Source organism: Neobacillus drentensis, assembly GCF_021560175.1.
Classification (GTDB): domain Bacteria; phylum Bacillota; class Bacilli; order Bacillales; family Cytobacillaceae; genus Neobacillus; species Neobacillus drentensis_A.
On sequence record NZ_CP091110.1, the window covers coordinates 3,412,501 to 3,527,843 of the forward strand.

General features: G+C 39.5%; 117 protein-coding genes, 2 pseudogenes and 1 riboswitch (2 of these 120 only partly in view). Of the genes and pseudogenes, 37 read left to right on the top strand and 82 right to left on the bottom strand.

The annotated features are described in order from the left end of the window. Positions 1 to 1,634 carry the 3' portion of an elongation factor G gene (locus L1999_RS16000; RefSeq protein WP_235739456.1) on the top strand. Its footprint begins 325 nt before the window's first position, so 1,634 of the gene's 1,959 nt are visible here — the last part of the coding sequence; its start codon lies beyond the left edge, outside the window; its stop codon occupies positions 1,632 to 1,634. Positions 1,635 to 1,678: 44 nt separating this feature from the next. Here L1999_RS16000 and L1999_RS16005 read toward each other — a convergent pair whose 3' ends face one another. From L1999_RS16005 to L1999_RS29645, 5 genes and pseudogenes are all read right to left on the bottom strand, one after another. After that, positions 1,679 to 1,852, bottom strand: coding sequence for an asparagine synthase (locus L1999_RS16005; RefSeq protein WP_215042268.1), 174 nt, complete (start codon positions 1,850 to 1,852; stop codon positions 1,679 to 1,681). A gap of 151 nt (positions 1,853 to 2,003) precedes the next feature. After that, complete coding sequence (locus L1999_RS16010) at positions 2,004 to 2,984, bottom strand: aldo/keto reductase (protein ID WP_235739457.1); 981 nt, start codon at positions 2,982 to 2,984, stop codon at positions 2,004 to 2,006. Positions 2,985 to 3,208: 224 nt separating this feature from the next. After that, positions 3,209 to 4,411 carry an MFS transporter gene (locus tag L1999_RS16015; RefSeq protein ID WP_235739458.1) on the bottom strand — a complete coding sequence of 401 codons (1,203 nt, stop codon included), beginning with the start codon at positions 4,409 to 4,411 and terminating at the stop codon, positions 3,209 to 3,211. A gap of 110 nt (positions 4,412 to 4,521) precedes the next feature. Then, positions 4,522 to 5,052 carry a DUF3231 family protein gene (locus L1999_RS29640; protein ID WP_275677707.1) on the bottom strand — a complete coding sequence of 177 codons (531 nt, stop codon included), beginning with the start codon at positions 5,050 to 5,052 and terminating at the stop codon, positions 4,522 to 4,524. 21 nt (positions 5,053 to 5,073) lie between these two features. Then, positions 5,074 to 5,463: pseudogene (locus L1999_RS29645) on the bottom strand (DUF3231 family protein); the annotation flags it as partial. Between the two features lie 315 nt (positions 5,464 to 5,778). On the opposite strand from L1999_RS29645, the gene L1999_RS16025 reads away from it, so the two are divergent. After that, positions 5,779 to 6,336 (top strand): CBO0543 family protein, encoded by a 558-nt coding sequence (locus tag L1999_RS16025; RefSeq protein ID WP_235739460.1) that lies wholly within the window; start codon positions 5,779 to 5,781, stop codon positions 6,334 to 6,336. Here the strand turns inward: L1999_RS16025 and L1999_RS16030 are convergent. Both L1999_RS16030 and L1999_RS16035 read right to left on the bottom strand, forming a co-directional pair. Next, positions 6,333 to 6,830 carry a GNAT family N-acetyltransferase gene (locus L1999_RS16030; RefSeq protein WP_235739461.1) on the bottom strand — a complete coding sequence of 166 codons (498 nt, stop codon included), beginning with the start codon at positions 6,828 to 6,830 and terminating at the stop codon, positions 6,333 to 6,335. The two genes, L1999_RS16025 and L1999_RS16030, sit on opposite strands and share 4 nt — an antisense overlap. Before the next feature lie 132 nt (positions 6,831 to 6,962). Next, the gene (locus L1999_RS16035; protein WP_235739462.1) at positions 6,963 to 7,394 is read right to left on the bottom strand and encodes an RrF2 family transcriptional regulator; all 432 of its coding nucleotides are present in this window, start codon (positions 7,392 to 7,394) and stop codon (positions 6,963 to 6,965) included. 180 nt (positions 7,395 to 7,574) lie between these two features. On the opposite strand from L1999_RS16035, the gene L1999_RS16040 reads away from it, so the two are divergent. Further along, entirely contained in the window at positions 7,575 to 8,459 is an 885-nt protein-coding gene (locus L1999_RS16040; RefSeq protein ID WP_235739463.1) for a sulfite exporter TauE/SafE family protein, read from the top strand. A gap of 62 nt (positions 8,460 to 8,521) precedes the next feature. Here the strand turns inward: L1999_RS16040 and L1999_RS16045 are convergent, their stop codons facing one another. The 9 genes from L1999_RS16045 to L1999_RS16085 form a co-directional block, all read right to left on the bottom strand. Then, positions 8,522 to 9,553 (bottom strand): DUF3231 family protein, encoded by a 1,032-nt coding sequence (locus tag L1999_RS16045; RefSeq protein ID WP_235739464.1) that lies wholly within the window; start codon positions 9,551 to 9,553, stop codon positions 8,522 to 8,524. An 81-nt stretch (positions 9,554 to 9,634) separates the two neighbouring features. Then, a complete protein-coding gene (locus tag L1999_RS16050) occupies positions 9,635 to 10,789 on the bottom strand; it encodes a serine hydrolase domain-containing protein (protein ID WP_235739465.1) in 1,155 nt (384 codons plus the stop codon). Between the two features lie 286 nt (positions 10,790 to 11,075). Next, entirely contained in the window at positions 11,076 to 11,444 is a 369-nt protein-coding gene (locus tag L1999_RS16055) for a Gp49 family protein (RefSeq protein ID WP_098533558.1), read from the bottom strand. 293 nt (positions 11,445 to 11,737) lie between these two features. Beyond that, on the bottom strand, positions 11,738 to 12,166 hold the full coding sequence (locus tag L1999_RS16060; protein ID WP_235739466.1) for a DUF1801 domain-containing protein: 429 nt from the start codon (positions 12,164 to 12,166) through the stop codon (positions 11,738 to 11,740). A 231-nt stretch (positions 12,167 to 12,397) separates the two neighbouring features. Continuing rightward, a complete protein-coding gene (gene cobA / locus L1999_RS16065) occupies positions 12,398 to 13,186 on the bottom strand; it encodes a uroporphyrinogen-III C-methyltransferase (protein ID WP_235739467.1) in 789 nt (262 codons plus the stop codon). 18 nt (positions 13,187 to 13,204) lie between these two features. Further along, positions 13,205 to 14,044 (bottom strand): formate/nitrite transporter family protein, encoded by an 840-nt coding sequence (locus L1999_RS16070; RefSeq protein ID WP_235739468.1) that lies wholly within the window; start codon positions 14,042 to 14,044, stop codon positions 13,205 to 13,207. 32 nt (positions 14,045 to 14,076) lie between these two features. Beyond that, complete coding sequence (gene nirD / locus L1999_RS16075; RefSeq protein ID WP_235739469.1) at positions 14,077 to 14,406, bottom strand: nitrite reductase small subunit NirD; 330 nt, start codon at positions 14,404 to 14,406, stop codon at positions 14,077 to 14,079. Between the two features lie 17 nt (positions 14,407 to 14,423). Next, on the bottom strand, positions 14,424 to 16,832 hold the full coding sequence (gene nirB / locus L1999_RS16080; protein ID WP_235739470.1) for a nitrite reductase large subunit NirB: 2,409 nt from the start codon (positions 16,830 to 16,832) through the stop codon (positions 14,424 to 14,426). 270 nt (positions 16,833 to 17,102) lie between these two features. Next, positions 17,103 to 18,377 carry a DedA family protein gene (locus L1999_RS16085; RefSeq protein ID WP_235739471.1) on the bottom strand — a complete coding sequence of 425 codons (1,275 nt, stop codon included), beginning with the start codon at positions 18,375 to 18,377 and terminating at the stop codon, positions 17,103 to 17,105. Positions 18,378 to 18,744: 367 nt separating this feature from the next. On the opposite strand from L1999_RS16085, the gene L1999_RS16090 reads away from it, so the two are divergent. Beyond that, positions 18,745 to 19,446 carry a polysaccharide deacetylase family protein gene (locus L1999_RS16090; protein WP_235739472.1) on the top strand — a complete coding sequence of 234 codons (702 nt, stop codon included), beginning with the start codon at positions 18,745 to 18,747 and terminating at the stop codon, positions 19,444 to 19,446. 16 nt (positions 19,447 to 19,462) lie between these two features. Here the strand turns inward: L1999_RS16090 and L1999_RS16095 are convergent, their stop codons facing one another. Then, positions 19,463 to 20,872 carry a MocR-like pyridoxine biosynthesis transcription factor PdxR gene (locus L1999_RS16095; RefSeq protein ID WP_235739473.1) on the bottom strand — a complete coding sequence of 470 codons (1,410 nt, stop codon included), beginning with the start codon at positions 20,870 to 20,872 and terminating at the stop codon, positions 19,463 to 19,465. Positions 20,873 to 20,989: 117 nt separating this feature from the next. Between L1999_RS16095 and L1999_RS16100 the strand changes: the two genes are divergently transcribed. Next, positions 20,990 to 21,391 (top strand): GNAT family N-acetyltransferase, encoded by a 402-nt coding sequence (locus L1999_RS16100; RefSeq protein ID WP_235739474.1) that lies wholly within the window; start codon positions 20,990 to 20,992, stop codon positions 21,389 to 21,391. A gap of 137 nt (positions 21,392 to 21,528) precedes the next feature. Here L1999_RS16100 and L1999_RS16105 read toward each other — a convergent pair whose 3' ends face one another. The 3 genes from L1999_RS16105 to L1999_RS16115 all read right to left on the bottom strand — a co-directional run bounded on the left by L1999_RS16105 (position 21,529) and on the right by L1999_RS16115 (position 23,047). Beyond that, a complete protein-coding gene (locus L1999_RS16105) occupies positions 21,529 to 21,822 on the bottom strand; it encodes an antibiotic biosynthesis monooxygenase family protein (RefSeq protein WP_235739475.1) in 294 nt (97 codons plus the stop codon). 107 nt (positions 21,823 to 21,929) lie between these two features. Further along, a complete protein-coding gene (locus L1999_RS16110; protein ID WP_235739476.1) occupies positions 21,930 to 22,136 on the bottom strand; it encodes a capping complex subunit for YIEGIA in 207 nt (68 codons plus the stop codon). A 2-nt stretch (positions 22,137 to 22,138) separates the two neighbouring features. Continuing rightward, positions 22,139 to 23,047 (bottom strand): YIEGIA family protein, encoded by a 909-nt coding sequence (locus L1999_RS16115; protein WP_235739477.1) that lies wholly within the window; start codon positions 23,045 to 23,047, stop codon positions 22,139 to 22,141. Positions 23,048 to 23,311: 264 nt separating this feature from the next. On the opposite strand from L1999_RS16115, the gene L1999_RS16120 reads away from it, so the two are divergent. After that, entirely contained in the window at positions 23,312 to 23,830 is a 519-nt protein-coding gene (locus L1999_RS16120) for a DoxX family protein (RefSeq protein ID WP_235739478.1), read from the top strand. Between the two features lie 115 nt (positions 23,831 to 23,945). On the opposite strand, the gene L1999_RS16125 is transcribed toward L1999_RS16120, so the two are convergent. Both L1999_RS16125 and L1999_RS16130 read right to left on the bottom strand, forming a co-directional pair. After that, positions 23,946 to 24,446: a hypothetical protein gene (locus L1999_RS16125; RefSeq protein ID WP_235739479.1), complete on the bottom strand. Its 501-nt coding sequence runs from the start codon at positions 24,444 to 24,446 to the stop codon at positions 23,946 to 23,948. After that, complete coding sequence (locus L1999_RS16130; RefSeq protein ID WP_235739480.1) at positions 24,443 to 24,916, bottom strand: hypothetical protein; 474 nt, start codon at positions 24,914 to 24,916, stop codon at positions 24,443 to 24,445. The genes L1999_RS16125 and L1999_RS16130 overlap by 4 nt, the downstream gene beginning before the upstream one ends. 184 nt (positions 24,917 to 25,100) lie before the next feature. Here L1999_RS16130 and L1999_RS16135 point away from each other — a divergent pair, with 184 nt between their 5' ends. Genes L1999_RS16135 through crcB (L1999_RS16145) form a run of 3 tightly spaced genes read left to right on the top strand, consistent with a single transcriptional unit; the run spans position 25,101 to position 26,262 of the window. Then, positions 25,101 to 25,481, top strand: a complete 381-nt coding sequence (locus tag L1999_RS16135) for a hypothetical protein (RefSeq protein WP_235739481.1) — start codon at positions 25,101 to 25,103, stop codon at positions 25,479 to 25,481. A 26-nt stretch (positions 25,482 to 25,507) separates the two neighbouring features. After that, entirely contained in the window at positions 25,508 to 25,900 is a 393-nt protein-coding gene (crcB, locus tag L1999_RS16140; RefSeq protein WP_235739482.1) for a fluoride efflux transporter CrcB, read from the top strand. Beyond that, positions 25,900 to 26,262 (top strand): fluoride efflux transporter CrcB, encoded by a 363-nt coding sequence (crcB, locus tag L1999_RS16145; protein ID WP_235744368.1) that lies wholly within the window; start codon positions 25,900 to 25,902, stop codon positions 26,260 to 26,262. The genes crcB (L1999_RS16140) and crcB (L1999_RS16145) overlap by 1 nt, the downstream gene beginning before the upstream one ends. Before the next feature lie 96 nt (positions 26,263 to 26,358). Here crcB (L1999_RS16145) and L1999_RS16150 read toward each other — a convergent pair whose 3' ends face one another. Then, positions 26,359 to 26,523 carry a Fur-regulated basic protein FbpA gene (locus L1999_RS16150; protein WP_235739483.1) on the bottom strand — a complete coding sequence of 55 codons (165 nt, stop codon included), beginning with the start codon at positions 26,521 to 26,523 and terminating at the stop codon, positions 26,359 to 26,361. A 327-nt stretch (positions 26,524 to 26,850) separates the two neighbouring features. Between L1999_RS16150 and L1999_RS16155 the strand changes: the two genes are divergently transcribed. Together L1999_RS16155 and L1999_RS16160 are read left to right on the top strand one after the other, a co-directional pair. Then, the gene (locus tag L1999_RS16155) at positions 26,851 to 27,414 is read left to right on the top strand and encodes a DUF421 domain-containing protein (RefSeq protein ID WP_235739484.1); all 564 of its coding nucleotides are present in this window, start codon (positions 26,851 to 26,853) and stop codon (positions 27,412 to 27,414) included. A gap of 121 nt (positions 27,415 to 27,535) precedes the next feature. Then, positions 27,536 to 27,685: a hypothetical protein gene (locus tag L1999_RS16160; RefSeq protein ID WP_235739485.1), complete on the top strand. Its 150-nt coding sequence runs from the start codon at positions 27,536 to 27,538 to the stop codon at positions 27,683 to 27,685. A gap of 196 nt (positions 27,686 to 27,881) precedes the next feature. On the opposite strand, the gene L1999_RS16165 is transcribed toward L1999_RS16160, so the two are convergent. Continuing rightward, the gene (locus L1999_RS16165) at positions 27,882 to 28,388 is read right to left on the bottom strand and encodes a CBO0543 family protein (protein WP_235739486.1); all 507 of its coding nucleotides are present in this window, start codon (positions 28,386 to 28,388) and stop codon (positions 27,882 to 27,884) included. A gap of 143 nt (positions 28,389 to 28,531) precedes the next feature. Between L1999_RS16165 and L1999_RS16170 the strand changes: the two genes are divergently transcribed. Beyond that, positions 28,532 to 29,536 carry a DUF3231 family protein gene (locus L1999_RS16170; protein ID WP_235739487.1) on the top strand — a complete coding sequence of 335 codons (1,005 nt, stop codon included), beginning with the start codon at positions 28,532 to 28,534 and terminating at the stop codon, positions 29,534 to 29,536. Positions 29,537 to 29,615: 79 nt separating this feature from the next. Here the strand turns inward: L1999_RS16170 and L1999_RS16175 are convergent, their stop codons facing one another. The 3 genes from L1999_RS16175 to L1999_RS16185 form a co-directional block, all read right to left on the bottom strand. Then, the gene (locus L1999_RS16175) at positions 29,616 to 30,164 is read right to left on the bottom strand and encodes a Gmad2 immunoglobulin-like domain-containing protein (protein ID WP_235739488.1); all 549 of its coding nucleotides are present in this window, start codon (positions 30,162 to 30,164) and stop codon (positions 29,616 to 29,618) included. A gap of 159 nt (positions 30,165 to 30,323) precedes the next feature. Beyond that, positions 30,324 to 30,836, bottom strand: a complete 513-nt coding sequence (locus tag L1999_RS16180) for a DUF3189 family protein (protein WP_235739489.1) — start codon at positions 30,834 to 30,836, stop codon at positions 30,324 to 30,326. A gap of 159 nt (positions 30,837 to 30,995) precedes the next feature. After that, positions 30,996 to 31,142, bottom strand: a complete 147-nt coding sequence (locus L1999_RS16185; protein ID WP_215042236.1) for a YjcZ family sporulation protein — start codon at positions 31,140 to 31,142, stop codon at positions 30,996 to 30,998. 239 nt (positions 31,143 to 31,381) lie between these two features. On the opposite strand from L1999_RS16185, the gene L1999_RS16190 reads away from it, so the two are divergent. From L1999_RS16190 to L1999_RS16210, 5 genes and pseudogenes are all read left to right on the top strand, one after another. Continuing rightward, positions 31,382 to 33,073, top strand: coding sequence for a GMC family oxidoreductase (locus L1999_RS16190; protein WP_235739490.1), 1,692 nt, complete (start codon positions 31,382 to 31,384; stop codon positions 33,071 to 33,073). A 196-nt stretch (positions 33,074 to 33,269) separates the two neighbouring features. After that, complete coding sequence (locus tag L1999_RS16195) at positions 33,270 to 33,536, top strand: ferritin family protein (protein WP_235739491.1); 267 nt, start codon at positions 33,270 to 33,272, stop codon at positions 33,534 to 33,536. 19 nt (positions 33,537 to 33,555) lie between these two features. Beyond that, positions 33,556 to 33,909, top strand: coding sequence for a spore coat protein (locus tag L1999_RS16200; RefSeq protein ID WP_235739492.1), 354 nt, complete (start codon positions 33,556 to 33,558; stop codon positions 33,907 to 33,909). A 320-nt stretch (positions 33,910 to 34,229) separates the two neighbouring features. Further along, positions 34,230 to 35,424, top strand: a pseudogene (locus L1999_RS16205) (iron-containing alcohol dehydrogenase). 39 nt (positions 35,425 to 35,463) lie between these two features. Next, positions 35,464 to 36,834, top strand: coding sequence for an aldehyde dehydrogenase (locus L1999_RS16210; protein ID WP_235739493.1), 1,371 nt, complete (start codon positions 35,464 to 35,466; stop codon positions 36,832 to 36,834). 137 nt (positions 36,835 to 36,971) lie between these two features. Here the strand turns inward: L1999_RS16210 and L1999_RS16215 are convergent, their stop codons facing one another. Both L1999_RS16215 and L1999_RS16220 read right to left on the bottom strand, forming a co-directional pair. Next, entirely contained in the window at positions 36,972 to 37,547 is a 576-nt protein-coding gene (locus L1999_RS16215) for a GNAT family N-acetyltransferase (RefSeq protein WP_235739494.1), read from the bottom strand. A 100-nt stretch (positions 37,548 to 37,647) separates the two neighbouring features. After that, complete coding sequence (locus tag L1999_RS16220; RefSeq protein WP_235739495.1) at positions 37,648 to 38,451, bottom strand: RDD family protein; 804 nt, start codon at positions 38,449 to 38,451, stop codon at positions 37,648 to 37,650. Between the two features lie 119 nt (positions 38,452 to 38,570). Here L1999_RS16220 and L1999_RS16225 point away from each other — a divergent pair, with 119 nt between their 5' ends. Next, positions 38,571 to 39,551: a stage II sporulation protein M gene (locus tag L1999_RS16225; RefSeq protein ID WP_235739496.1), complete on the top strand. Its 981-nt coding sequence runs from the start codon at positions 38,571 to 38,573 to the stop codon at positions 39,549 to 39,551. On the opposite strand, the gene L1999_RS16230 is transcribed toward L1999_RS16225, so the two are convergent. The 7 genes from L1999_RS16230 to L1999_RS16260 form a co-directional block, all read right to left on the bottom strand. Further along, positions 39,529 to 40,887 carry a DUF58 domain-containing protein gene (locus tag L1999_RS16230; protein ID WP_235739497.1) on the bottom strand — a complete coding sequence of 453 codons (1,359 nt, stop codon included), beginning with the start codon at positions 40,885 to 40,887 and terminating at the stop codon, positions 39,529 to 39,531. The genes L1999_RS16225 and L1999_RS16230 overlap by 23 nt on opposite strands. Next, positions 40,838 to 41,767, bottom strand: a complete 930-nt coding sequence (locus L1999_RS16235) for an AAA family ATPase (protein ID WP_235739498.1) — start codon at positions 41,765 to 41,767, stop codon at positions 40,838 to 40,840. Before L1999_RS16235 ends, L1999_RS16230 begins: the two co-directional genes overlap by 50 nt. Next, on the bottom strand, positions 41,764 to 42,897 hold the full coding sequence (locus tag L1999_RS16240; protein ID WP_235739499.1) for a DUF4350 domain-containing protein: 1,134 nt from the start codon (positions 42,895 to 42,897) through the stop codon (positions 41,764 to 41,766). The genes L1999_RS16235 and L1999_RS16240 overlap by 4 nt, the downstream gene beginning before the upstream one ends. Further along, complete coding sequence (locus tag L1999_RS16245) at positions 42,894 to 43,535, bottom strand: DUF4129 domain-containing protein (protein WP_235739500.1); 642 nt, start codon at positions 43,533 to 43,535, stop codon at positions 42,894 to 42,896. The genes L1999_RS16240 and L1999_RS16245 overlap by 4 nt, the downstream gene beginning before the upstream one ends. Positions 43,536 to 43,555: 20 nt before the next feature. Then, positions 43,556 to 44,470: a hypothetical protein gene (locus tag L1999_RS16250; protein WP_235739501.1), complete on the bottom strand. Its 915-nt coding sequence runs from the start codon at positions 44,468 to 44,470 to the stop codon at positions 43,556 to 43,558. A 214-nt stretch (positions 44,471 to 44,684) separates the two neighbouring features. Beyond that, positions 44,685 to 46,472 carry an oligoendopeptidase F gene (gene pepF / locus L1999_RS16255; protein WP_235739502.1) on the bottom strand — a complete coding sequence of 596 codons (1,788 nt, stop codon included), beginning with the start codon at positions 46,470 to 46,472 and terminating at the stop codon, positions 44,685 to 44,687. A gap of 163 nt (positions 46,473 to 46,635) precedes the next feature. After that, positions 46,636 to 47,586 carry an oxygen-dependent tRNA uridine(34) hydroxylase TrhO gene (locus L1999_RS16260; protein WP_235739503.1) on the bottom strand — a complete coding sequence of 317 codons (951 nt, stop codon included), beginning with the start codon at positions 47,584 to 47,586 and terminating at the stop codon, positions 46,636 to 46,638. Positions 47,587 to 47,779: 193 nt separating this feature from the next. Here L1999_RS16260 and L1999_RS16265 point away from each other — a divergent pair, with 193 nt between their 5' ends. Beyond that, complete coding sequence (locus L1999_RS16265) at positions 47,780 to 48,946, top strand: glycosyl hydrolase family 18 protein (RefSeq protein ID WP_235739504.1); 1,167 nt, start codon at positions 47,780 to 47,782, stop codon at positions 48,944 to 48,946. Between the two features lie 39 nt (positions 48,947 to 48,985). Here L1999_RS16265 and L1999_RS16270 read toward each other — a convergent pair whose 3' ends face one another. Continuing rightward, positions 48,986 to 49,984, bottom strand: coding sequence for an LLM class flavin-dependent oxidoreductase (locus tag L1999_RS16270; RefSeq protein ID WP_235739505.1), 999 nt, complete (start codon positions 49,982 to 49,984; stop codon positions 48,986 to 48,988). Between the two features lie 16 nt (positions 49,985 to 50,000). After that, positions 50,001 to 50,285 (bottom strand): DUF3219 family protein, encoded by a 285-nt coding sequence (locus L1999_RS16275; protein ID WP_235739506.1) that lies wholly within the window; start codon positions 50,283 to 50,285, stop codon positions 50,001 to 50,003. Between the two features lie 230 nt (positions 50,286 to 50,515). Here L1999_RS16275 and L1999_RS16280 point away from each other — a divergent pair, with 230 nt between their 5' ends. After that, a complete protein-coding gene (locus tag L1999_RS16280) occupies positions 50,516 to 50,878 on the top strand; it encodes a hypothetical protein (protein ID WP_235739507.1) in 363 nt (120 codons plus the stop codon). 41 nt (positions 50,879 to 50,919) lie between these two features. Here L1999_RS16280 and L1999_RS16285 read toward each other — a convergent pair whose 3' ends face one another. The 3 genes from L1999_RS16285 to L1999_RS16295 are packed head-to-tail and all read right to left on the bottom strand — an operon-like array spanning position 50,920 to position 52,818. Continuing rightward, entirely contained in the window at positions 50,920 to 51,696 is a 777-nt protein-coding gene (locus L1999_RS16285) for a DODA-type extradiol aromatic ring-opening family dioxygenase (protein WP_235739508.1), read from the bottom strand. Positions 51,697 to 51,725: 29 nt separating this feature from the next. After that, on the bottom strand, positions 51,726 to 52,148 hold the full coding sequence (locus L1999_RS16290; protein ID WP_235739509.1) for a DoxX family protein: 423 nt from the start codon (positions 52,146 to 52,148) through the stop codon (positions 51,726 to 51,728). Positions 52,149 to 52,173: 25 nt separating this feature from the next. Beyond that, a complete protein-coding gene (locus tag L1999_RS16295) occupies positions 52,174 to 52,818 on the bottom strand; it encodes an alpha/beta hydrolase (RefSeq protein ID WP_235739510.1) in 645 nt (214 codons plus the stop codon). Between the two features lie 247 nt (positions 52,819 to 53,065). Between L1999_RS16295 and L1999_RS16300 the strand changes: the two genes are divergently transcribed. After that, positions 53,066 to 53,605: a helix-turn-helix domain-containing protein gene (locus tag L1999_RS16300; RefSeq protein ID WP_235744369.1), complete on the top strand. Its 540-nt coding sequence runs from the start codon at positions 53,066 to 53,068 to the stop codon at positions 53,603 to 53,605. A 40-nt stretch (positions 53,606 to 53,645) separates the two neighbouring features. Here L1999_RS16300 and L1999_RS16305 read toward each other — a convergent pair whose 3' ends face one another. The 3 genes from L1999_RS16305 to L1999_RS16315 form a co-directional block, all read right to left on the bottom strand. Then, the gene (locus tag L1999_RS16305; protein ID WP_430539969.1) at positions 53,646 to 54,461 is read right to left on the bottom strand and encodes an alpha/beta fold hydrolase; all 816 of its coding nucleotides are present in this window, start codon (positions 54,459 to 54,461) and stop codon (positions 53,646 to 53,648) included. 66 nt (positions 54,462 to 54,527) lie between these two features. Further along, a complete protein-coding gene (locus L1999_RS16310; RefSeq protein ID WP_235739511.1) occupies positions 54,528 to 54,776 on the bottom strand; it encodes a hypothetical protein in 249 nt (82 codons plus the stop codon). 108 nt (positions 54,777 to 54,884) lie between these two features. Next, entirely contained in the window at positions 54,885 to 55,166 is a 282-nt protein-coding gene (locus L1999_RS16315; protein ID WP_235739512.1) for a DUF1292 domain-containing protein, read from the bottom strand. 149 nt (positions 55,167 to 55,315) lie between these two features. Here L1999_RS16315 and L1999_RS16320 point away from each other — a divergent pair, with 149 nt between their 5' ends. After that, positions 55,316 to 55,612 carry a hypothetical protein gene (locus L1999_RS16320; RefSeq protein WP_235739513.1) on the top strand — a complete coding sequence of 99 codons (297 nt, stop codon included), beginning with the start codon at positions 55,316 to 55,318 and terminating at the stop codon, positions 55,610 to 55,612. A 48-nt stretch (positions 55,613 to 55,660) separates the two neighbouring features. Here the strand turns inward: L1999_RS16320 and L1999_RS16325 are convergent, their stop codons facing one another. The 15 genes from L1999_RS16325 to L1999_RS16395 form a co-directional block, all read right to left on the bottom strand. Continuing rightward, complete coding sequence (locus L1999_RS16325; protein WP_235739514.1) at positions 55,661 to 56,374, bottom strand: amino acid ABC transporter permease; 714 nt, start codon at positions 56,372 to 56,374, stop codon at positions 55,661 to 55,663. Positions 56,375 to 56,422: 48 nt separating this feature from the next. Further along, entirely contained in the window at positions 56,423 to 57,214 is a 792-nt protein-coding gene (locus L1999_RS16330) for a transporter substrate-binding domain-containing protein (RefSeq protein ID WP_430539970.1), read from the bottom strand. A 32-nt stretch (positions 57,215 to 57,246) separates the two neighbouring features. Then, a complete protein-coding gene (locus L1999_RS16335) occupies positions 57,247 to 57,972 on the bottom strand; it encodes an amino acid ABC transporter ATP-binding protein (protein WP_235739515.1) in 726 nt (241 codons plus the stop codon). A 387-nt stretch (positions 57,973 to 58,359) separates the two neighbouring features. Further along, on the bottom strand, positions 58,360 to 59,733 hold the full coding sequence (locus tag L1999_RS16340; RefSeq protein ID WP_235739516.1) for a nucleoside recognition domain-containing protein: 1,374 nt from the start codon (positions 59,731 to 59,733) through the stop codon (positions 58,360 to 58,362). Between the two features lie 2 nt (positions 59,734 to 59,735). Then, the gene (locus L1999_RS16345; RefSeq protein ID WP_235739517.1) at positions 59,736 to 60,425 is read right to left on the bottom strand and encodes a FeoB small GTPase domain-containing protein; all 690 of its coding nucleotides are present in this window, start codon (positions 60,423 to 60,425) and stop codon (positions 59,736 to 59,738) included. After that, positions 60,415 to 60,669 carry a FeoA family protein gene (locus tag L1999_RS16350; protein WP_215042208.1) on the bottom strand — a complete coding sequence of 85 codons (255 nt, stop codon included), beginning with the start codon at positions 60,667 to 60,669 and terminating at the stop codon, positions 60,415 to 60,417. Before L1999_RS16350 ends, L1999_RS16345 begins: the two co-directional genes overlap by 11 nt. A gap of 132 nt (positions 60,670 to 60,801) precedes the next feature. Continuing rightward, on the bottom strand, positions 60,802 to 63,078 hold the full coding sequence (locus L1999_RS16355; protein WP_235739518.1) for an ATP-dependent DNA helicase: 2,277 nt from the start codon (positions 63,076 to 63,078) through the stop codon (positions 60,802 to 60,804). Positions 63,079 to 63,172: 94 nt separating this feature from the next. Continuing rightward, positions 63,173 to 64,414, bottom strand: coding sequence for a glutamate-5-semialdehyde dehydrogenase (locus tag L1999_RS16360; protein WP_235739519.1), 1,242 nt, complete (start codon positions 64,412 to 64,414; stop codon positions 63,173 to 63,175). 7 nt (positions 64,415 to 64,421) lie between these two features. Further along, positions 64,422 to 65,534 (bottom strand): glutamate 5-kinase, encoded by a 1,113-nt coding sequence (gene proB, locus L1999_RS16365; protein ID WP_235739520.1) that lies wholly within the window; start codon positions 65,532 to 65,534, stop codon positions 64,422 to 64,424. 556 nt (positions 65,535 to 66,090) lie between these two features. Continuing rightward, positions 66,091 to 67,407, bottom strand: coding sequence for an FAD-dependent oxidoreductase (locus L1999_RS16370; RefSeq protein ID WP_235739521.1), 1,317 nt, complete (start codon positions 67,405 to 67,407; stop codon positions 66,091 to 66,093). 97 nt (positions 67,408 to 67,504) lie between these two features. Further along, positions 67,505 to 69,751 (bottom strand): DEAD/DEAH box helicase, encoded by a 2,247-nt coding sequence (locus L1999_RS16375; protein WP_235739522.1) that lies wholly within the window; start codon positions 69,749 to 69,751, stop codon positions 67,505 to 67,507. A 104-nt stretch (positions 69,752 to 69,855) separates the two neighbouring features. Then, a complete protein-coding gene (locus tag L1999_RS16380) occupies positions 69,856 to 70,671 on the bottom strand; it encodes a uroporphyrinogen-III synthase (RefSeq protein ID WP_235739523.1) in 816 nt (271 codons plus the stop codon). Between the two features lie 108 nt (positions 70,672 to 70,779). Further along, positions 70,780 to 71,880, bottom strand: a complete 1,101-nt coding sequence (locus L1999_RS16385) for a GerAB/ArcD/ProY family transporter (RefSeq protein WP_235739524.1) — start codon at positions 71,878 to 71,880, stop codon at positions 70,780 to 70,782. A 225-nt stretch (positions 71,881 to 72,105) separates the two neighbouring features. Continuing rightward, positions 72,106 to 73,260: a Ger(x)C family spore germination protein gene (locus tag L1999_RS16390; RefSeq protein WP_235739525.1), complete on the bottom strand. Its 1,155-nt coding sequence runs from the start codon at positions 73,258 to 73,260 to the stop codon at positions 72,106 to 72,108. Beyond that, positions 73,257 to 74,816 carry a spore germination protein gene (locus L1999_RS16395; protein WP_235739526.1) on the bottom strand — a complete coding sequence of 520 codons (1,560 nt, stop codon included), beginning with the start codon at positions 74,814 to 74,816 and terminating at the stop codon, positions 73,257 to 73,259. The genes L1999_RS16390 and L1999_RS16395 overlap by 4 nt, the downstream gene beginning before the upstream one ends. Positions 74,817 to 75,024: 208 nt before the next feature. Here L1999_RS16395 and L1999_RS16400 point away from each other — a divergent pair, with 208 nt between their 5' ends. After that, the gene (locus L1999_RS16400) at positions 75,025 to 75,318 is read left to right on the top strand and encodes a hypothetical protein (RefSeq protein WP_235739527.1); all 294 of its coding nucleotides are present in this window, start codon (positions 75,025 to 75,027) and stop codon (positions 75,316 to 75,318) included. A 70-nt stretch (positions 75,319 to 75,388) separates the two neighbouring features. On the opposite strand, the gene L1999_RS16405 is transcribed toward L1999_RS16400, so the two are convergent. The 5 genes from L1999_RS16405 to L1999_RS16425 form a co-directional block, all read right to left on the bottom strand. Continuing rightward, positions 75,389 to 75,988 carry a branched-chain amino acid aminotransferase gene (locus tag L1999_RS16405; RefSeq protein WP_235739528.1) on the bottom strand — a complete coding sequence of 200 codons (600 nt, stop codon included), beginning with the start codon at positions 75,986 to 75,988 and terminating at the stop codon, positions 75,389 to 75,391. Between the two features lie 161 nt (positions 75,989 to 76,149). Beyond that, positions 76,150 to 76,536 (bottom strand): hypothetical protein, encoded by a 387-nt coding sequence (locus L1999_RS16410; protein ID WP_235739529.1) that lies wholly within the window; start codon positions 76,534 to 76,536, stop codon positions 76,150 to 76,152. Positions 76,537 to 76,668: 132 nt separating this feature from the next. Next, positions 76,669 to 77,154: a PaaI family thioesterase gene (locus tag L1999_RS16415; protein ID WP_235739530.1), complete on the bottom strand. Its 486-nt coding sequence runs from the start codon at positions 77,152 to 77,154 to the stop codon at positions 76,669 to 76,671. Between the two features lie 152 nt (positions 77,155 to 77,306). Then, positions 77,307 to 78,308 carry a VanW family protein gene (locus tag L1999_RS16420; RefSeq protein WP_235739531.1) on the bottom strand — a complete coding sequence of 334 codons (1,002 nt, stop codon included), beginning with the start codon at positions 78,306 to 78,308 and terminating at the stop codon, positions 77,307 to 77,309. A 181-nt stretch (positions 78,309 to 78,489) separates the two neighbouring features. Then, a complete protein-coding gene (locus tag L1999_RS16425) occupies positions 78,490 to 79,314 on the bottom strand; it encodes a formate/nitrite transporter family protein (RefSeq protein ID WP_235739532.1) in 825 nt (274 codons plus the stop codon). A gap of 289 nt (positions 79,315 to 79,603) precedes the next feature. Here L1999_RS16425 and L1999_RS16430 point away from each other — a divergent pair, with 289 nt between their 5' ends. Continuing rightward, a complete protein-coding gene (locus tag L1999_RS16430; RefSeq protein WP_235739533.1) occupies positions 79,604 to 80,038 on the top strand; it encodes a hypothetical protein in 435 nt (144 codons plus the stop codon). A gap of 76 nt (positions 80,039 to 80,114) precedes the next feature. Here the strand turns inward: L1999_RS16430 and L1999_RS16435 are convergent, their stop codons facing one another. From L1999_RS16435 to ftsZ, 3 genes are all read right to left on the bottom strand, one after another. Beyond that, positions 80,115 to 81,098 (bottom strand): proline dehydrogenase family protein, encoded by a 984-nt coding sequence (locus L1999_RS16435; protein WP_235739534.1) that lies wholly within the window; start codon positions 81,096 to 81,098, stop codon positions 80,115 to 80,117. A 179-nt stretch (positions 81,099 to 81,277) separates the two neighbouring features. Then, the gene (locus L1999_RS16440; protein ID WP_235739535.1) at positions 81,278 to 82,816 is read right to left on the bottom strand and encodes an MDR family MFS transporter; all 1,539 of its coding nucleotides are present in this window, start codon (positions 82,814 to 82,816) and stop codon (positions 81,278 to 81,280) included. A 369-nt stretch (positions 82,817 to 83,185) separates the two neighbouring features. Continuing rightward, positions 83,186 to 84,352, bottom strand: a complete 1,167-nt coding sequence (gene ftsZ, locus L1999_RS16445) for a cell division protein FtsZ (protein ID WP_235739536.1) — start codon at positions 84,350 to 84,352, stop codon at positions 83,186 to 83,188. A gap of 479 nt (positions 84,353 to 84,831) precedes the next feature. Here ftsZ and L1999_RS16450 point away from each other — a divergent pair, with 479 nt between their 5' ends. Together L1999_RS16450 and L1999_RS16455 are read left to right on the top strand one after the other, a co-directional pair. Next, positions 84,832 to 85,806: a 2-hydroxyacid dehydrogenase gene (locus tag L1999_RS16450; RefSeq protein WP_235739537.1), complete on the top strand. Its 975-nt coding sequence runs from the start codon at positions 84,832 to 84,834 to the stop codon at positions 85,804 to 85,806. 46 nt (positions 85,807 to 85,852) lie between these two features. Further along, positions 85,853 to 86,530, top strand: coding sequence for a YdeI/OmpD-associated family protein (locus tag L1999_RS16455; RefSeq protein ID WP_235739538.1), 678 nt, complete (start codon positions 85,853 to 85,855; stop codon positions 86,528 to 86,530). Positions 86,531 to 86,649: 119 nt separating this feature from the next. Here L1999_RS16455 and L1999_RS16460 read toward each other — a convergent pair whose 3' ends face one another. The 4 genes from L1999_RS16460 to L1999_RS16475 all read right to left on the bottom strand — a co-directional run bounded on the left by L1999_RS16460 (position 86,650) and on the right by L1999_RS16475 (position 91,410). Next, entirely contained in the window at positions 86,650 to 87,153 is a 504-nt protein-coding gene (locus L1999_RS16460; protein WP_235739539.1) for a DinB family protein, read from the bottom strand. Positions 87,154 to 87,308: 155 nt separating this feature from the next. Further along, positions 87,309 to 88,079: an NAD-dependent protein deacylase gene (locus L1999_RS16465; RefSeq protein WP_235739540.1), complete on the bottom strand. Its 771-nt coding sequence runs from the start codon at positions 88,077 to 88,079 to the stop codon at positions 87,309 to 87,311. 360 nt (positions 88,080 to 88,439) lie between these two features. Next, positions 88,440 to 91,043 carry a bifunctional acetaldehyde-CoA/alcohol dehydrogenase gene (adhE, locus tag L1999_RS16470; protein WP_235739541.1) on the bottom strand — a complete coding sequence of 868 codons (2,604 nt, stop codon included), beginning with the start codon at positions 91,041 to 91,043 and terminating at the stop codon, positions 88,440 to 88,442. A 139-nt stretch (positions 91,044 to 91,182) separates the two neighbouring features. After that, positions 91,183 to 91,410 (bottom strand): hypothetical protein, encoded by a 228-nt coding sequence (locus L1999_RS16475; RefSeq protein WP_235739542.1) that lies wholly within the window; start codon positions 91,408 to 91,410, stop codon positions 91,183 to 91,185. 292 nt (positions 91,411 to 91,702) lie between these two features. On the opposite strand from L1999_RS16475, the gene L1999_RS16480 reads away from it, so the two are divergent. The 6 genes from L1999_RS16480 (at position 91,703) to L1999_RS16505 (ending at position 97,417) form a co-directional block, all read left to right on the top strand. Then, entirely contained in the window at positions 91,703 to 92,833 is a 1,131-nt protein-coding gene (locus L1999_RS16480) for a CAP domain-containing protein (RefSeq protein ID WP_235739543.1), read from the top strand. Positions 92,834 to 92,990: 157 nt separating this feature from the next. Further along, positions 92,991 to 93,170, top strand: a riboswitch (Lysine riboswitch). 122 nt (positions 93,171 to 93,292) lie between these two features. After that, complete coding sequence (dapA, locus tag L1999_RS16485; RefSeq protein WP_235739544.1) at positions 93,293 to 94,180, top strand: 4-hydroxy-tetrahydrodipicolinate synthase; 888 nt, start codon at positions 93,293 to 93,295, stop codon at positions 94,178 to 94,180. Between the two features lie 96 nt (positions 94,181 to 94,276). Then, a complete protein-coding gene (locus L1999_RS16490) occupies positions 94,277 to 95,113 on the top strand; it encodes an SDR family oxidoreductase (RefSeq protein ID WP_235739545.1) in 837 nt (278 codons plus the stop codon). A gap of 131 nt (positions 95,114 to 95,244) precedes the next feature. Beyond that, a complete protein-coding gene (locus L1999_RS16495) occupies positions 95,245 to 96,027 on the top strand; it encodes an aldo/keto reductase (protein WP_235744372.1) in 783 nt (260 codons plus the stop codon). A 147-nt stretch (positions 96,028 to 96,174) separates the two neighbouring features. Beyond that, positions 96,175 to 96,624, top strand: a complete 450-nt coding sequence (locus L1999_RS16500) for a DUF2243 domain-containing protein (RefSeq protein ID WP_235744373.1) — start codon at positions 96,175 to 96,177, stop codon at positions 96,622 to 96,624. Continuing rightward, complete coding sequence (locus L1999_RS16505; protein ID WP_235739546.1) at positions 96,614 to 97,417, top strand: cytochrome c oxidase assembly protein; 804 nt, start codon at positions 96,614 to 96,616, stop codon at positions 97,415 to 97,417. The genes L1999_RS16500 and L1999_RS16505 overlap by 11 nt, the downstream gene beginning before the upstream one ends. 271 nt (positions 97,418 to 97,688) lie before the next feature. Here L1999_RS16505 and L1999_RS16510 read toward each other — a convergent pair whose 3' ends face one another. Continuing rightward, positions 97,689 to 99,242, bottom strand: a complete 1,554-nt coding sequence (locus L1999_RS16510; RefSeq protein WP_235739547.1) for an NAD(P)H-hydrate dehydratase — start codon at positions 99,240 to 99,242, stop codon at positions 97,689 to 97,691. A 144-nt stretch (positions 99,243 to 99,386) separates the two neighbouring features. Here L1999_RS16510 and L1999_RS16515 point away from each other — a divergent pair, with 144 nt between their 5' ends. Beyond that, positions 99,387 to 99,581, top strand: a complete 195-nt coding sequence (locus tag L1999_RS16515) for an alpha/beta-type small acid-soluble spore protein (RefSeq protein WP_098533645.1) — start codon at positions 99,387 to 99,389, stop codon at positions 99,579 to 99,581. 53 nt (positions 99,582 to 99,634) lie between these two features. On the opposite strand, the gene L1999_RS16520 is transcribed toward L1999_RS16515, so the two are convergent. Continuing rightward, complete coding sequence (locus tag L1999_RS16520; protein WP_215042176.1) at positions 99,635 to 99,808, bottom strand: hypothetical protein; 174 nt, start codon at positions 99,806 to 99,808, stop codon at positions 99,635 to 99,637. Between the two features lie 294 nt (positions 99,809 to 100,102). Between L1999_RS16520 and L1999_RS16525 the strand changes: the two genes are divergently transcribed. Then, entirely contained in the window at positions 100,103 to 100,396 is a 294-nt protein-coding gene (locus L1999_RS16525; RefSeq protein ID WP_235739548.1) for a DUF4708 domain-containing protein, read from the top strand. Positions 100,397 to 100,440: 44 nt separating this feature from the next. Here the strand turns inward: L1999_RS16525 and L1999_RS16530 are convergent, their stop codons facing one another. The 6 genes from L1999_RS16530 to L1999_RS16555 form a co-directional block, all read right to left on the bottom strand. Beyond that, a complete protein-coding gene (locus L1999_RS16530) occupies positions 100,441 to 101,172 on the bottom strand; it encodes a TerC family protein (protein ID WP_235739549.1) in 732 nt (243 codons plus the stop codon). Between the two features lie 160 nt (positions 101,173 to 101,332). Then, a complete protein-coding gene (locus tag L1999_RS16535; RefSeq protein ID WP_235739550.1) occupies positions 101,333 to 101,872 on the bottom strand; it encodes an NADPH-dependent FMN reductase in 540 nt (179 codons plus the stop codon). Between the two features lie 121 nt (positions 101,873 to 101,993). Further along, positions 101,994 to 102,488, bottom strand: coding sequence for an endolytic transglycosylase MltG (locus L1999_RS16540; protein ID WP_235739551.1), 495 nt, complete (start codon positions 102,486 to 102,488; stop codon positions 101,994 to 101,996). Continuing rightward, complete coding sequence (locus L1999_RS16545) at positions 102,478 to 102,858, bottom strand: hypothetical protein (RefSeq protein ID WP_235739552.1); 381 nt, start codon at positions 102,856 to 102,858, stop codon at positions 102,478 to 102,480. Before L1999_RS16545 ends, L1999_RS16540 begins: the two co-directional genes overlap by 11 nt. Before the next feature lie 218 nt (positions 102,859 to 103,076). Next, complete coding sequence (locus L1999_RS16550; RefSeq protein ID WP_235739553.1) at positions 103,077 to 104,006, bottom strand: aldo/keto reductase; 930 nt, start codon at positions 104,004 to 104,006, stop codon at positions 103,077 to 103,079. A 71-nt stretch (positions 104,007 to 104,077) separates the two neighbouring features. After that, positions 104,078 to 104,698 (bottom strand): hypothetical protein, encoded by a 621-nt coding sequence (locus L1999_RS16555; RefSeq protein ID WP_235739554.1) that lies wholly within the window; start codon positions 104,696 to 104,698, stop codon positions 104,078 to 104,080. 129 nt (positions 104,699 to 104,827) lie between these two features. Here L1999_RS16555 and L1999_RS16560 point away from each other — a divergent pair, with 129 nt between their 5' ends. The 3 genes from L1999_RS16560 (at position 104,828) to L1999_RS16570 (ending at position 110,053) form a co-directional block, all read left to right on the top strand. After that, positions 104,828 to 106,408, top strand: coding sequence for an acetolactate synthase large subunit (locus L1999_RS16560; RefSeq protein WP_235739555.1), 1,581 nt, complete (start codon positions 104,828 to 104,830; stop codon positions 106,406 to 106,408). Positions 106,409 to 106,711: 303 nt separating this feature from the next. Beyond that, a complete protein-coding gene (locus L1999_RS16565; RefSeq protein WP_235739556.1) occupies positions 106,712 to 107,722 on the top strand; it encodes a 2-oxoacid:acceptor oxidoreductase family protein in 1,011 nt (336 codons plus the stop codon). A gap of 18 nt (positions 107,723 to 107,740) precedes the next feature. Further along, complete coding sequence (locus L1999_RS16570; protein ID WP_235739557.1) at positions 107,741 to 110,053, top strand: thiamine pyrophosphate-dependent enzyme; 2,313 nt, start codon at positions 107,741 to 107,743, stop codon at positions 110,051 to 110,053. A 235-nt stretch (positions 110,054 to 110,288) separates the two neighbouring features. On the opposite strand, the gene L1999_RS16575 is transcribed toward L1999_RS16570, so the two are convergent. The 3 genes from L1999_RS16575 to L1999_RS29650 form a co-directional block, all read right to left on the bottom strand. Then, entirely contained in the window at positions 110,289 to 111,239 is a 951-nt protein-coding gene (locus L1999_RS16575) for a ribose-phosphate diphosphokinase (protein WP_275676976.1), read from the bottom strand. A gap of 166 nt (positions 111,240 to 111,405) precedes the next feature. Next, complete coding sequence (locus tag L1999_RS16580; protein ID WP_235739558.1) at positions 111,406 to 112,242, bottom strand: RMD1 family protein; 837 nt, start codon at positions 112,240 to 112,242, stop codon at positions 111,406 to 111,408. 177 nt (positions 112,243 to 112,419) lie between these two features. Further along, positions 112,420 to 115,343, bottom strand: partial view of a rhamnogalacturonan lyase family protein gene (locus L1999_RS29650; protein ID WP_430539971.1) — the 3' portion only. Its footprint extends 2,185 nt past the window's final position; the window shows 2,924 of its 5,109 coding nt (coding positions 2,186-5,109); the start codon falls outside the window, past its right edge — the gene reads right to left on this strand; it ends in the stop codon at positions 112,420 to 112,422.

Here is a 115,343-nt window from a genome sequence, read left to right on the forward strand (position 1 = left end):
AAACTGTTTGGAGGCTTCTCCAACAGCATAAGATCCCAACGTTTTTCTTTATTAATAAAATAGACCGAGTTGGTGCAGATCCATTAAGAATAATAGAAGAAATTCGAACCCAATTAACAAAGGATGTTTGTGATATTACAAATACGTTGATTCAGAATATTATGAGTGAAGAACTGATTGAATGTATCGCAGAACGGGATGAAGACTTATTAAATACATACATGGAAGATGGATATCATCCTGATTTATGGTTCAGCACCATGAAAACACTCTTTAGAAACAATCAAATTTTCCCTTGTACATACGGTTCGGCCCTTCAGGGTACCGGCATCGAGAATCTTTTAGAAAAAGTCAACCAATTGACCGAAACTAGTTTTACCAATGAGAAACCTTTTGCAGGAACTGTTTATAAAATTCGTTATGATGAAAAAGGAACGAGAACTACATTTATTAAAGCTTTAAGCGGAACATTAAAAGTGCGCAACGAAATAGCCTATAATTCACAAGACAAAAGTGTTCATGAAAAAGTCACCCAAATAAAAATATACAACGGCACTAAATTTCAAACTGTTGATCAGGTTGAGGCAGGGGACTTATTTGCTGTAACAGGTCTCACTGAAGCTTCGGCCGGAGATGGATTAGGTACTTTAATGAAAAAAGCAAATTTCGAAATGATCTCAGCCTTGAAATCTAAAGTTATTCATGACTCCAGCTTCAATGTAAAAGAAGTCTTACGGTTTTTTACTATTCTTAATGCTGAAGATCCAGCACTTAACGTTACATGGGAGGAACGGTCACAGGAAATTCATATTCATGTAATGGGGATCATTCAACTCGAGGTCCTCCAGCAAGTGGTGAAGGAACGATTTAACCTTAACGTCAATTTCGGAGAACCAGAAATATTATATAAAGAAACAATTGATTCAGTGGTTATGGGGTACGGCCATTTCGAACCATTAGGTCACTATGCTGAAGTACATCTTAAACTTGAGCCTGCTCAAAGAAATAGCGGCACCTTTATTGAAAGTATCTGCCATACAGATCACCTGACAGTTGGAACCCAAAATACCATTCAATCACATCTATTTGAAAGAGAACATCATGGGATATTAACTGGTTCCTCTCTCACAGATATTAAAATCACACTTATTACCGGTCGAGCACATAACAAACATACTTCTGGCGGCGACTTTCGAGAGGCAGCCTATCGTGCATTGCGGCAAGGTTTAGAAAAAGCGGAAAACGTCTTGCTTGAACCCTTTTACTTTTTTAAGATAAAAGTAGATTTAGATCATATGGGTAAAGTTCTGACAGATCTTCAACAAGCACATGGAAGCTTTCACACTCCTATTACAGAGGGAAACAAGGTTTTTCTAACTGGAAAAGTACCGGTAGCCACCTTTATGAACTATGGCCCTAAGTTTGCTTCTCTTACTCAAGGGAAAGGAAGCCTGAATCTAGTGGTTGGTGGGTATTATCCTTGCCATAACCAGAAAGAAGTCATTGAAAGATTTCAATATAATAAGGATGCCGATCCGGAATACACCTCAACATCTATTTTCTGTTCCAAAGGTCAAGGTTATTCCGTTACATGGGATCAAGCAGAAGCTTATATGCATTGTTTAGACGATTAAAAATAAAAGGAAGGCGAGCAGTTTTTTCTGCTGCGCCTTCTTTTTTAATGACGATGTTCTACAAGGTCGATTACACCTAAGACAACGTGTGCTAAACCAAATCCGAATACAGTGTTTGCGATCATTTTATTGGTTCCTCGTTTCTGCTTAAGAGCATAACCAGTTGCGGTTACAGCAGTCCCTAAAGCAGTTGGAATTAAGCCTTCACGTACGTTCATGTAATCTCCCTCCACATCCTCAATTTGGTGTAAATAACACCAACCTTATTGTTTGCTTCAATAATAGGATTATACTTTATGCGACGCTGCACAAGGATTTTTTAACGTACTATTTTTGTCCAAGCCATCCAAATAGTTGGATAGTTAAGGATTATTTAAAGCCCAAGACAGGATGAGGAACATATGGTTCTTCTAAAAATGAAAGCTCTTCTGGTGTTAACTCTACAGAAAGTGCTCCGACAGCATCCTCCAAATGAAGCATTTTCATCGCACCAATAATCGGCGCAGTAACAGGCTCTTTCTGCAATACCCAAGCAAGCGCGACTTGGGCCCGAGGTATTCCCCGTTTGGAAGCTAATTCCGCCACTCGGTTCACTACAAGACTGTCTGCTTCAGCAGTTGCGGCATAAAGGGTTTTCCCAAATTCATCTGTCTCAGAACGTGAGGTTGTTTCCTCCCAGTCACGTGTTAACTTCCCTCTCGCGAGCGGACTCCACGGAATGACACCAATTTTTTCTTCCTTACAAAGTGGCAGCATTTCTCGCTCCTCTTCACGATACAAAAGATTTAAATGATTTTGCATCGAGACAAATCTTGTCCAACCATTTTTTTCAGCAATATGCAATGATTTCAGAAATTGCCATGCATACATCGACGAAGCGCCAATGTATCTAGCCTTTCCAGCCTTTACAACATCATGCAGTGCTTCCATCGTTTCTTCTATAGGGGTGTCATAATCCCAACGGTGAATTTGATAAAGATCCACATAATCCGTGCCGAGTCTTTTAAGACTATGATCAATTTCACTCATAATCGCCTTACGAGAGAGCCCGCCCCCATTAGGTCCCTTATGCATCTGACCATGAACCTTAGTTGCGATCACAATTTCATCCCGGTTAGCAAATTCCTTTAAAGCCCGGCCCACAATTTCTTCGCTTGTCCCATCTGAGTATACATTCGCTGTATCAAAGAAATTAATACCATAGTCGAGTGCCTTTCTAATAATTGGACGGCTCTTCTCTTCATCCAGCACCCATTGATGATTTCCTCGCTCCGGTATCCCAAAACTCATACAGCCTAAACAAAGACGGGAAACATCCATCCCTGTATTCCCTAGTTTTACATAATCCATCTTTATGTACCTGCCTTTCTTTTTGTAATATGTTAAATAAGAATTTAATCACTGCTTTCACGTACTTCTTACTATATTCTTGCCGTACCTAAAGTATAATGCTTACTTAGAATTTCTTCTATCAAAGATACCTTTTTTAATTAAAGGGTATACGTTGAAAAAACGGAATAAAAAAAGAGGCACCACTGAGATGACCCTTTTTCTTGCTTACCCCTAAATAATTATTAAGAAACAGCTTTTCTCTTTACTGGACTATTTAAGTCACGTGCATTCAAATAGACGGTTACCATTGCAATCAAAAGTAATACACCCGTGACGATAAACACACTGTAGACGGGAAATATTCCACCAAGAAAACCGCCAATCAAAGGACCGACCATTCCGCCTAATTGGTTTGCCGTTTGATTTAAACTAAACGCCCTTCCTCGGAAATCTTCAGCAGTTGACTTGACAACAAGTCCATTTAAGGCAGGATACACGGCACAGAAGAAAATTCCGTAAACAAAACGAATCATTGAAAAGCCCCAAATATGCGTAAAAACAATTTGAGCTAATGTGCCAATGCCGCCACCGAGCAGTCCGATAAATAAAACTCGTTGGAACCCCACTTTATCAGCCCATTTTCCCCAAAAAGGGGCAAATAAGGCACTTGCAATCCCAGGTAGAGAAAATACGACCCCTGCTAAGAAGGATGCATTTTCTGAAGAACCACCCAATTTGACAATATACAAAGGGAGTACCGGTTCGATCGTCATGACAGAACAACTAGTAACCAGAGTTAGGATCAGCACTAATAAAAACGGCCGGTTGTCTATTGCTAGTTTAAAGTCCGCTTTAACGGAACCTTTCCCTTTACTTGGGGTAAAATTCTCCTCTACCACCCAAAAGATGATTAACAGTGTCGACAAGCAAACAATGATACCGGCACTAGCGAAAGCCCAGCGATTTCCGACTAAGTCAGCAATCCCTCCGCCTAGCAGCGGTCCAATGATACTTCCGGATGCGGAAGCAGTGGAAATCATCGATAGCGCATACCCCACTTTGTTTCCAGGTGTATTAGTCCCAATCAACGCAATCGCTCCTGGAATAAAACCACTTAACAATCCTTGAAGGATCCTTAAGCCCAAAATCTGATAAGGATTTGTGACGAAGGCCATTAACGTATAAATAACAAAAAGAACAAAACCAGCACGGACAATCATCGGTTTTCTACCATATTTGTCCGCCATCCTGCCCCAGAATGGCGAGGAAAGTGCGCCGGCAAAAAAAGCCGAACTGAACAATAACCCTGACCACATTTCAGTGTGTTGATGAACTCCTAGTTGCAAAAGAAAAATCGGCAAGAAAGGGATGACCATGGAGAAACTTGCTGCTGTAAAAAAGACTCCAATCCAAAGTACCCATAAATTACGTTTCCACAATAGCATGCTTATCCATCTCCAATGAAGCCTATAATTTCATTTCATATGTGCCATCTTACCATAAAATAAATTTATTTTCACTACCGAAATATTCGAAAAAGGAAATAAATAAAAATTTAACCTTCCGATAGTTTTTTTCTATCTGTTGCTTTTGGAGGTTGCTCTAACCACTGATTTTTGACCATTAAGTCTGTCCAATCCTCGGCAAATTTAAGGTCCTCTAGAATAAATTGTTCATAATTTAAAACCAAATCAGATCTCATAGTCGTACCCAGCCCCGCACCATAATAGGCAATCGCCGTTCCAAATAGGAATCCTGTCAGGTACATGATTAACTTATCTGAAAAAGGAGGAACAGTAGAATCTGTTACATCAGAATCCCATAATGGCGGAGCCGGGAGCTGATCTTTTGTTAAAATTCGACTAAATAAGTCAATATGTTTTTGCTTAATTCCCAAGGCTTTCTTCAAGATTTTCTGTACCTCTTTGGAGCTTGCCACCTGGCAAAAGCCTGTTATCAGCGCTTTTGTGATAATACTTTTTTTCAAATTAAAGAAAACATTACTTATTTCTTGTCCGTTTAGGGTCCGCTGGTCACTAAAGAAACCATCAAAGAAATTCACTGTTTTAATAAAATCGATCCCCACCGGTATTGGCAGATAGGGCGGCCTGTGGTATAGACCTTTTTCTAGCAATACATCAATCGTTTGATTGTATAGTTTAATGGTGTCATGGATTTTATCTTCATAAAACTTCCTCATCTCCCCACAGGTAGAAACGGTCAAAGCGACAGAGTAGGCGGAAAGACCATGTATCGTCATTTCATGGAGATATTTTAGACATAGATGATCGGAAAACAGCTTTGGTGTATCATTATTGACATCATGTTCTGTAAACCCTTGAGGGATAGGGTAATGTATTCTATTAAAGAAACTTTCTATCTCCCGAAGGTTATTTTCCGAACTGGCAATCGCGTCTTGAAAGATCGACTTTATGGCTTCATTTTCTTCTTCTAAGTGATGGTGCATATAGGTATTAACACGTAGGTTTAATGAATCCGCTTGATATTGTGTCTATAAGCTTGTAATTTCAGGGCCAGTCAATTTGATATTATGGTTGATTTCCATTACGTCCTCCTTACAAAAGTCTCGTGTGATTAAGGGAACAGCCATTTTTTATATCCCGATAATAAAACATTCCGCTATATTATTTACTTTGCTCTCATCCCGTATTCCATTTTTTGTAAAGTAATCTAGTTTATTTCATGCCGTTTCTGCTAAAAACGGATAGTAAGGAGATACTATTTCGGGGGTATAAATTAAGTTATCCATCATGGTTAAGGCGGTTGTAGTGTGAGCAGGGAATCTATTTTTATGTTGATAGTGGTAATAGTTTGTTTAATCGGATGTATTTATTTCATTAAATTCGACTGGAAGAAATATGGGCTCCTTTATTTAGTCAGTGCTGCTGCGGCTAATCTATTGTGTTACGTATTTACCTACGTTGGTTTTTATTCATTCCCTATGAATGTGTTACATGGCCATCTTTTAATTCCGTATGGGTTGGTGTCGACAGTTTTTCCATTTGGAGTATTGTTCGGGGTGAGGAAAAGCCCAGAGACTTGGGTTTGGAAGGTTCCCTTTTATTGGGCCATCGTGCATATCGGGGTAACAGGGGAGGTTATTTTAAAGCATACAGCTATTTTTGAATTCAAACCTGAATGGGATCTTTGGGACTCCTATACTTTGTGGTGGCTTTATTTTTTGTTATTTGAACTACTTGGAGAAAAAATAGTCCCACCACCACTACGAAAGCCGATTGATTCCGACTCGTTTCGATATGGGCGATGGGGCTGGATTATCTTCCATCTCATAGTCATCGTATCGATATTTTTAGCTGGTGTGTATGCGGGGGTAACAATCTTTAACTAGCAGTCATAACTCAAGTTTTTAGTCATATTGTACCAAGTTACTCCACCATGTTCGGAGTTTGAAACTCCCTGATTAACGTATCCATGTTTCTCATAAAAGCCAACTAAATCCTTTTTACAGGTTAGAGTGATGGTTTCACGAAGTTTGTCTTCGGCGGCTTTTTCTAACTGTGCAAGTAACGCTCCTGCAATCCCTCGATTTTGATATTCAGGAGACACTGCTAAGCCTAATACACTTTGATGTCCACCCGTATTCGGATTGGTTTTGATATCACTGAATAAATCATCAGTGATGTAGGCAGTTTCGATTACAGGTCCATTGATGAGACCTACGATGGACCCCTCCTCTTCCGCCACAAAAAAACTATCCGGTATATTTTCGATTCTCTTTTTAAAGGCTTCTTCTGACGCTGCCTCCGCTTTTAAGAAGCAGCTATTTTCTAAGGTAACTAAATCAGCTAAATCCTCTTTTTTAACATTTCGTATTTGCACCATGATGTTTCCTCCAAGATTGAAAATAATTACTAGATTCAATCCATTTTACCGCTGGTTTTTACTCCATGACAAGTATTCCTCCCTTCGTTTTTAACCACCTTTTAGCTGTCATTTTAAAAGTCTTTCAAGCTTCTAAACTAGTTTGTCAAGAGCATATCCATTCCCGTCCAATAAATCCTTTAAGGTTGTTTGGTCTAATAGCTTTGCGACTGTATCCCGAACAAGAGCCCATAAAGGTTTTAATTGACATCCCTCCTCAAGGGGGCAGCTCTCATAGGAAGTAATACTAACACACCCCATTGGGGCCAAGGGTCCTTCTAAATTACGAATCACTTCACCAATGATAATTTCACTAGGAGCTTTACTCAGCTTATATCCTCCGTTCACCCCTCGTTTGCTTTGCACATAGCCATTTCTTTTCAACTGAAGCAGAAGCTGTTCTAAATAATTCATCGGAACTAACGTTTTATCTGATATGTCCCCAATGGATGTAAGGTCATGTTCATTTTTCCCCAAACAAATCAGTGCCCGTAAGGCATATTCTCCCCGACTGGAAATTTTCATCTTACCCCGCTCCTTCTATATCTAGGCAATTACCCATTTTTACTATTAAAAAGAACCCAAAATTTTGTCCGTTCATATCGTAAGTTAGAAACTTGATTGGATTAGTCGACAATTACAATGAGTTTATTTATTCCTCTTAACTAGTCTATTCAGGAAATATATAAAAAGGAGAGCTTTTTTATGAGGAGGTTAGTCGTACTTGCCCTAATTGGGCTAGCAGCGCAGTTAGTAGATGGATCTCTCGGGATGGCCTATGGAGTTACGTCCACTTCGTTATTGCTTATGTTTGGAATCGCCCCAGCTGTCGCTTCGGCCTCAGTCCACATGGCAGAGGTTGTAACAACTGCAGCATCAGGTGTATCTCACATTCGGTTTGGAAACGTAGATAAAAGCGTGGTCTATAAATTAATCATCCCTGGCTCAATCGGGGCCTTTCTCGGAGCTTGTTTTCTAGGCAGTATCCCAGGGGATATTATTAAGCCCTATGTATCCATTTTTCTATTCATGTTAGGTGTTTATGTGATTTATCGGTTTTTGTTTAAATTTAATCCAACTAATAAATTTTCGGGTAAAAAATTAGGAAAAAAGCAATTGATTCCTCTCGGCTTTATCGCTGGATTTTTCGATGCCACAGGCGGCGGCGGCTGGGGACCAATAGCCACACCGGTCTTGTTAACCAGCAGCGAAATGGAGCCAAGAAAAGTCATTGGATCAGTCGATACAAGTGAATTTGCGATTGCGATCTCCTCGACATTAGGCTTCTTATTAACATTAGGATGGACTCAAATAAATATTCAATGGGTGATTGCCTTAATGATCGGCGGTATCATCGCTGCTCCAATCGCTGCCTTTTTAGTTAAAATCATTCCAACGAACCTGTTAGGAACGCTAGTGGGCGGAATTATTATCATCACTAATATTAGAACGCTTTTAGGGGCATTAGAAGCTTCACACATAATAAGTCTCTTCACGTATATAATTTTGTCCGTCCTTTGGCTTGCTGCAGTGATTAATGTAAGTCTTAAAATCAAAAGAAACAGCTATCAAAAACAAATAGCTGAGTAAACTAAAAAGACCCATACTGAGTTTACTCCACTCTGATGGGTCTTTTGTTGATTGCCATCCATTCATTTTCCTTCTTCGCCCATACCTTCCTTTTTCCCTTGAGTAAGAGCTCTGCGATCAGACGCCTTCGGAGGTTCTTCTAACCATCCGTTATCAATCATCAGGTTCATTACATCCTCAGCATATATGATTAATTCACTTGTAAGACCAATATATTTTTCTGCTAGATCTCTCCTAGCCGTAACACTCAAAGCTGATCCATAAAAAGCAATCGTTACTTGGGTTGACAAGAGGATTTGATACATAATCCATTTATCTGAAAAAGGGGAGATGGTTGAGTTCGTTACTTGTGATTGCCACGATATCGGATAATTTAGTTTCTCTTCACGTAAAACCCTTTCAAACGTAGAGATATGCTTATTTGCAATCTCCATCCCTCTTTTAATGAATTGACGGACATTCTTAGATTCAGCCACCTGACTAAAACCAACCTTTAAAGCAACATGCTGGTGCATCTTATACAAATTAAAGGTTATATCACCTATTTCCATCCCAGTTAATGGACGCCTTGTCCCAAACCAGCCTGTTAAAAAGCTTTGTTGTTTAACAAAGTCAATTTGTTCAGGTGGACTTATAACAGGCGGCCGAGTGTAAATCCCTTTTGATAGCATCGTGTCGATTGTTTTTTCAAAAAGATCCATGGTTTCTTTATTACATTCGATATAGTATTTACGCAGGTCCGCTCTGATGGAAGTACCAACAGAAAGGGAATATCCTGTCAGTCCCTGCAAAGACATAATATACATATAATAAAGGTAGAAAGGGTCTTGAAACAGACGTGGAGCTTTAATGTTTACATCTTGAACTGAAAACCCCTGTGGAATCGGATAATCCTCACCTTTAAAAAACTCCGCTACTTTTTGAACATGCCGTTCAGAAAGCTCAAGCGAAAATTGATAAATCTCAATAATATCTTGGTCCTCGAGATGTTCTAATGCATACTTAATAAAACAAATAGACATCGAATCAAACATATATTGAGTCCAAAGACTTGATATTTCAGAGGCAGTAAGTTGAATACGGGTTGGGTCCATAACATTCTTCCTTTACCAATTATAAACCTATTTTTACCAATTCATCACAAAACTATTCCGAAATAATGTTATAAACCTGGTTTAGAGTGCCCCATAAATGACATTACGCAGTCTAGGCTGAGTGTAGGTTTCAAAATTGGGCAATAGCTGATGCATATAAACAGCAGAAAGCTGCTCCTTTGGATCAATCATGACCCAGGTTCCCGCCATTCCCATCCAGCCAAATTCACCAATCGAACTATTGCTCCCCGCAAGTGATGGATTCATCATCACCCTTACCCCTAAACCATAGCCATAACCCTTCAAGTGATCCCAGTTGTAGGTAGGGATTTGCTCTGGCTGAAGGTGATTCATGCTCATTAATTCGACTGTTTTAGCTCCGAGAATACGTTCACCATCGAGGGTACCCCTGTTTGCCAGCATGTGAGCAAAGCGGCTATAATCATTCAAAGTCGACAACAGACCCCCACCCCCGCTTTCAAATAGCGTACCTGGTTGAAATTCAGCATCCATTTTATCATTTTTCTGCAGATTTCCTGGTTCCTTCCAATCATACAAACTGGATAAACGTTCCTTTTTATCGGCAGGAATCTTGAAAAATGTATCTTCCATTGAAAGCGGTTGAAAAATTTCCTCCTGTAAAAACTGCCCAAAAGATTTTCCTGATACCACTTCAATGAATGCCCCGAGTACATCATGACTTAGACTGTATCGCCATTGTGTTCCGGGATCAAAAGCTAACGGGATATTGGCTAAAGCTTTGGATAATGCCCTGACCGAAAAAGTACCTTCTGATTCTAACAAATTCATTGCCTTTTTGACTTGTCGTTCTGTTTCATTCGCATCTCCTCCATACGTTAATCCGGAAGTCATGGTGAACAAGTCTTTGACACGAATTGATTTGGCAGCAGGTGTTACAAGAATCTCTCCATTTTCTCCTTCACGGTACACTTGAGGGTTCTTAAACTCCGCGAGGTATTCCTCGAGCGGATCCTCCAATAGAAACAATCCCCGTTCATATAACGTTAATGCGGCAACACAAGTAACTACCTTTGTCATCGAATAAATGCGGTAAATGGTATCAGGAGTAATTGGTTTCTTTGTTTCAGGATCAGCATAACCGACATAGTCTTCAAAGATTTGTTCATTTTGATGATAGACAGAACATGCACATCCCGCTGGTCCTTTTTCTAAAAAACTTTTTAATAATGGTCGTAAATGCTCAATCGGTTTCATTGTACATCTCCTTTTGGTAATCATTTACTATAATGATAACTTATTTATTTGTATATTAATAGATTTATTAATCACATTCTTTTTTAGATCCAAAGAGCCGGAAGTTAGCAGAAGAAGTGATTGATAACAACAGCAAACATGCAAAGATTTTACGAAATCATTTAATTTAACAGTGGAAAACCATCCTTAAAGATGGTCTCCCAATTAAAAATTAGTTCTTCATTTAATTTCTTCTTTCTTACCATTGACATTGAATTATAAAAAACTACCAAACCTTATTTAGTTCCTATACTAGATACGCACCGAGTGCAACCATAGCCTTTTTCAATGCTTGTTCATAAGCTTTATCCTTGCCAATTACCATGCGAAAATCAGCTTTGTCTCGGACCGTTGAGCGTCCTTCTACTTCATAACCATTTTCGAAGATTAACAGACATATAGTTGACTTATCGCTCATACGATGAAACTTTTTTTCAACAATCATTTCTTCGAGCTTCCTCCGTTTATCATCTTTGAGCTCAGCCATTCTGGAGTACGGGATTACAACGTGGTCATAAAAATGGTTGTTTTTGCACTTTACGAAAAGTAGTTTTTCGCCAGTTTCTTTTACTTGATTAATCTCTCCACATTTAGGACAAATACTTTCAATCACCATTTACGCCATCCCCTTTTTAACTGTGTACACTTGTTCCTAATTTTAATCAATGCAATTATTTCATATAACATAATGGCCATTTAACACACAAATGACAGTTTAATGGAAATTTAATCTTTCTGGACTAAATCTCCTACCTTCGATATGTTAAAACAGAAAGAATTTGTAGTGAATGTGTATAACTTAAAAAACCACATTTCTTCAACTTAATTTAGATTTTAGATATATGGATGAAACAGTTCAGTCTTCCAATTTAATAAATGTTTAAAATAAAATTAATACTTGTACATTTTTTATCTTTGCTGATCTGGGTAGGTCTCTTTTAAAAATATTACAGATTGGTTAATTAACTCCTTTAAAACATCGATATCTATATCAGCTACTTTATTAATATACACACAGCCTTTCCCGGAAGTATGTTTACCGAAGTCTTTTAAAAGTTCTTCCCGTTTGGTTTCACCTGGAGCAAAGTATAGGCTAATTTTTGCTTTTCTAGGTGAGAAGCCAACAAGTGGAGCATCACCTTCATGGCCTGAAGCGTATTTATAATGGTAAGATCCAAAACCAATCATACTCGGTCCCCACATTTTTGCTTGATATCCGGTCGTTTCAGTAAAGATATCAAGTAGTTGATAGGCATCTTCTCGCTTTTTGGGGTGACCCACATTTTCGATAAACTCCATGACACTATTGTCGGTTTCTTTGGTTTTCAGTTCATACATTTAAAACACTCCCTTTATCGATGCAGTTGGTTTTTCATAAGAATTCAATGTAAAAGTTTAATTTCCTTTATTTAGTTAATTTTTTTAAATACCATATGTTAATTGTTTTGTTTTTCTGTCAACATAAGTTATTTCCAATGTCTGTTAAATTAACCAAAAGTCAAAAAGGTATGATTCACATAACAAAAAAGAGGAGAAAATTTTTGATTTTCTCCTCTACTCTTCTACCTATTACATTGCCATTACTTCTTCACTTGTGACAATATCAGGGACCGAAGCATCACCTTGTAACGAAAGCAATTTTTCACGAAACCGGACCACGTCACCTACCACAATCATGGCCGGGTTCTGCACGCCCTCTTTTTCAACAATATCTCCAATAGAATCCAAGGTACCTGTAACCGTTCGCTGTTCTACCCGAGTCCCCTGCTCAATTACCGCCACAGGTGTATGTTCTGTTTTCCCATGGCTAATCAACTGCTGACAAATATATGAAAGGTTGCCAATCCCCATATAGATCGCAATCGTATCAACGGCTTTCCCCAAGCTTTCCCAATCAATGTCGGTAGGTTTTCCTTTGGCGCAATGGCCTGTTACAACAGCAAATGAATTGCCATATTCCCGGTGTGTAATCGGAATTCCCGCATACGCAGGTGCCGCAATCCCGGCTGTAATACCAGGAACCACTTCAAACGGTAATCCATTCTCCGCTAAAGCTGCCGCCTCTTCGCCACCCCGGCCAAATACAAATGGATCTCCACCTTTCAAACGAACAACCGTTTTCCCCTGGCTCGTAAATTGAACTAACAAATCATTTATAATTTCCTGTTTCATTGTATGATGTGTGGGTTGTTTTCCACAAAAGATAATCTCACAATCTCGCTTTGCTTCAGTTAGCAAATCTGGATTCACGAGACGATCATAAAGAATGACATCTGCCATTCGGATGCATTTTAGTGCTTTTACCGTAATTAATTCCGGGTCACCAGGACCTGCTCCAACGATATAGGCCTTCCCCATATAACCGCCCCCTTACTATTACCGACTTGCTGTTGTTTTCGCTGTTTTTGGTACTTCCAAAATCATCTTTGAGTCTGTTTTTCTATGTGTTAAGTACAAGGCTAAGCCTGTAAATAGAAATCCTCCAACGAGATTTCCAACCGTTACTGGAAGTTGATTCCATAACAACCAATCAGCTAATGTCACGTTTGCACCAAGCATCATACCTGCTGGTATCACAAACATATTAACAACCGCGTGTTCAAACCCTTGTGCAAAAAAGATTAGGATTGGCAGCCACATGGCAGCGATTTTTCCGCCGACCGACTTAGTGGTCATGGCCATAACTGCCCCCAGAGTAACCATCCAATTACATAACATTGCTTTTACAAAAACAACAATTAATCCGTCTGTGCCGAGATTCTTATAACCCAATGTTTTGGTTTCTGCTACCGCAATGATTTTCGCTGCGACCGGGCTGTTATTAACATGCCCCAGTTGAGTAATAGCAATGATATATAAAAGTGCGTAGAAAATGCTTCCTAGAATATGTCCAACAATCACCCATAACCAATTCTTTATCATCTGACCGACAGTAGCCTTTTTCCCCAAGACAGCCACAGGAAGGAGCGCAAAACTTCCTGTGACCAATTCTAGCCCGAGTAGAATGATCATCACAAAGGCCGCTGGAAATAGCACTGCCCCAACAATCCCCATTCCCGTCTGCACTTCGGCTGTAAAGGCTAATGTGGTACCGAATCCAAGCAGAGCACCAGAAAGCGCTCCTCGGATTAATAGATCACTAACAGGTAATTTTGCTTTGGCTTCCCCGGACTGAATCATACTTTCAATTACTTGATTAGGATTAACTAATGACAACAACTTCACTCCTTTCACAATGCAAAGAGTATCTACTTCTCTTCATCTATTAAAATAAACACTTGATCTTCAATAACCTCTACAGGGAAGGATTTGACACATCCTACATCAGGTGCTTGAACTTTCCCGTCGGTTACGCAAATTTTCCAATCATGCATGGGACAAAATACAAACTCTCCGCTGACGATCCCCTCCGCAAGGACGCCCCCTTTATGAGGGCATCGGTTTTCAATGGCGCGAATGTCTCCATTCTCTAATCGAAAAACAGCAATTTCCATATTGCCAATAACAGTTGTTTTTCCTAATTTCCTCGGCATATCATCTATACTTCCTATAAAAATGCGTCTAATTGTCTCTTCCATAAAATGTAACTCCCCTTCTATTTAACACCTGTTGGAATTTTTACCGTCTCATAAAGGTATCTTAAAAGTGTTTTATTCTCAATGGCTTCTTTCCATGGGTCTTGAACAATCGAAAGTGCTTCATCAATACGGAAGTTCAACATTTTTACCGTTTCAGCATCCGAAAGGACTTCCCTTATATGATCTAGTCCAAGTCGGTCCACCCAGGCAGAAGTTCTTTCTAAATAATTAGCTGTTTCACGATAATACTGGAGGTATGCCCCGATCATTTCGACAAGCTCATCATCCGTTTTGAACTTGAACAACAAATCTGCTGCACGAAGATGGGTACCGCCATTTCCGCCTACATACATTTCCCATGCCCCATCCGTACCAACAACGCCAACGTCTTTAATCCCGCTTTCGGCACAGTTCCTTGGACAAGCGGAGACCGCCATTTTTACTTTATGAGGAGTGTTTAAGCCTTCGAATTTCTTTTCCAATCGGATTCCTAAGCCAATCGAATCTTGTGTACCAAAGCGGCAGTAACTTTCACCAACACAAGTTTTTACAGTTCGAAGTCCTTTCGCGTATGCCGCTCCAGATGGCATATCAAGTTCTGCCCAAATCTTTGGTAAATCCTCTTTTTTCACGCCGAGTAAATCAATTCGTTGACCGCCAGTCATCTTGATGGTGCCAACTTCGTATTTATCGGCAACGTCCGCAATTTTTCGCAAGTCATCAGACGTCGTTACTCCGCCATACATTCTCGGTACAACTGAGTAAGTGCCATCCTTTTGGATATTGGCATGCAGCCTTTCATTTACAAAGCGGGCTTCTTTCTCATCCTGATACTCTGTTGGATATATCATCCCCAGATAGTAATTAAGGGCCGGCTTACACTTGGAACATCCATCTGTTTTCCAGCCTAAGACATTCATCACTTCACGGATAGATGTCAATCGCTTCGCACGAATTTCCTCCACAATTTCATCGCGGGATAATGTTGTACAGCTACAAATCGCTTCTTTTTCATCCGCTTTAAATTGGTCACCTAGTGTACAGGCTAACAAATCGGCCACTAATGATTTACAACCGCCGCATGAACGGGAAGCATTGGTGCAGCCCTTTACTTGGTCGACCGAAGTTAAACCTTGAGTTCGAATCGCTTCCACAATGGTACCTTTGCTGACACCATTACAGCCGCAAATGATTTCTTCATCTGCCATCTCGGCAACAATACTAACCTCTGACGATTGACTTTTTGAGGTCTCTAAGTACTCCTCGATACTTGCACCTTTCTTAATGAGACCTAACAGTTGATTCCCATCCTTGGTATCGCCAAACAGTACAGCGCCAGCGATTTTCCCATTTTCGATTAGAACTTTTTTATAAACCCCGCTCCAATCATCGTACATTTTATATACCTTTGTATCCTCATCCTCATTGATTTTTCCAGATGAGAATACATCAACACCTGATACTTTTAGTTGAGTTGAAAGGACAGAACCTTGATAACCTTCTTCCTCTATTCCGCAAATCCGCTTTGCTAACACTTGGGCCTGCTGATAAAGAGGTGCTACTAAGCCATAGGCCGTACCGCGATGCTCTGCACATTCCCCGACTGCATAAATATCAGGAGTATCCGTTTCTAAATAATCATTTACGATTATTCCGCGGTTTACCGATAGACCAGCTTTTTGAGCTAATTCTATATTAGGTTTAATTCCAACCGCCATGACAACTAAATCGGCTTTAATCTTACTGCCATCTTTAAATTTGATGCCTGTTACCTGTTTTTTCCCGAGGATCTCAGCGGTATGTTTTTCTAGTAGAAAATTCATTCCCTGCTTTTCTAGTTCCGTTTGTAATAGTTTCCCTGCAGTACGGTCTAATTGTCGTTCCATCAAGTAGTCGAAGATGTGAATGACGTCGACTTCCATCCCTAGATTTAATAATCCACGAGCAGCTTCAAGACCAAGTAGTCCTCCACCAATAACGGCAGCCTTTTTATACTGTTTTGAATATTCAATCATTTTTTCGCAGTCTTTGATATTCCGGAAAGCCGTCACGCCTTCTTTATCTGCCCCTGGTAACGGCAGCATGAACGGATTTGATCCGGTTGCAATGATCAATTTGTCATACGGTTCGATTCTTCCTTTATCTGTCATAACCACTTGTCTTTCCTTATCAATAGAAACAACCGTTTCCCCGGTAAAAAGAGTGATTCCGTTGTACTCATACCACTGATTGTCATTTAGTGTGATATCCTTAACGGAAGTACCTCCTTGTAAAACCGTTGATAACTGAATTCGGTTATAGTTTGGATGTGGTTCACTTCCAAAAATCGTAATTTCAAAATCTTCCCGGTTAAGTTTCAGCACTTCTTCAATGGCACGAACCCCTGCCATACCATTTCCTACAAGTAATAGTTTTTGTTTAATCAAGTGTAATTCCCTCCCTAAACTGTTGCATGTGTATTTTATATCACGGTGGGAGCTTTAATAACATAAGTTTGGAAGATTTTCTATCACGCTATTTTATTGCTTTAAAACTCTAAAGCTTTAGGAAATCCTGTATCTAATGCATTAATAACGGTTACATTTTTTATTGAAATTTCTTTACGATTTCATTCGCTTCAATCAGGAGATGATAAAATGAAAGAAAAAATCTCCACCTTCGAGGCGGAGATTTTTGAGACAAATAATACTATTTGGTTACCTTTCAACCATAAGCCGAAACATTTCAAATAACAAAAAGTTAAAAAACATCCAGACTCCGCCATAGACATATCCCCCAATGATATCACTCGGAAGGACATGGGTCGTTTCAAGATTGGCCCCAGCGGTACCAATTAATATGATGACTCCAATAATCGAAATACTGATAGGAAAGTAATTCTTTTTCGAGTGACGGACCAATAAGAATATAGTAGTACCATATAATACGATTAATAGAGCAGCATTAATATCTGGAAAATTTGCCGAATGGAATTTCCCTACAAACCCTGTAATTTCCAGTTTCGAGAATATTCGCATGATTGTTTCATGAAAGATTCTTACCCCTAAAATTGAAACAATCAGAAGAAGGTTTTCTAGCAGCCTATTCTTGTCTCTCTGCCAGATACGGATAATAGCGGCGGCTATCATTACTCCTACTGCATAGGGTGATTGAAAAACTAAAAATACCTTGAGCCAGCCCCTATAAACAGTGGTATGAACCAGATATTCAGCCAGTTCATTGAACGGTGTAAACTTATCATATAAATAGTCTTGAGCCATCCCCAGCATGAGGACGACCAACCCAATTAAGGCGATCGTCAAAAAAATGAGAAAAATCTCCGTGTTTCTAATTGTCTTCAGGCGATACACTAAACTAGTTAAAAAGTGAATAAAGAATTCTTTAATGCTATTTTTATAAAGTCGGAAAGCGAGAAACCCTGCCATCACTATAGCAAAAACAATGATAAAAATAATAAAATACCTTCTTGCCGCTTGGTGAAAAACCTCCCAGCGTGGTCCCAACACAGTTCCTAACGTAATAAAACAGATCCCCCATAAAAACGAACCCAGATAAGCTGGAATAATAAATTTTCGAAAGGGCATTCGCGTAATCCCAGAAATATACCCAGTAAAATGCCTGATGCCTGGAATGAAATAAGCAAAAATCAATAATTTACTTCCTGACCGTTCGAACCAGGCAGCTGTTTTTTGATACCTCTCTGGACCAAGATGAATATACTTGCCATATTTTTCAATAAGCTTATATCCTCCTGCTCGTCCGATCCAATAAGTAGCAGTAATCCCAACTCCGCCTGATAACAGGACGGTCAGAAGGGCCAAAAGATAATTCATTTTTCCTTGATAGACAAAATAGCCTGCATAGCTCATTAAAAATTCACCGGATATAGGAAATGCCATCAGTTCTAAAAAAATCCCCAAAAATAAGATCAAATAACTATGTTGTTCAAATAATGTAATTAAGTATGACATCTAAATGCCTCCAAAGTATCAAAAAGGGCTAATAATAATTTACTTACCCTCCCTTGTTTCTCTTAAACAATGTATCACGGAAAGGGAAGATATTTCGGATTTTAACGGATTATTAATCCATTATTAAGAAAAAGGCCAAGTTCCTTACCAACCATATTAGGATACCCAATTGGGTCATGTGAAAATTTACTTTTATTGAGTAAATGATTGTTTGGAAAGGGAACTTAAAACCTATAAAATTCGTCTATAAAGATAAGAGGTGATATAGTGAGAAAAATGCTTAGTGTCCAATGAAACCGCGACCCTAGCAAATGAAATTGAAGACTTTTTCCCTAAATAAATTATATTAAAAAAGAAACGGTGAACTATGAGAAAAAAATTAGCAGTAATGAGCTTAATCGTCCTGTTTGTTGTCGTTTTATTACTTGGAACCTATAAATTAATGAATTCCAGAACTATTCAGTTGTTCGGGGGACTAACCTACCAGGTAAGCACCAAGCAAAAGGTCGTTGCGTTAACGTTTGATGATGGGCCAACAAAAAATGTAGAAGACATTCTACCACTATTAAAGGCATACAACGCAAAAGCAACCTTTTTTCTAATCGGCAAGGAAATCAAAAAAAATCCAGCTGAAGCGAAAAGAATCGCTGCAGCTGGACATCAAATTGGCAATCATTCTTATTCTCATCAGCGAATGATTTTTAAATCTCCATCCTACATTAAAGAGGAAATTGAAAAAACAGATCAATTAATTCGACAAACAGGCTTTCAAGGTGAAATTGATTTCCGCCCTCCAAATGGCAAAAAACTTGTTGGATTACCCTACTACTTAAACAAACATGATCGAGATACAATTACATGGAGTATCGAACCAGACAGTTACTATTCTTCATCGAAGGATAAAATAAATGATGTGGAGAAAAAGGTGAAGCCTGGTTCCATAATCTTAATTCACCCCATGTATGATAAATCCGGTGAAGAACTAAAAACGATTAAGGGAATTTTACAATCACTATCAAATAAAGGTTACAAATTTGTTACCGTAAATGAACTTCAGAAAATGAATTGATCGTAAGGCTTGGAATCTAGTATAAGTTCCAGGCCCTCTTTAATAATAAAATACCTTGTTCAATTTCATGTTCAGCTAGCCCGCCAAAACCTAATAAGACCATTGGTCCTTTGTATGAGTTCAAATTTTGATAATAAACAGAAGTTGGATAGACTTTTACTTTTTCCTCTTTTGCTTTTTCGATTAATTCTTTTTCTGATAAAGGATTTTGAACACTTACTAATACGTGCAGCCCTGAATCATCCCCAATCATTCTGACATGGTCACCTAAATGTTTCTTAATGGAGCTGATTAATGTCTGTTGTTTTTTCCGATAAACCGTTCGCATTTTATTTAGATGTCTTTCCCAATGTCCTTCTTTCATAAAATTCCATAATGTGTGTTGATGTAAACGGGACACCGTCTGCTTATAAAGGGAAAAGTGATCGAGATACTTTTTAAGTAATGTTTCTGGTAACACCATATAGTTAATTCGAATCGAGGGAATCAAAGATTTAGAAAAGGTTCCTAAATAAACCACCTTTCCATTCGGATCTAACCCTTGCAGGGAGGGAATCGGTTTACCTCTATATCGGAATTCGCCATCATAATCGTCTTCGATGATGTACCTGTCCTTTTCCTCCGCCCATTTTAACAATTCCATTCTTCTTGTAATAGGCATGACCATGCCCATCGGAAATTGATGGGAAGGCGTGACATAGGTTATTTGCGCCTTACTATCATATAAATATTTCATGCTTATCCCGTCTTCATCGAGTGGGATAGGTATTAAATTCACCCCTTGATCTTTAAATGCCTCCCTTGTTCGATGATAGCCCGGATCTTCCATTGAAAAAATGGCATCTCTGCCAATCATCATCGTTAATAATCCCATTAAATATTGCGTCCCTGCCCCTAAAATAATTTGTTCCGGTGAACACTTTACCCCTCTTGAGTGATATACGTATTTCGCGATTTCTTCGCGAAGCGGTAACTCCCCCTGAATATCACCATTTAAGAAAAAAGAACTCTGTTCTTCATAGAGGCTTTGTAGGGTTAACCTTCGCCAACTCGTAAAAGGGAAATGTTCTAGGGCAATTTTCCCGTGGCTAAAGTCAATAATATACGGCTCACTTTCCTCTTTAAAAACATTCGAATTTCTTGATGAGTCCTTACTTGGTTTTAAAATCAAATCCGTATTTATTTCATTTGCAAAGATTCCCTTACGCGGAACGCTGTTCACATACCCTTCTGCCACTAATTGCTGATACGCGGTTTCAACTGTATTTTGACTGATTCCAAGATGCAGAGAAAGTTTTCGTTTCGATGGCAGCATTTCCCCTCGTTTAATGCTGCCACTTTGAATTTCCTGTTTAAAATAGTTGTAGAGTTGCAGATATAAGGGTTCTCCACTTTTGTTCTCTAACACGACGGTCACCTCAATCATCCGGGTCCTCCTTTCAACAAGAAACTGGCATGGTTAAATATATTATAACTGACACTTTTAGGCATATCAGCTATTAAATATAATCAAAAATATATACGAGGAAGGGATGTAGGAAGGATGACCAATATAGAATTTAAAGTGGACGCAAAACTAACACCTGAGGAATTATCAGTTGTTTTTAAAGGGTCAGGACTGAAAAGACCTTATGAAGATTTAGGCCGTTTGGAACGCATGATTGAAAATGCAGATCTCATCATTACCGCTTGGGATCTAGATAAACTGGTTGGAGTCGCACGAGCGATTACGGATTTTAGCTACTGCTGCTATCTATCTGATTTGGCGGTTGATAAGGAGTATCAAAATCATGGAATTGGCAGGGAATTAGTTAGATTGGTACAAGAACAAATTGGCGAGGAAGTGACCCTATTGTTGTTGGCCTCTCCAACTGCGATGGACTATTATCCGCATATAGGATTTGATAAAGTTACCAATGGATATATCATCCCACGGAAGGGATAGAATCTGTTATACAAGAGGTCCTGAAGATTACTAGTCATTAAAAGGGCCTGCGTAGATCTGCTCTCCGCAGGCTTTTTGTTTGAAATTGATAGGAGTCAATTCGTATAAATTTAGTAACTAATTTCCTTCTTAAAATTTTAAAGGGGGATTTGCTCAAAATGTTCAACGGTTGGAAATGGATCATAGAAATGATGTAATAGCTTTTTCCATTCTTGATATTGATTGGATTCCCTAAATCCAACGGTATGATCTTCTAACGTTTCCCACTTCACTAAAAGTAGATACTTACCCTCAACTTCAATACAGCGCTGTAATTCATGAGTTATGTATCCCTTCATGGAAGAAATAATGAGTGATGCTTGTCGAAAAGCTTCTTCAAATTCTTTTTCCATATCATTCTTAACTTGAAGCATAGCAGCTTCTAAGATCATGTTTTTTCCCCCTATCTATTAACCAATATGGTTATCATACGCAGAATATATAATCATAATAAAGCCTTTATCTCCAATACTTCAAGATAAAGGCTTTAATTCAATACTTATCCTCTTATAACCAAATAATCGCCTGACGTCATTTTCACCACATCCGCCTTCAGTGCTTTAGCAATATCAGCCGTCATCGTTTTTTGCTCTTCTTCATCGCCTGCCAACAAGGTCAGCTGTTTTCCACCTATTATTCGATCCTTATTCAACGTCACAAGCGCCAGGACATCATAATTCACTTTTGTACCTGCTTCGCGTCCCACTGTTATTCCCTCCCCACCATATTTGTCTTCATAACAGCAGGACTTTTCTTGCTGCTTTCAAGCAACGGCGTCTTCTTCACTACCTCAATTAACCCATCAATGTCATTAATGATTGGAACTAAAGCAATGACCACCCGTCCGTCGTTGAAATCTCTGCGCGTAAAATGGTACCGCTTAACGCCTAATGTTTTAGTTGCTTCAAAAAGGGCTGCCTGCCGTTGACCAAAATTCTCTAGTGTGACACGAACATGCTCCTTGTTCGGATAAATCACCACAGCTCTCCCTTCCTCTTGAAACAATTTGGAAGCATTTTCTGTCCCAAGGAGGTTGGAGACATATATTCCCTCTACAAACAATTCATGATTTTTAACTTCAATTTTCCCTTCTTTTACTTCCGCAATATCTCCAATCGTTTTCCCCTTCGAAAAACGTTTTAAGACATAAATAAGAATAAAGCCAACAATGGCACCCGAAACAATATTAATTAAACTTGATTTGCTATCTACAAGTTGAATGGTGATGCCAGTACCTAAAGCAACCAATAGAGAAAAATAATTTCTCGATTCAAAAGTTTTTGAAATCCCATCAATATAAGCGTCCCCACGGTAGGCAAATTCTGTGTTTTCTAAGTCTTTTAAGCTCTCCCGTTCCGATTTCCTGACATCCCTAAATTGTTGGATAGCCAATGTTAAAAACGTTACAGCAATAAAGTTTTTTGTCATTAATGCCGGGATGGCAACCGCTCCTAATGCTGCCGCAACAAACCCTAAGACTAAATGGATTAAGTAGCCATTCGGATAACTCGGATACTGTCTGAAATCTTCTTTGATTGTGATAATGCGAGCCAACGTTCCAATAATAATCGAAGTTACAATCAGAACGACCTGATCCCTTTCTAACGGACCACCCATTACAGCATTCCCCCCCATTTTCCCTTTTTTACTATTGTTTGGAGAAGCTTGAAAAAATATTAAGAATTATAAAGAGAATTTTGACTCACTCTCTGGATTCTTTTAATAAAGTGCACATTTTAACATGGTACAGGCGTGTTCAAATTTCCGTCAAAACATTTCTAACAAACTGTGAACTTATTACTATAGCCATGTTATTAACTGCTAAAAGGTATATATTATAACCATAAAGAACAAAACAAAAAACGAAGGGCGGAATCATTTATGTTTAACAAAATTTTAAGAGAGAATAAAATTTCAGCAGTCATCCTAACTGTTTTACGTTTATATCTTGGTTACTCTTGGATCACAGCAGGAATTGGAAAATTAACTAGTGGCGGATTTGATGCTTCTGGATTTTTAAAAGGAGCAATTGCTAACCCTGTAAAAGGTCCAGACGGCGCTGTCGTATTTGGCTGGTATGTTGACTTCTTAAAGCACATTGCCTTGCCAAATGTTGATATCTTCAACGTCATGGTACCTGTTGGAGAAACGTTAATCGGTTTAGGCTTAATCCTAGGATGCTTAACAACTACTGCTATGTTTTTCGGTCTTGTGATGAATTTCTCTTTCTTCCTAGCAGGAACCGTTTCTCATAACCCTAGAGACATCTTCTTAGGTTTCATCATCTTAACAGCAGGCTACAATGCTGGTAGAATCGGCTTAGACCGCTGGGTGGTTCCATTCTTCAGAAAGACCGCTAAAAAGGAAACAGGTAACGTAAAACACAAAGTCAGCGCGTAACTGATTACATTCAAAGAGCAATGCAGACAAAAGCTGCATTGCTTTTTCAATTTCTTTTACAAAGAATAAAAAAGCGGCCAATGGCAGCCATTCCATTCGGTCGACGAATCCAAACTTAACTTTTCACTATAACTTGTTCCCTTTTCCTTACTTGTTCAAAAAAAACACCTGTAGCGGTTAGTACAACTAGGAAAACGGGAAAGGAATAGACTAGATGGTACCCTTTCTGAAGGGTAATAATATCCAGCCATGTAAACAGCCATTGAGTACCTACACCAACAAGAGCCCCGCCTACTGTGAAATAAATAAAGGTCTTTTTATGAATGTGCAAGCGTTCATAGAAATAAACAAAGAAAAATCCAAAAGGTCCAAAGTCTAGATAATAAAAAATATCGGACACCTCATAATGGTTCGAATCATTAATCCTATAAAAATCCAGTAATCCACCGCCGATGGTAAAATCAAATAAGATCCCAATCGTAATACCCCAAAGCAAACCCAGTATTCTAACTTGTCGGTTAACCCTTCTATTCAGTAGAAAATAGGCGGTATAGGCGACTACCAAAATGATCAATAAGGAAATCTCATTCTTATCAAAATCCTCCCACATTCTCATTTGCTAATCGCCTCACTTTGTTTAAGCTTCTGAAATAGTTTTAAGGAATAAACCGCAAAAAGGTGAAGTAGCGTAAAGTAGATTATGTCGTACAAGATATTCCAATTCTCCCGATTAGTAAAGTCAAAATTAGTTCCTAATTTCACTAAAATCACCTGTATTATAATGGAGCAAACCATAATAAATAAGGATTTTACAATAGAATCAACACTCTTCATAAGATTAAGCGTTACAACAATAATAAATGGAATTCCAATGCTTCGGTTTATCATAAAAGCTGTATAATCTAACGGATTTGTTGATAGTTTAACTAGTTTTAACTCTGAGGAAATAATCCAGGAGAAATTTATACTAATAATGAGCATTAGTAAAAATACAAAGGAGTTCTCAACAAATGTAAGCCTTTTTTTCATAACTGTAACAATAACCGTGATCAGCCAAGCGACAAAGAAATAAAAGGCAAACCCCATCTAAACCAACTCCAACAATTTTTACTATTATTGTTTTCTTATGCTGTAAAAATATTCCTTAATTACTTTTAAGCAAGCACATAACTTTCATATTTAATCCCAAATAGAAAAAAGCCTGTACCAAAATAATGCTTGGATACAGGCCATTCATGTTCACTTCTGTATAAAATTGAGGAAGTATGCTGTGTTAATTAAAACCACAATCTTTTATGATAATCATAATCTGAAATTTCAATACTTTCTTCTCTATCAATGTTCGGAGTACATTTTTCACATGGTTCTTCTGCCTGGTTATGATCACATTGTTCGATTAAAAGTTCCATTTGCTGTATCCCCTCTCCTTTTATTACTTCCTATTATAATGGAAGCGGTTACATTTGTCTTGTGGTTTATACTGGAAATCAACCCAGATTTGCTGTTTTCCCTCCTATTAAAGGTTTGGCATCCCCTGCTCCTTTTGTTAAAATACACATATAAAATGGCAAAACCAATGGAGTATCACTTAATTGTCGATAGAGTAAATGACTCCTTCCAGAAATTACTGGTAGGAGTTCGTTTATTATAGGTATGTTACTATTGGAGTGAAGTAAATTGAAATATATACTTGTCGGAATCGCCGGAATCTTTGGGGCTATCTTACGTTATTTAGTAGGCGTTTATTTTAATCAATGGTGGTTTCATGCCTTTCCATTAGCGACCTTTATGACAAACATGCTTGGTAGTTTTATCTTAGGATGGCTGACCAATTTCTTACCGAGATTTAAATCACTTCATCCCCATATCATCACAGCTTTAGGAACAGGACTGATCGGTTCTTTTACTACTTTTTCAACCTTCAGTGTTGAAACCGTCCATTTGATTAGTTCAGCTAGATGGGGAACCGCTATCCTTTATGTTCTCCTTAGTCTTTGGGGCGGTCTTTTATTTTCATGGCTCGGCTTTCGATTGGGGATTAAACGAAAAGTAGAGGTGGAAAATAGATGATGTTGAATATCGTTCTGGTGGCGGTCGGAGGTTTTTTCGGAGCCATATCGCGTTTTGGTCTCAGTAACCTAATTAAAGGCAGGTACCCAACCACCTTTCCTCTTGCTACTTTGATCATTAATTTACTAGGTTCCTTTTTGCTTGGCTTCCTTTTTGGTGCTAATGTCGATCGTTCTGGGAGCTTGCTCTTAGGTACTGGATTTATGGGAGCATTTACAACCTTTTCTACCTTTAAGCTCGAAAACATTCAATTATTCATTCAGCAAAAACGGAAAGTGCTTGGCCTCTATTTAGCACTTAGTTACACTTTGGGGATTTTCCTTGCATTTATCGGGATGTGGGCAGGTCATTTGTACCGATAATTTGAAGATAATTGAAATCTGTTTTTTGTTTTGGAGACATCTCGAAAGTACGCGGGATTTTCTTAAAATCCCGCGTAATCCACTAATTCGTTCATCTTAATTAACTTTTTCTTTTCTTAGGCTAAAGTACTCTTCCTCTAATTCAGTTAATGTCCATTCATACAAATGCTTGTCATTCTTCTTAAAGATACCCGATTGAATCAATCTTTTAATAAGATATTGTTTTTTATATTGTCCTACATTATTTAGTAAATTTTCCACTTTAAAGTGACCTCCTGCGAAATACTGGTTGTTTTTTTAGGTTAGAACGGGGTGAAAGGGTTAAATTTAATACCCTTTTCCATATCACATACTTTTATTTACCCAAAAAGGATACCTTTAACACCTTCAGATGTCGTTATAAAGGATAAATTTTAAAAATTTGTCGATTCATCGGATCCTTACTGACTCTAAAAGGACTTGTTAACTTTTCATTACAAAAGATAAATGGCTGTTTTTTGGGAAACTGGAAACAATATAGATAAGATAACTTACTAGTTTTCAGGCTCATCAAATTTTTCAAAGAAGTTAGCAATTCGAGGTGAAAGGATGAATCTTACATTTTTATTGGAAACATTAGGTCTACTTTTTATAAGTACCCTATTATTAAGGATTGCTGGCAAAAAATCGATGGCTAAAATGTCTAATCTTGAGGTAGTGATTATCTTAGCAATCGGAACTACTATGGGGCACGCCACCATAAAAGAACATAAATTCTGGCAAATTATTGTCATTTTAATTTTTTTTATTCTTTATTTAATTACCCTTCAATATCTTCAAATAAAATCTAAAACGATTCGACGGTATTTAACGGGTAATGCAACAGTGGTTATACGGAATGGTCAAATTATCGGAGCTAACTTAAAAAAATTACGAATGACAACTCAACAGCTAGAAATGAAACTTCGGCAAAAGGGGATTTCATTTATTTCCAATGTGAATACAGCTACGATTGAGTCGGATGGTGAATTAGGGTATGAACTAATGGAACATGCGCAACCGATTACCCGTGAGGAGCTATTGAAGTTGATAAAAGAAAATCAAAACGAATATTTACAGAATGACCAAAATAAGAAACAGGACAATTTATTTAATAAAGTCCCGGGAGTTTAGCCTCGTAGAGGTAGTAAACAGCGATTTTGCCGTGAATATTAAATGCAGCTACTCCATCCAGGAATAATAGGTCAGTTTCTTGAGACAATAGATGTGAGAATACAATAGAGGAGGGCTTTCATTGCCAAAGTCAAATCAACAACAACAAAACAATCAATCAAACGGTAACGAAGAGGTTCAACACTCTACAGATAACGAGCAGGTAAAAGAAATGACGGATGCTCAGAGAGATGGGATTCGCTACGATTACACCGATTCCTCTGATTTTTAATAATGATTAACTAGAAAAATCATGTTAGATAATCTGACAAGTTTCTTGGATTAGATCGCCATTCAATACTATAATAAATTTGCCTAATACCTTTCTTGAAGGAACCTCCGGTGCAATGCACTCTTGGTTTCCTTCTTTTTTTAAGCAAATACACACACCTAAAAAACCATTCCCTGCTGATGAATGGCTTTTTGAGTTACTTTCCAAACTTAAAAGGAATATCAAAGTAAAAGATTAAGAACAGGATGACGGGTAACGAGATTATATATGCTCTAAAGGGTTTGTGCTGATGCAGGGCAATAATGGAGAACATCATAATATCAAAATAAAAAGAATACCAAAATTTCCAACCGTTCTGATAAGAGATCCTTCCAAACACTAGTAAGATCCACTCTACAGAAATATAGATCCCAGACCAAACAATTATGTAGAGCAGCCGCTTCATCCACGTTTCCGGGAAATGGGAAAGAAAGAGCAAAATGCTTATGGGCATCGTTATGATAGCATAAACTAAAACAACCATCTCATGTCCATATAAGAAATCGGGATGAAACTTCCATAAAGTATTTTCTTGGACAATATATTCGTACATCATACCGCCAGTGGAAATAAAATACATACTAGCATGGTAGTCTCTCCAGTTTTTCCAATCAGCCCACTTAAAGGAAGCCAAAATGGTTAGAATCGTAATTGCAATATGCATTACCTTCTATCCTTTCCACTGCTTTTTACATAGTTTCCCTTTTTAAAAGGATACCATACGTGAAAATAACAAGTTATATCTCATACTAAATAATAAAGTGGGAACATTAGTTATAATGACATAGCTATCTGGAGGTAAATAGTTTGGAAAGAAATAACCCATTAAGTGCCTCGGAAATCGGGACACTGTGGCTCACCTATCAGGAAAAAACGATGATTCTTAGAATTTTAGAATATTTTATGACGAAGAGTGATGACCAAGAAGCAACAAATATCATGGGTGGTTTATGGCAGGAATTACACTTTTATGTGATTGAAATCAAATCTATATTTGAAAAAGAAGGTATGGTCATTCCATTAGGTTTTAGAACCGAAGATGTGAACATGGATGCACCAAAACTTTTCGATAATGGATTTGATATTATGTTTCTTCGGATCCTCAAAGAGTTAAGTATGGGGTTATATACGATCAATATGAATATGGCCTATCGAAAAGATGTCATGGCAATTTATGAAGGACTTACTACCGTTACTCAAAAAATCTATAAACTTTCTACCATTTATTTACTGAATAAAGGAATTTTAACTCTTCCGCCAAATATGACAATGCCTAAAACAGTTGAGTTTGTCAAAAGTGATAGATACATGAAAGGTTTCAAGCCATTTGGCGATAAAAGATCCTTAAGTGCCCTCGAGGTAGGCATCCTACATCACACAATTGAGACTAATAATATTGGCATGCAGCTAATTACTGGATTTGCCCAATGTGCTGAAAACAAAAAGGTCAGAAAATATTTTGTAAAAGGATTAGAACTTGCAAAAAAACAAATTCAAACCATGGAAGAAATTTTATTAGAAGCAAATATTCACTTTTCAGCTACCTCCGGAAGTATTGTAACCACCTCAACCGTTGCACCCTTTTCTGATAAATTGATGATGTATTGCGTATCCCTTTTTAATGGATTTGGACTAGTAGGCGGCAGCTTTGGAGCTATGTTTACTCTCCGAAACGATCTATCCATGAAAATGTCTTTGTTATCAAAAGATGTCTTTTTATATGGACATGAAGGACTTGAACTGATGATGAATAATGGGTGGTTTGAAGAGCCGCCTAAAATGGAAGATCGACCACGAATTATTAATAGGTAATTGAACGAAGGCTCCATTTGTCCGAACACAACAAAGTACCCGTATCGTTGATAATACGGGTACTATATTTATATCGAAGTCATTTCTGTTTTGGAATGGGAATTTCTAAAGTGTTTACTTTTGAACCATCTTTTGCTGAGTAAACAAATAATTCGAGTTTAACATTATTTGATGATACTAACCCTTTTTCAAAGGTGATTTCAAATTTCCCCCAAGCAGGTGCCCCGTCTGTTTGGTAATTATTTTCGAGCACCACTTTTTCTCCATCATGAAGAGCATATTGAAAGACTCCTTCAAATACCTGAGCTTTTCCGGTGACCATAATTTTGTCCTCTTTCTCCGTTACGATAACCTCTTTAAATACGTTATTTTGATAGACTTTTGTCTCCGGTGCAGGTGTGGTTGGTTGATCTGAGTCTTTGGCCCCTTCTTTTTCAGGTGCTGCTGGTGTCTCTGGGTCTGTGGTACCCTCTTTCACAGGTGTGGCTGGCTTTTCTGGGTTTGTTGTTCCCTCTTGTACATGTGAAGTAGGTTTTTCTTGATTGGTCGATTCATCTTGTTGGTGATTACACGCAGCTAAACAAAAGATAGTGATAAACGCAGCTAATAAATAAGCGAGTTTTTTCAAATTTTTAACCCCCTTTTCTTATTTTTATTCACAAGATCATGAATGGATCATCGCCTATTGATAAAAAATGTTAATAAAACTATTATCCGTGACTTTCCCCTTTAATAAAAGAAAAATCCAATGAAAGATCATTGGATTGCAAGTTAATGATGGTTTTGTTTACTTGAACATTTTATTTTCTAGTGTAATTACCTGTTCATTAAATGACGTCCGCCCTACCTGTTTCGTGTTTTCGACCAATCGATAGATATTATCACAGCATTGCTGAGCACCAAGTACTAACAACGGGACACCAATAAAGTCAATTTTCAAACCTCTCGAAAAAAATCCTCCAAACGACATTGGTAATGGAACGGTTGGGGAGGTATGGGAGAAAATAATTTTCTCATTAAAATGAAATTTGCCTTTCAGCACCAAGGTCAGTTCTTTCATTGCAGGGACAGCAAGTTTATCCCGTTTGCACCCAATTGTATAAACAGAGTTGCCCTCTTCATCCTCCCCATGATAAAGAAGCTTTCCAAAATCTTTTCTCGTAAGCTTATTAAAATAGTTTACATTCAATATTTCATCTCTGGTTAGTTTTCGTTCCGATTGAGGCAATTGTTTTAGATGATAGGCGGCTGCCAAAGAGGTAGTATGTGTCCCAGCATAATCATGATAAATATATATCATAGGAATTCATCCTTTAATCCTTATATATATATTTATTATAGACATATATGCCCATTCTCATTCGACGGTGTATCTTCTTATCATTTTCATTGGCAGGTGTAATTATATAGGTAACTCAAAAAAGCCCAAAAAGGGCTTTTATTGGTGAAGATTTTTTTCTTAGAAACAGATTACTGCTCCAACAATAATTAATAAGATAAACAATACAACGATTAAAGCAAAACCGCCGCCACAGCCGAATCCTCCACCGTAGCCATAACCGCCACAACAACCACCGTAACCTCCAAAGCCACCATAACCAAACATTTTGAGCCCTCCTTTAGGTATTTTCATTACAATTTATGTTATGAAAATGAAAATGGTAAGGGCGTTTTCACTAGATTTAAATGAAGGACAAACTTGAAACTTATATCACCTTATTTTGTTTAGGATTTATTTAATCCAAATCACGCTGTAACATGGACACTCACACAAGAAAACTGTTCACATACATATATGATAGTATTCATTAAATCATCGGTAAGGGTATGGAGAGGAAGGATCACATGTCCCCAAAAAATACGTTTGATTATATTGTAATAGGTGCAGGAACCGCAGGTGGTGTAATTGCCAAAGAATTAACAGATGATAAGTCAACATCTGTACTTGTCCTTGAAGAAGGAACCAATATGACAAAAGCGCTAAGTAGCCCTAGTGGTGGGACTGCCATGAACTTAGCCACTGATAATAAGTATTCGTTTAATATACTATCAAAATTGGAACAATCTATCGGGCGTCAGCTTTTATTATCAGGTGGCAGAGTAATAGGCGGGAGTTCTGAGCACAACGCAATGCTTGCTGTTCGAGGAAGTCGTCATCTTTATGACGAATGGGCAAGTCTTTCAGGTCCTCAATGGAGTTATGAAAATATCCGTCCATTATTTAAAGAAAATGAAACATATATTGGCTGGACACAAAATCCAAAAGAAAGAGGAACCAAGGGTCCTATCTTTATACGACAACAAAAGATACCGAAAGCTGGTCTTACGACTATTTTAGCTAAAGCAACATCTGAAGTGTTAGGAATTCCCATTGTGGAGGATTATAATACGGGGATAAGAGATTGTACATTCCTTAAGTCCCAATTTACCCAAAAAGAATTGAATACTGGGAATTTCGTTCGTTCTTCTACTGCCACTGGTTATTTAAATAAACATATTGTTACTCCTGGAGATGAATGGAGCCCTGATGAGTTTGGAGTTGGTCAAAGAAAACTGGCAGTAATTGCCAAGTCTACCGTGAATAAAATTATCTTTGAACAATACAGAGAAATTCAAATGGCTGTCGGGGTTGAATTCGTTAGAAACGGTAAATCACAAAGAGCAATTGCAAGCAAAGGGATAATAGTCTCTGCAGGGAATTTCTCCTCTGTTATTTTACAACGATCAGGAATCGGAAGATCTTCAGATTTATCTAATGCCGGTATATCAACAATAGTCGAAAGCCCAAATGTTGGATACAATTTTCATACACATTATGCTGTTGGTATGGGGGTAGAAGTGGAAACTACCCGCCTATTAATGGTCATGTCATCTGACCCTGATCAACCAATACCATTAGGTGCCTTTAAAAAAGATGATGAAGAAGGACGGAAGTCAGGGCGTCGCCTTCAATTACTAGGTAATGTATTCCCAAGATTTATTCCGGTTCAAGATGTCCAGATTAATAATTGGGATTTTAACGAGGATAAACCGAGTAATATCATGAGTATTGGAATTGTGGATCTAAAACCTAAAAGTAAAGGGACCATTTTGGCAGCCCATAGCGACCCTGAAGCCTATCCATCTGTTGACTTTAATCCTTTAGAGAACCCGGATGATTTAGAGTATATGGTTAACCATTATATTGAGACTTATAATGTAATAAAACGAGCACGATTATTGGATCCTGAGGGGATCTATAGGGTGGTTTATCCTTCAGAAAATATATTTAATTTAAAAGATGAACAAAAGAAACGAACCCTACTTGCCAATTTTGCAAAGGCATCCTATAACGTCCTTAATCACTATGGAGGACAATGCAGGATGGGCAGGAATATCGATGAAGGAGTAGTAGATGGTTATTTAAATGTATTTGGGACCCAAAACCTGAAAGTTGCCGACCTTTCCATATCCCCCATTTTACCAGATGGTAACACAGCCTTAGCTGCACAAATGATTGGTTTAAATGCTGTTAGATTTATTCGAGACCAACAATAAATTGAATTTAAACTGGATTAGGTGTAACAACGTTTAAAAGTCACATGTATATTTTTCTAATGAAAAACGTCGGTTCGTAATGACCAACGTTTTTTTCATTAGAAAATGATTTCTTCGTACTCTATTTTTCATAAAATGACTCCCATTAGTAAATTCTATAGGTGATTAATATTAAACGACAAAAGGAGTTTTTCTTATGCAAATGAATCAGCCGCCAATCCCAAATCCACCTCGAGCCATCACGACTAAGGATCTTTTGTATTTAAAAGATGCTATGTCTTGGGAACTGCTAACGTTTAAGAAATTTCATTCAATGGCACAGCAAGTACAAAATCCACAATTTAAAGAGGCACTCGACAAAGCTGGGCAAATGCACCAAAATCACTTTCAAAAAATCCTAACCCATCTACAAGTTGATAATAATGCAGCCTTAGCAAGCTTACCAAATACCCAACTACAGTAACCAAAATGGAGGAAACGTGATGCAAAATCAACAATCACAACAAAACCAAAATAAAAATCAAATTGCCAATCCACAAACGGGTGAATTGCCAAAAGTAAAAAGTCCTGAAATGAATGATCGTGACTTCATTAATGATGCGTTAAGTACTTGCAAATATTTAACAGACAGCATGAATATCGCTGTCCGCGAAGCAAGCCATGAACAGCTGCATCAAGATTTACTGCAAATGCTTAATGAAACACACCAAAGCTGCCGTGAGCTTTATAACTTAATGTTCCAGCATGGCTGGTATAAGCTGGAGGCTGAAGAGCAGCAAAAAATGGACCAGGCCTATCAGCAATTTAACAATTATTCTTCCCAATTCCCATACTAAGAGGAAAGCCTAGTGTTCTAGGCTTTTTTTTATCCCCCCGCACCATTGTTCGTCTCTAAGCTCCTAGTTTGCCGCTAATAAAATAGCAGAATAATCTTTTCTAGCAAGTGTTCCTTAAATAAGTCATATTTTCGGAATTTTAATTATATTCATAAAACTAACTCGACTTTTCCAAATTAAATAAGCTATATAATGTGTATACATCATTGGTATAAAACTTTTTTCCTATGTGGTCCCCCTGTATTTCGGTAGATTGATTGTTTCCCTCATGAATCAAAGTAAGAAGGAAAGCCAAATCTTAGGTAAAGCGGGGTAATGTTATGTACAAAGCTTATTACAGAACGTTTCAAGGGGTGATGAAAACGACCTCCACCCTCCTGCCTTGGCGGGAACCCGAGCTTTTAGAAGGGGAAAATAGTTTACGAAAACTGGCAAATCTCATTAGAAAGCAAGGAATTGAGAGCGTTTTAATTGTCACCGATTTAGGAATTGCTTCAATCGGACTGATGGATGAATTTCTGGAGGATATGAGAAACGAAAAGATTAACTACGTGGTCTATGACAGAACGGTCCCCAATCCCACAATTGAAAATATTGAAGAAGCACTCCAAATGTACTTGGAGCATAATTGTCAAGGGATAGTCGCGTTTGGCGGCGGTTCCCCGATGGATTGTGCGAAGGGTGTAGGTGCCCGTGTTGCAAAGCCAAATAAGTCCCTTCCACAAATGAAAGGTGTATTAAAGATAGTAAAGAAGCTTCCTCCCCTCTTTGCGATTCCTACCACAGCTGGTACAGGCAGTGAAGCTACACTCGCTGCCGTAGTCTCTAATAGCGAAACTCATGAAAAATATGCCATAATGGATCCATCCCTCATCCCGCATTTTGCCGTTTTAGATCCCTTGTTAACCGTCAAGCTCCGACCTTCCATCACTGCAGCAACGGGGATTGATGCTTTGACACATGCGGTTGAAGCCTATATCGGGAGGAGTAATACGAAGAATACCACACAATACAGTATTGATGCGATTAAATTAATTTTTGAAAATCTCGAGGAAACCTACTTAAATGGGACTAATCTTACAGCACGCTCGAATATGCAAAAGGCTGCCTATTTAGCTGGAATGGCTTTTACTAGGGCCTATGTCGGTTATGTACATGCCATTGCCCATACCTTAGGTGGATTCTATTCAGTTCCCCATGGTCTGGCAAATGCCATTATCTTACCCTATGTCCTTGAGTATTACGGTGAATCCGTCCACAAGTCATTAGCCGAACTGGCTGAAATTATCGGCATTGCTGATCCTGCTGTCAGGACCAAACAAAATGCCAATAAATGAAGAGATCAAACATTTAAATGACAGGCTGAATATCCCTAAAAAGGTCAGTGGAATTGTTGATCGTGATATTCCCCTCATGGTGGAGCGGGCATTTGCCGAAGCAAATCCTCTTTATCCTGTCCCGCGAATTCTCTTTAAAGATGACCTGTTCCAACTCTACCAGCTGATAAAGGAATAGCATCTATTCGAGGATAAATGAAAGAAAGGTAGTTGAGAAATGGAGATTTACAGTTCTCTCATATCCAAGCAAAAATCATTTTTCAAAACGGAAAAAACGAAAAATATTTCCTTCCGGCTTGAAGCCCTACAGAAATTACGAGCTGCCATAAAAAAGAATGAAAGAGTACTAATGGAAGCCTTACGAATGGACTTAAATAAATCAGAATTTGATGCGTATACCTCTGAAATCGGATTTGTTTTAGAGGAATTGCGCTTTACGATGAAGCATCTTCGTTCATGGGCAGCACCCAGAAAAGTCAAAACACCCGTTACCCATATTGGTTCAACTAGTTATATTTATCCTGAACCCTACGGAGTAGCGTTGATAATCGCTCCTTGGAACTATCCGTTTCAACTGGCGGTTGCCCCGTTAATCGGTGCGATTGCTGCAGGGAATTGTGCGATCATCAAACCATCTGAATTGACGCCAAGAACATCTGAAGTATTAGGAACACTGATAATGGATCTTTTCCCAGAGGAGTATATTGCTGTGGTCCAAGGCGGTGTTGAAACGAGCCAGGCCCTGCTCCATCAACAGCTTGATTACATCTTTTTCACAGGAAGTGTCCCTGTAGGAAAAATCATTATGGAGGCGGCTGCAAAACATTTAACCCCAGTAACATTAGAACTCGGTGGAAAAAGCCCTTGTATCGTCCATGAGGATGCTAATCTTAAGCTGGCGGCGAAACGGATCGCCTGGGGAAAGTTTACCAATGCCGGACAAACCTGTATCGCCCCTGATTATCTGTATGTGCATAAACGGGTTAAAGAAACTTTCCTGCAGATATTTAAGGAAACAATCGTTGAACTGTATGGAAATGAGCCATTAAACAATCCTGATTTTACACGGATTGTTAGTGAAAGGCATTTTACAAGACTGACGTCGTTTTTAGATAATGGGCAGTTATTTATGGGAGGAAGTGTGGATAAATCTCGTTTAACCATTGAGCCAACAGTATTAACGGAAATTAGTTGGGAAGATTCGATAATGCAGGATGAAATTTTTGGACCCATCCTTCCCGTACTGGAATATGACGATTTATCAGAGGTTGTGGAAGGGATTCATCGTCATCCGAAACCACTTGCCCTCTATATTTTTACGGAAGATCACCACATACAGGAAGAATTTTTAAATAAGGTTTCGTTTGGGGGCGGTTGTGTCAATGATACCGTTTATCACTTTGTATCGCCCTACCTTCCGTTTGGAGGTGTCGGCACCAGCGGAATCGGAGCCTATCATGGCAAAGGGAATTTTGACACGTTCTCTCATCAAAAAAGTGTTCTAAAACAAACGACCAAGTTTGATATCCCATTCCGCTATCCAAATGTTAAGAACGGACTGGAAAAAATCAAGTTATTTATGAAATAAGATAAATAGCCTGACCTTCAGAATTGGAGGCCAGGTTGTTTGTATTAGTCAATTCCAAAATCACCTCAGTCCATTTACTTAGGTAAATGAAAAAAACCCAGCAACTTTTAAAAGTGCTGGTTTTAAAAACAAAGACATTACAAATCTTCAAGGATGTTACTATTTTCAGATTCAAGATTAAAGGTTAGGACCTCTTCAACAGGTTGATACGATTTTCCATAGAAGTGCTTGTCTTTATACGTATGAATTAAATTGTATGTTTTTTCCATCGCTTCAAATATCATTTCTTCAGACTCATTGTTTGGAGCCCAATAAAGTATTTCCATTTTGTTAATCTCATTTGTGGCTAGTGATCTTCTTTCATATCCTATGGACTCTGCATGTTGAAATCCTACCCGCTTATAAAAACGAAGCCGCTTTTCAGTATCACTGTCTTCATAGTTCACTGGTTCTACTTCGAGAATAATCGGCTTTCCCTTACGCTTCATTTTTTCTAGTAGTTTATTACCTAGTCCCTGCCCGCGAGCATTTTTTGAAACGAAAAGATAATCGATAAAGATAAAATTTTCAAGTTCTACGTACATTAAAACATGATTGGGTCCTTCATCTTTATGATAGATCTCAGAACGTTCTTTTAGTAAAGTTTCCATATGCTCTTTCGATTTCATTTCTTCAATCGGAAAATATTGATTTAATTTCTCATACCAATGCATCGGCTGCTCCTTTCCAAAATTGATGAATACATTAGGAAGTATGTGCTCTTCACTGAATCTCATACGGACGATACACATTCTAAGTATTTACCCATTAAACTCAAAGCTCAAACTCCCATTCATCCTTAAGAATTAAGTAAAGAACTAAAAGATCATTTTCTAATTCAGTATCATTTTTTCCATTCACGTTGATCCCAGTCTTAGGAAGCAGCAAGTCAGCAATCTGGTTTGTCAGCTGATTTCGTTCTTCCAAGGGTAACTGATTAAATCGGTTCGCGTAGGTGCTGATTAACTTCCAGTCCTTAGCTGAAAAGGATTTTAAGGACCATTCATCGATTTCAAGATCGTTCCCGCTAATTCCTCTGTGATTAATTTCTTTTTCAATCGGTGTAAGCTTCTTTTTCTTCTTTGGCTTTCGTTCATGAACGACAATCGTACCAGCGGCCAGATCGCCAAGCCGTTTATGTTTGGAATGGAAAAAGATCATAACGATACCGAGAAAATAGGCAGTTGGCAGCGAATCAATCAGACGAACAAGATTTCGAATAAAACTAGAAAGTAAAGTAATACTGTGCCCATTCTCTTGAATGACGCGGATTCCAACTATTTTTTTCCCAAGGGTGCGGCCTCCAGAAAAAAACTCAAAGAAAAAGAAGTAGCCCCAATTTAGTATAAAAAAACCAATAACAACAACCGCGATTGGAAAAGAACTACTTGTTAGAAAAAAAGGCAGCTGTTCAAATCCATCCATAACAAAAAAAAGGGCCACAACGATCAATATATTTACAAGCATTAACAGTAACTGGTCTATAATAAAAGCTGCCGCCCTGCTTCCTAATCCCGCGATCTGAAATTGAATGGCAACATATTCAGGTGTTTTAATATCTAAATGATCTTCTTTCATCAAATTTCCCCCTTGAATCTTGTTGATTTTCTCTAATATGGTTTCTATTTTCCTACTAATTTTCTATAATAAGGAGAAAAGTATAAAAACTTACATAGCTCCGTAAAAGAGGTGTCAAAGTGAATCTCAAGCAATTTGTCAAGATGCACCGTGAAGAATGGAAGCAATTGGAACAATTCGTTAGCCAATTAAGCAAACGGAAAAAGGATTATACAGGTGAAACGATTACACAATTTTATCGCTTATATCAAAAAGCAGCGCAAAATCTTTCCTACAGTCAAACCTATTTTCCAAATGATGAGGTAACGACCTATTTAAACGGCCTTGTGTCGAAAGCACATAACCTCCTATACAAAGACCAGGTGTCGAGCATTAAACAAATTCGATATTTCTTTAGTACAAAATTTATTGGTTTATTGCTAGAGCAGTGGAAATTTGTCGCTGCGGCAATGATTTTATTTTTAATTGGAGCGATTGGAAGCTTTCTGTCAGTTATGAATGATCCACTCCATATTTATTCGATCCTTCCAGCGGAAATCTCACAAGGTGTCGATCCTAGCAAACTTGGAAAGGGCACTAATGCCGTGGATTCATCACTCATGTCGGCGAGTATTATGACGAACAATATTAAAGTAGGCATTTTTGCCTTCGCTGGAGGCATTACCTTTGGGCTCGTTACCGTTTATTTAATGGTTTACAACGGAATTATTATTGGAGCACTTGCCGCGCTTTTTTGGCATCACGGCAAATCCTATGATTTTTGGGCCTATATCGTTCCACACGGAATGATTGAGCTTACAGCTATTTTTATCGCCGGTGGTGCAGGACTTTTAATGGGCTATAAGCTCTTTGTTCCAGGGCAATACACAAGAAGCTGGCAACTAAAGCAGCAGGCCAAACGCTCTGTTCAGCTCCTGCTTGGTACGATCCCATTATTTGTGATTGCCGGTATTATTGAAGGCTTTATTACACCGGCAAAGATTTCGCTTGAAGCAAAATATATCGTCGCAGTGCTAACGGTTGCCGGACTTATCCTCTATGTTTTACTAGGTAAATTAAAGCTAGCCAAAGCCCAGCCTATAAAAGATTTTGATTCATAATCTCAATATAATGGGAGACAGCGGTGACCGCCAATTTTTCCTCACGGGCCTCAATCATTTGGAGGCCTTGTTTTTCCCATTTGTTCTTTTCACGTTTTTTTATAAGCAATTGCTGTTGGGCAATACTTTTCACCATTGCTTGCTGTACCGTTCCAGGCACATCGCTTACTCTCTTTAGTAAGGTTTGGTCTTCTACCCCAATCATCAAAAACAAATGGCGCTGACGAAGCCGTTGTAAATAAGCCAAAGCACTTTCCTCATGTAAAAAAGTTCGGACATCGCTAAATAAAAGCAGCAGACTCCGTTTCTTTTGCACCGTCTCTAAATACCGTAAGACGGAGCTATAATTGGACTCAGCTGCGTCCACCTTAAGATTGTAAATGGCGTGTAGTATCGTCTGTAAGTGCGCCATTCCTTTAGCAGGGGGAACAAATACGTGGATTTCTTTTGAAAAAGCTAAAACAGAAACATAATCACCTTTCTTTAACGCCGCTGCCGTAACCGTCAGGGCTGCTTCTAATGCCTTTTCCAACCGATTTCCCTTTTTTAATTCTGCTCCCATCATCCGCCCGCAATCAATTAAAATCGTAACATATTTGCCGTGCTCTGGTTCATAGTCATTGGTCATGACTTCGCGCAGTTTGGCCGTTTGGCGCCAGTTAATCTTCCGCGGATCGTCACCGACAACAAACTCTCGAATTTTCGAAAAATCCCCAACACCACTTCGCTGTCTGCGGATGTGTAACCCTTCATACTTTAAGAAACTTTGCGCATTTTCTAAGAATTGCTTGGTCTCGGTTAAATCTGGAATCACTTTCACCTCTTCCGGTAAAGAAACGGTTGTCTGTTTTTCCCATAGACCAAAGCGGCTGCGATAGCGAAAATACAATTTTTGAACCTCATAGTCCCCTCTGACAGCTGCAGTAGAATGATAGGTGACCACTACTGCAGAATTCTCTGGAATGGATCCTTTCAGCGGAAACGGCCTGTCAAAGGACTGCGGCAATCCATCCATTAATCGGTACATTAAAGAATACGAAGAGGAATTGCTAACCTCTATTTCAATTGGATAAGTGAGCCCTCTTTCCATTTCTTTTGGCAGAGCCCGGATAAATGAGAGCTGCTGTTTAGTGGGTGAAAAAAGTAGGTCCACTAAACTAAGACAAAGAATGAGGATATTAAAGGTAATGACATAGGACCAAGACAAACCGATAATTGCACACATCATAAAAACTAGAGATAAAATCAAATAGAGGACCAAGAACCGTTTGGCAGGTAAGATTCCTCTATCTTGGAACAGGAACCGAGCCCACAAGCTCTTCAATGATTTGGTCAACGGTTACTCCCTCCAATTCTATATGTGGAGAGACTTGAATCCGGTGACGTAAGGCCGGTTTAGCAACCTTTTTAATGTCATCTGGCGTTACATAGTCCCTCCCTAATAGATACGCCCACGCTTGAGCAGCTTTACCGATCGAGATTCCTGCCCTTGTACTCGCCCCAAAGCGAATTGATTCTGCCTCACGTGTTTTTCTCACGATCTGTAATATATAGCCAAGCACTGTTTCACTCACCGTTACCTTCTCAATTTCCTTTCTTATCTCCCTAAAGGTTTCGATATCCAGGATGGAAGAGAGCGGATTTTCTGCGAAACTGTTTTCTATGACTAGCTTTAATACATTCTTCTCTTCTTCAAAAGAAGGAAAATCAATATAAAGTTTAAATAAAAAACGGTCCTGCTGTGCTTCTGGAAGTGGGTATGTACCCTCAAATTCAATCGGGTTTTGGGTAGCCACCACAAAAAATACATCAGGCAATTGATAAGTTTCCCCCTGGATGGTCACCTGCTTTTCTTCCATTGCCTCTAAAAGGGCCGCTTGTGTCTTAGCAGGTGTTCGGTTGATTTCATCTGCTAACAGGATATTCGTAAAAATAGGACCCTTTAGAGTTTGAAACGTGCCTTCTTTCATGTTATAAATCATGCTGCCGGTAATATCACTTGGCAGTAAATCCGGTGTAAACTGAATCCGATTAAAACTGCCTCCAAGCAGGTCGGCAAGTGTCCGAACCATTTGCGTTTTACCGGTGCCTGGCACTCCCTCCAACAGGACATGTCCACCAGAAAGGATGGCAGAAAGAAGGAGCCTGATATTTAGGCTCTGACCTAAGATTCGCTCCTCATATTTTTCTATAAAAGCTGTTAATTCCTTTTTCATGATTCAACCTCGTTTCGTAATTCCTCTAGTTTTCTTGACCATAAAAGGTATTCTTGTTTATTGATTTTTTCTTGGTTTAGAATTGCTGCTAAGCCGTTAAGGAATGCTTTCATTTCATGGATAGACTTTTTTAACCACTTTCTTTCGACATAAGGGGTTAGATCCTGCCATTCTTTACTATAAGGAATATTCCAGCGTTCCTGGAGCAACAGCTTAACATAATCTGCTTGAATTTGAAGTGAATCATGATAACGTCTGCCCTTTACATACCAGGCGGCAATCGCCTGGATCCCTTCATCACTAAAGCGGACCCACTCTTCCCGTTCTCTTAATAAAGGACCAAACCGTTTCCCCCTATACCATAACCAGAGCATTATGAAAAGGATTCCTTGGAAAAGAAGAACCAAGAACCAGATTGGATAAACGGTTAAGAGGTTCGGCTCGTTCTCTCCAACATGTATATACTCATCAAACAACAATGTGTCAGGATTACCTTCGTTTAAAAGTTCAAAACTAAGAGGTAAATGATCTTTTTTCAATAGTTTAGCATTGGTCAACCACTCTGGAGTGATGGCAACGATGAGATGCCCCTTTCCGATGGTTCTTTTTACTGCGATTGGTCCAGCCTGATCAGACAGCAGCAGTTCATCGCTTTTTATTGGGCGGATTCGAACATCAGATTTCACTTCCGCTTTTTTTAATTGATCGTTCTGATCCTTTACCTTCGCCGATAATTCGTTTTGAGAAAGATCCTTTTCAATAAAATCGGCATCGATCGTAAACATCCCTTTTGGATTTGTTTGAAATAACAAAATCGTATTTCCAGCCTGCATATAATCGACATATGCCTGCATCAACTCTTTTTCTGGTGTAAAAGCTGGTTCAACCATTATAAGCATTTGGTTTTGGTCCCGATTTGGTAGTAACGCAGGCGAATGGTTCCAGCTCTTTACGTCTTTTTCCTTTTCTAAATATGTATATAACGCCTTCATGCCAGTGGGAGAAGGTGAGGTGGTTACGTAATCCGGGTATATTTTGGGTTTTGGTGCAAAGGAAAAATAACTCACTCCTATAAAGAGCAAGAAGAGTACGGCAAACCAAATCAATCCACGTATTTTTGCCTGATTCATTGAATTCTTTCCACCCCCCTTTCTCCTACTATTTCGTTAATCTTGGTTCGGAATGGCTGATACTCTTCAAGGCTTACCTTACGTTCTCCATAGGCGACATCCTCAAAAAAGTGAGCAAGATCATTAAATTGGTCAGCATTTTGCTGATTTACTGTTCTTAGTTCCTCGTAGTAATCCCAATTCGTTTTCCATATCCTAGCTTCAAGCCATGACTTTTCATGATAGTAAAGAAGCATGGCTAAGAAAAGGTGTCTGATTGATTCTGTATATTCACTGAGGGATTCGAGCTTCTCCGCTTCTTCCAAATGCTGCACGTATGTCCACTTCCAATTCTTTAATGATTGAAGTGGCTTCTGTTTCCGCAGTAATCGATTTCTGCGCGTATGACGGATGAGAATAAATACTGCCCAAGCTAACAATAAAATCACAACGGCAATAATAGCGATTAAAATAACGCTTGAGGCATTGCTGGCTGTTTTAATAGAAGGGAACAATTTATCCAGCTGTGCGGCAATCCATTCCTTTGCCTTTTCCCACCAGGTTTCGATTAACCCTTTAGACTGAGCGTAATAAACTTGATACTCCTGTTTTTTAAGAATTTCTTCAATATTGTCTCGTGCTTTGTTTGCATTTAACATAGCCATCACCTTTTAGGTAGTTAGATCGACTGATAATCATCGATCATTTCCTTTAAATCCTCAGCACCATTTCTTGTTTTTAAATCAAAATACATAATCCCATAGCCAACTGAGAAAATCATCGTTGTAAATAATGATACCAAATTTGTAATCAATCCCAATAATACACTGTCCCCTAAAAGTGCGCCAAACGTCAATTGAACAGCAAAGCTTATAATGGAAACAATTAAGTAAGTAACAATATAGAGGCCAAACAAGACCCATGTTCTTTTCCGTGACAACCTCCAGCTCCTGCCAAAACCTGGTGAAACCTTATCAAGGACCACTGAGCCAAAATAAAAGCTCCAGCGCGTAATCAGCAGTCCCACACCGATCGCAAACCCTATAAACAATAGAAGTCCGACCAGAATCCCTACAGCTGGATGAATAGCCGTTGCTAATGCAACGCCTGTAAACGCAACAATCAAGATGGGAATCACGAGAATTCCTATTACAATCAGTCCAAATAAAATAGAACTGCCAAGGATAGGCCAGAATCGGCGGAATGCTTCCCTAATGACAGAACTCACCGTGTATTCTTCCTTTTTCTGAATATGCTGGATCGCAAATAAAATGGCCGCCTCGGCAACTGGAAAAAGCAGAAAACTTACTAGCCCAACGATGATTAAGCCAATATCAGACCCCAAACTGCTAGAATCGAACGAGCCGGAATTGTCCAAATTTGAGAGGATTTGCTCATACCATTGCCCGCCTTTTCCAATCTCCCGAAAAAAACTGGTCCCAGTGGCCATTTGGATAATGGCTTGAAGTAAATAAACAGGTCCCATAAATACAATTAAAATCATAAAAAATTCCTTAAAACGATTCTTACTCAAACTAAAGGTATGATCTAATATTTCTCCGAACCCTTTTGGTTTTTTAAATTTAGAATCCAATTAATTATCCTCCTAAAATTGTTTATACCATCTATTCTAACAAATCTTCAGAGTAAAAAGTTGTAAAAAAAAACAAAAAATGGCCGAACCTATAAATTGGGAATACAGTACCTAGAATCAGGAAAAACCCGAGGTGTTTGATTTCCTCGGGTCCTTTTTAAAATAAGTATTAACCCTAAAAATTGTCCACATTCAGGGAGATTGCACTTTTTTATTAGATTTGCGCAAATTCTTCGACAAGCTCTCCAAATCGTTTAAGGGCATTTTCAATAGGAGCTGGAGTCGTTAAATCCACCCCAGTCTTTTTTAACAGTTCAAGCGGGTAATCGGAGCTGCCGCTTTTTAGAAATTCTAAATAAGAGTAAATGGTGTCTTGATCTCCTTCTAAAATCTTTGTCGCCAAATGGATCGCAGAGGCAAAGCCTGTCGCGTACTTATACACATAAAAAGGACGGTAAAAGTGCGGAATTCTTGACCAGCCATATTTGACTTCCTCATCAAAGACAATTTCTTCTCCATTGTATTCCCTAAATAACGTTTCATACGTTTGGTTAAATACTTCTACATTCAGAGGGACCCCATTTTCGGCCATATCATGTGTTTTCATCTCGAACTCAGCAAACATGACTTGTGTAAAAAAGGTTCCTTTGAATTGGTCAATGAAATGATTGAGCAAATGATGGCGAACCTTTGGATCTTTTTCATTTTTTAATAAGTAGTTAATTAAGAGGACCTCGTTCACAGTCGAGGCTACTTCTGCAACAAAAATACTGTAACCGGCCGTAATTTGCGGCTGATACTGAGAGCTTAGCTTGCTGTGAACACCGTGGCCGCATTCATGGACAAGGGTAAATAAACTATCTAAATCATCCTGGTGGTTGAGAAGAATAAACGGATGGACACCGTACACACCTAAATTATAGGCGCCGGACCGTTTTCCTGGTGTTTCACGGACATCAATATAACGGCCGTCTTTAAACTCCTTCAATATCGTTAAATAATCATCACCTAACGGAGCAAGAGCCTTCAGCATGGTCTCAAATGCCTCTTCATAGGAAATCACTTGTTTTACCCCGCTGACCAGTGGAACGCTCATGTCGTACTGGCGGATTTCATCAATGTTTAATTTCTCCTTGCGAATCCTAGTATACTTGTGCATGGGAGCGATATTGTCTTTTGTTGCTTGAATCAGATTCTCATAAACCTCTCGCGGTACTTTATCACCAAACAGTGCTTTTTCAAGCGCGGATGGATATTGACGAATTTTCGCTAAAGTGACGTTATTTTTAATGGCAGCAGAAAGGGTAGCAGCAATCGAATTCTTTAATTGAACATATGGTTGATAATATGCCTTATACGCCTCTCTTCGCCTATCACGGTCTTCATCTTCAATTAATTTAGAATACATCCCACGTGTTAATTCAACCCGGTCACCATTTTCGGCCGTTATTTCTCCAAATTTAATATCGGCGTTATTGATCATTCCAAAGGTGTGACCTGGGACCGACAAGGCTTCCCCTAATTGGGACAGAATTTCTTCTTGTTCCTTACTTAAGACATGCTTTTTGTAACGAAACGAGTCAAGCAAGTCTTCTTCAAAGTATTTTAATTTTTCCTCTTCTTTGATATAACCCTTTAATGTTTCTTCGTCTAAGCTCAGTAAAAAAGGCATAAAAAAGGAAGTGGCCGCACTGACTTTGACGCTTAGCTGCTTTGCCTTGTCTAAGTGAGACTGCGGGAGTGTCTCCCGGGTATTTTCGTCGACCATTAACATCGCATAGGCATAGACTTTATTGAAATGGAAGGAAAGCTCCTCTCTTTGATTAAGGTATTCATATAAAGAGTGGCCGTCGGTAATTTTTCCATCGAATTGCTTAAGGTTTGCACCGATGTTCTCAATTAATTGGTAATCTTGTTCCCATTTACTGATTGTTGGATAGATATCGGCTAAATTCCATGTTTCTTGGATGGGGACTTCATTTCTATTTTTATATGTCGTCATTGGTAAACTCCCTTCAAGATATTCAGTTATATTTTGTCCTTTAACTACAAAAGACTTCACAAGTATATTCCATATGTATCAACGATTATCCTTTTTTATGTTTAATTCGGTTCAGTTCCATATAGCAAAAGCAGGCCATGACAATGACCTGCTTCCCTTGTTATTAGTTATGACTTAACAGCATAAGTCGTTCATTTACTTCTTCTTCACTTAATCCATGTTCAGCAACATAGCGGTTTCTTGGGTGAACACGGCATTCATGTGAGCAGCTTCGTAAGTGCTTGTGTTCGTTTGCTTCTGAGCAAAGAATTTTTTTATTACATTCAGGGTTTGCGCAGTTTACGTAACGTTCGCATGGTTCGCCAGTAAAGTAATCTTTGCCGACAACAACATGCTCTTTGTGGTTAACTGGAACGCTAATCCGCTCATCAAACACGTAAAGCTGTCCATCCCATAGGTCCCCTTGAACTTCCGGGTCTTTTCCGTAAGTGACAATTCCGCCTTCAAGCTGTGATACATCTTCAAATCCTTCTTTAAGAAGCCAGCCAGAGAATTTTTCACAGCGAATCCCGCCTGTACAATACGTGAGAATTTTTTTGCCTTCAAATTCTTGTTTATTCTCTCTAATCCACTCTGGGAGATCGCGGAAGTTTAGAATATCCGGACGAACTGCTCCTCTGAAATGGCCAAGATCATACTCGTAATCATTACGGGCATCGATCACAACTGTATCTTCTCTTTGCATGGCCTTGAAGAATTCTACTGGTTTCAAATGCTTACCAGTTACTCTATTCGGGTCAATATCATCTTCCAAACGCAAGGTAACAAGCTCTGTACGGTAACGAACCTTCATTTTTTTGAAAGCATGTTCTGATGCTTCATCCACTTTAAACCAAGTTCCGTTAAACAACGGATGCTCGTCCATGTATTTCATATAGGCATTTGTTTGTTCAATGGTGCCTGACACCGTACCATTGATTCCTTCAGCGGCAATAATAATCCGGCCTTTCAAGCCTAAGTCGTTACAAAATTGACGGTGCTCATTTGCGCATTCCTCAGGATTCTCAATCGGTACATATTTATAATAAAGTAGTACTCTATATTCTTGATTCATGATTAACCACCTTAAACCTTTAAAAATAATTATATTTACAACATTAACCTTATGATTATATCAGAAATAAAATAAACTTTCAAATCTATTTACCTAGGTAAGTAATGACGGTGGGAACGGTGGATATTACCAACCATTCTTGCCCCTATATTCTGTTACAATTTTATAGTAAAACGAAGGAGGAAGAATTCTAATGAGAAAAGGTAAACTCCTCCTAGCATTGGTAATTGTCCTTACCTTCCTTGGAGGAATCTATACAGGAATACAATTCTCTTCGAACGAGCCACAGAAAATAACGATTAAAAATGGCAAAGCACCACAGTCGGTAATTAAGCCGCAGACCAAGGAATTACCTATAGTTGAAAAAGTACATTCAAAAGTAGTAATCGGTTATATACAGGATTATCGTGATCCAAACCAAGTGGACTACAGTCAATTAACACATGTCATTTTCTCTTTTGCTCATCCGACCAAAGATGGTGGAATATTACTAAACGGCGATTCTGCTTTAAAAAACCTGCGTACTACTGTTGAAAAAGCCAAAAAATCACATACGAAAGTGATCTTAGCTGTTGGCGGCTGGTTTCATATAAACGGCGGGGAATCTTATCCATACTTTAAAGCGGCTATTTCGAATCCCGCATCCCGGACAAAGCTAGTAAACGAACTTACTAGTTTAGCAGACCGAGAGAATCTCGATGGGATTGATATTGACTTTGAACATCCCCATTCAAAAGAGGATGCCGTAAATCTTGCCGCTTTTGCGAAGCAATTAAGCGTACAACTTCACTCCAAAAAGAAAGAGCTGTCTGTTGCTGTAAATGCAAAAATAAATGCCGCTACCTTAACTGAAAGCGGATATGTTCAATATGAACCGTCCATGTTTAAGGATGTTGACCATGTGAATATCATGGCCTATGACGGACAATGGGACGACGGTTATCATGCCGCTAATTTGTCACCCTATCCATTTACAGAGAAAATCGTCAACTATTGGAGCCAATTGTTTGAAGGTCAAAATATTTCAAAAGAAAAATTAGTGCTTGGCGTTCCCTTTTATGCTCAGCCTAAGGACCCTAAAATCAAACAGGTTTCCTATGGAGCCATCATTAATCAAAACCCTGCTAATGCCAATAGTGACACCGTTAATATGAATGGTACTACTTACTATTATAATGGTGCTTCAACCATGAAAAAGAAAACCAAACTAGCACTAGATCATGGGTTCGGTGGAATGATGATTTGGGAGCTTGGTCTTGATGCAAAGGGCTCTAATAGTTTAACTAGCTCGATTTCTGACACGATCGACAAATCGAGCAATTCTCCGGTTAAATACTATACAGTTGTTAATGCTCAATAAAATGAAGGCTGTACACTCGATATGAGGGTACAGCCTTTTTTAGTCTTGAAAAACTTCTTCGGCAATTAATTGATAAGACTTCACTCGATCTTCTGGTGAATGGGTAATCGTTACCAGCATGATTTCATCTGCATGAAATAATGCGGCTTTCTCATTAAGCTTTTTTATTACCTTTTTGGGGTTGCCGATAATTAGATTTTGCTTGATTTTTTCTATAGTTTGTTTGTCTTTTTCATCTAAAGGATATTGCTTTGCTTTTGCTATTGAAGGAACCTCATTCCCCTTTCCGCTGCCTTTTTGTAAGGACCATACTATAGCACTTAGGGCAATTTCTTCTGCCTTTTCATCTGTTTCCGCACATACCGCATTCACGGTTACAATCACTTTAGGCCTCTGGCCCTGTTTCCTTGGTTGAAAAGTATCGATATATTGTCGAACAATCTCTGGTCCATTATTCTCACTCATAAACTGTCCAAAGGCATAGTTCATGCCATTTTCAGCTGCAAGTAAGGCGCTTTTCTTACTTGTGCCAAGCAGCCATGGTACAGGCCGAACTGACGGTACAGGGGATGCCGACAGATTTTTAAATTCATGATCGGAAGGAAAGTCATTTTCTAAAAAGTGGAGCAGCTCCTCGACTGACTTCGGCATGTTCCAAATCTGTTGTAAAAAGTTATCGGATAAAGCATTAGAAGCCTCCGCAGACCCGCCAGGCGCCCGGCCAATCCCGATATCAACCCGGCCAGGAAATAAGGTAGCGAGCATGTTGTATACCTCAGCAACTTTGTATGGCTTATAATGCGGCAGTAAAACCGCACCTGAACCAATCCGAATCGTAGAGGTGTTGGCGCCAATAAAACTTAACATTACTTCAGGTGCAGAACACGCAAGCCCTGGCAAATCATGATGTTCCGCAATCCAATAGCGGCTGTACCCAAATTTCTCACCCATTTGGGCTAATTTCATCGATTCGTTTAGTGCGTCATGAGCTGTTTGATTATCTGAAATTGGAGCTTGGTCTAAAATGCTAAGTCTCACAACAACTGCTCCTCTCTTAATCGCTTGTTTCCATTAAACTAAGCTTAAATTCCCCAACTTGGTCTTTTTCATATAGATTTGTCACTGATGTGGAATATTGTTGAATGGCTCCCCTAAACGATAACTGCCTCTCCGGTATTTTCACATCAAATATCCCTTTATAAAGCAAGGTAGTGATATCATGATAATCCGCACTGGTTACTTTAAAGGTAATTGTTACTCTATATAAATGGTTGATCTGCTCTTCTTGGTAGTGGTCAAGTTTAATAACTGTGTCATTTAGAATTAGTTCATTTACCAAAAATTATCGTCCCCTCATCTCATTGTTACTAAAAGCATAGCACTCGTAAAAATTCCAATCAAATATAGTACCTCATTCTTCGGGTAAAAAGAAATATGTCAACTACTATTAGTAATGACATGTTTTTGTCACAAAATCTGCCATTTGTCGAATAATTTTCCAAGAATTTTGAAGGAGATTGTCGAAAGAGAGCGAAAGAATTATAAGACATTAAATAAAGGAGGAAGAATATGAAAAAGTTACTAACTGTAATTGGTGGATTGGTAGTAGCAGTATCATTGTTTGCGGGATTTGGGCATACGGCTAAAGCCGCAACAGACTGTGGATGTGATACTTCACCAGTATTAGGAGCAGAGAAGAATAAAATTATAGCTAATTTAATTAGCAGCCAAGAATTCAAAGTTGCCAAACTCTCAATTCAAAATGAAGGATTCAGCTGGAAAGGTGTTAATAACATCGAAGTAATTGTTAATCATACATACAATGATGCGATTATGGTTGGTGTACCTTTTTATAATCAAGATGGAACCATCGAAATGGCCGTTTTTATTAATGGACATTTTATGGGACATAACCCAATGGAAGAGGAGTAAATTAAAGATCCCCAACAAAGGAAGTTGGGGATCTTTATTCATTATCCAAACTGCCAAACACTATGACTTAAATTACCATATCGATAACTCCGATGCAGCAAGCTTGCCTTTTTCGCATTATCTGCCGCACCCATCGCATAGAAAAGCGGGATAAAGTGTTCCTTTCCATAAGGAGGAACCGCATATTGTGCATTTGGAGCCGCTGACTCATACTTAAACAATGACTCTAAATCCCAATTGGCTAAATGAACAGCCAGCCAATCATCAAATTCCTGTGCCCACTGATCAATTTCATTATCGGCCCATTTTACCGCTCTCAAGTTATGAACCGTTCCCCCGCTTCCAATCACTAACACATCTTTTTCCCTTAAAGCAGCTAAAGACTTGCCAATCTTATATTGCTCTTCAGGTGAAAGGTTAGGATTTACTGACATCGCAATCACAGGAATATCGGCATTCGGATAAAGTAAACGAAGCACCACCCATGCCCCATGGTCCAACCCGCGTTCAGTTTCAACCTCAAATGATATCCCATTTTCCTTAAACAAATTTTGAATCTCATTCGAAATCTGTTGATCCCCTTGAGCAGGATACTTAATCTGATAAAGTTCAGGAGAAAATCCGCCAAAATCATAGATTGTATCATACGTTTCAACCTTGCTTACTTTTTGGGTCCGTGACTCCCAATGAGCAGAAAATAACACAATTGCCTTTGGACGCGGCATATTTTTACCTAACTCATTTAAAAATTGTGTGTACTCATTATTTTCAATCGCTAACAATGGTGCACCGTGCGCAATAAATAAAGTTGGCATCATTTTTATAGACCCCCTATTTCTATTGTAGTTTAAAAGGATGTGGTATCCGACTTTTGTTCCTTAAAAATAACTTTATCAAGAGCAAACATCTTACTGCCGTTAATGGCAATAAACACAGCCATCGCTAGTAACGCTAAATCCAATTCATAACCGGCCATTTCACCATTACCTAAGAAGCCAACAGCAAGTTTTACCTTTAAGGTTGCACCGATCATTAATAAGGCAAGCAAGGCTGAAACCACTCTGCTGCCTAATCCAAGGATTAAGGCAATTCCGCCAACAACCTCGATGGATGCGACTACATAAGCTAAAAATCCCGGTAAGCCTATTGCGTCAAACCAGCCAACAATATTTTCAATTCCCCCTTGGAATTTAACAACTCCATGAACAAAAAACGTAATTCCTAAAATAACACGTAAAATTAATGTACTAGCTTCAATTCTTTTTAACATTTTTCTAGCCCTCTCCTTAAAACTATTATTTTTCTAGTTGTTCTGAAATCCATTTGATAAAGTCCTGATGATTCTCTGCTGATACGGTATGTCCTACTGGATAAGTCCGAAAAGTAACAGCTGCCCCTAATTTGCGGAAATACTCATCATTGGCTACTCCCCATTCGAAAGGAAGCACTTGGTCCATTTCACCATGTGAAATAAAGATGGATAAATTTTCGACTGATTTAATGATGTATTCTTCTTCTACAAAAGCAGGGATATACCCGCTTAATGCCACAATCCCTTTTATTCGCTGACCTAATGTTAATCCTAAAGTCATCGACAGAATCGCACCTTGGCTGAAGCCGAGTAAAAATATTTGTTTCTCGTCTATTGGATACTTCGAGCAAGCATAATCAAGAAAGCTAATAAGCTTGTTCACTCCCTCATCGAAGACTGTCCGATGTGGTTTCCCATAGCCTTCGATCGTAAAAAAGGCATAGCCAGGAGGCTGGGGTAAATGACCGCGAATGCTGAAAATGAAAAATTGGTTTTCTAATTCATCCACTAATGGCAGCATATTTTGTTCATTGCTGCCAATACCATGCAGAAGAAATAAGGCTGGATAGGTTTTTCCGGACTCCATTTGTGCAGGCCGGCGAAGCTCATAAATCATTGGTGCCGTCATAGACAACATCCCTTTCTTAAGTATTTGATTATTTTTAGTCTTTCCTTAATAAAAGGAATCAGACAATATTCATATAGGTAAAAAAGATTCATATAAGAAAACTTAGACGCAAAAAATATATGTTAATTAGTTTTTAAATATGAACCTTTGTTTTCTATAGGATAACAACTAACAAACTAGATTGTCAATTACTTTTTTGCTAATATATAAATATATTCTATATTAGGAAACTACCGAGGTGGATGATTTGGATATTGGCGCAAAAATCCGAACAATACGTAATAGAAAGAAAATCACGATCGCCCAGATGTGTGAAGGAACAGGACTTTCCAAAGGGTTTATCAGTAATGTTGAAAATAATAATACTTCTCCATCCATTAGCACCCTGCAAACCATTGCATCCTATCTAGATGTTCCTCTTCCATACCTTCTGTTAGAAAAAAAGGAACATATGCAGGTGGTCAAAAAAGATGAAAGAACATATTCAACTATGAATACGCTGAAAATCGAACATATCTCTTCAAAGGGAGGCTTATGGCTTAGAAGTGTCGAATTTCCACCCGGAGCATCGATTGGTGATGCCCATGCCCATGAAGGTGTAGAATGTCACCTAGTATTAGAAGGAAAAGTACTTGCAGAACAAGGTGAAGATTCGTTTGTTTTGGAAAAAGGTGATTCGTTTAGCTGGAATGCGTGTGTCCCTCATACCGTTAAAAATATCGGTACCGAAAAAGCCGTCGTTCTGATTGCCGTTTATTCCGATACCGAAATGAGTGACTTTTTCTAAAGGAAAAGGAGGAACCCACTAGAGTTCCTCCTTTTGCCTACTAAATAGTTCCCATAAAGCCATTAATAGCGGCAATAAGATCGCTTGGCTGTTCATACATACTCATATGACCAGAATTTTTCATGATGGTTTGTTTAATGTTCGCTTTACTTACCGAAAAGGTTTTTTCAGGCGGGATTATTTGATCTTGTTCCCCGGCAATTAACAGCACAGGTAAAGATGTTGACTCGAGCACGCTGTTACGATCCGGTCTGTTCCTCATGGCACTTAATGCATGGATAGCTCCTTCAGTAGGTGTACGATAGCCAATCTGTTTTGCAGTTTCTATATACTCTTCATTAAGGTGTTCAGGCGAGAAAAGTTTTGGAACGAGACCATCAATAAGCGTCTTAATGCCCTCATGGTTCACTTTTTCTATATTAGCTGTTCTTCCCTTCTTGGATTCTTCACTATCAGGATAGGCGGTCGAATGAACGAGCGAGAAGCCGCTTAATGAATGGCTGTACTTCTCGGCAAAGGCAAGCGTAATATAACCGCCTAAAGAGTGACCAAACATCGCCACCTGGCCTATATTCAATTTATCTAAAAATTCTTTGAGAATATCCGCAATATCTTCAATCGAATAGTTCTCTAAATGGGTTTTGGAATCTCCATGCCCAGGCAAATCGGGGGCAATCACCCGATAATTTTCCGATAAAACTGGAACGACTTCTGACCAATACGCAGAACTCCCACAAAATCCATGCAGTAGAATAATCGGTTGCCCTTTCCCTTGATTTATGTAGGAAATTGTCGAATTGTTTACTGCTATGTTTTTCATTTCCATTTCGCAAATCCACTCCTTTTTATCAATCATATAATAGGCCAACCTAAAATCAAAAATAAAAAGCACTACTTCTATAAAGGAAGCAATGCCTTATGTTTACCCTATTTGCTCTTCATTTAACTCATGATTCAATAAAGATCTTTTATGAGGAATCACCGTCAAGTTGGATTTCTTTAATAGGTACTGCATATGCTCCACTGGCATTGAACCATGACCTTTACTGTCGCCAAGGATAAATTGGATTGTTACGCCATTATTGCTTTTCACTGTCATTGTTTCAGCAGAGTTGAAAAACCCTTTTGCATTTTGTGAAATTTGATACTTATTTCCTTCTTCAATTAACATGAAATATCTCCTTTAATAATATTCTCCATGTTAGTATACCTAATGGAAAATTTTACATACCTGATTTCCTCAAAAAAAAAGAGAGGGCTAATCCCTCTCTTGACCTAATCATTCTTCTTCTTCTTCTTCGTCCATCATTTCATCGAATGCTGCGGAAACTTTATCAAATTCCTCATCACTTTCAATTGCGGTAAAATCGCCTTCTTCATCTACCTTTAAAAAGAAGATATCGATTTCTTCCTCCGTTTCTTCCTGACTAACGTCATCAGCAAAGGCAACTGCAACGTAATCATTTCCCTCAATCGTCATGACTCCTAGTACTTCTACTTCCTGCTCCTCATTACTTTCATCACTAATAGTAAAAATTTCGCCTACTTCAATTTTGCTCACCTTAAACTCCCCTTTACAATAAATAAGATTATAGACAGTATCTCATAAAAGCATGTCCATACCAAATTTTACCCATGTTTTTATGGTAGTATTAGAGATATAATCAATGATTCCTAAAATTTTTTGAGAGCTAAAAAGGAGACATTCAGATGAATTCAAAAGAATTAGAAGAAAAAATTATTCAACACTACCAAGGTGAAGAAAAAATGATGATCCTCGTCTTTGCCCAGTGGTGCATCAATCATGACCTCGATCCCGAAGAAGTATACTTGCATGCCTATCCAAACCAAGCTTCCAATCCGGCACTAAAAGAAGCCATTGAGTTAACCGTACCAAAAGAAGAAGCTGGAGAAATTGCTGATGAAACATTACTCGGCGTCCTCTCCTTATTTGGCAATGATGACCTTGCCTTTGTGGTCACAGAGGAAATACAAAGGAGAAAATAAAACACAAGAATGCCCTCAAATTTCCATATGAGGGCATTTTTTGAGCAATTAATAATCAACTTTGTCTATAGCCCGCGTTGTGACAGATTGAATCATCCCATTTTCCTTCAGCTTAGTTTTTCTGTTTGGGTCATATCTTTTTTCAAGTTTGCCAAAGATAAAGGTGAACACCCAAACCAGGACAAGGTAAAACAATCCTGTCACCATGTAAGTCTCTAACGGGCGATAATTTTCCCCGGCGATGGCCATGGTTGCTCCCCAGAGATCGGTCATCCCGATGTAGGCAACTAACGCCGACTCTTTTAGCAGCAGGATGAATTGATTCCCTAATGACGGGATGGCCCGTTTGAATGCCTGCGGTAAAATGATTCTTCGCATGGCCAATTTATTGGTCATCCCTAAAGATTGTGCTGCCTCCATTTGTCCCTTATCAATTGATTGAATCGCTCCCCGGAAAATCTCAGAAATATAGGCCCCATTATGAACCGATAAAGCGATAACCCCAGCCCAAAATTGCGGCAGCGTTAAAATCGATGAGATTCCAAAATAGAGAATACAGATTTGAACAATCATTGGCGTTCCTCGAACAAGAATTAAATAACCTTGCGATATAAGGTTTAATAGTTTAATCCTAGAAAGTCGGAAAAAGGCAAATACAAGGCCGATGATACTCCCTAAAATAAGCGAACTAACCGTTACCTTCATAGTTATAAGGAGTGCATTGAATAATGAGTGATAGTTTGATTGAAAGATTTCCAGCATCGCAATCCCATCCAGTCAAAAATAAATTAGGTATCTATATAAGCCTTCTTATTCTTTTGTATCCATTAAGTTATAACCAAACCACTTTTTACTGATTTTTTCATAAGTACCATCGGCGATAATTTCTTCTAACGTCTTATTGATTTTTTCCGTTAATTCTTTATTTTCTTTGTTTACAGCGATTGCTTGATTATCAACTTGAAGCAGCTTATCAACGGCTTTAATTTTTAAACCGCCTTGAGTTAGGGCAACTTTTCCAAAGATATCATCAACGATTACAGCATCAACACGGCCAGTCCCTAAATCCATCAGAGCCGTCATATCCCCTTGTGAATAAGCCATTACTTTATCCTGATCCGTTAAAGTCTTAGCCATTTTTTCATAAACAGTTGCAGGTGTTACGCCAATCTTCTTTCCTTTTAAATCTTCCTTTGACTTGATGGAATTATTATCTTCACTTACAAAGATGCGAGAACCTGATTTGTAATACGGATTGGTAAAATCTACTGCCTTTAATCGTTCGTCAGTTACCGTCATACTGCCAAGAATCGCATCGAATTTTTTATCTCGCAGACCTTGAATAATGGTTTCAAACGGAAATGTAATCGATTTCGGTTTCATGCCCATTTTTTCGGCTAAAGCCTCGCCAATTTCTACATCGAATCCCGACAGTTTCCCATCTTCCTTATAATTGAACGGTTTAAACAGGCCGCTCATCGCATAAACAAACTCTTCTTGTTTCTTAGGATTGCTTGCTTCCTTTGTGGAACCACATCCGGCCAGTACCACCGATATCATCAAAATCGCTGTCAAGAAAGTGAATAAAGTTTTCTTTTTCATCTTTTTGCCCCCTGAACTATATTTTTATTTAATCAATGTAGAATGCTTTTTAAAAATTGCTTGGTGCGCTCGTGTTGTGGATTTTCAAAAATGGTATGCGGAAGCCCTTCTTCTACTATTTGTCCTCCATCCATAAAGGCAACCCGATCAGCTACTTCACGCGCAAATCCCATCTCATGGGTAACCACCACCATCGTCATCCCATCATTGGCTAATTGCTTCATCACCTGCAACACTTCTCCAACTAATTCCGGATCAAGAGCGGAAGTAGGTTCATCGAATAACATAATTTTGGGTTTCATTGCCAGCGCCCTGGCGATGGCAACCCTTTGCTTTTGTCCGCCGGAAAGGTTGTCAGGATAAACATCCGCTTTATCTCTCAAACCGACTTTTTCAAGCAATTCATAAGCTTGTGCCTTTGCCTCTTCTACCTTCATTTTTTTCACATAAACAGGTGCTTCAATAATATTTTCTAGAACGGTTTTATGGGGGAATAGATTAAAATGTTGAAAAACCATTCCAACTTCTTCGCGAATTTTATTTAAATTGGTTTTTGCTGGAATAATTTGTTCCCCTTGAATTCGAATCTCGCCCTCGTTATACATTTCTAAAAAATTTAAACAACGGAGCAGCGTACTTTTCCCCGATCCACTTGCGCCAATTAATACGACGACTTCCTTTTCATTTACGGTTAGGTCTACCCCTTTTAAGACAGTTAAGTAATCAAAAGACTTTACTAGATTCTTTACTTCGATCATTCCTATCCCCCCTTACAAGCATCGGAAAAACTAGTTTTTTATTGTGACCCTATCTCCTCCAATTCAAAAAATTTTCACATCACTAACTTCCATTGTTACTCCAATTTCTCAACTATGAAGTTGTACTCTTTTGAAAATTCCAACTTCTCTATTCTATTAAATGCAATTATTGTGCCAACTAGTAAAATAGTCTTATTAATTAAGAATCTTTTAAATTTTGACCAGGACACATGTAAATCCTATGGAAACATGTAAAAATAATTTTACAATTTTGTTAAAATCTTTTTACTTTAAATGTAAAAAGGCTAGAGATAAAATCTCTAACCTTTTTAAAATCAAGTTAATTTATTGGGAAGGACAATTAATTTAGTATTTCTACCATCTTTTTTATACTAATCCAATCATTCTTACTATCTGAGTAATCATAAATGGGATGAAGATAGCAATAACAGTTGGTATCAAAAAGGCTAAGAACGTCCATTTTTTACTCTTCGTTTCTTTATAGATATTTAATAATGTGGTTCCGCACGGATAATGGAGAAGCGAGAATAACATCATGTTAAGTGCGGTAAGCCATGTCCAGCCATGGTCTAGAAAAATTTGTTTTAAATCAACTAAATTATCCACTTCCGTTAACGATCCTGTTGATAGATAGCCCATTAAAAGAATGGGCAGGACAATTTCATTCGCAGGCAGACCAAGAATAAACGCCATCATGATATAGCCATCTAGACCGAGCATTTTTCCAAACGGATCTAAGAAGTTTACCGCATACATGAGGATACTGGTGTCGCCAATATAAAGATTAGCAAACACCCACGTAAGAATCGCTGCCGGGGCAGCCACTTTAACAGCACGGACTAATACCGACCATGATTTCGTTAAGGAAGAACGTATCACAGTATCAAGAATTTTCGGTTTTCGGTAGGGAGGCAGCTCTAACGTATAATGGGTAGGAATCCCTTTAAGCGCCGTTTTCGATAGCATCCAAGAGACAAAGAAGGTCACAATGATTCCAAATAAGACAATTCCTACAATTACCCCTGTGGTAATGAGTGATTTTAAGCCTCCGGTAAAATTAGCGGCCATAAATAAGGAAGCTAACAAGATTAAGGTCCCCCACCGGCCATTACATGGGACAAAATTATTCGTTAAAATGGCCAGCATTCTCTCTCTTGGTGATTCAATTATTCTAGTCGAAATGACGGCGGCAGCGTTACAGCCAAATCCCATTGCCATTGTTAACGATTGTTTCCCATGAGCCCCGACCCGTTTAAATAAACGGTCCATATTAAAAGCAACCCTCGGAAGGTACCCATAATTCTCTAGGAGTGAAAAGGCTGGAAAAAAGATCGCCATCGGTGGCAGCATGACACTAATGACCCACGTTGTCCCCCTATATAGACCCAATACTAACACTCCATGGAGCCAATCTGGTGCATGAATGGCATGAAAGAGGAAGGTTATTTTCCCTTCTATGAAGCCAAATAATTCGGCGAGCAGTGAAGAAGGTATATTTGCACCAGCGATGGTTAAATAAAACAGCACACCTAACATCGTAATCATAATTGGGAATCCAAAGATAGGGGAGGTAAAGATGCTATCAAGTTTTTCTGTCCGAGTATCCTGTTTCGATTTCGTATAGGAGATTCCTTGATTGCATAATTGGCGGCTTTGATCATAAAGCTGCTGGACAATGTCATCCCGCAGTTTCGATGTCGACAAAGACTGGGCCTCGGTAAATAGCTCCTGAATGCTCATTTCTAGACCACCTCCGGCACCATTCGTTTAGTAATCTCGTTAAGAAGCGTCTCATCTCCGTCTAGTAATCTGAGAGAAACCCAGCGAGAAGAGAGATGATTACCGACCAATTCACGAACCTTTGGTTCAATGATGTTGATCTTTTCTTCAATTTCTTGAGGATATTTCATTTGGACGGGATGGCATTCTATTTTTCCCGTTACAATTCGATCAATCGTATCAAGCAGCATAGGAAAGCCTTTTTTATTCCGAGCGGAGATTTTTATCACCGGTACACCTAACCGATTTGTTAACAGCCGTTCATTGATATGGATGCCTTGCTGCTCTGCTATATCAATGAGATTGATACAAATCACCACATTTTTTGTCATTTCTAATACCTGCAAGGCGAGATTGAAATTACGTTCCAATGAGGTCGCATCCAAGACAACAAGGGTTACATCCGGCTTTTCGAAAACAATATAATTTCTGGCAACCTCTTCATCTGTTGAATTTGAAAAAAGGGAATAGGTTCCGGGCAAATCGATTAGATGGAAAGTCTTTTCTTTGAACGGAACGCTGCCTTCTGCAAGGGTAACTGTCTTCCCTGCCCAGTTTCCAGTATGCTGTCTTAAGCCTGTTAAAGCATTGAACAAGGTGCTCTTCCCTGTGTTCGGGTTACCCGCTAGTGCGATTCGGTATTCATTCCCCATTTAACAACAGCTCCCCTTCAATTTGTGAGCTTTCCTCTTTACGGAGGGCAATCGTGGTTTGACTGACTCGGAAGGCAATCGGATCTCCTAATGGACTTTTACGGACCACTTCCACTAACGCCCCGGCAACAAATCCTAAATCTAATAATCTTCTTCTCATCACACCCTCTAAATTTAACGACGTAATTTTGATTACATTTCCTTTTTCTCCATTCACCAATTTGATTTTTTTAGTATTAGCCATTTCTCTTTCCCCTTTTCTAAAGTTTTTACCGTGCGCAACTTTTCTTTAATTATATGAAGCAAGTTCCAAACTTGACACGAAAATAGAAAATAAATAAGCCGCCCATTTTTTGGCGGCTTTTAAAAATATAATTTAAATGAGAGTAAATTGTCTCCATTCAATCGGCAATAACTGTTGATACTGCCTTTGTAAGAAGCGATCGTCGATTAAAACAATCGTCCCATGATCCTGTTCAGAGCGAATCAATCTTCCGCCCGCCTGTAACACTTTGTTAATCCCCGGATACACATAGGCATAATCATAGCCATTCTTCCCAAGGGAAGCAAAATGGTCTTTGATCAGATTTCTTTCGAAACAAAGCTGCGGTAAGCCTACTCCGATGATGACTACACCATTTAAACGATCGCCAATTAAATCAACACCCTCTGAAAAAATCCCTCCAAGAACGGCAAATCCAACCAATGTCTCGGTTTGGTCCGGTTTAAATGCAGCTAAAAAGTCTTCTCTTTTACTCTCCGTCATCCCTGCTTCTTGGATGAGTGTTTGGGTGGTATCATCGGCCTGTTTAAACTGTTCGTAAACGTCCAGTAAATATTGATAGGATGGAAAGAAAATCAGGTAATTTCCCGGTCGTCTTGTTAGCATCGATTGAATGACGGTAACGATCGCATTCTTCGTTTGTTCGCGATCCCGGTATCGGGTCGACAATGGTTTAATAAAAACTTCTACCTGCTCTTCACTAAACGGTGAGGGGATGTTTAAGGTGTAATCCTCTTCAGTGCCGCCCAAAATATCCTGATAATAGCGCAGCGGCGAAAGTGTTGCGGAGAAAAATATCTTTGCGCGGAATCCCTTTCCCATTTGCTGAAGCAGCTTGGATGGATCCAAACAAAACAGTTTAATTTTTAGATCATTCCGTTCTTTTTCTGCATAAATGATGAAATGGTCATTGAGTAATTCAGCAATTTTGATAAATTGGTTGACCTTAAAATAAGTTTCCAGTAACGATGGTGAAGTATCGAGTTGCAGAACTTGTTCTGAGATCATCGCAAATTGGCGGATTTCTTCTAAAAAGTCTTCCTCTAACTGTTCTAAAACAAATTCCTTTTGACTCTCATGGCTCTTTTTTAATTGAATGAACCAGGCATTCATTTTGCTGGCAGCTTCGTATATAGACTGATTTAATCCTTTATATTCCTTTTTCAATTGGAGAAAAGGCTCCTTGCTTAAAGAGGCAGAAAACATCTCCCGGCCGCGGTCGACAAGATTATGCGCTTCATCCACCAATAGAGCGGTTGATTTCTTTTGCTCTTCTAACAATCGTTTTAATGAGACACGCGGGTCAAAGATATAATTATAATCACAAATAATGGCATCAACCGAATAGGCGAGATCAAGGGAATATTCAAACGGGCAGACTGTATGCTTCCGGGCATAGCTTTCAATCACTTTACGTGTAAGGTGGTTTTCGTTTGAGAGAATATCTAATATCGCATCATTAATCCGATCATAATAACCATTTGCAAACTCACAAATATCCTTTTGACAATTGGTTTCCTCTTGGAAACAAACCTTGTCTTTTGCCGTAATGGTAACGGTCTTGGAACAAAGCCCGCAGGACTCCATCCTCGCAAACGCTTCTTCCGCCGACGTTCGGGTAATCGTTTTGGCAGTAAGATAGAAAATTCGGTTTAGCTCTCCTTCACCGATTGCCTTCATGGCCGGAAAGAGGGTAGAGATGGTTTTTCCAATTCCCGTTGGGGCTTTTGCAAATAAATTCTTTTTGTCGACGATCGTCTTATAAACAGCTCCTGCTAATTTTCTCTGTCCATTGCGGTACGTTTTAAACGGAAATGCTAGTTCTCTACAGCTTTCATTTCGTTTCAAACGATGGTCATTCAGCAATTTGGCATAGGGCGCATAGCTTGCAATGACCTCCATGACAAATCTCGTAAGCTCTAAAAATGTATACGTCTGTCTAAGTGATTTTTTCTCTTCTGTTTCAACGTGAACATAGGTTAACTGGACATCAATTTCTTCCAGTTCCTTGTCCAATGCCACTATATAGGCATACATTTTAGCTTGAGCCCAATGAACAGGATAGCCTTCTGCTTCCAGTTGATCAAGTGGCTGGGAAAAGGATTTAATTTCGTCAATGATGATCTTGTCATCGTGGAATAAAAGACCGTCGCATCTCCCATCAATCGTGAATGTGAGACCATCATACTCAATCTCGGTACTTACCAATACTTCCTTCAGATCACCATCTTGATAGTTCTTTTGAATTTTTTGATGGATCCGTGTTCCATCCAACAGAGCTGTTTGCGAACGGAACCGTGCGTCAATACTGCCGCTCTTAAAAACATGCTCTACAAGTGTTCTTACTGATATATGAATGTCACTTGCCACAAGCTCACCAACTAACCTCATGAGAATATATGTTTGTATCCCATTATATCAAAACATAAAAAAAATAGCGCATTTCTGCACTATTTCCCAAAAATCACGAACGAATTTGTCCTGTTCCGCGGACAATCGCTTTCGTCGTGGTTAACGCTTTTAGACCCATAGGACCCCGGGCATGAAGTTTTTGTGTGCTAATCCCTATTTCAGCGCCATAGCCAAACTGTTCTCCATCGGTAAAACGAGTGGACGCATTATGGTAGAGGACGGCAGCATCGATAGCTCGGAAAAATAAACGAACATTTTCCTCATTTTCACCGATGATGGCTTCTGAATGCTTCGTTCCATATTGGTCAATATGGTTAATCGCTTCACTCACATCGCTCACTTGTTTCACGGATAAAATAGGGGCTAAAAATTCACTGGCCCAATCTTCCTCGGTTGCTGGTTTCACAAACGGATAAGCTGAAACTAACGAATCATCACCGCGCAGTTCAACCTGTTTGTCTTGCAAACGACTTAATAATTCTGAAGTATACGGCCAGTCTTCATGAATTAAAACCGTTTCAGCGGCATTACAAACGGATGGACGATGTAACTTTGCATTGATGGCAATTTCAATCGCCATTTCCTTTTCGGCGGTTTCGTCAATAAAGATATGGCAGTTTCCAACACCTGTCTCCAATACAGGCACCGTCGCATTCTGAATAACGGTTTGAATCAATCCCGCCCCGCCGCGTGGGATCAGGACATCGAGATAATCATTTAATTTGAACATTTCAGAGGCGGTTTCGCGGCTGGTATCCTCCAGCAATTGTACAGCATCCATAGGGATTGCCGTTCCTTCTAAGGCCTCACGCATGACCTGAACAAGAGCTTTATTGGAATGAATAGCAGAAGAACTACCGCGCAATAGCACAGCATTCCCCGCTTTTAAACAAAGACTTCCGGCATCGACCGTTACGTTTGGACGGGCTTCGTATACCATACCGACCACTCCAAGCGGGACTCGAATCGTTTCAATTTGTAAACCGTTCGGTCTCTCCCAGGCTTCAATTGTTTCGCCAATTGGATCATCTAACTGAACTAATTGCCTCACACCATCCACAATCTGTTCTATTCTTTCCTCTGTTAAAAGCAAGCGGTCAAGAAGGGATTCAGAAAGTCCTCGTTCTTTCCCTGCTTGTAAATCCTTGGCGTTCTCCTCGAGGATGAATTCTTTTTTCGTTAAAAGATGGTCCGCTGCTTTCAACAATGCCGCATTTTTTTCACCCGTCGAAATAATCCCCAATTGCTTTGACGCCTTTTTTAATTTCTTTGCTTTCTCTAACAGTTCGCCCATTCTCCAATCACTCCTTTGGTAATTTGACCCAATTATCACGATGAATCACTTCAGCTTTTTTATTTATCGAAAAGCTTTTCGCTTGTTCACTGGGCAAGCCCTTAACACTTACTAAATCCTTTGAAGAATAAAAAACCTGTCCTTTTCCGACTAATTTCCCCTTTTGATTTCGCACTTCCACGACATCCAAGGCATTAAAGTCCCCATCTACTTTTGTGACTCCTACGGGCAATAAACTTTTTCCATGAAACATAATGGCATTTTCTGCCCCATCATCGATTTCAATGACACCGCCGACTTGGGAATGATACGCAATCCATTGTTTTCTCATTTGCATTTGTGTATGAAAGGGACCTCCAATATAGGTTCCATCGCCTTTCCCCGCTAGAATATCGGCTAGCTTTTCCTTCCCTTTCCCAGTACCAACAAAAACGCTGACACCAAGAGATAGAGCCTTTTTTGCTGCCTGCAATTTCGATTTCATTCCGCCAGTTCCGACAGATGAACCACTTTCCCCAGCAAAACTAAGCAGCTCGTCTGAGACCTCTGGGATAAAATTAAACTTTTTCGCATCCTTTGATACGTTGGGATTGCCATCATAAAGCCCATTAATGTCTGTTAAAATAATCAAGGCATTGGCATGTAAGAAACCGCTCACGAGAGCCGATAGTAAATCGTTGTCACCAAAAGTTAATTCCTCAATCGAAACCGAATCATTTTCATTTATGATAGGGATGACACCCCGCCCGAGCAGCTCATGGATCGTAGAAAAAAGATTTTGAAAGCGTGTCTGGCTGTAAAAATCTTCTCTCGTTAATAACATTTGGGCTGGCACCATATCAAACTCATTAAAAAGATCAATATAATGCTGCATTAATAGCCCTTGCCCGACTGCCGCGGCAGCCTGTTTCCCAGCTGTCGTTTTGGGTCGTGTCGGATAGCCGAGTGAGCCAAATCCTGCTGCAACAGCACCGGATGAAATCAGGATCACTTCATGTCCTTGTGCTTTTAAGCAGGCAAGTGCCTCCACATGATCACGCATTTTTTCTTCGGAAATAGTTCCTGTCGCATTGGTTAATGAACTGCTTCCAATTTTTACGACCACCAGCTGTTTTTTCATTTTTTCGTACGACCTTTCATGTTAAAAAATAGGCTTGTTAAAGGTGTTGTTGATTTTTAGCACGTTGATTGGAGCGGAAGGCGGCGAAGACTCCTGCGGGAGTACGGGGCAGGGGAGACCCCACAGGCGCTTAGCGCCGAGGAGGCTCCCCGGCACGCCCGCGGAAAGCGAAGCCGCCTGGAGCGGAAATCAACATTCAAGATTAACACAGCCAAAAAATAAAAAAACGATTCTTCTGTCCTTAAAAAAGGACGGAAAAATCGTTTCCGCGGTACCACCTTTATTGATGCAATGCATCCTCTTCAACCCGTAACGAGGGAAACGGCTCATGTTTGCATAAGCAGCTGTTAAAAGGGCAGGTTCAACCATCTTTCCGTGAGAAACCTTTCAGCCTTTGGGTTTCACTCTCTAACACATTCCAATCGTTTACTAGTCCCATACCATTTACTATTTTTATTTATTTGATTATCTATAGAAATGGGAAAATTGTCAAGATGGAAAAACAGAAAAAACAGGATTTTTCTAATTATTATGAATCTACCTATCCAATCATGATTTATTTAAATCTTAAAACTTCTTTAATCGTCGATGGTTTAAATAGAATGGTTGGTGGACTTACTAGATTTGTTACTTTTACTAAATCTTTATAGATGGCATTATTTTTTGCTGATAATAAGAATATCTGTTTAACATACCATTGCAGCACCTTTAAACCAAATGGTTTTTTCCCATTAACCTCCTCATATCGAAAATCCTCACAAATGACCATTAACCAAACAGGTGCAATCATTTTTGCTAATTTTTTCTGTAATTTTTTCAAATGGTCCTTTGGGGATATGGAGGCGAAGTAATCTCCAATTGCCAGGGCTTCTAATGCTGCCATACTCATTCCTTGTCCAAACACGGGATCGATGCGGCACAGCGAATCACCCGCCACTAGTAATCCATCGGGCAAACTCACTCGTTCAAAGTGGCGCCAACTAATTTGTGGAACTTGATAAATCGCCGTTTCCGTTTCAGAGATTCCTGTTTTTATCTCTTCAAAAATATCAGGAAGGGGTAAACTAGACGTTTTTTGAATAAAGCCTTCAGCATCTTTTACGTCAGCAGGTTTTAATGTATGTAAATAGCCATTCAGCGTTACGAAACATTGATTGTTTTCGACCAATGACAAGGTTCCGCCGATGGTTTCCTTAGCGGCTGGGTCAGGGTATATAATCTTAATTTTAAAATCCTTTGGAGCCTCTGGTAATGTGAATTTTCGAGTGGCATAACAAAGTCCTATGTTAACCTTTTCTTCAAAGACCGTACGTCCTTGCTTCTCGAGCCATTCTTTCGTAAACGAAGCGGTACCACTTGTATCGATCACTAAATCTCCGAAAATCGTTTTCGTTTTGTTCTCCTGAAGAACTTCTACACCACGCACCCCGCTGTGATCATCCGTTAAAATAAATGATACCACCTTTATTCCGTATATATACGTGACATTTTCAATATTACTTACCCTTTCCTCCACATACGATTCAAGCAAAGGTCTTGTCTGTAATAGAGTTGAGTCCTCGCTTGGAAACCGGGCTTTCCAAGCCCCATGATGGAACCACGCCAGATCCTTTAGTGAGTCTATTTTAATCGATCCTCGGTTTATCATATCATTTTGAAACCCGGGAAATAGTCTTTCTAATGCCTGATCTCCCGCATGAAGGAGGGCATGAATGTGGTGGGCTTGCGGAATTCCTTTCCTAATAGTGTTCTTATTTTCAGGCCGTACGTCTTTCTCCAAAATTAGAACACTATAAAAATAGGGGGATATTGCCGCGGCAATTAACTTTCCTGCCATTCCTCCGCCGATTATGATTGCTTGTTCACGCTTCAACTTGCTCCTCCTTTTTGTCTGACTGTTTTGCTCCCTAAGTTTATCAAAGTTAAAACCTTTGTAAAACAGAAAATAGCAGGAAGACATCCTGCTAGCTTTACTGTTTCGTTATGAATTGACTTAAAAGATATTCAGAAACCTTTTCCGAATCCAGTCTTGCAGCCACGAACGGCGGCTGGATTTCTTTCGCTCCTTCTACAGGAATTCCCAGCCATAAAACTTGCTGGTCTACCATGATAAATGGAAACGGCAAACATTCAGCAACCCGTTGATCAGGCCGCAGCTCGAGCCAGTCATCGTCTGAAACCACGATTAGTTTTAAAGATTTGTTTCGACTCTTTATCTTCTCGATCCATTCTTTGCCCAATCTTGTCTGGGCAGGTAACGATAGGACAATCGACTTTCGAGCAGAATCAAGATCCTGAAATACCTTTTCTAGTTTTCTGGCATGCATCCATTGCAATTTAGAATGATGATGTCTAATCCACGTTCCAATATCCTTTGTCTCCACCATTTGCTGTGTCTTTACCTGATGGTCCACAAGCTGTCTCAAGGTCTTCCCTTGAAAAACGTGCCGCCTGATATAGACTTGATTACTAACATGGATAAACTTCCCCTTTGTTCTTGTAATTGCCACATTAATTAACCGTTCACTATCCTTGCCAGTGACTAGCATACCAGCCCGAGTTTGCGGTCCGCCCTCGACTGTATCAAAGACCATTACATCCCGCTCGCTGCCCTGAAAACGATGGACCGTGGCAGCAATAATATCAGCGGTGAGACGTTCTTTTTCATATAAATCATCCAGGATCAAATCCATTAACTGAGCTTGGGCCCGGTAAGGAGTCACATAGCCAATCGACCTCAGCCCACTCAAGTAGGATTCATGGATAAGCTGAAACGATAATAACGCCTGCCAGATATTGATCCTCGATTGCGAGGTCCGTTCCGTTATACAGTGAGCTCCTGTAAAACTGGTATCGACAAGGATGGAGGAACGGCCGGGAAATGGAGAACTTTCAACAATTAGATTCCTGCTTTTCCAAACACTCTCATGGTCGCCCACGAGTGAATGATAGATATAATGATTGGTGAAGGCCGAGATATCCGGATGCATCCGCCGTTGTTCTTTTAATAAAAATAGATGGGGATGCAGTTTGCCGTCATTTATCAGGTCCACCACGCCAGCGCGGTGAAAAATATCCTCTTTCAACCACTTCGTCACTAATGGGTCTCTTGAGGCTGCGATTGGCGGCAGCTGCTTGAAATCTCCGCAGATAATCACCCGTTTGCCAAGTGCCGCAGCAAATGCCGCTTGCGGCACATAAGCCATACTCGCTTCATCGACAATCACGAGATCAAAGTTTTTTTCATAAATCGCCGGGTCACTGGCTGCTTTGGCGAGCGTTGTCCCGACTACAAAAGCATCCTTAACAAATTGAATCTCCTTTTGACGAATCTTATCCAATACTCTGGCAATCTTCGTTTCAAGCTCTAATAGGTGATTGGTATCCCTTTGACTGAATGAACGGGCAATGTCTTGCTTTAAATGCTTTCGTTCTTCTAGTAAAATCTCCTTTTCTTCGGCAAGGCCAGGGTCCTGCTTTTCGAGTAATTCGCCTGTTGTAACAGCTTCCCGATTGGCAAGCTGTTCACGTGAACCAAATCCATAGCGAAGGACATCACCTTCCCGGAAGCGATTTTTCTTTTTAATAAAACCGGATAGTTCACCAATCAGAACATCCACTGCCTGATTGCTGTGTGAAAGAATTAGAACACGCTTTTCATGAAAGTATTTATTGGCTGCCGTTCTCGCGAGTGTATATGTTTTACCTGTTCCAGGCGGCCCCCATACAAAGGTGACCGGATTATATTTGGAACGCAGCACTAGCTCATGGACAGTGCTCTTTATTTTTTCAACAGGATGGGTGGCTGGCATTGACGGATCCATTAATTTCTTGACCCTCAGCCGCTTTTGTTTATCTTTCTTGATTTCATCAAGTCGTTCTATTAACTGCTCCAGCAATTCCCACGGATCATGGTACAAAGTGGCTTCAGAAATTAAGTCGCCAAACGATTGTTCCAGCGCGATGATGACCCCGATTCCTTCTGAAGACAGAATCCGTCCACTTTGGGACATCCCACCCCACTCGAGTCTAATGGTAGAACCGACTGGTATCCGTAAGGATGTTGTAGATTCAAAGTAATAAGAAAAAGATCCATCCGAGGATAACAGCCGGCCATTGCTAACCAAGTATTTGTTGCTGCCGAATTTTTTTAAATAATTGATTTCATTCTGGAGGGCTTGCTGCCACTCCTTTAAATATGAAACTACAGTAGTCATTATTTCTCTTCCTTTAAGGGCAATTCCTATAGTTACTATAGCATGTTCGTTTGAAAAAGAAAAAAGCATCCGAATTCAAAACGAATGCTTTGATAGATTACAAGTTAATTGTCTGCCTTCAAATAATAATTCGCAAGAGTAATGATCATCGCACCCATTCGTTCATTTTCTGGTGCTAGAACACGGTCAATTCCTTCTTCCTTTAGGGCTTCTAAGGTTACTTTTCCAACTGCAACGGCAAGTGTTTGCTCCTTAAAGGCTTGAACGATTTCTTGATAACGATTTGTTTTTCTAGCATAATCGAAGAGAGAACGAACCTGAACAGCAGTTGTAAAACAAACGGCATCACACTCATCTGCGATCAGTTCCTTGCATAAGGTCTTAACTGTTTCCTCTTCTGGTTCAATATGTTGATAAGGCAGTATCTTCTGAACCACTGCACCTTGGTCTTCAAGGAATTGAGTTAAAACCGGTGCTGTCTCTCCATGAAGCTGAACCATGACTCGTTTTCCACTAAAGTCAAATCCTTCAAAGGCACGAACTAGACCTTTTGTTGTCCCGTCGTCAGCTGCAGCAATCGGTTTGATTGCTAATTTTTTTAGAGCTGCGAGCGTTTTATACCCCCGAGAAGCAACCTTTGCATGACGGATTTTATCAATAAAAGCCTCTTCCAAACCCAGCTTCGCTGCAATACTAATCAAGGTGTCTATCCCAATTCCTGTTGTAAAAATAACCCAATCAGCACCTTTTTCGATAAATTCAAGCACACTCGGCTCTACTTCTTTTTCAGCTAAAAATACAGTCCCCTGCAGAGAACGTATCACCGGTATACCACCTTGTTTTTCAATTAATGTACTGATTTCTTCCAGCTTGCGTGTACCGCCAACCACAATTCGTTTTCCTGAGAGACCCTTTTCCATTTCTGTACCTCACCATTTTTTATTATAATGTAACATAAAAAATGAAGGAGAAGTGACTCTCCCTCATTTTTCTTCCACTAGTAATCAGATTTCCACAACTTGAACTTTCTAGGTTTTAGCCTCATTATGTGCTACTCTCATTTTTACACTTCTTTTAACAAACAGGAAGATAAAGAGTAACATCAGCTGTAAGATCAGACCGATAAGATTCCAAGTATAGAAAGAAAAACGTAAAAGATCCATGGTATTCTTAAACATGAGGATTGATAAATACCCAATAATAAAGGCAATCGGAAATAAGAACTTATTCGTATTTCCCTTATAAAGAAAACTAAAACAGTGATTGATTGCATAGAGAAGAAAAGCAACCTTTGTAAAAATAGTTGGGAGCCACGCGACAGTGATGACCAAATCGAGCCGATCGAGAAAATCGGTAATATTAATTTGCTGAATAAGCATAAGACTTGGATAGGTAGATTCGCGAATGATTCTTGTTCCTAAAACCGCCAAGGCCGAAAACAGGACCACAAAGAAAAGAAACAATCCAAGCCCTGTTCCAATAATGACAGCTCTTCTTGCTCTTTTGGCTGGATTGATGTTGGAAATAATGATTAAAAAAAATAAAATCTCCCCCATCCAAGAAAAGGTGACATAAAAGGCCCTTAAAATCGCCGGGATCGACTCACTTCCGAACAGGGGCTGCAGATTTCCGAAATTCCATTCATTCAATAATAAGAACGGCAGCATGGCCACAATGATAAATAAGATTGAAAAAGTGATCCCGGTGACTCTAGCTACCACCTCAAGCCCAGATATAGCGATATACACAATGACTAACATGGACAGAACCATTAAGATATCATTTGGAGTTGTTGGTAAAAGGACGGTCGCAACAAAGTCGATCATTCCTCTTAAATCCCTGACGATGGTGAAAATAACAAATAGAAGGAAGAGCATGATAAAGCCCTTTTCAATCCAATTACTTTTGCTGCCGATTAAAAGAACGTTTTGTAACCATTCTATATTTTTGTTTTTCCCAAAAATAATAAAAACGAAAGATATTAAGATGGGATACATGATAATCGGCACAATCCAAGCATTCTGATCGCCTTGTTGTAAAATAATTTGCGGCAGGCTGATGACAGGCCCGGCAAAGATTAAATTGGCAACCAAGAGGGCCAATTGGACATCAGATATCTTTTGTTTCATAATTTCACAACCATTCTCGAAATGCCTTCAAAAGTCACATTTAAAAATGTAGTGACAGTGCTGAGTGATAAGTGAAATAAATCCAAGATGGACATAGCAAAAGCTATCCCCACCCATAAGAAAACCCATTTTCGTTCTTTTTTACTGATAATTTGTTTTTTAAAGACAAATAAAACATAGATCATGAGACATAACCATATAACAATCATCCCTATTTTCATACTGTCATTCCTTTTCAATGATTCCTATATTTGATGTTCTTTGGATATCTGCATCAACTTTGACAGTTACTTTTAAGTTTGGCAGGGTTTTTCGCCAGTCTTTCCTCCAATTTTGTTCCCACGCCTGATGTTTATTTTTATAAAGGTACCAGCCAAACCCAAAAACATCTATACCTTGTGAGTGAGCATGCTTTAAAACTGCTTGAATTTGTTCTTTAATCTCGGTTTCCATTTTACTAATAATCAATCGATAGGTTTTGGGATCCTCGATTCGATAGTTTGGCTCATTTTCAAATAATACACCCGCAGCCCTGACGGTCAGGAGGAAGGTGGGTTTTCCATTGACAATCTTTAAAGTGGGTTCCGTCTGATTCTCAAAGATCTGCACCGATATTTCCTCATCCTTTGCGACCGGAAAAGATGCTGATTTTTTTTTCATTTTTTCAAATAACCATAATATTCCTTCACTTTCATTGCTATTAGAAGCAAAGGCAAGCTTGTCATCTTTAAAAACAGCAAAACTCTCCATTTGAACTTCTTTTTTGTTTTTATCATCCTTCGTTGTACCAGCAGTGTTAACAATTGGAATGACCATGTCCTTCCCATCCCGATTCAAATCTTGAAGGGCTTCTCGAGCTGTCATATTAATACTGTTTTTAGACATTTCTCTCATGCCTTCACCCGAATATTGTTCCATCCTCGGCTGCGTCTTCAATAGTTTCACGGCATCACCTTTAGAGATAAGCAAAAAGGTGGAAATCCTTGACCGGGGCTGTGTAAAAATGGCATTTAAGGACTTCTTTATCCCTTCTTTAGCAAGCGAATCCCCGATAATGTGAACTCTTCTATGTCCTAAATAAATCCTTCTCGACAACTTAGTTTGTATTTCCTCAATCCCTTGCCGTTCATTACCACCAGGTCCTTGAGCGACTAAAAAGGGCCCTTCCCCGCTTGTTCCCCCGCCTCCCCCGCTTGATCCTGCCCCGCCCATAGAGCTTGGAAGCGGAATCTGTACGGAATAAAGGAATTTGTTCTTTTTCCCTTTATCTACACCCGTTGCGACAACAAAGGCAATATCGTTAATCTCTGAGCGGTCCCAACAGCCTGTCAATAAAATGAGGGCGATTAAACAAGTTAACAGCAGACGGATAGATTTCATGACTCATTCCCTTCTTCACTGCCTTTTCCAGGACTTGGTTTTAAACCTTTCCCTTCTCGTGTCATATCCACCTTAACGGTTTGATTCGGACGTTGATTCATCGACCACCATGGAGCCCGTATAAATACATCCTTAAGTCCTTTCATTGACATGGGAGATACGGGAGATAAATAAGGTATACCAAAGGATCTTAATTTGGATAAATGTGTTAAGATGATCAAGATACCTAGGACAATTCCAAATAAACCGAATACACCTGCAAGCACAATAAATGGAAAACGCAGGAGCCGTACAGAAATCGCCATATTAAATCTTGGGATCGTAAAAGAAGCGATACCCGTTAAGGAAACGACAATAACCATAGGAGCAGAAACAATTCCTGCCTCAACAGCCGCCTGCCCAATCACTAGTGCACCGAGGATACTTACAGCTTGACCAACAATTTTAGGCAGACGTACCCCAGCTTCCCGCAGCGCTTCAAAAGAAATTTCCATAATCATGGCCTCAACAAAGGCTGGGAACGGGATGGCTTCTCTCGCTGATGCAATACTAAACAGCAGGTTTGTCGGAATCATCTCTTGGTGATAAGTAGTCACGGCTACATAAATACTTGGTAAGGTAAGCGCAATAAATACAAAGATGATACGAAGCAGACGAAGAAAAATAGATATGTGATAACGATGATAATAATCCTCACTAGCCTGAAGGAACTGCCAAAAGGTGGCCGGCATGACGAGAGCAAGCGGTGTACCATCAATAATAACGGCTACTCTTCCCTCTAACAAATTGGCCGCGATCGTATCTGGACGTTCCGTATTTTGGATTTGTGGAAAAACACTCCAAGGGTTATCTTCAATTAATTCTTCTATATAACCGCTTTCCAAAACACCATCAATTTTAATTCGGTCCAGCCGTGATTGAACTTCGTTTAAAAGATCTGGATCAACTAAACCATCGATGTACATAATCGCGATACCTGTTTTGGTTTCTTCGCCAACATCTTTTGCAATTGCTTTAAGCCGGTTAGAACGGATTTTCTGTCTCACAAGGGCTGTGTTTACTCTTAGACTCTCAGTAAGACCCTCACGCGGGCCACGAACAACAGACTCGGTTTCTGGTTCGGAGACACTTCTTCGTTGTCCACCCTTTGCATCGATAACAATTCCTGTATTCACTCGATCAACTAAAAGAACGGTATTTCCTTTTAGAACATTTAATACAGCATCATCAAGTTTAGTAATTTCTTTAACAGAACTGACTGAAATAATTCTTTCTATCAAAAAATCAGCCGTAACACGCTCTTTTTCTACTTCCTTCAGAATTTGGTTGATTCCATGAAGCTGAATGCTGTTCGTATCAATGAGCCCATCCACAAACAATAAATAGGCTTCCACCTCTCCAGCAATAATTTGCCGAAAAACAATATCTGAACAGTCCTTAAAAAGCTGCTTCAATCGGTCAATGTTAATCGATAAATTCGAATCGATTTGTCTATCCGTTTTTTCAGCAGGCAATGACTTTTGGTCGTCAGTAAGTAGTTTTTTGAATTTTCTCATCGAAAAACTCCGATTGTCTAAATTTTTTCTGGCTGTTTTCCTAGAAAATCGCACCTGGAATAGGCGTCGATTGCCTAAATTTGGCTTTTTATAATTTGCTCTATTAATTGAAAAATATTCCTTTTATACGATAATTTTAGCTTGATTATTTTAAGATTGGACATACTGAAGGAAGTAAATCATTATTCGTCACTAGGAGTGAAATCAGTTGGAAAGTCAATTCAGTAATTTTATAGATGAGGTATTTATGCAAGGAAAAATGGAAAATGTATTTAGTTACACATGTGGTTCCTGGCAAAATTGCAATCAAACTACCATTCAGTCGTTCCTGTCTCAATGTATGGAATATAATATCGATCCCCAATACTGTATGAGCTGGGTGGAACAACATAAGGATGAAATACCGAATTGGGGCGCTGTGTCAGAAACTTCCCTTGGCTGGGTGAACGAGCACACCTCCTCTGGTTCGCCGATTTCTATAACAGAGCAGGGATTAAGTTAATTGGAAGCCAAGGGCTTAAATAATAGAAAAAATCCTAACCAGCTTGAACACTGATTAGGATTTTTCACACTTATTGTGCTTTTTCAACTGCTTCAACTAATTTAAATAAGAAATGATAGATTAACTGGAAAGCCTCTCCCATTGTCATTTCTTCATCAAAGCCTTCTACATAATTTAGAACAAAGTTTAAATTCCACAACCCATCATCAAGCGTAAACATTAAATCAAATTTGGCATCCTCACCGTTTAAATGCGCATTTAAATATTCTCTAAGCTGCTTGTCATATTTCTTCTGTACCTTCAGCCCCAGCATGACGTCAAAGGTCCCGAAAACATCATCTACTTCAAGAGAAATCGCGTCAACATTCACAAAGTCGAACCATTTAGATTCGAGATAAATAAATTCATTTTTATGCTTTTTAAGATAATGAAGGGGTTCAGACAAAAACGCAGAGGTTTCATTTTTTAACATATTCTCCGATTCTTTATCACAACGTTCAATATAGGCATCGGCAAAACGGGTATTGGCATCCTTTTCGACCCATTCTCCTTCACCCGTCAGTTGATTTTGTTCTGCGTATTCGATTTCTTCTTTAAAAAGAACAACTCCTCCCTCAGTTGATTGACGATCGTTTTCCGCTATGTACTGTTTTATTTTTTCTTTTAACATTCTTACCCTCCTATTGACCTACTTGACCTTATATTAATCCACTTTACTAAAAAAGCAAATGGATACAGGTTAACTTTATTATTACGCAACAGAAGAAATAAATAAATAAATAAAATCCCCTAGTCACACCGATGAGGGGATTTAGTATTATGTAGTTTTTATTATCGATTGACACTTTTTGAAACGTCCCAAATCACAAAATATTTCGAATACTGTCTCGTCAAAACGATTGCTTCTTTTTCCTCCTTTAGAAAAATTAAGCCAGACCCTATTTGTTCCTCGAAAGCCCACCCCTTCGCCTTCATCACTTCTTTTACCTTATTAAGCGGATTATGACCTGTATTGCTAGACAAATATTGGCTCTTTTTTTCTGTATTTAAAAACTGAACGTAGTCAGTATCCGTTATTTTTAATTTCACGATTGATATAAGCAGCGGTACGGGGTTTCCTTCTTGGAATAGAGCAGATCCAAAGACCAAGACGATGCAGCCAAAAGCAATTGTTAAACTGATGATGATCGTGATCATGATATTTTTCAACCAGTTCACCTGTTTCCCCCCTTGTAAATCTTTCATTTAATAAGACGATTCAAGGGTGCTTTTGGTTTCAATTGACAGTATTACAATTCGTTTACAAAAGATCCACTCGATCAATAGAGTGGATCTAAACCTATGATTCTATTACCCTTCTTTTAAAAAACTGCTTGGCATGACAACGGCTATCACTTCACCACTTGCACAAAGAATATTATCTGCGAACACTTCTGCTGCAACCTTGAATTTTTTAGGATGTATTTCCTCAACTCTTCCTACTGCCTTTAATTGGACACCATGTGGAGTAGGCTTATGAAAGTTTACATTTAAGTAAGCGGTTACAAATCTTGGCGCCCCCTGATCATCCCCTGGTTCAAACCCATTTTTTCGGTGTAAAGCTAGTGCAGCGGAACCTGTTCCATGACAATCAATAAGGGAAGCAATCAAACCACCATAAACAAATCCAGGTAAGGCGGTATGTTCCGGTTTAGGTGTATATAGGGTTACGGTTTGGTCCCCTTGCCAGCCAGTCCGAAAATGGTGGCCTGTTTCATTTAAACGGCCACACCCATAACACCAGGCAAAATCATCAGGATAATCATCTTGAATTGCATGTAATACCTTTTCTACCATTGTCAAACCTCCTTTTCCAGAAAATTATAACATGTTTGATAATATATGTTAAACAGAAACCGTTTAAGAAGGGTGTAGCTTACGTGGGTGTTTGGTAGTTCCTATATATAAGATAAAAGGATGCAGCAAATCGTTGCTGACATCCTTTTATCTTATTTTTTTATGAGACCTTTGTAGGCTGCTGATGTTCTAACCTCAACCGTAAGCTTTCCTTTTGCATAAATGGTTTTAATTAATAATGGAACACCTGTTGTATTTTGAAAGCGAAAATCCGGCCCGCCATAGGAAACGGTCGCATCTCGTCCTTGCGGAACGTAACCGACCGATAAGGAATGATGATGTTTTTCCACATAACTTACCCCAACCTGGTCAACCGCATTAAACAATGTCGAGGATGTCTGACAGATACCACCGCCAATTCCCATCACCATTTTCTTATTAACAATTTCCTTTGCCGGCTGGTATCCGTGGGCAGCATCACTTGGTCCGACCGTTGTATTAAAAGAAAAAATATCCTGTATGCCCACAATCACATTATTAATAGCAATCGCTGACAGCTCGATATTTTTCGAACGGCCTGCTACCCCGCTGTTAAAATAAGTCGTGAAGGAACCAACCACCACTTCACTTAAATGGGCAGGGTCTTCCGGCTTATAGCCGCTTTCTGTAATTGTGATCGGCAGTTCAATATCGCCGCCCTCAACAGAAGCTGTCATCACTCGATTCACTAATTCCGCTTCATCTAATATGATCAGTGGCTTTCCTTTGATGATTTGCCCATTTGCATCAATTTTATCAAGGACCATACGTTGATCATATCCCGCTGTATTATCTGTTCCTCTGGCTAGGTCTTTGGCCCACTGTTCTATCTTCTGTTTATATGAATCTGGATTATTCTCATACCCTAATTCTTCCGGTAAAAATGTTTTAATCATACTTTTGGTATTGGGATCAATGACATTGACGACTACTGGTTTCTTTTCTTCTTCCTTAGGCGGTTGTTCCTGCTGCTTTTGACTCGGCTGCTTTTGTGGTTCGGTTACCTTTTCCTTTTCATGGACCGGTCTATTTGTGGCCGTCTTCTCATTACACCCTGCTAAAGCTAGTAAACTCCCAATTAATAAAACTGAAATTGCCCATCTTTGCTTCACCATTTTCCCCAACTACTCCTCTTAATCGAATCTCACTACCAGTGCAAATTGACAACACGGATTGCCTCCATTCACTCATTTTATTCTCTTGCAGCATGCAATATTACTTAGAAAAGCGATGGTTAAGGAGAAAATCGACAAAAAGCAGCCTGAACAATCGGTTCAAGGCTGCTAAGACAATTATTTATCTTGTTCCTGTTTTCACAATCGGCTTAACGACTTTTGCTTCCGTCAAGACTGGCAGATATTTTTTATAGGTATGCCAGTAGGCCATCCCAATAAATATCGTCCCGCCAACGGCATTACCTAAAAAGACTGGGATAAAATTTTGAATGTAGTCCATCCATGTAAAATGGCCGGCAAAGATCGCGGCAGGGATGACAAACATATTCGCTACAACGTGTTGGAATCCAATCGCAACAAATGCCATTGTGGGGAACCAAATGCCTAAGATTTTACCTGACATATCATTAGCTCCATATGATAACCAAACAGCCGAGGCAACCAGCCAATTGCAGCCAATCCCAGAAAGAAAGGCTTGGAGAAAGGTTGCTTCAAGCTTGTGGTCTGTGATACTAATCGTTTTTTCTAAAAATGGCGCAGCTTCGGTTAGACCGACAAGATGTCCAAAGAAATAGGCTACAAAAATGGCACCTAAAAAGTTACTGATGGTAACGAGGAACCAGTTATATAGTACCTTTCCTGTACTGACCCTTTTGGCCATTCTTGCTAGAGGCACCGCCATCATATTCCCTGTTAGTAATTCCCCGCCCGCCAATAACGTGAGAATAAGACCGACCGGGAAGACGCTTGCCCCAATTAAACTGCCTAACCCTTCTAAATTTCCGGTTAGCGTAGCGGTTACACGGATAAACAGCAGGTAACCAAGGGCTATAAACGCTCCAGCCTCAAAACCTAGCAGGATGGTTTGAAGTGGTGCATATTTGGTTTTTTTTACTCCGTTTTCGACTGTTATGGCCATAATTTGATCCGGTTTACTAAACCCCATAATCATTACACCCTCATTTTCTTTTCTCTTTATTTGTGAAATATTTAACATAGTTTTATTTTATAGCATTTTCTTCCGAAAACCTGTGAATATTTCTTTAATGTTTTTAGAACGCTTTCATTCGACAAAATTTACACAAAGCTAAATTTCGTGTCACATTTTGCAGTAAATTATATGTTATAATATATACATGTGTTAATTTCACTAGTAAAACACTTATCACCATCGCATAATCCTATTTGCGTTGGTTTTATGATATAGTCATTATTAATTGAATGGATGTGTTAACATGGAGAATACGATTGAGACGGTTTATCGTTTAGAAAATCCTGAGAAAAACATTATTAAATTTGCGACCGGCACGCAGCTTCGTTATGAGGATGTTATTAAAGAAGTATTTGGAGTTGCATGTATCAATGACTTACACATGATGATTCAATACAACAAAAGCTTTCAAACAAGCATATGTAACAGCTATGGCATCAGCGAAAAGAAAATCACACTAGATAAAATCATCCGCATCGCATCTAAAGCCGATATGCTCACCTTCAAACAACATCTAATCGAAAATAAACAAAACTACCAACAGGACCAGGAAACTGATCCAGTAGAAAATACCACCCATGTCAACCGCCCTTTTGACACCATCATCAAACTCCAAGAAGGAATCTACCAATGGGACGACAGCAATTACTCCTACAGCGCTGTTACAAATGGTGCCTGACACCAAAAAAAATATAGAACCTGGTTCCATTTCACTTATGAATGGATTCCTGGCTCTATATTTTTTTGTTTGTTTATTATTTCTTCTTCTTATGATTCGATTTAGTTAATCTGCCTAGTATAAATGCACCTGCTGCGACACCGAGGATCGTGTTCGTTTTCTTATTGAAAACCTGTTTCGCAACTAGATTTATATTTTGCGGTCTTTCGGCTAATCGTCTCATGAAATATCCATACCAATCGTTTCCAAATGGGACATACGTACAGAAATTGTATCCTTCATTCGCTAAACTTAATTGCAGTTCTTTCCTAAATCCATACAGCATTTGGAACTCAAACTGATCATTCGGAATATGGTTTTCTTTGACAAATTTCTTCACATGATTAATAATTCGATGGTCATGTGTGGCAATCGAAGTAAATTTCCCGTTCAAAAGATGCCATTCAATCAATTGAATATAGTTCGCATCGATCTCCTTTTTATCTTGAAAAGCAATGTCTGCGGACTCTTTATAGGCGCCCTTTACAATGCGGATTCTATGGTTTTTATATCTTTTGAGATAGTCTAATGCTTTATGAAAATAGGCCTGAATCACCGTACCTACATTATCATATTCAAGGGAAAGTTCGTCCAATAGCTGGAAGGTCAGCTCTAAATGTTTATAGTCTTCCATATCAATGTTGACAAACATATCATATTGGCTAGCCAAGTGGACAATCTCTCTTATATTCATTAAACAAAAGGTATAATCAATATCCAATCCGACTTGAGTGGGTTTTAATGAAATATGTGCATCCACTTGATTTTCATGGATGGCCTCAATCACCTTAAGAATTTGTTCCTTCGCAGCAACTGCTTCTTCCTCTTTAAAGACAAACTCCCCTAAATTGTCGACTGTGCAAGAAATCCCTTGAGCATTAAGTTCCTTAATACTTTTGATCACTTCTGGAATATTAGTTCCCGCAACAACACTTTGTGCCCCCATTTTTAAGCCATACTTTTTAGCAGCAGTATTTAAAAATTGATTTTGAGATAAATCCATGAAAAAGTCCTTCAACATTGCGATTTCCCCTTGCTGTTCGTTTTATTTTCATTATAGCATACGCTTTCATTAATATTTATTTTGTGAATTTTTCGAAATAAAGCGCAGTCATTTCCAGACTAAAAGAAAAAAGCTCATCTCTCCGAAAAGAAATGAGCTTAATCAACTTATTTAGATAACAAATGGTGTCAGGCACCTTAGTTTTCTGCTAGTTTGGAAGGGATTTTCTTCTCGCTAGGTTTTGCTTGGCTTTTTCCTTCTAGATCTTCTGCTTGTTTGGATCGTTTAATAAAGAAGGATAGGACGAGTGCGACTGCTGCAATAAAAGTAGCGATTAAGAATGAGAAATTGATTCCTTCTAACATGGATTGCATCATGATTTGTTGTTTCATCTCCGCTAGAGCTGCCTTTGTTGGCGGCGCAGTTAAATGCTGCATTGCTGCCTTACCCAGTTCTTTAGCGTGTGATTCCGCACGGTTTGTCATAATCGTAACCATTAAGGCTGTCCCGATTGCACCTGCAACCTGGTTTAAGGTATTATTCATTGCCGTTCCATGTGGGTACAAACGCTTTGGAAGCTGATTCAGCCCATTCGTAGAAACCGGCATCATAACCATCGACATCCCCAACATACGGATCGAATAGATAATGATCAAATGTGTATACGTTGTATGCAGCGTTAATCTACTAAAAGCATAAGTTGTTACCACAATAATCGTTAAACCCGTTACAGCAAGAATTCTTCCGCCAATTTTATCAAACAGTTTCCCGGTAAGTGGCGACATAAAGGCCATCAAGATTGCCCCTGGCATGAGCAATAGTCCTGCATCCATTGGAGAAATTCCCCGAAGGTTTTGCGTATAAATAGGCAGCAGAATCATCCCGGAAAATAACGCCATATTTACGACCATAGCGATGCATGATGATAAGGCAAACATAGGATATCGATAAACCCGGAAATTCAATAGTGGTGCTTCTTGTTTAATTTGACGGTAAATAAATAGGAACAATGAGATAATACCGAGCATAATCGTTCCGTAAACCTCTGGGCTGTCCCATCCTTTACTACCGGCCGAACTAAAGCCGTAAAGGATACCGCCAAATCCAACACTTGACAGAATAACGGATAAGAAATCGAGACGAAGATTAACTTTTTCCTTTTTATCCTTAAGCAAGAATAAACCAATTAAAAGAACAAGGATCGCAATTGGTGTAATAAAGTGGAAAAGCATTCTCCAGTCATAATGCTCTACAATCCATCCTGATAAAGTAGGTCCGATCGCTGGAGCAAACATGAGAATGAGCCCAAATACGCCCATTGCCATTCCCCTTTTTTCAATCGGAAAGCTTACCAGCATAACGTTCATTAGCAAAGGCATTAAGATGGCTGAACCAGAAGCCTGAAGCATCCGTCCTGCTAGCAGCAACGGAAATACATGGGCAAATCCAGCAAGAATCGTACCGGCAGTAAATAACCCTATAGCTGCTAGAAAAATATTCCGAACGGAAAACTTTTGTATTAAGTAAGCGCTAATCGGAATTAAAATTCCGTTTACTAGCATAAAACCTGTAGTCAGCCACTGTACAGTAGATGCCTCAATATTTAAGTCTTTCATTATAGAAGGCAGTGCAATGTTTAGTAACGTATTATTTAAAAATGAGATAAAGGCACCGACCATTAATATCGCAATAATACCGTAAGGTGGACGATCAGCATGCTTTTTGGTTTTTTCCATTTAGTTTCCCCCTTGGAAGCTCTGTTTGTATTTGTACGTTAAATTCGCATAAAGTATATCTTATACCTTTGGTTCAAGTATTGCAATGGAAAAATACTCATAAATAATGAGTTTTTATAAAAGCAAATACGCTCAAACCACTATTTTATACAAGGAGTCCAAAATTCCATAGCCATATCTATTTAATACCCTGATCAAGACGCACCTTAAAACTATTTTTCATCTAAAACCGAATTATTAATCATACTTTTTAAAATGGGGAATAGAAAGACAAAGGAACGGTATGAAAACAAGAAGGAACATCTCCCTCACATAAAAAAGAAACACTCCCATTCAAAAAAACAGTGAATAGGGAGTGTTATCTGTAAATTATCGTCTTCTGTTCCGATTTCGTAAAAAAGTTGGAATATCCAGTGATTCTTCTTGACCCTGGTAGGAACGATTGTATTCATATATTTGTTCATCCTGCTGCTGCCTTTGTTCTTCGTGCTCATAGACATTATGCTTAAAACTTTCCTCACGTTTTGGCTGAGTAGGAGCTTCCGTCACAGGAGCGGCAGAAGGTCTATGTACTTCATTTTCACTATTCATAAACCCTGTTGCAATGACCGTGATCATAATTTCGTCTTTTAAATTGTCGTTTATAATGGAACCAAAGATCATATTTAATTCATGATCGGAGGCGGACGCAACTAGGTCGGCTGCTTCCTGTACTTCATATAGACTTAAATTACTGCCTCCGGTAATGTTCATTAAGACACCTTGTGCTCCATCAATTGAGGTTTCTAGTAATGGACTGGAGATCGCTTTTTTTGCTGCTTCAACGGCACGATCTGGACCTTTCGCCACACCAATGCCCATTAACGCCGTTCCCTGGTTCGTCATAATCGTTTTTACATCGGCAAAATCCAGGTTAATAAGCCCTGGAACCGCAATTAAGTCAGATATACCTTGAACACCCTGACGAAGGACATTATCTGCCTCACGGAAGGCTTCTAACATTGGGGTTTTTTTATCAACAATCTGAAGCAGGCGGTCATTCGGAATAATAATGAGAGTGTCTACCGCTTCTCTCATTAATTCAATTCCGCTGGCAGCATTGACTGCTCGTTTTTTGCCTTCAAAGCCAAACGGACGTGTGACAACCCCAATCGTAAGGGCACCTAATTCTCGGGCAATTTCTGCAATAGCTGGAGCGGCCCCTGTCCCAGTACCTCCGCCCATACCAGCTGTTACAAATACCATATCAGCTCCGTCTAATACTTCTTGCAGCTGCTTCCTGCTCTCTTCTACTGCTCGTCTGCCGACTTCTGGATTGGCACCAGCACCGAGACCTCTTGTTAAGGTGGCGCCAATTTGCATTTTAATTTCCGCTTTAGAAAGATTTAAAGCCTGGGCATCTGTATTCACAGCAATAAATTCTACACCCTGTATTCCATCTTCAATCATTCGATTAACCGCGTTATTTCCTCCGCCGCCAACACCAATTACTTTTATTCTCGCAATTTGATCTATATTCATGTCAAGATCCCACATTCGCTTCTCCTCCTAAACCAATCATTACTTCATTATTCAGAAAACTAACTTTATCATAAAAAGTACTTTTTTCCCAAACTTATTACTTACTATTTTAGCAAAATAATAGGCTTGTTTGTATAGTACCACGTATTCATTTCAATAAAAAAAATCAAAAAAACCCTCAATTTCGAGGGCATATTCTAGCTATTTTGACCTTATTTCATCCTGTGGGCTATTTTCTTCCGTTTAGGACCACCTCTATTTACTCAGCGCGCTTCCATTCTTTCCGAACTAAGCGTATTCCCCAAGTATAAAAAAGTGCCGCATTACCTTATTATAGTAAGCATGTGTCCGCTGTAAGAAATTACTTCAAACACAAAATCTTCATTTTTTCAAAACGATAAATTCGTTTTCTTGAATTGTTGACACCTATCAAGCTTTATGTCACTTTATAGAGGCATATATTAGACTTACAATTTATGAGGAGAATGGTACAAGTGAAACGAAAAGTCATCGCTTATAACCTTGAATTAACCGAAGCACTTGAAAAACTAGACGATCAATTTAAAGTACAAATTTTTGATAGTATTAATCCAAAAACCGATCCGGCTTTTTTAGAGGCACTCAAGGATGCGGAAGGGATTGTCGGACTGGCACTTCCGGTCGATCAGGAACTGCTTGATCGAGCACCAAAGTTGAAGATCGTATCGAATAATTCCACCGGCTATAATAATCTTTCCATTGAGGTAATGTCAAAACGCGGCGTGATGGGAACGAATACGCCTGGCGTCCTTGAAGATACGACAGCAGATGCCATTTTCGGAATCCTCCTAGCTTCTGCCCGCCGGATTGCAGAACTGGACCACTTTGTGAAATCTGGAAATTGGCAAGGCCATTTAACCACCGCCGAATATGCGATAGATGTTCACCATAAAACACTTGGAATAATCGGGATGGGTAAAATCGGTTCCGCCATCGCTAAACGGGCACACTTAGGATTTGATATGGATATCTTGTACCATAATCGAACTCGTAATTTAGAGGCAGAAGAAAAATATCATGCCACCTATTGTAACCTTGATACACTACTAAAAGAATCCGATTTCGTCTGCTTGATGACGCCTTTAACCCCTGAAACGGAGAATTTAATTGGCGAACGAGAATTTAAATTGATGAAGAAGTCTTGTATATTTGTAAATGGTTCCCGTGGTAAAACGGTTGATGAAACAGCATTAATAGAAGCATTAGAGCAGAAAGAAATTCATGGTGCTGCCTTGGACGTTTATCAAATAGAGCCCGTAAAAAAGGGCCATCCACTGCTTCAGTTCCCAAATGTTGTTACTACACCACATATCGGCTCGTCAACCTATGAAACAGAATTAAAAATGGCTGAACTTGCCGTCGAAAATTTACGTGCGGGGTTAACAGGCAAGCTCCCTAAAAACTTGATTAATCCTGAAGTGCTAAACTAAGATGAGAAAAGATGTCGCTTTTATTATTATGTGAAGGAGTAAAAAAATGTCTGCCCCAAAAAGTGTAGTGGATAAATTAAACTTGGAGAAATATGTAAACAAACTTATCCTCCATAAACCTGAACAAGTCAATGACTTTCAAGCACTAGAATATGACTCCTCTATAAAAAAAGACACCTATGATCTTATCTTTAGCTTTATTTTTAGCTTAGAAGAATTCACAAGAGAACTTCAAAACGTAATCGAGAATAAATTGCTAGAGGACAATGGCTATTTATACTTCGCTTATCCAAAAAAGAACAATAAAGTATATAAAGAATATATAGACCGTGACAGTTTTATTAGTGCCCTCCCTTCCGATGAGGACGGATATGTGCTAAACAGCAACATCAAGTTTGCAAGAATGGTAAGCCTAAATGATGTGTTTACCATTGTTGGTTTAAAGTCCACTCCAAAAAAGTCGAAAAAATCGGCCAGCAGCAAAAGCAGCCAATGTGTGGATGACTACATTGATCATATTGATGATATTAAACAGTACTTGCAGAAAAATGAGGAACTGTTCAAAAAATACATTGAATTAACTCCCGGCTATCAGAAGGATTGGGCCCGCTATATCTATAGTGCAAAAAGAAAAGAAACACAGGAAAAACGCCAGCTTGAAATGGAGACGGCTTTAGGCGAAGGCTATAAAACAATCGAATTATATAAACAAACTAAAAGATAAACGAAAAAAGATGCCTGGTTTGATTATCTAAACCAAGCATCTTTTAATATATCCGTTATTAGTTTACATAATATAATTATTGTTACCTTAAATAAACATATTAAGAACTCTTCGCTTTTTTATAGTGCTGGTGCTTCCATTCCAATTTGGCTCCATTCTTCTCTAGAAGGACCATAGATTCCAGGAACCGGCAACCCGGCTTGACGCATTAAAACAGTCATTTGTCCGCGATGATGAATAATATGTTTAATTAAAAGTGAAAGTGTGGCCGCCTTTGGCATTGTCATCCCAAACACATTCTGCATTTCTTGTAATGACTCATCTGTCCATTGGTTTTGTACTTGTTCCACAACATCGGCACTGACTCTTCTAAAAGTGTCAGCAATATCTTGTGCAGATGCAGGGGTACTGTCCGCGTTTTCAACATTGGTAATCGTAATTCCAAATTCATTTACCATGCCAGGTGTACTGGTAACAATGTGCCAGGCAATTCTGCCTAATGTTCGATCTTCTGTGGATACTGGTTGTTGAAGCGACTCGTCCGTTAAGGCATCCAAAACCTTTTGGGTAGATGCAGCTTCCTGGTTCCATTCTTGGCTAAATTCATTAATAGAAGTAAACATAGATACTCTCCTCCGATTCATCTATACTATTCAATCCTGGCCAAATTTTGGCAACTAAAGTATATCATTCCATTCACTAAAGACAAAGTGAAATTATCCTCGTCAGAAAAAAGCTCAGAGCCACCCAACATGCAGAATGTCCCCGAGCTTAATCATCAGTCAACATTTTCATTCATCGTCATAAGTGTTGTTCCAATTGATTCTTTTATAACAAAGGTATTCGGTGCAAAGTCGTATGGAGTATCTCCCTTATTAATAATAATAACCGGGACCCCGGCACTTTTATATTGCGGAAAGGTGGAGAAAGGCGTTACCTTTAAACTGGTTCCTACTACTAATAAACAGTCTGCCTTACGAATTTGATTAAGAATATGGTTAAACCCTTCCATTGAAAACCATTCACCAGTATCCCCAAACAAAACTACATCCGGTTTAATGAACCGGTCTTCTTTCCGTTTTGTTTTACAATGACTACAGACATAAAAATCCTCGATTGTTTCTAACCGAGTAATCATCTCACTCGTAGCATAAGTCTTTCCGCAGTTTTGACAGGTAGCTGTTTTGATTGTTCCATGAAACTCAATCACATTAGTGCTGCCTGCTTTTTGATGAAGCCCGTCAATATTTTGGGTAATAATCGAGCTTACCTTTCCTTCGCTCTCCCACTTAGCCAGGATTTGATGGCCTTTATTTGGAACGGCCTCAGGGTGGTACAAATTTTCAATCGCAAACTGATAAAATTCTTTTGGGAATTTATAAAAATAATCGAGCGAAAGGATGTATTCAGGTGCCAGTTTATAAATCCCTGTTCGTGAACGAAAGTCTTTGATACCCGATTCCGTGCTAATGCCAGCACCAGTCAAAACAATAATGTTCTTGGCATCTTTTAGAATCTGGGTACATGTTTCCATCGTGTTTTTATCCATGTAAAAATTCCCCTTTCAACACTTTCATACCTTTACTTAATTAATGTCAACCTAAATGTGGTAAATATTATATATCCTTAGGGAATTTTTCAACTAATATCTGGGATATTAAACTTATAATCACACAGCTCGAAAAAAACGAAAAGGATGGCTGACAAAATGATCGAAATCCCAAGAACTCTATATTGTGAGCAATGCCAAAAGGAAACAGAACACATGGTTCGAGAAGACGCTCTCGAAATCGAATATACCTGTACTGTATGTAATAAACATGAGGATATTGTCAAATCGTTTTTCTAAGTAGTCTTTAAAAACACAAAAAAACTCAAACCAATTTGGCTTGAGTTTTTTGTACTTTCATTATATTCCTTTGTACGCCAAGCGATAGATTTCAGCTAATTCCGTTACCAACGGAAGCTTAGGATTTGCTGTTGTACATTGATCTTCGAAAGCTCGATCGGAAAGTAAGTCAATCTTACTTTCAAATTCTGCTTGATCAATCCCATTTGCAGCAAGACTCATCGGAACTTCCAATTCTTGAGCTAAGCGGATAATCGCTTGAACCAAGCTTTCTACCCCTTCTTCAGTAGTAGCGGCTGGTAAACCTAACGTTCTTGCAATCTCAGCATAGCGCTTGTCGGCTTTGAAGTGATTGTACTTAGGGAATGCCGTAAACTTCTTAGGTTTTGTTGCATTATATCGAATAACATGCGGTAATAGAACAGCATTTGCACGTCCATGTGCAATATGGAACTCTGCTCCCAATTTATGGGCTAAGCTGTGGTTAATACCTAAGAATGCGTTCGCAAAGGCCATACCGGCAATGGTAGATGCATTATGCACTTTCTCGCGCGCTTCTTCATCATGGCCATTTCGATAAGCTCTTGGCAGGTATTCAAATACAAGCTGAATAGCTTTCATCGCTAGACCATCAGTGAAATCATTTGCCATACAAGATACATAAGCTTCAATTGCATGTGTCAAGACGTCGAGACCAGTATCAGCCGTAATATGCTTTGGAACCGTCATAACAAACTGCGGATCGATAATGGCAACATCAGGTGTTAATTCATAGTCAGCTAAAGGATATTTGATATTGGCTTCTTTATCCGTAATAACAGAGAAAGATGTGACTTCAGAACCTGTACCAGAGGTTGTTGGAATTGCAACAAATTGTGCTCTTTGACCTAAATGAGGATATTTCACAATCCGTTTACGAATATCAAGGAATTTTTGTTTTAAGCCAAAGAATTCAGCATCAGGATATTCGTAGAACAGCCACATTCCTTTAGCTGCATCCATTGCAGACCCGCCCCCAAGAGCAATAATCACATCAGGCTGGAAGTTAGCCATCATTTCGGCGCCTTTCATAACTGTTTCGATAGATGGATCTGGTTCTACATCAGAGAAAATTTCACAATGTACATAATCCGGACGCTTACGTAAGTAGTAAAGGACTCTGTCGACATATCCTAACTTCACCATTCCAGGGTCAGTAACAATAAAAGCTTTAGATATCTTAGGCATTTTTGCTAAATATTGAGTTGAATTTTTCTCAAAATAGATTTTAGACGGAACCTTGAACCACTGCATATTCACATTCCTTTTAGCTACTTTTTTGATATTAATTAAATGAACTGCACCTACGTTTGTTGAAACAGAGTTGCCGCCATATGTGCCGCAGCCAAGTGTTAGGGATGGCATATAAGCATTGTAGATATCTCCGATGGCACCTTGTGAAGATGGAGCATTGACAATGATTCGTCCTGCCTTCATACGTAAACCATACTGTTTAATTACGTTTTGATCATTTGTATGAATAACGGCAGAGTGTCCTAAACCGCCAAATTCAAGCATTTCTTCTGCCCGTTTTAGGCCTTCATCTGTTGAATTCACTTTATAGCAAGCTAAAACTGGACTTAATTTTTCCCTAGACAGCGGATACTTAGGACCAACACCCTTCAATTCTGCTATTAGGATTTTTGTGCCTTCCGGAACCGTCACTCCAGCCTTTTCCGCAATTTTAAAAGCAGGCATACCAACAATATCAGGGTTAACTGCACAAGAATGTTCATTAATGACTAATTTTTCTACCTTTTCTTTTTCTTCTTCACTTAAGAAATAGCAGTTGTTAGCGATCATTTCATTTTTTACATCGTTGTAAATTTCTTTATCAATAATAACGGCTTGTTCAGACGCACAAATCATCCCATTATCGAATGTTTTTGAAAGAATTAAGTCATTCACCGCTTGTTTAAGGTTTGCCGTTTTTTCAATATAGCATGGTACGTTCCCTGGTCCAACCCCTAGAGCTGGTTTTCCTGAGCTATAAGCGGATTTCACCATGCCCGCACCGCCAGTGGCCAGAATCATGGATATTTTATTATGATTCATAAGTGCTTGTGTTGCTTCTAATGAAGGTGTTTCAATCCATTGAATACAATTCTCTGGTGCCCCTGCTTTAATGGCTGCATCCCTTAACACTCTGGCTGCTTCACTGCTGCACTTTTGTGCGGATGGATGGAATGCAAAGATGATTGGATTGCGTGTCTTAATGGAAATGAGTGATTTAAACATGGTAGTTGATGTTGGATTGGTCACAGGTGTTACCCCTGCCACAACACCTACTGGCTCGGCAATTTCAATCATGCCTTCGTGTTCATTTTCATTGATAATACCAACTGTTTTGTTGTATTTAATATTGTGATAGACATATTCTGTTGCAAACATATTTTTAATGATTTTATCCTCGTAAACGCCTCTTCCAGTTTCTTCGACAGCGAGTTTAGCTAGAGGCATGTGCTGATCAAGACCTGCTAATGCCATTTGCTTAACAATCTCATCAATCAACTCTTGGTCGAAACCTCTAAATTCCTCTAAAGCTTTTAAACCTTTTTCAACTAAGCCATTAATCATGCTTGTTACATCCTGTTTGCCTTTTACTTGCTTTTCTACTACTGCCATGATATTCCCTCCAATTATTATCTATGTGAACAATTTCACATATTTGTATAAAAAAATTAGATTTCGAACTAGCATTTATTCATTATTACAATTGTGTATTACTTCACAATTGTGAGTAAATGAGAAAGCAAAAATTGGTTTATTCACACACTGGATTGCGTGGGATTTTTTCAAATAAGATTTCGGTTAGCACTTTGGAGTATTTTTTAACAATGACTACATAATTAACTGTCCAGATATAACTTGGGATCTCTTCATTTTCTTTCATAAGCATTGCTTCAAATGGGTCACCCACTAGTTCTTCGAAGATTTCTTGGGTATAAGTTTCAGCATCTGTTGAGAAGGTTTGCCATTCACAAATCATCATGTCTTATCACTCCTTGTTTCTTTATGGTTACATCATAACACGAAAAAACGATAATAGATTGTGAAAAATTGAACAAACTTTGAACAATTGGATAGTTTTACTAATAGTAGTTCAAAAGCACTAACTAAGCCGTTTTTCAGATAAAATCGTATTGCTTGGAACAATATTATTGTAAACGTTTTCAAAAATAAAATTATATTAAAATACTTTTTCTGCTAGTTGCTTCTATAAGCATATTACTTATATATTTAAAGAAAATTGGTTAAAATTCTAATAGAATGGAGGGAATTTGATGGTTCGTTTTCTAATGATTATTGTTGCTTTATTTTTAATCCACTCATCTTGGCCTTTCTTAGAAAAACAATTTAATCATACAAGCCTTACAAAAGACATTTCTGAAATGAATACACTAAAGGATAATTCAAACATTACCGAGACTATCCAAGCTATTTATAGCGAAGTCCAGTCTACCCTGAAACAGCTTGGAGTTCTAGTAAATAACCGTCAAGAGAACCAACAGCCAATCGAACCAAAAAAAGAGGCGAAGATAGAATTAACTACACCAGCCCAACAGGAATTTTCTATTTTTAATATTGAGCTTGGCGACAGCCGTGATGATTTAGTTGAAAACCTTGGTACTCCGATCCGTTCTACCCTAAATGATTATGGAACCACGTGGAATACTTATCATGACCATTACCGCAATTTTTTTATGGTTATGTATGATGATGATCATAAAGTAGCCGGCCTATATACGAACCAAGATTTAATAGCCTCTAAAAATGGGATTAAATTAGGGACCCCTAAACAAACAGTTCGCAATTTACTGGGTAAACCGTTAACGACGATTCAAAAAGGGCTCGTATTATATAAACTATCAGATCAGGAAGACTATGATGTATTCCTGCGTGATAATGACTATGTCACCATTTTTTATGATAAACATCAAGGAGATACAGTAACAGCCGTCCAATTAATTAGCAAGAATCTAGAAAATAAGAAGCTCGGTATTTACCCGAAAGCAAGTTCGCAATTAAAAGAGGGCTTTGAGTATCAATTGTTTGATTTAACCAATGCCGCCCGGGTTCAGCACCAGCTTCCCGTCCTTACATGGGATCAACATGTTCAAGCGACCGCCCGCAAGCATAGTACAGATATGGCTGTGAATCATTATTTTGACCATACCAATCTCAAGGGCCAATCACCGTTTGACCGGATGGCTGCAGATCATATCGTTTTCCAGTTAGCCGGAGAAAACCTGGCATATGGACAGTTTAGCAGTATTTTTGCCCATGAAGGCTTAATGAATTCACTCGGGCATCGAGAAAACATTTTACGACAAGGCTACAAGTATCTAGGTGTTGGCGTCGCCTTTAATAATGAATCCCAACCCTACTATACAGAAAATTTCTATGCAAAGTAGATGCATAGGGACGGTTCTCTTGCTTCTTTTGAAGCAAGAGAACCGTCCCTATGATTCCTAACTTTTAAGGAATTGGCAATTTATTTTTCTTGAATTAATCAAAATAATTTGATATATTACTATTAATTACATACTTTCTTACTTCAATACCTTTTGAAGTGAGGATAGAGGCGCAAAGACCATCAGTACGCTATATGAGGATAAATGAGGTCCTATGACAATGGTGGAAAGGGGAATTTGCCGAAGCAGATAGAATCTCATTGGTCTTGAAGCTGGTTCTGTGTTGAATAAGCACAGAATTGTCATATAGGAAACTATATGGAGGGCTATCTCACGCATAGGAACTTTATTTTGATGTTTCTACAGCAGCAGCGACCCCTCGTTGTTGCTTTTTTGCGTTGACATCAGATTGGCCTTACCCCTCTAATTTATAAAAAAAATTACAAAGGGTGAGAAAAAATGAATTTTGGCCAAGTATTAACCGCAATGGTTACACCATTTGATCAAAATGGTGATGTAGATTTTAACGCCGCAAGATTGTTAGTTAACTATTTAATTGAAAATGGCACAGAAGGCTTAGTCGTATCCGGTACAACTGGTGAGTCTCCTACTCTAACATTGGAAGAAAAAGTAGCATTATTTAAATTAGTGGTGGAGGAAGCAGCCGGCCGGGTGCCGGTTATAGCTGGTACCGGCTCCAACAATACACGAGCCTCGATTCAGTTAACGAAACTTGCTGCTGAAGCGGGTGTAGATGGAATTTTACTAGTTGTTCCCTATTACAACAAACCCTCACAAGAAGGAATCTATCAACATTTTAAAGCAATTGCCGAATCAACCGTTTTACCAGTTATGCTGTATAATATCCCTGGCCGCTGTGGTGTTAATATGTCAGTTGATACTGTTGTCCGCCTCTCAAAAATTCACAATATCGTGGCTGTTAAAGAAGCAAGCGGCAACTTAGATGCAATGGCAGACATCATAAGTAAGACACCAGATCATTTCTCCCTTTATAGTGGCGATGATGGGTTAACCCTTCCAGTTTTAGCCATTGGCGGAACAGGAGTAGTATCGGTTGCTTCGCACATTATCGGAAACGAAATGCAGGACATGGTGAGGAAATTTAAAAATGGACAGCTTGAGGAAGCTGCAGCTGCACATCGCACACTCCTCCCACTGATGAAGGGATTATTTGCTGCACCGAACCCAACACCTGTGAAAGCCGCCCTAAATATGACCGGTATCCATGTTGGTGAAGTACGTTTGCCATTGGTGCCATTAACGGACGAAGAGAAATTAACATTAGAGAAGCTGCTCCCAGCTGACAAACTTGTAAGTGTAAGTTAATAACCTAGGGCTGCCTTTTAAGGGCAGCCTGTTTTTTTACCTATTTGTTTAATAATCCCCCCTACCAAATCTTTCCTCTTTGAAAGGAGAAACAGAATGGATCGAAAAACAGCAATTGTAACGGGGTCGTCAAGCGGATTTGGTTTACTCTGCGCAATTGAATTGGCCTTGAAGGGTTTTACCGTCATTGCAACAATGAGAGATACGAACAAAGCAAAGGCTTTAATCGAAGCCGCCAAAGAAAAGCAAGTGGAGAAGGACATACAGGTTACCTCGTTGGATGTTACTTCAAGTGACTCGATCCAACAGTTTAAATTATTCCTTGAAAACTATTCTCACATTGATGTGTTAGTGAACAACGCTGGCGTTGCCGTCGGAGGTTTTAGTGAAGAACTGTCTTTAGAAGATTATCGGCGGCAATTTGAAACCAACTTTTTTGGGGTGATTGCTGTGACGAATGCCGTTCTCCCCCTCATGAGAGCGAGAAAACAAGGCCGAATTATTAATATGAGCAGTATCAGCGGAAGATTTGGTTTTCCAGGTTTATCCGCTTATAGCGCATCTAAACATGCACTAGAAGGCTACAGTGAAAGCTTAAGGCTTGAAGTACGTCCCTTTGGGATTGATGTTTCCTTAATCGAACCTGGTTCCTATCAAACGAACATTTGGACGAGCGTTGATCAACTCGAAAACAACCCGGATTCGCCTTATACCTTTTATATGGAGAGCCTCTTAAAAGAAATAAATAATGGCAAAGCTGATTATGGCGACCCAAGTGATGTCGCTAAACTAGCAGCCCAGGTTGCCAGCACGGCTGGAACGCCTGACCTTCGTTATCCGATCGGCAAGGGCGTGAAGACGAATCTATTTCTTAAAAAGACACTGCCTTGGAAGTTTCTTGAATCCGCGATATTAAAGCGGATTAAGCCTTGATTTGTTTGATGAGTTCTGTTTGGTTGATTCTTCCATGCTGAGGGTACTATACTATGTATTGACTGACTGATAAGGAGGAGAAGAGATTGAATAGCTTACAATCCAGCACCACATTACATAATGGGGTAAAAATGCCATGGTTTGGACTTGGTGTCTACAAAGTACCCGAAGGCGAAGTGGCTCTTGAATCCGTAAAAATGGCTATAAAGGCCGGGTACCGAAGCATTGATACTGCCGCACTTTATGAAAATGAAGAAAGCGTTGGCAAAGCCCTAAAAGAATCAGGGGTCTCCCGTGAGGAACTTTTTATTACTACAAAAGTATGGAATAGCGACCAGCGTAATGATTCTGTTGAAGAAGCTTTTGAGACAAGCTTACGGAAGCTCGGCCTTGATTACGTTGATTTGTATTTAATCCACTGGCCAGTAAAGGAAAAATATAAAGACACTTGGAAGGTCCTTGAGAAGTTATATAAAGAAAAGCGTGTTCGTGCGATCGGAGTAAGTAATTTTAACATCCACCATTTAGAAGATTTGATGTCTGTGGCTGAAATTAAGCCAATGGTGAACCAGGTGGAGTTACATCCTCTTCATTCGCAGCCTGAACTGCGCGGCTATTGCAAACAACAACAGATTCAAATAGAGGCTTGGGCACCGCTTGGCCAAGGCAGACTGCTAGACCATCCGGGATTACAGGAAATTGCTTCGGCCCACCACAAATCAATCGCACAAGTTATTTTACGCTGGGATATCCAGAATGAAATCGTAACAATACCGAAATCGATTCGTGAAAGCCGTATTAAAGAGAATGCCAATATCTTTGATTTCACCTTATCAGAGAGCGATATAGAAAAAATTAATGCCCTTAATGAGAACCAGCGATTTGGTGCTGATCCGGATAATTTTAACTTTTAGTATGATGGGACTGTCCTTGCGGGCGGTCTTTTTATTTTCAATTGATTATTGGTGGTCCTTTAAGGGTAAAGTGAATGATAAATAAATTATTGTACGTAGGTGAAGAGTTTGAATCATTCTAGAAGCAGTAAAGATCTTACCATTCACATGAAGAAAAACCTCTGGTCAGGGGTGCTTTTTGGGATTGGGCTCGTTGCTTTTATTGACGAGACCATCTTTCATCAAATCCTTCATTGGCATCATTTTTACGATAAAGCCACGACAGCGGCTGGTTTAGTTTCGGATGGATTTTTCCATGCGTTTAGTTGGTTTTTTACAGTAGGCGGGTTATTTATGGTTGCAGATATCCGGCGCAGGAAGGTATGGCAAGTAAAAAAATGGGCGGCTGGTGTGCTTCTTGGCGCAGGTGGTTTTCAATTATATGATGGGATCATCCAGCATAAACTGATGCGGCTCCATCAGATCCGCTACCATGTCAACCTATTACCTTATGACATGGTATGGCATATCACGTCTGTATTGATGCTGCTTATCGGCCTCGTTCTTATTATTCATTCCGCTAAAAAAACGGGAGTTGTTTCAGAACATGCTCAATAGTCAGCATACGATGCATAGCCATGGTTCCTTGGGTACTGATTTTATCCTTATGCTCCCTTTTATTTTTGCCGTGGTGATTTATCTGCTTGGAGTGGCTAAGAGTGTCCTTTCCGGGAAAAATTGGCCTGTTTACCGAATATTGATGTGGCTAATTGGTGTAGTCTGCGCTCTTGCCGCCGTTACTGGACCAATCGCAGCTCAAGCCCATCACGATTTTACTGCACATATGCTGGGGCATTTGCTGCTCGGCATGCTGGCACCGCTTCTTATGGTTTTGGCGGCACCAATGACGCTGATTCTAAGAACGGTTGATGTGAAGCTGGCTCGCCGTTTATCCCTGATTTTAAGAAGTAAATTCTTCCGGTTTGCGAGTAGCCCTATGATTGCTTCGATTTTAAATATTGGCGGTCTTTGGCTGCTTTATTGCAGCTCTCTATATCGAGAAATGCAGGATAATGCTCCTTTGCACGTACTGGTTCATATCCATATATTTCTGGCTGGATATTTGTTTATTTCGGCGATGATTCATATAGATCCAGCACCACACCGAACGAGCTTCTTGTATCGTGCGATTGTATGTGCGACCGCTTTGTCGGGTCATGGGATTTTAGCCAAATATATTTATGCTCATCCACCGGTTGGGGTGCCTGCGGAACAGGCGAAGACGGCCGGAATGTTAATGTATTATGGCGGAGATGTTGTTGATCTTGTTTTAATTATTATATTTTGCTATCAGTGGTATAAGTCTGTGCGGCCAGCTAGGGCAGTCGATCCATCCTACGGAGGCCAATAAAACGGTTTGGATTACTTGTCGAGTTGGGTTTATGGACCGGTTGGAGGAGGGCGTCTTATGAAGTAGGTCTCATTGACCGACCTAACCAAATTTATTTATTTGTGGACAATGACAGACCGCTTCATTTACCTTCCCAGCCAAAAATACTCTCTCCCGGGCAATGATAGGTCGCTTCATTGACACTCCCAACCAAAAAATCTCTCTCTCGGGCAATGACAATCCAGTTTATTGACCGTTAGGACCAAATATACCTCTCTCCATTTGTTCCATTTCAATTCATCAACACCCGCAGCTGCTCCCTAATCCCATCAACCAAATCCAAAGGTCCTACCCCGTAACTGGACAAAGCCGCAGCCTTCTCTTCCCCTGCTCTAGCATGCAAATAACTCGCCGTCACAAGGGCCTTAACTGGTGTGGCACCCTGCGCTAAAAACGAAGCAATCATCCCCGTCAACACATCTCCACTCCCTCCCTTACCGAGCGCATCATTACCGTGCGGATTAATAAACACATCTCCATCTGGTGTCGCAATAACCGACCTATGCCCCTTTAAAAGCAAAAATACGCCGTAATCTTGGGCAAAAGTCTTCGCAATCCCTATCCGATCCTCTTCCACCTCTTTAACCGTCTTATTTAACAACCGCGCCATTTCTCCAGGATGGGGCGTAAAAATGACATTCCCTTTATAATCTCGAACCATATCCAACTCATCCCGGAGTAAATACAAAGCATCGGCATCAACCACAATCGGCTGTTTTGTCAATAAAGACATCAATGATTTCATCCAAGCCTCACCGCCAGGAAACCGGCTAATCCCAGGACCAATCGCCACACTTTTAAATTGATGCAATATAGTTGAAAGGTGGTCAATCGCCTCAGCAGAAAAATGTCCTTCCTCATCCGCCAGCGGCAAAAATAGTGACTCCGGATTTTGGGCAGCTGCCATAGGATAAATACTCTCGGGCACGGCTAATGTGACTAACCCAGCTCCCGAATTTAGCGCCGCCTTTGCCGAAAAAATCGGTGCGCCAACATAGAACTTTGATCCCCCCACAACCAGTACATGACCAAACGTCCCCTTATGGCCATGTTTGGGTCTAAGCGGAACCGAATGATTCACCAACTCTTTTGTTATTACCTGCGGCATCTCTAGTCCCAGCTCCTCCACAATCGAAGGCGGTACAGAAATATCAACGGCCTTCCATTCTCCCACAAACTTAGGACCATCTTGTAAAAAGAACCCTCTTTTAGGAAAAACAAAGGTAATCGTCTTTGTTGCTTTAACCGCCGTTCCCTCCACCTTACCGCTATCACTATTCACACCTGAAGGGATATCCACAGAGATAATGATCTTTTTCCCAGCATGCTTATTTACCATTGAAATAACAGATCCAAAAGGTTCCCTGACTGGTCCGCTTACACCCGTTCCTAAAAGCGCATCAACAATGACATCTGCCTGGTTAATTTCCGATTCAACTCGTTCGAGCGGGCTTTCATGCAGATAAAGAATGGGTAACTGACGATTATGATACACATCTAAATGCACTTTGGCATCCCCCTTAATCCGCTCAGGTGGTACCACCAAACATAACAGGAGGTCAAACCCTAAATCATATAGTCTTCGTGCAATCACGAATCCATCGCCGCCATTATTCCCGCCCCCCGCAAGGATCACCACACGTGGATTTACATGAGTAGAACTTGCCACAATCTCTTCCGCTACCCTTCCCCCGGCATTTTCCATTAAGACAACACCAGGCAATCCAATTTTTTCAATCGTATAGTGATCCATTTGCTGCATTTCCTTTTGTCCAGCAACCAACATAAAAACACGCTCCTTTCCCCTATTATAAACCTTTCCCAAGTGGATGGCAGTTTCAACCCATACGTATTCTAAAAACCAAATAGGATAAATTATATACGAGCATCTGTATAGCTGCTCAAAAAAAATCGTCGGGAGTGATGTATCATGGGTAGAAACAAACTTTTGGTTCCTGGTTCAGGCGATGTCCTTAATCAAATGAAAGAGGAAATTGCCAATGAGTTTGGAGTTCAACTTGGTGCTGATACTACCGCACGTGCAAACGGCTCAGTTGGGGGCGAAATGACCAAACGGTTAGTCGCTTATGCTGAGCAGGCTCTACGAAATCAACAAGGTCAATAACCTTGGAGATTTTAAAAGGGTGTCCAGCTTTGGACACCCTTCTAAAACATTAGTTAATTAGCAAACAGAATTTTGATTTCACTCTCCGCTTCAACCATCCTGCCAAATCGATATCCCTCAATCAGCACATGTCGTTCATGATCGGTTAAACGTCGGTTCCATTTTGTTTCTAAATAAAGAATGACATCATTATAAAAAATTTCCGGATATTCAAAAGGGGTATTCATCAAATACTTCTCCTCCTTTTCTTAATCGCCTTGTCTTATCCATCATGTCCAAAATCTCGACTATTTAAAAAGGATGTCCGCAACATTTGGCGAAAAATCATAAACGAGATTTGGAATAATCCCTTTTAGAATAATTTATGCAGGATATCAAAATTTGTATAGTTCAATAGCCATAGCCGAAATCATTATTTTTTTAAAATAGGGAATAATAGTTGTGAAGATGGTTGAAAACTATGTAAACTGACAAAAACCGGTTTATATTTATTATATTATAGGAAAGCGGTGAATGTGTTTATGAATCAGGATTTTTCCATTAGTCATGAACAGCTGCCTAACTTCAAAAGTCACGAGGAAGCACGGACTTATTTCAAAAATCTATACGGCGATCGTTTTTTATTAAGAGGAACCGATATGCAGAATGGTACAAAGGTCACCATGTACCATCTAGTAAAGAAACCTGAAGTGTATCAACCCTACATGGAAAGTTTTTCGCATGACATAAAACATGAAATAACAAACATGGATGTGTTTAAAAGCTATAACACGATTGAAATTGATGAAAATGGAAATGTTCATTTCCAATCCTAAACAGCAAAAAGGAAGGCAAAATTACTGCCTTCCCTTTCTGGATCTTACATAGTGGTTTCTTTCCCGGTTATTTTCCGGATGAAATGAATCACAAAGGTACTTAAGAAGATTCCAATTAGGATACTAAAAAACACAAATTCATCCATATGGAATCCAAAGGCGGAGACAATCATCTTCACACCAATAACCGCCACAAGGATAAAAGCCGTTGTTTCGAATTCAGGTACTTTTTCGATTAAAGCAAGGAAAAGGTGCGCAACCCCCCGCATCATCAAGATCCCGATAACCCCTCCGAGCAGCAAAATCCACTCTTGATTCGAAACACCAAACGCAGCAATGACACTATCAAAACTAAAGGCAATATCCATCAGCTCCACCGTTAACACGGTCCTCCAAAAGCCTTTTTTTCGGCTTTGAACTTCATCGTCCTGTTCATTTTTATTTAAAAGATTTTGAAAAACAATCCAAAGCAGATAGTGACCCCCGATAATCTTGATCCAAGGGATCGTGGTTAAAGTGACCCCAATTCCAATCGCTACTACTCTAAAAAAATAAGCACCGAATATCCCATAAAATAAGGCTTTTTTTTGCTGTTTTTTTGGAAGGTGTTTGACCATCACCGCTAAAACTAGGGCATTATCAGCCGACAGCAGGCCTTCAAGAATAATCAAGGTACCGATGACTCCCCAGCTTGCTGGATTCGTAAATACCTGTTTAAAGGCCTCCAGTGAAAAGATCGTACTATAACTATTTAAAATATCTTGTAAGAAGTCCATCTGAATCTATGTCTCCCTTTCCCAATCCAAGTAGTTTGTCCAAAAATCAACAGGTTTGTCTCCCTACTTAAATGTATGAAAAGCAGTTGAATATATGACAGACATTCTTTTAAGCAAAAAAAAGCCTGTACTCTCTTTAAAAGGGGTACAGGCGGAATTTCTATTCTTCTATTAAGTCAATAAACCGTTCAACGACCTCATCTACAAATTTAACTGTTGCTTCGTCTGCTAGTCTGCCAGTTTTCTCATCAAATTTAGCCATAGCTTGATTAATAAGAATCTCATTACCAACTGGCGATAAAAGCTTTACTTGTAAGGCCGTTAAGATTTGACGCAATTGAAGCTGGGCACGCAACGTTCCCATTAGCCCTGTCGCAGCACCAGCTGTCATAACCGGCTTGCCAATTAACACCTTATCTACACGTGATAGCCAATCAAGAGCATTCTTTAGTACTCCAGGAATCGACCAGTTGTATTCCGGAGTTATAATAATCACGCCGTCCGCTTCTTTGACTTTACTTTTGAACTCTACAACTGAAGATGCGGGATTTAATTCCTCATCCTGGTTATAATGCGGAAGCACTCCAAGATCTAAGACTTCTAAATCAAATTTAGCTGCGAATCGTTCCTGAATCGTATCTGCCAACTGCTTGTTATATGAATCTTTTCGTAAACTGCCTACAAGTGCAACGATTTTCATTTTTTATCCACCTTTGTTTATGTAATAAATTAATTATAGAAATAGTCATTTGGATTATCAAATTTCTTGCTTAAGAACTCTATTATAAAAAGCCGGTTTCTAATCGAAACCGGCTTTTTACTTATTTAAAAATAGTCGCTACAACCTGGTCATAGGTCATCTTACTGTCAACCACGAACACACCTGGTTTTAATTTGTTTTCCAGCTTTTTCGCTTCAATGTCCTTTGAAAAATCAAAGGCATTCTTAACGATATTCGACGCAACAAGGACTCTCCCAATATCAATGCTGGTCATACCATCGGTAACATTGACAACGACACGTGTTACAGGTTTAGCCGTATCGGCAGCAGCTGGAGCCGCTTTTGCTTGAACAGATGCCTTGGCATCCTGCACTTGCTTATCATTTTCAGCTTTTGTTTGAACAACGTAACCTTCCTCTTGAAGCTGCGCTTTCATCTCTACTGAAGTAGGTTGAACTTTCTTGGTTGCCGTGGTTACAGACGGTTTAACTGTCACATTGGCAGAATCACTTTTTCCAGATAGATACACAGCGCCACAAATTGTGGTTGTGATCAGCATTCCGGCTGCAAAGCTGCTTAGTAAGTTAATTTTCATTGGCAGCCTTTCTCCCTTCCTTTATTGTGCGGTAAGGAGCAAGCATTTTTTCAAGTTCATTTACGCTTACCTGTTTCATTTCAGCAATGCTTTCTGTTGAGTAATTACGGTTTGTTAAATCAAGTACTTCACGCATGAAGACTTTGTCTTCCGAAGAAAGTTGAACGCCTGCTTCCTTCATGACTACTTCGAGATCAAGTTCAATATTTCTAATTGAATCTTGAATAGCATTGATTTCCTTCATTGTGGATATATGAATTAAATCAATTTGATTATGTTCTGCCTTTGATTGTTTAGACGTCTTTGAAATTGATAGTACGAGCATTATAATTGATATCCCAAACAATCCGGCTAAAGTCCACTCCATCATGATGATTACCCTCCAATAGTTTCTAACAATTTCTTATTATACAACCAATCTAGTATTTTTGCCTATTTTAACTGCAAAATACGGAAAAAGTCGGAGGATTTTGGCAATTTTCGGCGAATTAGGTAAAGTTATCATTCTATATTTTTTTAATTTCTATCAATTTCCGCTAAATCACACATGAAAAAAGCGATGAGAAAAATTTCCCATCGCCCTTTATTTTATGAATTAAAAATTTGGTCAATTTCTTGAATTTCCGTTTCTGTTAACTGAATGTCTAATGTTTTAAGGTTATGAAGAACCTGTTCTGACCGTTTTGCGCCAGGAATGATGACATCAATGGCTTCACGGGTTAAATACCAGGCGAGGACAACATGAGCCACTTCGGCTCCTTTATCATTGGCGATTTTACGAATGCGCTCTATTTTTTCCAAGGTAGCTTCAAAAAGATCTTTTTTAAAAAACTTCCCGCGTTTTTCATCTAAATTAGTATTTTTGTCGTATTTACCTGTTAATAAGCCAGAGGCAAGCGGGAAATATGGGATAAAGGAAATGCCGTTGTTGATCACGTAAGGAAACAATTCCTTTTCAGCCTCTCTAGCTAATAAGTTATACTCGCCTTGGTAGACATCGACATACCCATCTTTGTTAGCCTCTTTTAGCTGCTCAATCGAAAAATTAGAAACGCCGATCGCTCTAATCTTACCTTCGTTCCTTAGTTGTTGTAAGGCGCCAACAGCTTCATCTTTCGGTGTATCTTTATCTGGAAAGTGAATATAAAAAAGATCTATGTAATCGGTTTGGAGCCGCTGTAAGGCCTCATCAACGGCTTGTTCTAAAAAGGCAGGCGAATTATCAACCACGATTTCGTTCCCTGCGAATTTATGAGCTGCTTTAGTAGCGATGACAATCTCGGAGCGTTTGCCACTCTCTTTCACGACTTCCCCGATCATTTCTTCGGATCGTTTTGGACCATAGATGAACGCTGTATCCAAAAAATTAATACCGTTAGCAAGTCCAGTTCGGACTAATTCTCTGCCGGCATTCTCGTCAAGGTTCGGAAATAGATTGTGACCTCCCACCGCATTGGTGCCTAGACCAATCGGATTAACAACTAAATCAGTTTTTCCAATATGAACTTGTTTTGCCATTTACCAATCATCTCCTTTTTCATCTAGGTTTATGATAGCAGATTCTTTCATCGTAGACGAAGGAATTGGCTTTAAAAGATCAGGCTTCGTAACTCCTCATCCAAAAATTCACCCTTTATTCCTTGTTTACTATAAAAATAACGATAAATTTCCTCATTTGAATAGTCCTCTTTTAGTCCTTTAATAATTGTTTTCAAGTAAGGATATGAAGGCTTTTTCCACTCCACATCATTAATTTCCCAGGGTGCCGTAAAAGTAAAAATGGGATGCCCCTTTTCTTCTCCCAAATACAAAATATTTCCATACCAAGCATTCCCTCGGAAAATCTTTGAACGGTCTTTCCTGACTTCATCCAAATTCAAATCAATCTCTAGACCATTATTTTCCTGACTAACGATATCTTTAAACTGTTCCAACTTGATTAGGTATATTTTACTGTAGGTTTCAACATTCGGTTCTGGGGTTAAACCAATAAAGGCAACCCCTTTTGATTCCCATTTAGCTGCTTTTTTTGCAAAGTAAAGCGGAAAATTCATCGTGAAAGTGGACGAATCTATTGGGAGTGAAGGATCTTTACAACCTGTTTCAACCTTTGAAGACCCTTCTGGTTTCCCGCCTTTTATATAACATAAAAAACGGTCCATATTCATATTTGATCCATAGCTTGCATACCAGACATACTTTTCTTTCATCCTTATCACCCAGTTTCTACCTGTTTCTTTTATTTTACCACGAAGATCTGTTAGTAGATCACTGCTTATGATTCCGCAAGTATTAGTTAAGACTATAGCTATTCATTCCTTTTCCAATAGGAGGACATTATGAAACTTACCGATGTAATCGTAGAATGCTTAGAAAACGAAGGGGTTGAATACGTATTTGGAATCGTTGGCACCGAGACACTTGATCTCGCAGATTCCTTATCCAAATCAACGAAAATTCAATATGTAAATGTCAGACACGAGCAAGGTGCGGCATTTATGGCCGATGTGTATGGAAGGTTAGCGGCCAAGGCAGGCGTCTGTTTATCAACACTTGGTCCCGGAGCCGCCAACCTCGTGACAGGAATAGCCAGCGCCCAGCTCGACCATTCACCACTAGTAGCATTAATTGGCCAAGCAGGTATCGAACGTCACCATCACGAATCACACCAATACATCGATACCATCAAGCTGTTAGAGCCAGTAACAAAATGGACTACACAAATCCTAGATGGCCAAACCATTCCCACCGTTTTCCGAAAAGCTTTTAGATTAGCCTTAATGGAGAAACCAGGTTCCGTCGCCATCACCTTGCCAGAAAACTTTGCGGCCGAACAAATGAGAAAAACACCTTTGCCCGTTACGTCTTTACCAGAAATGATTCCTGATATGGAATCGGTCAATGAGGCCATTAATCTTATTCAAGCTTGTAAAAAACCCTTCATTCTTTTTGGAAACGGAGTCATCAGGCAGAAGGCCTCACAAGAGCTCGAGTCCTTCATCCACACCCTTCAATCCCCTGCCACACATAGCTTTATGGCAAAAGGGGCATTACCGAAAAACGACCCGCTCAATTTTTATACATTCGGGTTCAAAGAAAACGATGCTGTCCTCCCTGGCATTCAAGAAGCGGACCTGTTAATTGTCATTGGCTTCGATTTCGTCGAACAGCTGCCAAATGCCTGGAACAAAAACAAACAACCAGTTTTACATATTGATACCTTACCTGCGGAAGTGAACGAATATTATCCGGTTAAGGGCGAGCTGGTCGGAAATATAAAGAAAACTCTCCATACTTTAAACCAGGCAGCACTGTCTGCAAAATCATGGAGTCCAACGGGCAGCCTCAAAGCAAACATAAAAACAAACTATCAAATAAATAAACAACTAGATGAAACACTAACGATCGAAAATATTCTCAAGCTGATCGAAAAACATTCCACAGAGGACACAATACTAGTTTCTGATGTCGGAGCTCATAAAGTATCGATTGCCAAAACCTATCATCCTAAAGGCCCGAACCGGTTAATTGTCTCTAATGGTCTTGCCTCAATGGGGATTGCGATTCCAGGGTCCATCGGAGCTAAACTCGCACGACCAAACGATCATGTTATTTGTATTACCGGTGACGGTGGTGCCCTCATGAATTTTGCGGAAATCGAAACCGCCAGGCGTTTGGGACTTTCCTTTATCATCATCGTGTTGGATGATTCAATGTTAAAGCTTGAAGTCAAGCAAATGAACAAGAAGTTTGGTGAAAGCTATGGGGTAACCTTTCAAAACCCTGATTTTGTCCAACTGGCCCAAAGTTTTGGAGTGAAGGGGATACGTCCAACTACCATCACCGAATTAGAAACGATACTAAAAGAACCACAAGAAGAGATTATACTTATCGACCTTGTCACACAAAATCCCAGTTAGCTTGGAATATACCAAAAGAGAAAAAGGCATTGTTCTAAACCACTAAAGGTTTGGGGCATTGCCTTTTTTGCATTGTTATACAACAAATTTATCTGTACTATATCAACCCGAGTTTAAAATTGTAACTGATGTTTACAAATTCAAACTTACCTTGAAAAGATCGCTATTAAAAGCGATTTCAATTTTTGAAATAAAAATTCTGTTGTAACTAATTTTGCATCCTGTTACAATAACATCATAGAATTTATAGAAAATTTATAAAATTCTAATTGTTATCTGTCGATCAGATTGGAGGAGTGCTTGTTGTCAAAATTACCAAAAGTGAATGAATTAGGTTTCTTTGAAATCCGTCTCGAATCGATTGGCGGTTTAGGAGCCAACCTGGCCGGAAAGATGCTTTCCGAGGATGGGGTTGTTGGAAACGGACTCAATGGAGTCGGCTTTTCATCCTATGGATCCGAGAAAAAAGGATCGCCCGTAAAAGCACATATACGTTTTTGTGATCCAGAAACTAATATACGCGATACCACACCAATAGAACGTCCACATGTTGTCGGCATTTTCCATGATGCCCTTTTCAAAACAATCAATTGTACAAGTGGGATCTACCCCGATAGCACCATCTTAGTAAACTCACAAAAAACTCCTGATGAACTCAAACTTGCTATGAAAATTCCTGGCGGAACCATCGCTATCGTAGATGCAACAGGGATAGCCCTCGAAGAACAAACCAAAGCCAATACCGCCATGCTTGGGGCACTTTATCGAATTTTAGATTTTTTAGACCCCGAGTCCATGAGGCAGACGATTCGCCGCACATTCGAAAAGAAATATCCACATCTAGTCGAGCCCAACATCCGTACCTTCAATCGCGGTTTTCATGAGGTCAAATTCCAAAGCTACTTAGTAGATGAACAGACACCGATTCTTCCATTTAAACGGGCAGAACCGCTCCTCGGGTATAAAACTCAGACGATCGGCGGGACCATCATAAATCCAGGAAACAGTATTTTAAAGGACTTAAGCATTTCTCGTGCCGGAATGCTGCCGCATTTTCATGATGATAAATGTATTAATTGTGCCGCCTGCGATACCGCCTGCCCAGACTTTTGCTTTGTTTGGGAAGAAAAAGCGGATAAACGCGGCCGCCCGCAAATGTTCCTGCAAGGGATTGACTATCAATATTGTAAAGGCTGTTTAAAATGTGTTCATGCATGTCCTGTTGATGCCTTAACGAGTGAGCGGGAATACAACGACGGCTATGCCGATCAAAACCGTGTACCTCATTTGTTTGATTTAGCGATTCGAAACTAAGGAAAGGGCGGGGAATTTATGTCTATCGAAATAAACCAAGAAAATATAACTGTTTCAAAAGGAACCATTGAACAGAGTATTGTGTTTGAATCTGGTAATGAAATGGCTGCCTATGCAGCCCATCAAATTAATTATCATGTAATGGGCTATTATCCAATCTCCCCTTCGACCGAGGTCGCACAGTTCCTTGATGGAATGAAAGCAAAAGGTAAACATGATATCGTGTTAATTCCCGCTGACGGGGAGCACGGTTCAGCCGGTATTTGTTATGGTGCGGCCACTGGCGGTGGACGAGTCTTTAATGCGACGAGTGCCAACGGCTTTTTATATATGTTAGAACAGCTCCCAGTTCAATCCGGTACCCGCTTTCCAATGGTATTGAATTTGGTGAACCGCTCTGTATCAGGACCTCTAAATATTCACGGTGATCATTCCGACCTCTATTTTGCGTTAAACACCGGCTGGCCGATCTTAATGGCCCGTGATCCGCAAATCGTTTATGATATGAACATTATCGCTATTAAACTAGCAGAAGATCCTGAAGTTCGCCTGCCGGTCATCGTCTCGTTTGACGGTTATTTCACCTCCCACCAGAAGCGACGGGTTCAGGTTATGAAGCATCGTGCTGATGTGCAAAAATTTATTGGCGAACCTCCAAGGAACTTCCCTCATGCTTTGGACCGGGATAATCCTGTGACAATTGGACCATATATGAATGAACCTGATTATATTAATAACTGTTACCAGCAATCTGAGGCGATGTATAAAGCTGAGCATGTGTTCGAAAGAATTTCTCATGAATATGCGGAGTTAACAGGCCGGGAATATCCAATTCTTGATTTGTATCGGATGGATGATGCCGAGGTTGCCGTATTCATGCTGAATTCTGCTGCTGAGGTATGTAAAGATGTGGCCGACAAGCTTCGTGCACAAGGAATCAAAGCCGGAGTTATCTCTCCTAATATGATCCGTCCCTTCCCGCAGCAAAAATTAGCGGAAGCATTGAAAAATGTAAAAGCGGTTACAGTTGGCGACCGGGCGGACTCCTATGGTGCTCATGGCGGTAATATGGCCCTTGAGGTTAGAGCAGCACTGCAAACCGTTGGAAATTCTCATACAAAGGTGGTAAACCGGGTCTACGGATTGGGTGGTAAAGATTTCTATGCTGACGAAGCAGAGTTGTTTTTCCAATTGGCTCAGGAAGCGGCAGATAAAGGGTTCGTTGAAAAACCGTTCGACTACTTTGGCCATAATCCTGGTAGAGCCGAATTTACGCCAAAACGCGTCTTAAATCCAATGAAAAAAGAGGATTTGAATACGGGATTAATCACCGTCACCCCTGATGAGAAAACCGGAGAATTAAAGGTGAAAATCCCGCCATTACGAAGCTTAACAAAAAAGCCAAAACGACTTGCCTCCGGCCACGGCGCGTGCCCTGGATGCGGTATATTCTCAGGCTTAGAGTTATTTTTTAAAGGAATCGAAGGAGATATTGTCGCCTTATTCCATACAGGCTGTGCAATGGTCGTCACAACCGGTTTCCCTTACAGTTCCCATAAAGCAACCTACATCCATAATCTCTTCCAAAATGGGTCGGCGACATTATCCGGTCTTGTCGAAATGTTCCATGAACGGAAACGCCGTGGTGAATTAGATGAACTTGGACTATCCGATGATTTTACCTTTGTGATGGTGACGGGTGACGGCGGAATGGATATCGGAATGGGTCCGGCGATTGGTACGGCACTCCGGAACCATAAAATGATTATCCTTGAGTATGATAATGAAGGCTACATGAATACAGGGAGCCAGCTCTCTTATTCGACGCCGATGGGACATATGACTAGTACCTCAAGTGTCGGAGCCTTCCAAAAAGGAAAACCGTTTCATCACAAGGATACCGCGCAAATTATGGCGGCAACCCACATCCCTTATGTCTTTACAGGAACGGAAGCTTTTGACCGGGATCTTTTGAAAAAGGCGGCTAAAGCCCAATGGTATGCTCAAAATGAAGGCTTGGTTTACGGAAAAATTCTGATTACCTGTCCGTTGAACTGGAAGTCGAAGGATGAATTGGGCCAGTCGATTGTTGAGGCGGCTGTAAATTCCTGTTTCTTCCCACTTTACGAGGTCGAACGGGGCATTACCACCATCACTTATGACCCTGAGTCTAAAAACAAGCGATTACCTACTACGGATTGGTTGAAAATGATGGGAAAAACGAAGCATTTGTTAAAAGAAGACAGCCAAGAACTATTGAAAATGTTTGATGAGGAAGTGGAACGCCGCTGGATGAGGCTGAAGGCGAAGCATGAAAGTCCATATTTATAAAATCGGGATTTTCGGAAAATTTTTTTCGCTGATATAGTTTTAAAAAAGTGCCGATAAATTGCTTAAAAGCGCTGATAAACGCTTTAAAAGCGCCGATAAACGTTTTAATAGTGACGATAAATACTTCAAATGCGCCGATACACGTTGTAAAAGCGACGATAAATACTTCAAATGCGCCGATATAATATAGAATTTTAAAAAATCCCGCTGTGAGCACTCTCACAACGGGACTTTTTTATTCAAACAACGGACTGACTGCTTTTTCATTATGAATACGTTCAATTGCATCCACCATTAATGGAGCAACCGATAAAGTGGTAATTTTATCAATCCGCTTCTCTTTAGGCATTTCAATCGTATTGGTAACGACTAATTCTTTAATTGGAGACGACTCAATGCGGCTAATCGCTTCAGCTGAAAAGACAGGATGGGTGCAGCATGCATAAATCGATTTTGCTCCCCGCTCCGCTAAAGCATTGGCAGCCAAAGTAATTGTTCCCGCTGTATTGATTAAGTCATCCACAATAATAGCATTTTTGCCCTCGATATTTCCGATCACGTGCATGATTTCAGATACACCACATTCTGACTGTCTACGATCAATTAAGGCAATTGGGGCATTTAATATACTCGCTAATTTTCTCGCTCTAATAACCGCACCATTATGCGGAGCAACGACAACAACATCTTCTAGTCCTTTTTTCTCAAAATAATTTCCGAGGATTGGATTAGCGATCAGGTGATCGACCGGTATGTCAAAAAAGCCTTGTAATTGCGGCGCATGAAAGTCCATTGTAAGGACCCTTGAGGCACCCGTTGTTTCTAAGAGTCTTGCCACTAACTTTGCTGTAATCGGCTCACGTGGTTTAGCGGTCCGGTCTTGTCGAGCATACCCATAGTAAGGGATAACAACGTTGATCATTTTTGCTGAAGCTCGTTTCAAGGCATCTACCATCACCAAGAGCTCCATAATATTGTCATTGATTGGCTGAGAAGTTGATTGAATCAAAAATACATCACTGCCCCGCACACTTTCTTCAATATTTATTTGTATCTCACCATCGCTAAATTGTTTGACAGAACTCTTTCCTAATTCACAGCCCAAAAGTTTAGCCATTTCTTCAGCAAGTTCACGATTCGAATTTAATGCAAACATCTTAAAACTTTTCTTCAGTTGATATGTCACCTTTGATCCCCCATGATATATTATTGATTCATTATTAGCGCTTGTCCATTATCTTATTCTACATGAAGAGAGGACTTCAGGGTAGGATTTGTACTTAAAAAATTACAAAAAGAAACACAGACCCTCTGCAATTCTAAACTCATTAAAGGTAAAAGTAGACCAATCCTCAAGGAATCCAGCCTGCGATCTGTGCAATCGTTATAACAATTTCAATCAAAATGAGAATGACGACAATCCATTCGACGAATAAACCACGGATGGAATGGCTAATCGTGGAGAAACCATCAATGATGTTATACAAAATTTCCGTTTTACTTTTCAATATTTTATGACGATCATTAAGTTCAAAAAAGTCAATCATTTTGTCATAGAATTCGCTGGCATTACTGCTAGCCCAAGTAATATCAGGCTTATCTAAAATCATGATATAAGCAAGCGTGTTATAGTCATGACGGAGAATCTTCGCTGTGGTTCTTGCTAGTTCTTTATTTCCTATCCTTAGCTTACCCTTTTCGAGACGGTCAATCATCGTTTCGAGCCTGTCATGGATGACTCCTAATTGTTCCTCTGTTTTCTCTAATGCAACCGATTTTGCGAGGACTGTAGAAATTAATTCGGGGTAAAAGGGCTCAAATTCAGGGACCACTACATATTCATCAGTCAATTCAAGGGCTTCCGTTTCACTTATGTGGAGGCTGTAATCGTCTGAATACCTCCCAATGTTTTTTAAATCCATTTCAGGCTCAAAGGATTGGAGGTATTTTAGCAGAACGTTAATCTCTTCATCATTCGAGTGATTAATAAAGACAACACTTCCAAACGAAAATAGTAAGACACTTTTCGAATTGTCCACTTCTTTACCAAGAATGGATTGAAGGATGTTTCCTCTCAGTACTAAAGGTTCCTCCCAAGTGAATTTTTTCGGAATTCCGCATTGTAAAGCGATTTTATTTAGATCAATTTCATTGGTGATGGCTATGGCTTTAAAGGAAAAATCCAACATTTTTATCACTCTTTCACAGATTGGTCACCCTTTAATTTAATTCTATTTTTGAAAACAAATCAATACAGTTAGCTAATTTGAATGAATTTGTTATTGTAGTAATACCCTAATTTTATAATTTGGGACACAAAAAACCCAAGGTAGCTGAAAAAGCTGCTCCCTTGGGTTCAACCAATTTTATTTCGTTAATGACTCTGCTAATTCAACTAGGATTTGAACTTGTTTTTCTGTGAAAACTTTTTCACTTTTTGCTTTTACCTCATTGATAAATGCTTGCAATTGACCGTCTCTAGCATTTTTATTTCCTTTTTCCTCTGACGCTTTGGCAGTAGCAAGTTTTGCTCTTAAGGAATTAAGGAGCGTTTGCTTGCTATCTGCTTCAGTTGCAATGGTAGTTATTCCACTTTCTGCTGATAGGAACTGCTCTGTTAAGTTTCCTAAATTATCAAAGTTGACAAACACATGAATAGTAACGGCTTGGCTAGATTGGTTGCCGGCCTGATCAATTGCTTCTGCCTTAAAGGAATGACCGTCCAATCCAAGTTCAAAGGCAGGTGTGGAAATATCCTTACAGGAAGAAGAAGCGATACCCGATAAAGAATCCACCGCTTTACAATTGATAGCGATCTGCTGGTCAATACCAAACTCGGCCCCTTCTTTTACCGAGAAGGTAATTTCAGGTGCAGTTTGGTCAAGGCTGATCGTCACCGATTTCTTCGGTTCAATGTTTCCAGACTTATCTACACTCCAATATTGTAAGACATGCTTGCCATCTTTCTCGATCTTTGCAGATGTTCCACTTTGTTCTGCTGCACCATTTAGTGAGTAATAAGTTGCAGCAATTCCCGACCCAAATTCATCATCGTTGGCAGTGAAATTTACAGTAGCCGGCTTATTGTACCAGCCGTCCTTTTCTTCTCCCGCCACTTCATACTCTGTTTCCGGTGCTGTAACATCTTTTCTCTTGACTACCTCAATACTTGGAACGGGCGGTGTCGCCATCCCTTCACCGATAAAGAAACTAGCATGCGGCGGCTGGTTATAACCGATATTTTGCCAAGCAACAGACAATCTGTACTGTGGATCATGCATTAAGGTGTAAATTCTATGTTCCGCTTTTTCTGTAGTCATATACACACGTAAGGCACTGCTATCCTCTGTCCTCCAGATGACCTCTTCTCTCCAGTCTCCAAACAAGTCTGCCTGAAGTACCGGATTACCTTTGGTGCTATTATTGGATAGTGTTCCATCTGCCGTAAGCAAGTTTACTAATTTGTTATTTTTATAATCCCACTTGTCAATCGTGCCTACCCCCGTACCTTTTTCTGCATCCCATTTATGGTCCACTAATTCACGTTGTAAGTCACCGTCCCACCAAATGGCGAAGTTACTCGTTGGGATGTTATCGGAAATTTTTTCACCCTCTGCCGAATAAAGTCCACCAACACGACTGTTCCATTCACCAGAAATGGCCCATGCCTCTTCACCTTTATATCGAGGGTCGATGTCAGCTGTAAGACCACGGCCAGTATCCTGACCTGTTTTGACACCCCAAAGGATTTGTCCGGTTTCCGCATCACGCATATCATAGCCATATGGCGAATCTGTATGTTCTTGAACTCCGAAAACTTCAAGTCCAGGACGATCAGGAATAAAATCGCCGACATGAAGGGCGTCCCCGTGACCTAAACCAGTGGTATATAAGCCCTTGCCGTCATCATCGACAACCATTTGACCATAAATAATTTCATCCTTGCCATCTTTATCGATATCAGCGACACTTAAGGTATGATATCCTTGACCGGCATAGTCGCCATTGCCTTCATCATTGGAATCGAAAACCCATTGCTTAGTGAGCTTCCCTTCTTTCCAAGTGTACGCGGCCAATACCGTTCTTGTGTAATATCCTCGAGCCATGATGATGCTTGGGTGTTCGCCATCTAAGTAGGCAACTCCTGCTAGGAAGCGGTCAACACGGTTACCATATGAATCTCCCCATGCCGAAACATCACCGCGCGGCGGATCATAGTCGACCGTTGACAACGCCTTTCCTGTCTCTCCTTCAAAAACAGTTAAGTACTCTGAACCTTGTAAAATATAACCTGTGCTATTTCGATGGTCGGCATCCGCTCTGCCAATCACTGTTCCTTTTCCATCTACTGTTCCATCGGCTGTTTTAAAAACAACCTCAGCTTTGCCGTCACCATCAAAATCGTACACTAAGAACGGTGAATAATGAGCACCGGCACGAATATTTTTACCTAAGTCAATACGCCACTTTAAAGTACCATCCATCTCATAGGCATCCACATAAACGTTTCCGGTATAACCTGCTTGTGAATTATCCTTGGAATTGGAAGGGTCCCATTTTAAAACTAGTTCATATTTACCATCACCGTCTAAGTCTCCTACACTCGCATCGTTCGCCCGATAGGAATACGGGTCACCAAGCGGTGTAACACCATCCTTTGGTTTTTGAAGCGGGATGTCCAGGTGATTTTTATTTAATACCTTAGCAGTATCCTGCGATTTTCTTTCCTTACCGTTGATGACGGCTCGGATTTCATAAACAGAATCTGCTTTTCCGTCCTTATCTACATAGTTGGTGCTGGTTGTAACAGGAGTTTCATTGATCTTTTTACGGTCACGATAGACGTTAAAGCTAATATCAACTGGATCTGTACCAAGCATTCTCCAGCTTACGTAAACACCATCATCTGTCTTAATTGATACTGGTGCCCGATCAATATCTTCCATTTGCCGCTTTAAAACTGTTACTGCGGGCGTTTCAAGACTTTCAGAAAGTTCTGAGATTCCACCAGCATTCACGGCTGCCACTTTGTAAAAATAAGAAATCGTAGTTAAAACTGTCTTATCCTGATAGGAGGGACTTTTCGATTTGCCAATTAGTTGGTACGGGCCATCCTGTTTTTTGGAGCGGTACACATTGTAAGTGATTGCACCATCCACTTGACCCCAGCTGATGGTAAGATCGTTTTTATTGACATCTCCAACGTTTAGGTTATTTGGCTGGGCTGGTACCGGCTGTGATGGATCTATCATCTTCACTTCAAGCGGCAAGGAAGGGACAGTTTCCACGT

Coding starts and splice junctions, on each gene's coding strand:
- L1999_RS16005 (WP_215042268.1), bottom strand. CDS start 1,852: ATGAACGTACGTGAAGGCTTAATTCCAACTGCTTTAGGGACTGCTGTA.
- L1999_RS16010 (WP_235739457.1), bottom strand. CDS start 2,984: ATGGATTATGTAAAACTAGGGAATACAGGGATGGATGTTTCCCGTCTT.
- L1999_RS16015 (WP_235739458.1), bottom strand. CDS start 4,411: ATGCTATTGTGGAAACGTAATTTATGGGTACTTTGGATTGGAGTCTTT.
- L1999_RS16025 (WP_235739460.1), top strand. CDS start 5,779: ATGTTGATAGTGGTAATAGTTTGTTTAATCGGATGTATTTATTTCATT.
- L1999_RS16030 (WP_235739461.1), bottom strand. CDS start 6,830: ATGGTGCAAATACGAAATGTTAAAAAAGAGGATTTAGCTGATTTAGTT.
- L1999_RS16035 (WP_235739462.1), bottom strand. CDS start 7,394: ATGAAAATTTCCAGTCGGGGAGAATATGCCTTACGGGCACTGATTTGT.
- L1999_RS16040 (WP_235739463.1), top strand. CDS start 7,575: ATGAGGAGGTTAGTCGTACTTGCCCTAATTGGGCTAGCAGCGCAGTTA.
- L1999_RS16045 (WP_235739464.1), bottom strand. CDS start 9,553: ATGGACCCAACCCGTATTCAACTTACTGCCTCTGAAATATCAAGTCTT.
- L1999_RS16050 (WP_235739465.1), bottom strand. CDS start 10,789: ATGAAACCGATTGAGCATTTACGACCATTATTAAAAAGTTTTTTAGAA.
- L1999_RS16055 (WP_098533558.1), bottom strand. CDS start 11,444: ATGGTGATTGAAAGTATTTGTCCTAAATGTGGAGAGATTAATCAAGTA.
- L1999_RS16060 (WP_235739466.1), bottom strand. CDS start 12,166: ATGTATGAACTGAAAACCAAAGAAACCGACAATAGTGTCATGGAGTTT.
- cobA (WP_235739467.1), bottom strand. CDS start 13,186: ATGGGGAAGGCCTATATCGTTGGAGCAGGTCCTGGTGACCCGGAATTA.
- nirD (WP_235739469.1), bottom strand. CDS start 14,406: ATGGAAGAGACAATTAGACGCATTTTTATAGGAAGTATAGATGATATG.
- L1999_RS16085 (WP_235739471.1), bottom strand. CDS start 18,377: ATGTCATACTTAATTACATTATTTGAACAACATAGTTATTTGATCTTA.
- L1999_RS16090 (WP_235739472.1), top strand. CDS start 18,745: ATGAGAAAAAAATTAGCAGTAATGAGCTTAATCGTCCTGTTTGTTGTC.
- L1999_RS16095 (WP_235739473.1), bottom strand. CDS start 20,872: ATGATTGAGGTGACCGTCGTGTTAGAGAACAAAAGTGGAGAACCCTTA.
- L1999_RS16100 (WP_235739474.1), top strand. CDS start 20,990: ATGACCAATATAGAATTTAAAGTGGACGCAAAACTAACACCTGAGGAA.
- L1999_RS16105 (WP_235739475.1), bottom strand. CDS start 21,822: ATGATCTTAGAAGCTGCTATGCTTCAAGTTAAGAATGATATGGAAAAA.
- L1999_RS16115 (WP_235739477.1), bottom strand. CDS start 23,047: ATGGGTGGTCCGTTAGAAAGGGATCAGGTCGTTCTGATTGTAACTTCG.
- L1999_RS16120 (WP_235739478.1), top strand. CDS start 23,312: ATGTTTAACAAAATTTTAAGAGAGAATAAAATTTCAGCAGTCATCCTA.
- L1999_RS16125 (WP_235739479.1), bottom strand. CDS start 24,446: ATGAGAATGTGGGAGGATTTTGATAAGAATGAGATTTCCTTATTGATC.
- L1999_RS16130 (WP_235739480.1), bottom strand. CDS start 24,916: ATGGGGTTTGCCTTTTATTTCTTTGTCGCTTGGCTGATCACGGTTATT.
- crcB (WP_235744368.1), top strand. CDS start 25,900: ATGTTGAATATCGTTCTGGTGGCGGTCGGAGGTTTTTTCGGAGCCATA.
- L1999_RS16155 (WP_235739484.1), top strand. CDS start 26,851: ATGAATCTTACATTTTTATTGGAAACATTAGGTCTACTTTTTATAAGT.
- L1999_RS16165 (WP_235739486.1), bottom strand. CDS start 28,388: ATGCATATTGCAATTACGATTCTAACCATTTTGGCTTCCTTTAAGTGG.
- L1999_RS16180 (WP_235739489.1), bottom strand. CDS start 30,836: ATGATATATATTTATCATGATTATGCTGGGACACATACTACCTCTTTG.
- L1999_RS16185 (WP_215042236.1), bottom strand. CDS start 31,142: ATGTTTGGTTATGGTGGCTTTGGAGGTTACGGTGGTTGTTGTGGCGGT.
- L1999_RS16190 (WP_235739490.1), top strand. CDS start 31,382: ATGTCCCCAAAAAATACGTTTGATTATATTGTAATAGGTGCAGGAACC.
- L1999_RS16195 (WP_235739491.1), top strand. CDS start 33,270: ATGCAAATGAATCAGCCGCCAATCCCAAATCCACCTCGAGCCATCACG.
- L1999_RS16200 (WP_235739492.1), top strand. CDS start 33,556: ATGCAAAATCAACAATCACAACAAAACCAAAATAAAAATCAAATTGCC.
- L1999_RS16210 (WP_235739493.1), top strand. CDS start 35,464: ATGGAGATTTACAGTTCTCTCATATCCAAGCAAAAATCATTTTTCAAA.
- L1999_RS16215 (WP_235739494.1), bottom strand. CDS start 37,547: ATGCATTGGTATGAGAAATTAAATCAATATTTTCCGATTGAAGAAATG.
- L1999_RS16220 (WP_235739495.1), bottom strand. CDS start 38,451: ATGAAAGAAGATCATTTAGATATTAAAACACCTGAATATGTTGCCATT.
- L1999_RS16235 (WP_235739498.1), bottom strand. CDS start 41,767: ATGAAAAAGGAATTAACAGCTTTTATAGAAAAATATGAGGAGCGAATC.
- L1999_RS16240 (WP_235739499.1), bottom strand. CDS start 42,897: ATGAATCAGGCAAAAATACGTGGATTGATTTGGTTTGCCGTACTCTTC.
- L1999_RS16245 (WP_235739500.1), bottom strand. CDS start 43,535: ATGTTAAATGCAAACAAAGCACGAGACAATATTGAAGAAATTCTTAAA.
- pepF (WP_235739502.1), bottom strand. CDS start 46,472: ATGACGACATATAAAAATAGAAATGAAGTCCCCATCCAAGAAACATGG.
- L1999_RS16260 (WP_235739503.1), bottom strand. CDS start 47,586: ATGAATCAAGAATATAGAGTACTACTTTATTATAAATATGTACCGATT.
- L1999_RS16265 (WP_235739504.1), top strand. CDS start 47,780: ATGAGAAAAGGTAAACTCCTCCTAGCATTGGTAATTGTCCTTACCTTC.
- L1999_RS16280 (WP_235739507.1), top strand. CDS start 50,516: ATGAAAAAGTTACTAACTGTAATTGGTGGATTGGTAGTAGCAGTATCA.
- L1999_RS16285 (WP_235739508.1), bottom strand. CDS start 51,696: ATGATGCCAACTTTATTTATTGCGCACGGTGCACCATTGTTAGCGATT.
- L1999_RS16290 (WP_235739509.1), bottom strand. CDS start 52,148: ATGTTAAAAAGAATTGAAGCTAGTACATTAATTTTACGTGTTATTTTA.
- L1999_RS16295 (WP_235739510.1), bottom strand. CDS start 52,818: ATGACGGCACCAATGATTTATGAGCTTCGCCGGCCTGCACAAATGGAG.
- L1999_RS16305 (WP_430539969.1), bottom strand. CDS start 54,461: ATGATTGATAAAAAGGAGTGGATTTGCGAAATGGAAATGAAAAACATA.
- L1999_RS16310 (WP_235739511.1), bottom strand. CDS start 54,776: ATGTTAATTGAAGAAGGAAATAAGTATCAAATTTCACAAAATGCAAAA.
- L1999_RS16320 (WP_235739513.1), top strand. CDS start 55,316: ATGAATTCAAAAGAATTAGAAGAAAAAATTATTCAACACTACCAAGGT.
- L1999_RS16325 (WP_235739514.1), bottom strand. CDS start 56,374: ATGCTGGAAATCTTTCAATCAAACTATCACTCATTATTCAATGCACTC.
- L1999_RS16330 (WP_430539970.1), bottom strand. CDS start 57,214: ATGAAAAAGAAAACTTTATTCACTTTCTTGACAGCGATTTTGATGATA.
- L1999_RS16335 (WP_235739515.1), bottom strand. CDS start 57,972: ATGATCGAAGTAAAGAATCTAGTAAAGTCTTTTGATTACTTAACTGTC.
- L1999_RS16340 (WP_235739516.1), bottom strand. CDS start 59,733: ATGAGCATTCAGGAGCTATTTACCGAGGCCCAGTCTTTGTCGACATCG.
- L1999_RS16345 (WP_235739517.1), bottom strand. CDS start 60,425: ATGGGGAATGAATACCGAATCGCACTAGCGGGTAACCCGAACACAGGG.
- L1999_RS16350 (WP_215042208.1), bottom strand. CDS start 60,669: ATGGCTAATACTAAAAAAATCAAATTGGTGAATGGAGAAAAAGGAAAT.
- L1999_RS16360 (WP_235739519.1), bottom strand. CDS start 64,414: ATGGGCGAACTGTTAGAGAAAGCAAAGAAATTAAAAAAGGCGTCAAAG.
- proB (WP_235739520.1), bottom strand. CDS start 65,534: ATGAAAAAACAGCTGGTGGTCGTAAAAATTGGAAGCAGTTCATTAACC.
- L1999_RS16375 (WP_235739522.1), bottom strand. CDS start 69,751: ATGACTACTGTAGTTTCATATTTAAAGGAGTGGCAGCAAGCCCTCCAG.
- L1999_RS16380 (WP_235739523.1), bottom strand. CDS start 70,671: ATGGAAAAGGGTCTCTCAGGAAAACGAATTGTGGTTGGCGGTACACGC.
- L1999_RS16385 (WP_235739524.1), bottom strand. CDS start 71,880: ATGAAACAAAAGATATCTGATGTCCAATTGGCCCTCTTGGTTGCCAAT.
- L1999_RS16390 (WP_235739525.1), bottom strand. CDS start 73,260: ATGAAATCTATCCGTCTGCTGTTAACTTGTTTAATCGCCCTCATTTTA.
- L1999_RS16395 (WP_235739526.1), bottom strand. CDS start 74,816: ATGAGAAAATTCAAAAAACTACTTACTGACGACCAAAAGTCATTGCCT.
- L1999_RS16405 (WP_235739528.1), bottom strand. CDS start 75,988: ATGTTAAAAGAAAAAATAAAACAGTACATAGCGGAAAACGATCGTCAA.
- L1999_RS16415 (WP_235739530.1), bottom strand. CDS start 77,154: ATGGTAGAAAAGGTATTACATGCAATTCAAGATGATTATCCTGATGAT.
- L1999_RS16420 (WP_235739531.1), bottom strand. CDS start 78,308: ATGGTGAAGCAAAGATGGGCAATTTCAGTTTTATTAATTGGGAGTTTA.
- L1999_RS16425 (WP_235739532.1), bottom strand. CDS start 79,314: ATGGGGTTTAGTAAACCGGATCAAATTATGGCCATAACAGTCGAAAAC.
- L1999_RS16430 (WP_235739533.1), top strand. CDS start 79,604: ATGGAGAATACGATTGAGACGGTTTATCGTTTAGAAAATCCTGAGAAA.
- L1999_RS16435 (WP_235739534.1), bottom strand. CDS start 81,098: ATGTTGAAGGACTTTTTCATGGATTTATCTCAAAATCAATTTTTAAAT.
- L1999_RS16440 (WP_235739535.1), bottom strand. CDS start 82,816: ATGGAAAAAACCAAAAAGCATGCTGATCGTCCACCTTACGGTATTATT.
- ftsZ (WP_235739536.1), bottom strand. CDS start 84,352: ATGTGGGATCTTGACATGAATATAGATCAAATTGCGAGAATAAAAGTA.
- L1999_RS16455 (WP_235739538.1), top strand. CDS start 85,853: ATGTCTGCCCCAAAAAGTGTAGTGGATAAATTAAACTTGGAGAAATAT.
- L1999_RS16460 (WP_235739539.1), bottom strand. CDS start 87,153: ATGTTTACTTCTATTAATGAATTTAGCCAAGAATGGAACCAGGAAGCT.
- L1999_RS16465 (WP_235739540.1), bottom strand. CDS start 88,079: ATGGATAAAAACACGATGGAAACATGTACCCAGATTCTAAAAGATGCC.
- adhE (WP_235739541.1), bottom strand. CDS start 91,043: ATGGCAGTAGTAGAAAAGCAAGTAAAAGGCAAACAGGATGTAACAAGC.
- L1999_RS16475 (WP_235739542.1), bottom strand. CDS start 91,410: ATGATGATTTGTGAATGGCAAACCTTCTCAACAGATGCTGAAACTTAT.
- L1999_RS16480 (WP_235739543.1), top strand. CDS start 91,703: ATGGTTCGTTTTCTAATGATTATTGTTGCTTTATTTTTAATCCACTCA.
- dapA (WP_235739544.1), top strand. CDS start 93,293: ATGAATTTTGGCCAAGTATTAACCGCAATGGTTACACCATTTGATCAA.
- L1999_RS16490 (WP_235739545.1), top strand. CDS start 94,277: ATGGATCGAAAAACAGCAATTGTAACGGGGTCGTCAAGCGGATTTGGT.
- L1999_RS16495 (WP_235744372.1), top strand. CDS start 95,245: ATGCCATGGTTTGGACTTGGTGTCTACAAAGTACCCGAAGGCGAAGTG.
- L1999_RS16500 (WP_235744373.1), top strand. CDS start 96,175: ATGAAGAAAAACCTCTGGTCAGGGGTGCTTTTTGGGATTGGGCTCGTT.
- L1999_RS16505 (WP_235739546.1), top strand. CDS start 96,614: ATGCTCAATAGTCAGCATACGATGCATAGCCATGGTTCCTTGGGTACT.
- L1999_RS16510 (WP_235739547.1), bottom strand. CDS start 99,242: ATGTTGGTTGCTGGACAAAAGGAAATGCAGCAAATGGATCACTATACG.
- L1999_RS16515 (WP_098533645.1), top strand. CDS start 99,387: ATGGGTAGAAACAAACTTTTGGTTCCTGGTTCAGGCGATGTCCTTAAT.
- L1999_RS16520 (WP_215042176.1), bottom strand. CDS start 99,808: ATGAATACCCCTTTTGAATATCCGGAAATTTTTTATAATGATGTCATT.
- L1999_RS16525 (WP_235739548.1), top strand. CDS start 100,103: ATGAATCAGGATTTTTCCATTAGTCATGAACAGCTGCCTAACTTCAAA.
- L1999_RS16530 (WP_235739549.1), bottom strand. CDS start 101,172: ATGGACTTCTTACAAGATATTTTAAATAGTTATAGTACGATCTTTTCA.
- L1999_RS16535 (WP_235739550.1), bottom strand. CDS start 101,872: ATGAAAATCGTTGCACTTGTAGGCAGTTTACGAAAAGATTCATATAAC.
- L1999_RS16540 (WP_235739551.1), bottom strand. CDS start 102,488: ATGAAAATTAACTTACTAAGCAGCTTTGCAGCCGGAATGCTGATCACA.
- L1999_RS16545 (WP_235739552.1), bottom strand. CDS start 102,858: ATGATGGAGTGGACTTTAGCCGGATTGTTTGGGATATCAATTATAATG.
- L1999_RS16550 (WP_235739553.1), bottom strand. CDS start 104,006: ATGGCAAAACAAGTTCATATTGGAAAAACTGATTTAGTTGTTAATCCG.
- L1999_RS16555 (WP_235739554.1), bottom strand. CDS start 104,698: ATGAAAGAAAAGTATGTCTGGTATGCAAGCTATGGATCAAATATGAAT.
- L1999_RS16560 (WP_235739555.1), top strand. CDS start 104,828: ATGAAACTTACCGATGTAATCGTAGAATGCTTAGAAAACGAAGGGGTT.
- L1999_RS16570 (WP_235739557.1), top strand. CDS start 107,741: ATGTCTATCGAAATAAACCAAGAAAATATAACTGTTTCAAAAGGAACC.
- L1999_RS16580 (WP_235739558.1), bottom strand. CDS start 112,242: ATGTTGGATTTTTCCTTTAAAGCCATAGCCATCACCAATGAAATTGAT.